Here is a 104035-nt window from a genome sequence, read left to right as displayed (position 1 = left end):
GTCAGTTACTGAGCGTCTTGGTACTTACTCAGGTTGGACTTTCACCAACTAGCAATTAACGGCTTGCTGGGCACGCCTTCAATAAGCAAAAAGCAATCCTTCGTTATTGAAGCATCGCACCCGTTAGCTTAGGTACATTGCTTCACAATATGATCGTATTGCGCCTTAACATATATATTTGGTGCACAAAATGTGTCCCATTTTTATCCTTATTAACTATTAAAATATTGTTGAATTAGTCCTCTTACTCTCTTAAAATAAAGCTAATCCTTACAAAAAATGGAGGTTTAAATGAATAAAGTTTTAGCTTTTTTAACCACCCTTGTAATATTAATGATTCTTAATTTTGGTGCAGCATTTCTTTTGCATGCCAACATTGTTGATTTAACCTTTCCAATAGGTATCCTTGGAATCCTTGCTACAGCACCTAATAATCGAATGACAGATTTATTTAACAGCCAAACCTACATGGAAGTAGGAGAAAAAAGACACGCAAAATTTGGCAGAATTCCAATCTATGCTTCTGTAGCCTACACTTTATTTGCAATTATAATTACTTTCTTTTATTACAAAAGTTATTTCATTTAAGGTGTTGCTATCTAAGCAGCACTTTTTGTTTAAATACTTCATAGACTTTTCTCATCTTATTAAGACGTACTTTGGGTCAAAAGTGAAATTAACGATCATCCTCTTGTTCAACTAACCTGCTTCGTTAATTCAACAAGAAAAAATGACCGCCGCAGCGACCATCATCCTAAACAGAAGCACCCGTTTACTTAAGTATATTTTTTCACATTCTTATAAAAATAATATCAAATAGAGAAATCGATGTTGTGAATCTTTCAAAAAAAGCTAGACGAATCAAGCCATTGCAGTATCGTTGCATATCCCCACCCTTTCTCTCAATTAAATTAAGTAGGAAAATTAATCTGTCCCCTTCTTCCCACTTATATTGACATCTCTACTAACACATAATATAGTAAGTATAATAATAACTACTATATAAGGAAGTCATATATGGAGGAAATTGTTAAAGAGCTTCAGAAATTAGGTTTTTCCCAATATGAGTGCAAAGCTTATATTAATCTGCTAATAAATTCACCTGTCACAGGATATGAGGTTAGCAAGAGATCTGGTGTGCCTCGTTCGATGATCTATGAGGTGTTAGGGAAGTTACTGGATAAAGGTGCCATTTATACCGTTCCTTCAGAACCTGTAAAGTATGTTCCTCTTCCTGCCGAGGAGCTAATTCGGCGATTACGTAAAAGTTTTGAAGATTCCTTTGATTTTTTAGAAAAGAATTTAAAAACGCTGGAAAATGAAAGGGAAACCGATGTTATTTGGCGTGTGAATAGCGATGAACACGTAATGGCTGAGATTGTGGACATGATTGATAAGGCACACCATGAAATCTGGCTGTCCATTTGGAATCCACAAGCCTCTTTCATCAAGGAAGAAATAGAAAAACGAACTAATGAGGGAATAAAGGTGTTTTCTATGCTTTTTTCAGAACCGGAAACTAAACTAGGGGTTACATACCACCATGATTTTATGGCTCCGAAAATAGCAGAAAAACGGATGGGTGGGCGACTAACGATTGTGGCTCGCGACATGGAAGAAGTGTTAATAGCTAATTTCGCCCCGAATACTGCTGCTTGGGCAGTCAAAACAAAAGATCCTGCACTAGTTTTGGTGGCAATCGAATATATCCGGCATGATATTGCCTATGGAGAGTTAACAAAACAAATAGGAACGGATAAAGTCAAATCATATTGGAGAAACGATCCAGATTTGTATTACGTAGTTACAGGAAAACGGTTCGAATGAAGAACCGTATTTTCTTTGATTTTTTTATAGTAGTTAGTTAAATAACATCTATAATAATGGAAAAACAATTGAGAAAGGATTGAGTGACATTTGATTCATACAATATCGATTCTAGTACAGAACCATCCCGGGGTCTTGGCTCATTTATCCGACCTTTTTGTTCGTAGAGGATATAATATTGAAAAAATCAAAGCGGGAAAATACAAAAAAACCAATTTAACGCAAATAAATATTGCCGCAACGGGAAGTGAGGATTCATTTGATTCGCTAATAGATCAACTTGGAGCATTATCACAAGTAGTAAAAGTAGATATAGCTAAGCAAAGACGATATTCATTTTGGTTAGTAGCCTTTTGTTTGTGTATGACCCTGCTTGGTACGAACTTGCCTGCTCCTCTTTATTCTTTGTATCAAGAAAAATGGAATTTTACTTCCGGGACCATGACTTTTATCTATGCACTTTATGCATTAATTGTGATTCCAACCATCATCACGGTTGCACAGCTTTCTGAGCAGTGGGGAAGAAAAAAAGTGCTATTTGCTGGGGTCACGCTTTCTATCTTTGGGTCCATTGGCTTTGCTGTATCAGACGGAGTCAATGGACTAATATTAGCTCGCATTTTCCAAGGGTTATCCGTAGGAATTCTGAACGGAATTGCTGTGTCATATATGACAGAGCTTCATCCTTATCAAGACAAAGTGAAAAGTGCATTTGTTGCCGCTATAGCAGGTACGCTCGGAAATGCCTTGGGGCCACTTATTTCTGGTTTTCTTGGAGAATATGCTCCCTATCCTTTACAATTTTCTTATCTTATACACATTTTACTTGCTGCAACTGGAATGTTAGGATTAAAGTTCATGTTAGAAAAAAATGTTCCTACAAACCGAGCAGCTTCTCTTCGACTCCCCTCGGTGACGAAAGAATTTCGATGGCCTTTTCTAATGGCATCCTCCACTTCTTTTCTATCTTGGGGAATTATGAGTTTAATGTTATCGGTGATGCCCACATACCTTGGACTTTTTACTAGTCATGCGAGTTTAAGCTTATCCGGGACGATGGTCGCTTTAGTTTTAGGCGTGTCCACCTTACATCAGATCATGTTGAGAAAACAGTCTGCCTTTCGGTCAATCATCATAGGCTATATTTTATTAATTATTGGGCTAATCTTTCTCGTTGTTACCTTATTTACAAAGTCATTATTCTTCCTTATATTAACAACGGTCTTGATTGGATTAGGGAACGGTCCTAGCTATGCCGGCAGCTTAGCTTATCTGAACCAAATTTCCACAAATGAGATGCGTACTAATTTGACATCATTATTTTTCGTAGTAACCTACTTAGGCATCAGCATTCCTATGGTGACACTTGGATATATTGGAGAATGGATTGGTCTTACCCACGCTATTCAATGGTATTCGTATATCATGATTGCTTTTATCATCTTGAGCCTGATTAAATGGCTGAGAGGGAAGGTTCGTTCCTAATGGCCAAGTGTAATTCAAAAGTCTAGCTTTTAATATGGTACTATAGATAGGACACTTGAAAAAGAGTGTTTCATCTATAGGTATTTTTTTATATACTTAAATCTTTAAGATATGGGAACCAGGAGAACAGCTATGAGCAAGGGCATGTTCGGATCTACGTTCGGGCAAAATTTATAAATATCCCTCTTTTTCATCTAAAAATAACCCGACAGACTAAGCTGTCTGGTTATGATGATGACTGGTTTATGAAGAAGTTTCATATTCCTTTTTGATAACAAGATGACATATATGTAAGGCGGGGATTGTTAACCCGCCCTATTTTTCTTGTTTGTTAAGGAGTTTTTCTCTATTCAAACTTGGGTGTATTTCCCAAATCTCTTTTAAAGTATTTACGTTCCTTATTGCACTAACCTGCCCCGTTTGTTTAAGTACATTGCTTCACATTCTTAACTACATCAAACGTTAAAGGAAGATTATAACTCCATCTTTAAATAATGATACAATGTAAAAAGTGTTAGGAGTGGGCTAATTAGGCTCACACTTTATTATTAGATTAGAGATACAATTTTTTGGAAACCTTGCAAATATTTTATTAAAATGTTACTATATATAAGAATTATTTTTGTTCGGTGTAAAGGATAGTATAAGATTAACTTTTCGTCTTGATGATCACTGAGTGCAAGGATAGTAACATATTGTGTGCAAAGCACACAGCAGGAGGAAACACAATGGAAAACGGTAAAGTAAAATGGTTTAATGCAGAAAAAGGTTTCGGATTCATCGAGCGCGAAGGTGGAGACGATGTATTCGTTCACTTCTCAGCTATCCAAGGCGAAGGTTTCAAATCTTTAGATGAAGGTCAAGCTGTTACTTTTGACGTTGAACAAGGTCAACGTGGACCACAAGCTTCTAACGTTCGTAAAGCTTAATAAGCCATCAAATTAATACGGACTCTATTTTAGAGTCTGTTTTTTTATTTAAATAAACAAAACAAAAACCCCACTCACAAAATGAGTAGGGTACATGAAAACAAAAAGTAAATCAAATGGTAGACCAATTGTAACATACATTTTGGTAATAACCTAATTTATTTTGATTAATTTTGTAGAGTGGGCTAATTAAAGTTCACTCCTTTTTTATTTGTTTCTTTTTTCATTATAGCACCCGATAGTTTAAGTGCATTGTTTCACAAATTTATAAGGATTCCTTTTACTTTATATTATTGATTTGATTTTTCATACTTTTAACAATCGCCTTTTTTGTCTGTAAAAATTAATTGATAACCGTAAATTAATATGGCATAAATCGTTGACACAATTATATGATGCATTCTTGTGAATTTAGCGTATTTGATAAAGTTTATTTTTTTCTAAAAAAGGTATTTTTCCAAAAGCATAAATAAGATTATTTATTAAATTTGTAAATAAGTACAACCAAAATTTACGTTAAATTGAAAATCCATAAACAACCTAATGAAAAATATCCTAAAACAATTGATAAATATATACACCCCGTTTGTTTAAGCCCCTTTTTTCGCACGACCTGAAAATGCGCCGACTTTGAGGTATAATGAATTTGAAAGGTAAACAAAAGGGAAAGGTGTATATACATGAATAATCAAAATCCTGTGTCTGTCTATTTTACCACCCATACCTCCTCGCTCGCGAACCAGATGGTCGAAGGCGTTCTTCAACGTACAGGGCTGAAGATTTCCGAAGAGGAAAAACGGCAAGCCATCCTTATGTACACCGACCTATTCAAATTTTTAGGGGAATCAGATGAATCCGCCGGGGTATCGGAGCACCTTTTGTCCTGGAGCAAACAAAACGCGCAGCGGCTAGCCGTTTCCGAAGGAAGATTGTCCGAGATAGCCATACGGTATCCGCCCACCAGGGAAGTATTCATCAATCTGATGACGAACATCGGCAGCAATCTCGGGCTCTCCCTGAAGGAGCATTCAACCATCATCAACCGGTTCAACTCCCTACTCGATGTCAGCCTGAATGAAACGGTCCTCGCTTTTGAGCAGATTTCGGAACAATACAGGGAAAATACAGAAAGAGAGTTGGCAGAACTTTCGGCACCCCTTGTGCTGATTCAAGATGGGGTGGCGGTTATGCCGTTGATCGGGATCATGGATTCTTACCGTGTCGCACATATCGCGGAGGATGTGGTCCCTAAGATCGCCGAGCAACGATTGGGATATCTCATCGCTGACTATTCCGGTATTCTGGACGTGGATGAAGTTATCGCCCATTCCTTGAGGTCCATGGGGAGTGCTCTTATTCTGATGGGTGTAGAGGTGGTGGTGAGCGGCATGCGTCCCGAATTAGCCATGACGGTGACCAAAAGCGGGATCAACATGTCGGACATTAAAACCTTCGCCCATGTGAAACAGGCATTGGAATGGATTAATTCCCGTTCCCGTTAATCATGCCCCCCCCTTCAAGACGTGGTTTTGCATGACGTTATACGAACTGGGAATGGAATCTAAAAAGGGGTATAGCGCTGTTCTTCGATGATATGAAGGACCCTCCATAAGGAAGGTCCTTCCAAAGCCTCTGCCATTAGAGTGTTCAATAGGGTTTCCCGTTATTCATTCGGGATAATGCTTCCGCCCCGAAAAGCCAATTTTCTCACTTGGGAAATTGACTTTTTCAGTTACTTTGTGAATAAGAGTACTTAAATTAACCTGCTAGTTACTTCAAGAAGAAAAAGCATTCCCGCTGTTCAAGTAATGCACCCGATAGTGAAAGAAGATTAAGACTATTTGATAGTTAAAAAGGCAAAAAAAAAGCAAGTAGCCTTATTTATAATAGTCCTTTTGCCTCATATGAAATTTCTCCTGAAGGTAATCCCTTATCATCAATAATTAAATGGTTATACAGTTTTCGAACTAAATTTTTCATTTCTTCAGGAGAATAAGCTATTACGACAGCCTGTTCTTCCTGACCATTACCCGTGATTGTTACATGATACCTCGTTCTTGTTTGCAATTAAAAATCGCCTCACAATGAAATAAATTATGTTACTCTCCATATACCCACCCAGCACGCTGGTAAAACAAATTTCGTTAAATATTGACAACAATTTGTGACAAAACATTACCTTGTTGTCTATTTTCTTTTTTTAACTAACCTGCCCCGTTAGAATTCCTGTAGATAGCTATTTTTCGCATTTGAAAAAAATAGAGCCCCTCAGTAAGATGATTATACACACACAACACAAAATCATTCTTAGGAAGAAGCTCTAATATGAAGTTTAAAATGCAAGACAAACAAAATCAACTAATTGAAAGAATTTCGATCAAACATCTTATTGTCGGAATAGATATAGCCCAACAGTTTCACGTTGCTCGTGCCGTAAACTTCCGTGGCATTGTTATTGGTGATCCTCTAACGTTCGAAAATAATGAAGATGGCTTTGCTAGATTAATACAATGGATTAATCGGTTGAAAGCTTTAAAGGGCTTAGATACAACGATCGTTGGTATGGAGCCAACCGGACACTACTGGGTCAACTTATCAAAATGGCTTTATGAAAGAAATATTGAAGTAGTGACAGTAAACCCCCACCTTGTAAAAAGGAATAAGGAAAATCGAGATACACTCAATCCAAAAGTGATAAAAAAGATGCTTTAGTTATCGCTGATATGGTGAAGAATGGTTACTATTCGTTTATTCGCCCTTCCTCAGAAGCCTTTGAAAAACTGCGAATCTTACTGTCTAATCGTGACATGACCGTGAAAAGACTTGTTAGTGCAGTAAATCAGATTAATCGTTGGGTAGATATTGTTTTTCCAGAACTTCGGCAAGTGTTCAAAGATGTTACAGGTAAAGGGGCAATCGCAACTCTTCGCTTATTCCCTACCCCACTTGAAATTAGTTCAATGAAACCACTGGAAATCCTTAATGAAACGGCAACCTGGATTAAGAAAAGCACAATTACTAATAGAATTAGCTACTCATTCTGTTGGTACACCACAAGCGCTTGACGCTTATAAATTACACCTTGAACAATTACTTGAAGAATTCGATCTGGCAACTGCTCAGCTGGAGTGAGTTGAAAAAGAAGTCACTGAAGTTCTTAAACAAATACCTTACGCTAGAAAATTGCTTGCCATTAAAGGAATTAGCGAAATCTCGCTTGCAGGCATTTTAGGAGAAGCAGGAAATCTCAGTGGTTTCGCCCATGGTAATTCACTTTTACGTCATGCGGGGTTACATTTAGCAGAGGCTAGTTCAGGTAAATGGAAAGGGCAAATTGTCCTCTCAAAGCGAGGAAGGTCCCGTTTACGACGGTTTTTGTACCTAGCCACAATGAGCCTAGTCATGAACAACCCCGATTTTAAAGAATTACATTCTAACCATGTTAATGTGAAAAGATGAAGAAAATGAAGTCCATCATGAAACTAATTAATAAATTCGCAAGAATTCTGGTAGGAATGGCAAGAAAGAATGAATCGTATCATTCTGACAAAGTAAAACCTTTAATTTCAATGGCTGCTTAATATAATTTTATGCAAAGAAAACAAATCAATTGGAAGATTAATATCTTTCGAATATTGGCTTATTCGTAGGATCTCAAAGAAAGTACGAAGTACCGGATTACTTAAGCATAAGGGCTCTGACCCGTTCCGTTAGAAAGACCGGCATCTACCACTTGGAATAGGTATGACGAAGGAATGAAAGGGCATTTGACCCGTTGAGACATGGGAGCGAAAACCTCCAGGGGTGGCGTGGAGAATACGTACAGTATATGGGGATTTTTGGAGTTTTTATTACCTCCTTTATTTAAATACGCCTTCATGTAGCCAAAATCCTAACAACTCATTTCAATAGTCCCCTAATGTTATTACAAGTGCTTTGAAATCCTGCGAATAAGTGAGTATTTGAGAGAAAATCGTATCTAACTGAGGGAGCTTAAGTACATTTCTTCACAATCTTGTTATCAGTAAAAAGAGTTTTCCCTAACTCCCCAGATTCTCCGTTAGCACAAAAAGAAAATGAGCTGCCGCTGCAACTCATTCTGATCTTGAACTCTTGCCCCCGTTATTTTAAGTACATTCTTCACAATTTAAGGAAAAATAAGTAATATCAGTTTCTTTATACACTTTAACGTTAAGGTTATTATATTTGCCATCTGATTTCCTCGAATGTGTGCTCTTACATAAGTACCATCACTTCGATAGTATCATTCTATATCATGATATCCCCCAAAAAACCAATTGACAGTATTACACATAAAAAGGAAATTTCCCTTATATAACAAGTGAAAACGGTTTTTACGTATTATCTTCTAAAGACTTGTTTCTCAAATCTGATTTGGGGTACAGAAAGATAAAGCTACTAACAAATCCAAAATCGGTAGGGGGGAGTTAAGTGGAAGAAAAAGCAATCCACTTCGAAGAAATTGCCAGAGAAAGAACAGGGTGGAAAAAAATACTCCCTTTCCTTGGGCCAGCTTTTATAGCAGCTGTTGCCTATATTGACCCAGGTAACTTTGCAACAAACATAACTGCTGGTTCCAAGTACGGATACATGCTGCTATGGGTCATTTTACTTTCGAACCTTATAGCCCTGCTAATCCAGTCTATGTCCGCAAAATTAGGCATAGCAACAGGGAAAAACCTTCCTGAGATTGCCAGGGAGAATTTTCCTACCCCTGTTAACTATTTTTTGTGGATTCAAGGTGAAATTGTTATTATAGCGACAGACTTAGCTGAGTTTATTGGAGCAGCCCTGGGACTTAATCTTATTTTTGGCATATCACTTTTCTGGGCCGCCTTAATCACTGCAATTGTTTCATTCGTTATTCTGGAGCTGCAGCGCAGAGGATTCCGCTGGCTTGAAATTGGTATTGCGTCATTAGTCAGCCTTGTCGTACTTGCGTTTGCCGTTCAAATCTTTTATACAGAGCCGGATGCAAACCATGTAGTGAAAGGGTTGTTCATGCCGAGATTTGACGGAGTGGACAGTATTCTTCTTGCCGCCGGTATAATCGGGGCTACAGTGATGCCTCATGCTATATTCCTACATTCCTCATTAACTAAATCCAGAATTGTGGGGGACACCAAGAAAGAATTGAAGCAAATTTTTAAATTTGAATTTCTTGATATTTTAATAGCCATGCTAATCGCTGGCCTGATTAATATGTGCATGCTGATTGTTGCTGCAGCACTTTTTCACAGCAAGGGCCTCCATGTTGATGATTTACAGGTTGCCTATTACCAATTTGACAAGCTGATTGGGCCATCTTCTGCTTTTTTCTTTGGAGGAGCATTACTTATTGCCGGTTTGTCCAGTTCTTCGGTAGGAACACTTTCTGGGGACGTAATTATGCAAGGTTTTGTTCAAAAAAGTATTCCAATTTATTTTCGCCGGGTTATTACTGTTATTCCTCCGTTATGCATTATTGGTTTTGGCGTGAACGCGTCCGATGCTTTGGTTTTAAGCCAGGTAGTGTTATCTTTTGGGATTGCTTTTGCGATTGTCCCTTTAATCCTTTTTACAAGTAAAAAGGAATTGATGGGTGAACTTGTCAATCGTACCATAACTAAAACGCTCGCCTGGATTATTGCAGTTCTGGTTGTAGGATTAAATCTCCTTCTGCTGTACAGATTAATATTTTGAAAATTTGGCATGAAAGTCGCCTATTTGGGCGGTTTTTTTATCAGCTGCCGAAACAAATTTACCCAATTTAAAGCAATTGTGTGTTAGCCGAATAAAAAGCCACCAAATTGGCAGCTGGATCTTTAACTTTTGCACCCGAGAAAAATCAGATTACCATAGATATATTGGCCCCATCATCCCTTTGATTTAGCGTATATGGTTGAGCGTGGTACGCCTGTTTGTTTTGAAATATCATTTACGCTCAATCCATTCTTTTCTCGCTCAGCGAATAGCTTTAATGCTCTTTTTACTTCCTTTGTGTCCTGCCTTTCCTTCCTAAATGCTTACCCTGTTCCCTTGCCCTCTCACGCCCTTCTTTGGTCCGTTCGTTGATTAAATCCCTTTCAAATTCCGCTATAGCACCCAGCATGGTAAACATTAGCTTTCCAGCAGCGGTTGAAAAATCAATTTGCTCTTTTATGAAAACAACACCAATCCCCTTTTCCTGCAAGTCATGGACAATATTATGCAGATCTCTTGTTGATCGTGCCAAGCGGTCAATCTTATAAACGACAACTTTTAGACACTCCAAAAAGGTAAGATTTGCTGTTGCACTTTTTATGAAATCAAAATAAAGAACGGCTTCCTATAGAAGTTTTATTGCACAATTGGATTAAATTATAGTGAATGAGATAAAAATTTGTTGCGAACAATCATGCGGACAAATTTATCAATTGGGGTAGTATAATTGGTTCTGCAAAATTAGGTCAGCTAGCTGAGTTCTACTCTCGTTAATCCTTTGAAAAAACTCGTATACCATTCGGTATACGGGTTTTTTATTTATTACCTGTTCGCTTCAACGCTATTTTGTAGCAAAAAACAATAACTATATATAGGACGATTACAATGACAGCAGTCCAAAATCTTTCTTGCATGGCTCCATCCGCCAGGAGAACTGGACCTAGTCCGAATAATGTTTAAAGACATTTCTCTCCAGCTTTCTTGTATTTACGTCCTCATGGAAGTTTTATCCTATCCATAATACACCCTTTTATTTCAACACCACATAAAAAAACGGGCTTTGGTTATCCCAAAGCCCTCTACTTTAATAGTTAATTAACGTATACTTCTTTTTCCCTCTTCTGATAATCGTAAACTGACCTTCAACTCGATCTATTTCCTGAAGAATATAAGCTGTATCTGTTACCTTTTCCCCGTTAACAGTTACTGCCCCGTTTGTAATATCTTCACGTGCCTGACGCTTAGAAGGAGAAATTTTTGCAGCGACTAGTAAATCAACTAGATTTTCTTCCCCCTCTTTTGCATCATATGACGGAACGTCCTTGAATCCCTGCTTAATCTCTTCAGCAGAAAGGTTTTTGACGTCCCCGCTAAATAACGCTTGAGAAATTTTAATTGCCTGCTGCAGTGATTCTTCACCGTGAATCATGCGGGTGATTTCTTCCGCCAATGCTTTTTGAGCTTTACGAAGATGCGGCTCTTCTTGAACACTTTGTTCTAAACTTTCAATTTCTTCATGTGAAAGGAAAGTAAAGTACTTCAAATATTTCACGACATCCGCATCCGCTGTGTTAATCCAGAACTGATAGAATTCGTACGGAGTCGTCTTTTCCGGATCTAACCAGACCGCCCCGCCTTCTGTCTTACCAAATTTCGTTCCATCTGCTTTTGTAACGAGTGGAATTGTCAAACCAAATGCCTTTGATTCTTCATTGTGCATTTTGCGGATTAGTTCTAGTCCTGAAGTAATATTCCCCCACTGGTCACTGCCGCCAATTTGTAATTTACAATTATGGTGGTCATATAAATGATTAAAGTCCATTGCCTGTAATATCGTGTAAGTAAATTCAGTAAAAGAGATACCAGTTTCAAGGCGGGATGCGATTGTATCCTTTGCAAGCATATAATTGACGCCGATATGCTTACCGATATCACGCAAGAAGGTTACAATATCCATTGAGCCTGCCCAATCATAGTTATTTACCATAATGGCTCCATTTTCTCCGTCAAAGTCAAAAATAGAGGAAAGCTGTTTTTGGATACCGACAACATTATCCTGAACGGTTTCCAAAGTAAGCAATTTCCGCTCTTCGCTTTTCCCGCTTGGGTCTCCGATTAATCCAGTAGCACCGCCAACCAACACAATTGGCCGATGACCATGCTGCTGAAATCTTCTTAGAGTTAGAAACGCAACTAAATGTCCAATATGCAAGCTATTTGCTGTCGGGTCTACCCCGCAATAAAGTGAAATACTTTCCTTGCTTAATAAATCTTTTAATCCTTCTTCATCTGTCTGCTGATAAATTATCCCTCTCCATGCTAAATCCTGTAATAAATCCATCCTAATCCCTCCAATTAATAAAACGACTTAAGCCTGTAAAAAATAAAAACGCCCCTGCAAAAATGCAGGGACGTATAATTTACGCGGTACCACCCAGCTTGAGGAACATCCTCCAACTTAGAAAAAATAACGGTTTTGACCGTTTTCCGCTACTAACCAATGCGTTCACAGAAAAAGCTCGGAGGACGTAATTCATTCTTCTATATGTATCAGCTTTCACCACCGCTGACTCTCTATAAAACAGGGATAGAAGAACTACAGTTGGTTCCCTTCACAGCCTTAAATATAAAATATACTATAGCTTTTTTTAACATATTTCCATCCCCATGTCAAACATCCAACTGGTAATTTCAGAAAATGTAGAAGGTTGTCAGTTTTTGGTCGTTCGATATGCTATAATTGATGTGATTTTATATTGAGGTGATGCTCTGAATGAATGAAAAACTTCAAGCATGGATGGAAAAAGTAAAATCCATACTGAACTTGTTTACCCAGAAAAAAACGGTAAAAAGCGCCCGAATAACTTATCAAGTCGTTTGGAACTTATTTCTCCTTGTAATGACAGTCATTATTTTGGGTGGATCATTTGCCACTGGTGTTGGTGCAGGCTACTTTGCCTCACTTGTAAAGGATGAGCCCGTCCGCTCGTATAATAGTATGAAAAAGGATATTTATAACTATACTGAAACCTCAGATTTATATTTTGCTAATAACGTTTATCTTGGCAGACTTAGGTCTGATTTGGTCCGTGATGAGGTTAAACTTGATCAAGTTTCCACGGATTTAACCAATGCTGTGATTGCAACAGAAGACCAATACTTCTATCAGCATAAAGGGGTTGTACCGAAAGCTGTTTTTCGAGCACTTTTTCAAGAAGTAACAAATTCCGCTATGCAGTCAGGCGGGAGTACATTAACTCAACAATTAATTAAGAATCAAATCCTAACAAACGAAGTTTCCTTCCAAAGGAAGGCAAATGAAATCTTACTTGCCCTTCGATTAGAAAAGTTTTTCAACAAAAAAGAAATCCTAGAAGCATACCTCAATGTTTCAACCTTCGGAAGAAATTCTTCAGGTCAGAACATTGCCGGTGTCCAAGCTGCTGCTAAAGGAATCTTTGGAAAAAATGCCAGTGAGCTAACACTGCCGCAAGCAGCCTTCATTGCCGGTCTTCCGCAAAGTCCATTTGGTTATACACCATTTACAAGAGACGGTACGGTCAAAAAAAATCTTGAACCAGGGCTAACTCGGGTGAAAACGGTTCTAAAAAGAATGTTTGATGGCGGATACATAACAGAGAAGCAATATGCTGAAGCATCTGCCTACGACATCACAAAGGATTTTATCAAGCCTGTACCTAATCCACTTGAAAAATACCCATGGCTGACTTTCGAAATTGAAAAACGTTCCATAGAAGTCCTTACTACTGTATTAGCAAAGAATGATGGATACACAGAGAAGGATTTACAAAATGATGATAATCTTTTTTATAAATATAAAACTTTAGCCAACCATGACTTGCATCAAAATGGGTACAAGATTTATTCAACGATTGATAAAGATATTTATGATGCGATGCAAACGGTAAAAGATAATTATAAATACTATGGACCTAATAAACCACAGGTAAAAATAGATCCGGAAACAGGTGAAGAAGTAACCGTTATGGAGCCTGTTGAAGTCGGAGCGGAGCTGATTGAAAACAAAACAGGTAAAATCATCAGTTTTGTTGGCGGAAGAAATTATAACAATCAGCAGCTTAATCACGCAACGAGTGCGATTAGACAGAACGGCTCCACAATGAAACCTCTTCTAGTATATGGACCTGCAATTGAGTTAGGTAAAGCATCACCAGGAACACCTCTTCCGGATGTAGCGCTAAGTCTAGCCTATGGCAGAAGTACGCCTTGGCCTCGTAACTATGATTTAAGATATAGCGGTATCGTTTCAGCACGCTATGCTTTGGCAAAATCGTATAACGTTCCTGCAGTAAAACTTTACAAAGAAATCGTTGGTCAACAGCCGGCAAAATATCTTGAAAAGATGGGATTTACCTCTCTTAAAAAACCTGATTATTCGAATCTTGCAACTGCTATTGGTTCAATGGAAACAGGTGTTACGATTGAAGAAAATACAAATGCCTTTAGTACGTTTGCTAACGGCGGGAAATTTATTGATGCCTATATGATTGATAAGATTGTCGATAAAGATGGCAAAGTCATTTATCAGCATGAAGTAAAACCAGTTGATGTCTTTAAACCTCAAACAGCCTATTTAACCCTTGATATGATGAGGGATGTAGTCAAAATGGGTACAGCATCTGGTGTGAAAAGTAAGTTAAAATTCAGTGCTGATTGGGCTGGTAAGACTGGAACCGGTAATGAGTATATCGATTCTTGGTTTGTTGCCACAAACCCAAATGTGACTTTTGGTATTTGGACAGGCTATGATACACCAAAATCATTAAAGACATCAGGAATGTCCTATAGCCAGCGTACTAATAATCTATGGGCAGAATTAATCAACTCAGCTTATGATAAAAAGCCTGATTTAGTAGATCCAAAGGAATCATTTCAAATGCCAAATGGAATCGTAAAACGCTCGTTTTGTGCTGTTTCAGGTATGCTGCCATCTGCAGCATGTTCCAAAGCAGGTTTAATTCAAAGTGATTATTTTAATGTGAATAATGTTCCTACAAAAGTGGATGATAGTTTAGTGGAAGGAAAGTATGTCGCTATAGGGGATAATAAATATTTAGCCTTGGATTCCACACCAAAGGAATTTGCTCAGGTTGGATTGGTTCTTAACCCAGACTTCATCACTAGAATGGTTGGAAGGAATTTCAAAAATTACAGCCAGTTAATTCCAAAAAGGGATCGCTGGGGTAAAATACTTGTTCCAACTGCAAAGATGGTGGATAATGGCAAGAATCCTGATGGAGTTACACTTTCCGTGTCCGGAAATAAATTGTCCTGGTCTAAATCAGGGGATAATGATGTCGTTGGTTACCGTGTATATCAAGGCAATACAAAGGTGGCAAGTATTATTGGAGGCTCAACACTTTCCTATAAAGCAGGAAACGGTTCTTATCATGTAACAGCTGTGGATATAGCTGGCAAAGAGTCCGCACCATCGAATTCTGTTGAGGTTGGAGCTGCCACTCCACCACCCGCACCCCCTCCGGTTATACCACCCGCACCAACGGAAACAAAAACCGCACCGTAATTGGTGCGGTTTTTGTTTATACAAAATTAATCCTCCATCGTAGAAAGATCGCCTGTTGGGAGGTTCAATTCCCAGGCTTTTAATACACGTCTCATAATTTTTCCGCTTCGTGTTTTTGGCAATTTATCACGGAAGTCAATTTCTCTTGGAGCGGCGTGAGCAGCAAGACCCTTTTTTACAAACTGTCTAATTTCCTCTTTTAATTCTTCAGTTGCCTCATATCCGTCCCTTAAGGCCACAAACGCCTTAATAATTTCACCACGGACAGGATCTGGTTTCCCTATAACCCCTGCTTCAGCAATGGCAGGATGCTCCACAAGTTTACTTTCTACTTCAAACGGACCAACCCGCTCGCCGGACGTCATAATGACATCATCCACCCTGCCCTGGAACCAGAAATAACCATCCTCATCCATGTAAGCAGAGTCACCAGATACATACCAATCACCTGGCATAAAGTAGGATTCATATTTCTCTGGATTCTTCCAAATAGTGTGCATCATGGATGGCCAGCCCTTTTTAATTGCCAGATTCCCCATTCGATATGGCGGCAGTTCATTCCCTTGATTATCGACAATGGCCGCTTGTACCCCTGGAATTGGTTTACCCATTGAACCAGGTTTAATTTCCATACATGGATAGTTACTAATTAGTTGAGCCCCTGTTTCAGTCATCCACCAGTTATCATGAATTCGCTTATTGAAAACCTTTGCTCCCCATTTGACTACTTCCGGGTTTAAGGGCTCGCCGACACTTAAAATATGACGCAGACTGCTTAAGTTAAATTTCTTAACAAGCTCATCTCCTGCTCCCATTAACATACGGAATGCCGTTGGTGCGCTGTACCATACAGTTACTCCATAGTCTTCGATCATTTGATACCAAGACTCAGGGCTAAAACGGCCGCCGACAATCACGTTTGAAGTTCCCGTTAACCAAGGTCCAAAAATACCGTAGGATGTACCTGTTACCCAGCCCGGATCGGCAGTACACCAATATACATCATCTTCTTTTAAATCCAATACCCATTTCGCGGTTTGATAATGCTGAATCATGGCATTATGTACATGCAGTACTCCTTTAGGCTTACCTGTTGAACCAGAAGTATAATGCAGGATCAAGCCGTCTCTCCGGTCAACCCACTCAATTTGGAGTTCCTTACTAGCTGACTTAAACTTTTCTAAAAAGTCAATCGTTCCTCCCTGTGCTTCTACATTATTACCAACAACGAAGATATGCTTCAAAGCTGGTAAATCTTGTACAGGAACACGATCTAATAAATCTGGAGTTGTAACCAAGACTTTTGCTTCACTGTCTTGCAAGCGGTCTCTTACTGCCCCCTCCATAAACGCTTCGAATAAAGGTCCAACAATCGCTCCAAGCTTAATTGCGCCTAATACTGTAAAATAAAGTTCAGGAGAACGAGGCATAAAAATAAAGACACGATCGCCTTTTTCAACATCCCCATAGTTTTTTAATACATTTGCGGCTTTATTTGATAAATCTTTCATTTCTTTAAATGTGTATTTCTCGTTTCTTTGACCATCACGATAGTAAAGAGCTACCTTATTCTTACGGAAGGTCTCGACGTGGCGGTCAATGGCCTCATAGGCCAAATTCACAAGTCCTGTTTCGTTCCAGGAAAATTCCTTTTCGGTTTCCTTCCAGTCAAAACGTTCGTACATTTCCTTATAATCCTTAAGATTATACTTCCCTTGCACAACTGGCAGCGCTTCCACTTTCATTCAATCTCCCCCTCATTTGCTAGTATGAGATAATTATATTACAAAAAAGAACTATTCACAATTTTAAAAATATTATTTTCTTGAATTTTATGGCTATTTACCTATATGTTCACATAAATTTTTTTGAATTATCTTTTTTCTAATAGTTTTTATGTATAATAGAATTGATATACAACCATCTCTCAGGTAGGTGACAGTATGGAATACAAAAAGACATACAATGCCAAGCAATTGAAAACTCCTCATGGGAACTTAATTATCGAAGGCCCGATTTCATCCGATAAACTTTCTGGATATGAATTTCATCAAGACCTTGTGGCATTTAGGCCTCCTGAACAACAGCATCAAGCATTAATTGGTATTGCTGACCTTCCAGAAGGAAGGATCATTATAGCTAGAGACCTGCATACCATTGTTGGATATGTAACTTTTCTTTATCCTGATCCTCTCGAACGATGGTCTGAAGGAAAAATGGAAGATCTCATTGAATTGGGTGCCATCGAGGTTATCCCTAAGTTCAGGGGGTGCTCTGTTGGAAAAAACCTTCTGATTGTCTCTATGATGGATGATGCAATGGAAGATTATATTACGATTACAACTGAATATTATTGGCACTGGGATCTTAAAGGGACCAAACTAAATGTTTGGGATTATCGAAAGGTCATGGAAAAAATGATGAATGCCGGCGGACTTGAATGGTATGCAACAGATGACCCTGAGATATGCTCTCATCCTGCCAACTGTCTAATGGCTCGAATAGGAAAAAGAGTAGGGGTTGAATCCATCCAAAAATTTGACCGGCTTAGATTTATGAATCGTTTTATGTACTAATTTTCCTGATATTGCAAAGGAATAGGGTGATTTTGATGATAATTGAAGAAATCATGAAAACAGATGTTGCTGTACTATTACCTACTGATACGATAGCTGATGCCATACATTTAATGGATACAAGAAAGATTCGCCATATTCCAATTGTTGATAAAGATGGGCATTTAAAAGGTCTGGTAACGGTAGCAAAAATTAGAGAAGCAACTCCCTCCATCTTTCATGCGAATGAACATCCTGAAGATTTAAAAAAACCTCTAGAAACCATAATGGAGAAAAAGGTAATTACTGGACATCCTCTTGATTTTGTCGAAGAAGTGGCTGGTCTTTTTTATGAACACAAAATCAGCTGCATTCCGATAATAAATGATCAAAAATTAATTGGGATTATAACCGAGACCGATTTACTACGGACAATGGTTGAGTTAACTGGAGCACATCAGCCAGGTTCCCAAATTGAAATTAAAGTACCGAACCTTGCCGGAGTTCTAAGTGATATTACCGCTGTCATAAAAAATAGAAACGCCAATATCTTAAGTGTTCTTGTATACCCGGATAAAAAGGATGATCATTTTAAAATACTTGTCTTTAGAGTTCAAACTATGAATCCGACAGGACTCATTCAAGAATTAAAACAAGCAGGACATCACGTTTTATGGCCTAATCTTCCGGGGATAACTTTATGAGCGATAAGTGTACGTTCATATTTTCTGATGAACTGCTAAAGTATAAATTTAACGATAATCATCCTTTTAATCAATTCCGGCTTCAATTGACCGTAGACCTTTTACATAAATTAAATGCTTTAGCACCTGAACAGATTATTCCGCCCAAAAGAGCAACTGAAGAGGAACTTGCACTAATCCATGACGTTAGTTACATTGAAGCGGTGAAACAAGCAGGAAAGGGATCTCTTCCCAAGGAAATCGCTGAAAACTATGGGTTGGGAACAGAGGATACACCCATTTTTCCAAACATGCATGTAGCAAGCTCATTAATGGTTGGAGGAACCTTGACAGCAGTTGACCAGGTAATGACCGGAAAGTCTCTGCATGCCCTTCACTTAGGCGGAGGACTACATCACGGATTCCGCGGTAAAGCCTCAGGGTTTTGCATTTACAATGACAGTTCCGTTGCCATTAAGTATTTGCAAGAAAAATATAAGGCCAGAGTTCTATATGTTGATACAGATGCCCATCACGGTGATGGTGTACAATGGTCGTTCTATGACGATCCTAATGTTTGTACTCTTTCCATACATGAAACAGGGAGATATTTGTTTCCTGGTACAGGAAATATTAACGAACGAGGACAAGGTCCCGGATACGGGTATTCGTTTAATATTCCCGTGGATGCATTTACCGAAGATGACTCATGGCTGCATGTCTATACACAATCCATTAAAGAAGTAGCAGAATTTTTTAAACCAGATGTTATCTTAACTCAGAATGGTGCAGACTCTCATTATTATGACCCCCTAACACATTTATCCGCAACAATGAAAATATATCGGGAAATACCTCGTCTTGCACATGAAATAGCCCACCAGTATTGTGATGGGAAGTGGATTGCCGTCGGCGGAGGTGGATATGACATCTGGCGTGTAGTGCCAAGAGCATGGGCAATCATCTGGCTTGAAATGACAGAGAACACCCAAGTCAGCGGTCCCCTTCCAGAAGAGTGGATTAATCAATGGCAACAGGTCTCCCCTGTACCGCTGCCATTGGAATGGGATGACCAAGAAGATATTTATCCCCCTATTCCAAGGAAAGCAGAGATTACTGAAAAAAATTTACTAACACTTGAAAAAGCACTTTACCCCATTCGAAGTCAGACGAAAAGTAATATCAAATAATACAAAATGGGTTGGCTCCAAAGGCCAACCCATTTTTTTATTTCGTTGATTTTCGATGTTCAATTCGGTGTGGTAATACAACAATGTTATCACTAGTTTGGTCTTTATTCATTAATTTTGTTAAAAGGCGCATGGATACCGCTCCGATATCATATAGAGGCTGTACAATCGTTGTCAGCTGCGGGCGCACCATTAGGGACAATCTGGTATTGTCTGACGTGATGACCTCAAAGTCTTCAGGTATATTATAACCTTTGTCTTCTGCTCCGTGAACTACTCCAAGTGCCATTTCATCTGAACCAACTAAAATAGCGGTAGGGCGATTCTCTGCTTCAAGTAATTTTTCCAACGCCTCAATCCCGGAATCGTAAGTGTAATCTCCTTCGACAATAAGTTCTTCATTGTATGGAAGACCTGCATCTTGAAGGGCTCTTTGGTAACCCTTTAATTTTTTCTGGGCATTTTTTGGCTCATGAAGTGGTCCTACAACAAAAGCAATATGTTTATGACCCTTTTCAATAAATTCCTTTACAGAATCATACACAGCAGCTTCATAATCAATGTTTACGGAAGGAATTTGATTAGATTCTTCAATAGAACCCGCAAGGACAATCGGTACTGGAGATTTACTGAATTCCTCTACATGGTCTGCAGTAATATTTCCTCCCATGAAGACAATCCCGTCTACCTGCTTGCCAAGCATGGTATTAAATAAGTGTAATTCCTTGTCTTTATTTTGGTCAGAATTACTTAAGATGATATTGTACTTATACATAGTTGCAATATCCTCAATACCGCGGGCTAATTCTGCAAAGAAAATGCTTGAGATATCAGGAATAATAACTCCTACCGTTGTCGTTTTCTTACTAGCTAATCCTCTAGCAACTGCATTAGGACGATAACCTAGTCTTTCAATAACTTCTAATACCTTTTTACGGGTTACGGGTTTTACATTCGGATTTCCATTCACTACACGGGAAACGGTTGCCATTGAAACATTAGCTTCCCTTGCCACGTCATAAATCGTAATATTCACTTTTATACACTCTCCTAAAACGTACATTGTTTTTCTTTATTTTACATCTGTTTGCAAAAAACTAGTCATGTTTATTTTTCTGTCTATTTTTCACTTTTCCTAAGTACCTTCCGAATTACTTGTTTGTGAGATAATAAACAATCTTCATATGTACTTAATGATATTACAACTAGATTAAAGCCGCAATTGAAAAAGTCATTATTTTTTCAAAAAGTTAATAAGAAAAGCGCAAGCGCCTTGGTCAGCCCCGACAAGCACAAGACAATCCGGCCGAAAGGTTGTTCTTTAACCTTTTGGATGGATTGGCTTGTGACCTCGAGGGGCTAGGCGCTGAAGCTAGACAATTCTCAAAGTAAAAAACTTTATACTTTCTTATCTCACGGAAAAGGCCTTCTGCACTATTTGCAGAAGGCCTTAATTGTAAAATTATGGTATTTTTTTAAATTCTAACGAAATTTGATGCTAGTAATTGATTATAGAATTCATCAAATTGCTTAAGATCCATTTGCTGCTGAGAATCTGAAAGGGCTACTGCAGGATCCGGGTGAACCTCTGCCATAACTCCGTCTGCACCAATGGCAATAGCAGCTTTAGCACATGGAAGTAATAGATCTCTTCTGCCAGTCGAATGGGTAACATCCACCATTACCGGTAAGTGTGTTTCTTTTTTTAGAATTGGAACGGCAGAAATATCTAATGTATTTCTAGTTGCACGTTCATAAGTACGAATTCCGCGCTCACAAAGAATAATTTGACCATTTCCTTGTGCCATAATGTATTCTGCTGCATTTATAAACTCTTCAATTGTAGCTGCCAAACCTCTTTTTAATAGGATAGGCTTGTTAACTGCACCAGCAGCTTTTAATAACTCAAAGTTCTGCATATTACGGGCACCAATTTGAATGACGTCAATGTAGTCACAAGCCAGCTCAATATCCGCTGGATTAACGATTTCACTAATGACTGCCATATCAAATTCGTCAGCTACACGTTTTAAAATCTTCAAACCTTCTACTCCTAGACCTTGGAAATCATATGGAGAAGTTCTAGGCTTGTAGGCACCGCCTCGAAGAAGTTTTAAGCCTTTTTCTTTCATTGCCTTAGCTACAGTTGCTACCTGTTCATAGGACTCAACAGAACAAGGACCAAAAACAAAATGCTGTTTACCATCCCCGATATTTTCACCTTTCAATGAAACAATGGTATCCTCTGGCTTTTTCTTTCTCGATACTAATAAAGCTTTTTCATGATCTTCCTTCTGCAAATCTAATCCTGCTTTGAAAATTTCCTTAAAGATATGATCAATGGTTGAATTCTCAAACGGTCCATCATTATGTTCTTTAATTACTTCAAGCATCTTTCTTTCACGGACTGGATCATAACGGTAAACTCCCTGGTTCCCTTTAACTCGTCCAATCTCTTGAACAACTTGTGCTCTTTCGTTAATAAGTTTTAATAATTCCAAGTTAAGTTCATCAACACGTGTCCTCAGTTGATCCAATTCAATATTACTCATTATTCGCCCCGTCCTTCCTGTTGTAAATCACTTTCTTTGAAAGTATAGTGGTTATTGTCTTTCAACTGAAAATGATTTACAAGGTTAAAGTTTAAAAATTTTATAATTTTTGAATAATTAGGCTTATTATAGCTGAAAAACAATTCTTTGTCACCTGTTTTTTCTTTAACAATTAAACGCTTTTAAGCACTAAAGTGAATTGGCTTATAGAGAGTAATATATGCGTGTTCTTTTAAAAAGTTTACTTAAAATTTTTAATTTTAATCTTTTATTTTTCAGAATTCGCATCTGTAAGGGATCGGCTAGTAATTTTCCAATGGGATGCATTCCATACAGCCTTTCCTTCGGAGAAAAGAATAGCCTGTGGTGATTCATGTTTTATTTCGAAGCGTTCCGCAATTTCATTTGATAATGGACGTGAATCCTGAACGGCTAAATAGTAAGTAGGGGCATCCTCATTGGTGCCTGCAAACTTTTCATATTCTTTATATGCAGCAAGACTGATTGGGCATGTTAAACTATGTTTTAAAAAGAAGAATTTACCACCGTTATTAATTAATTCATCAAATTGTTGAACTGTATCAATTTTTTTAAGCATTCTTTTACCTCCAAAGTATTAAATATAAAAAATAAATGGTGAAGTAATTTTAACACTTCACCATTTGTATCACAAATATAAAAAACTATTTTAAAGTTTGACCTTATTTTCCTCTTCATCAAATGCCTTTTGCGCTTCTTCTAATTTTTTTCTTATATCTGTGCTATCAAGTGATGTAGTTTCCACTTTCTTTTCAGCTGAGGCTTCATTCGGATTCTGAATTGGAATATAAGTAACTTCAGTATCTTCATTTCCGTTGTTGTTCTTATTTGAAGCTTTTCCTTTCACTTTATTCACAAGATCTGAGGATTGCAGGACAATTCCCTGAGAAATAGATGAGGTTTTGGCAACCAATTCGTTGCTTTTGGCAATTACATTTTCCCGCAAATTCACCGATTTATCCATAATTGTATCCGCTTGACTGCCTAGGGTGGAACGAAGCTCTTTACCGGATTTAGGCGCCAAAAGCAAGGCTGCTGCAGCCCCTACTACCCCGCCAATGACTGCCCCCCACAAGAAGGTGCTAGAAGTTCCCTCACTGCGGTTTTGATTGGATTCTCTTGATTCATATTCTCTACTAGTCATGATCTTCCTCCTTTATTAATGTGACCTTACTCTTTGTCTCTCATTTACATTTACTTCCTGTTTAGGATGTCTCCTAGCCTGCCATTTCTCTTTTAATTCAAGGAGAATATTCCCCCATTGAACAATTTGCGAAATCTTTTCCTTACTTTCCTCCACCTGCTGATCAACTGATTGAGTAATATTCTTTAGTGTCCCATTAAATTTGGTCACTGTTGTACCGACACCCTTCACGGCCTCAACAACACTATTTAGACTTTCTGATTTTTGCTGAATATCTTCTGCAAGTGCGTTTGTTTTTTGCAGAAGTAAGGTTGTTTCCGTTGTGACACCATCCAACTGCTTTTCTAATCCACTCAATGTGTCCGAAACGCTTGTTAGTGTAACCTGAAGTGATTTAAGCGTCTTTGACAAATAGATTACTAACACAAAAAATGCGATGGCAATCAAAGCTACGCTTAAGTATAAAATAATTTGCATCGTGCACCTCCGCCTTAAATCCTATACCTATGTATTTCCGATTCTTTCTTGATATAAACCTCGTAAATAATCTTATACTACTTCCATGCCTTTGTCTTGTTTTCCTGCCATTTGATAAAAAAATCAGCTTTTTAAATGTTGTCATTTCAAGTTTCTAACTAAATTCGGGTACAATAGAACTGAATAATTGTTTTGGAGGCGTTAGGATGAAAGATCCTCGTATTGAGAAACTTGCTAAAAATTTAATTAATTATTCTGTCCAGCTTCAAAAGGGCGAAAGGGTACTGATTGAGAATTTTGGGTTGCAGCGTGAGCTGGTTACTGCACTTGTAAAGGAAGCATATGCAGCTGGCGGATATCCGTTTGTCCTATTAAAAGATCATCAAGTTGACCGTTCTCTTTTAATAGGGGCACAAGAAGAGCAATTTAACATGATGGCTGAGTTTGAAGCAAACGTCATGAGTAAAATGGATGCATACATAGGGCTGAGATCTGGTGATAATATCAGTGAGCAATCTGACGTACCGGATGAAAAAATGAAAATACATGGCAATACTATCGGCAAGAAAGTTCACCGTGAAATTCGTGTGCCGAAAACAAAATGGGTTGTCCTTAGGTACCCAACAGCTTCCATGGCACAATTAGCTAAGATGAGCACAGAAGCATTCGAAGACTTTTACTTCAATGTTTGCAATCTTGACTATGCAAAAATGGACCAAGCGATGGATAGCCTAGTAGAATTAATGAACCGTACTGATAAGGTCCGCATCAAGGGCCCTGGAACTGACCTAAGTTTTTCCATCAAAGATATCCCAGCTATTAAATGTGCCGGAAGATTAAATATCCCTGACGGGGAAGTATATACAGCTCCGGTAAAGGATTCAGTTAATGGTGTTATTACCTATAATACTCCATCCCCTTACCAAGGCTTTACATTTGAGAATGTGAAACTAACCTTTAAAGATGGCAAAATAGTTGAAGCAGTATCTAATGATACAAGCCGTATTAATAAAATTTTTGATACAGACGAAGGGGCTCGTTATGTTGGGGAATTTGCCATTGGGGTGAATCCATTTATCCTTACGCCTATGCAAGATATCTTGTTTGATGAAAAAATTGCAGGAAGTTTCCACTTTACTCCTGGCCAATGCTATGATGATGCTTTTAATGGAAATCATTCAAATATCCATTGGGATATGGTCAATATTCAACGCGAAGAATATGGCGGCGGTGAAATTTATTTTGATGATGTCTTAATCCGCAAAGACGGTCTGTTCGTTCTTCCAGAGTTAGATGTACTAAATCCAGATAACTTGAAGTAACACAAAAGGATGCCAAATGCTGGCATCCTTTTTATGTTTTCTTTTTTTACGAGAGTTGTTTTTCATAGGACTCTTGGAATTTTTGAATGTCGCCTGCACCCATGAATATAATAACACTGTTATCATGATTGTTTAAAACAGCGGTATTCTCTTCAGAAAGTACTTTAGAGCCCTCAATTTTATCTTGCAGGTCTTTAATTGTCAGCTTGCCGTGATTTTCTCTGGCAGACCCAAAAATTTCACACAGATAGGTTTTATCAGCTTGTCGTAAGCTTTCAGCAAAATCCTCCAAGAAGGCTTGAGTCCGTGTAAAGGTATGCGGCTGAAAAACTGCAACAATTTCTTTATCTGGATATTTTTGCTTAGCTGCATCAATTGTCGCCCTAATTTCTGTTGGATGATGGGCATAGTCATCAATCAAAATCTGCGTCCCAACTCTCTTTTCAGAGAATCTTCTTTTAACACCTTGGAAGGTTTGAAGACGTTCCTTAACCACTTCCACGTCGATTTCCTCGTAGTGACATACACCGATGACAGATAGTGCATTTAGTACACTATGATCACCAAAGGTCGGTATCGAAAAATTGTCATAGTAGGTATTTCGAATAAACACATCAAAGCTTGTTCCATGAGTGGTCTTCACTATGTTCTTGGCTTGATAGTCATTTTCTTCACCAAAGCCATAGAATAGAACGGGCACCTTGGCTTGGATTTTTTGAAGCTGCTCATCGTCTCCATACGCAAAGATCCCTTTTTTAACCTGGACTGCCATCTCTTGAAAGGCAGAAAAAACGTCCTCAATATTGGCAAAATAATCCGGATGGTCAAAGTCAATGTTTGTCATAATCGCATAATCAGGAAAGTACGATAAGAAATGTCTTCTGTATTCGCAAGCTTCAAAGACAAAATACTCTGCCCCTTCCTCGCCCTTACCTGTTCCATCACCAATTAAAAAGGATGTTGGTTTTGCCCCAGCGATTACATGAGAAAGCAATCCTGTCGTTGATGTTTTTCCGTGCGCACCAGTTATGGCGATGCTTGTAAAGTTCTGCATGAAATCGCCTAAAAAACGATGGTACCGAATGATAGGAAGTCCAAGTTTCATTGCCTCTTGTATTTCCTCATGGGTATCAGGAAAAGCATTTCCTGCAATAATTGTCATGCCTGGCTTAATATTTTCCTTCTGGAAGGGAAGAATGGTGATCCCTGATTGTTCGAGAGCCAGTTGTGTAAAAAAGCGCTTTTCGACATCGGAGCCTTGCACCTGAAACTTCATATCATGAAGAACTTGTGCCAGCGCACTCATTCCAGACCCCTTTATACCTACAAAATGGTAAATAGTCATAGAAGAACCTCCAACCAACGTAATACTGTTAAACAGTATATGAAATCTGTCTGCATTTGCTAATCAGTATGTAAGCACACGTTGTTTTATTATTATAAGAAATCATTTTAATATTATAGCACTGTTCAGGAATAAAAACTATTTGTTGTAACTTACTATTTTTGGTATCTAACCATTTTTAAAAATTATTAGTCTTGCATTGCTTGTAAATCAGCCTCTGTGATTAAAACTTCACGTGCTTTACTTCCATTTGCCCCGGTGATATACCCGTTTTGTTCAAGCATATCCATTAATCTTGCTGCTCGATTATATCCAATTTTAAAGCGCCTCTGTAAGCTTGATGTAGAAGCACCGCCATTGTTTACGATAAATTCACAGGCATCGTAAAACAATTCATCCTCGTCTTCGGTAATTTGTGCCTTTTTTAGCAGTTCTTCCTGCTCAAATAAGTAGTCAGGCTCTTGCTGCTCTCTCACATGTGCAACGACAAGATCAATTTCGTCATCCGAGACAAAGGTTCCTTGCAGTCGGACAGGTTTAGATGCACCATTCTCTAAAAATAGCATATCACCACGGCCAAGGAGTCTCTCTGCCCCACTTATATCTATAATTGTCCGTGAATCCACTTGAGAAGAAACAGAAAAGGCAATCCGTGTTGGAATATTCGCCTTAATTAATCCTGTAATAACATCGACAGATGGTCTTTGCGTTGCCACAATCAAGTGTATGCCGCAAGCCCTAGCTTTTTGAGCAATCCGGCATATAGCTTCCTCCACATCAGCAGGCGACATCATCATTAAATCGGCCAGCTCATCTATAATGATTACAATGAATGGCAATTTATCAGAGTATCGTTTATGGTGAACAGCTAATTCGTTGAAACGGTTAATATCACGAACTCCTGTATGGGCAAAAAGTTCATAGCGACGCTCCATTTCATCAACTGCCCACTTCAATGCCGCTGTTGCAGCCTTTACATCGGTTATAACAGGGCTGACTAGGTGTGGAATCGAATTATAAGGTGCAAGCTCTACCATCTTAGGGTCAATAAGCAAGAGTTTTAACTCCTCCGGACGAGCCTTATATAACAGACTAATCAAAATCGAGTTAATACATACACTCTTTCCTGATCCAGTTGCTCCGGCAATAAGGCCATGCGGCATTTTTTTTAAATCCGTAACAATTGGTTTCCCTGCAATATCAAGTCCTAGTACAGCTGTTAACGGTGAGGCGGACTCTTTAAAAACCTTACTTCCGATAATTTCATTTATTAAAACCGGTCTTGATTTTTGGTTTGGCACTTCAATTCCAATCGTATGTTTTCCGGGGATTGGAGCCTCAATTCGGATATCCCGTGCCGCAAGGCTTAATTTAATATCATCACTTAAATTAGTTATTTTATTTACTTTCACACCCGGTTCCGGCTGTACTTCAAAGCGGGTAACTGACGGACCCTGGGTCACATTGACTACACTTGCCCCTACATTAAAATTCTTTAGTGTTTGGTTTAATAGCTCCTTTTGCCCTTCAATCCAAGCTGAATCAAGCACTTCAGTGACAGGGGGGCTTAACAAATTGGTCTTTGGAAGAACATATAAACCATCGTGCTGTTCCTCATTTTGAACTTGCTCAATCATGGATGGCCTTTCTTTAACCGGGACTTCTTTCTCTTCAGTTTTCGCTTTTTGTCCCAGCAGCTCTTGTTCGTACTCCCTTTTCCGCTTTCTTTCTTCCCATTTCTGTTTATCCTGCTTGAGCATCATAACATTAAAAGGCAATCGGGACCGTGTTGGTGAAGAAGTTTCTACTTTCGAACGTTCCTCTACAATCTCTTCTGTCTGCCCAGCATGGCTATCCTCTATCCCAAAAGGAAGTGTATTCATTGATACTTGCTGATGTTCTTCAGAAGAGATTTCGCGTACGACTACTTGATTATCGACTCTCTCAAGTGGATACATATCACCTTCTGTTACAACATTATCCACAAAGGAAATTTCATCTGCTTCAGCCAAATTCTTCTTCTCTGAGCCCTCATCAGCCACCGCTGGATAGCTTATTTCAAAAATAGGTTCAATCGCTTGAACAGAATTAGTATCGCCTTGTACTGGGGGAATCGTGCCTTCTACAACCACTGTTGTTTGAATAATCCTGTTGTGATCCCTATGGTGTGTAATTTCAACCTGTTCGTTATTAATTGTGTCATCTGCCAGATGGTGCTTTGTCTCATAACCTTTTTCCAACAAGACATCAAGTTCATCATCTAAAAACCTGCTTAATTCATGCTCAACAACAGCTGTTATCTTTTGGGGACGATTAAACCCAAAAACAGGCGAAGGTATCTCTGTCGGTTGAAATGGACCGCGCGGGCGGGATTTTTGTTCTTTTGTGTTTGTATGTATCGTTGGCAATTCCGTTGTAATTTTTGGATTTTCCACTAAGCTACTTTTGTTAGGGAGATCCTCTAACCGCTTCGAACGCTTTTTTCCCTGCCTTTGATTTAACTTTTCAGCTATTGGTGCTTGATTTAGCTTTTTTGGCCTTGGGGCTTGATTTAACCTTTCAGACTTTGGTGTGATATGGCCGCCCTTTGGATATTGATAGGCTATTCTGGCATCCAAATCCTTTATGCTATCATATTGATTAGTAGAAACCTGTTCCCCTGATTCCTTATGAAGGATATAATCAGTAATTTTTTCTTCCTCTTCTTTCCTTAACTTTTGGAAAAAGTTTTGGATCCAGCTCAAAACTATCACTCTTTCTTGTTCATCTATCATTCTATTTTATCAGTTTTTCTTATTTTATCGACACAATTCTCAAGAATGAGTCGAATTATGTTCAAATTGGATACATTAGGAAGGTTACCATGAAAAAAGACCACTTGATGTGATCCCTTTCATGATTCATTTATTTTTACCTAAAATAAAAATTGGCTCCAATTCACCGTCCTCATATAAAAACGACAAGGCAGTAATCGGTACTCTTCCATTCGCAAAAAAGCTCATGGCCATTTGGGCAATAACATCATAGCCCCTATCATTTCGTATATCAGCAATAATTAACACATCCTGATGAGGAACAGCTAGTACCATTGTTCCTGTGATTCGCTTCTCCATCTCATGAAGAAATCCCTTATTTAAGATTCTGCTGGCATCATAGCCATCATTGGTGTTAAGGAAATAAAAGATATTCCCGGCGACTTGATCTTCCTTTACTGGAGTGGATAGGGACCTTACATTAAATAAGGCCATTTCTTTTATACTGTTAGCGCTCCAACCTTCTTTTTCCATCATCCGCGCATCAATCAATCGATAGGATTTTCCCATATCAATTGCATAATAAATTTTTGTCTCTGCAGTATGTTCTTCTGCTAGGAATGGGACCCCTTCTTCTGCTTCAGCTGGAAATGATGCTGACCGTATAACAGGAAAAATCTTTTTTACCTGTTCTTTTAAATCAGCAGCATCATCCATGGCACGCAGACCTTCTTGAACATAATAAATAATTTCATCGATTGCCTTTTCTTTTTCAACATGCCATTTGGCGATTATTCCTGGTAATCCGATCGTGATTCCTTTACCGGTCGATTTACTTTCCACTCGAAGCTGATCCTTTTCCCTGTCATAAGAAATTAGTCTATCGTCTTCCGCCAAACGTGACTCTAGTTTCTGGCGCATGAGTCTACTGTCCATTTTCATGTGATACTCCTCCTGATAAGAAGATTATTCTATTTTACTAAAAAAACCCCTTCTCTTAAAGTGAGACAGGGGTTTTTGAGCTCTATTATTTCAATTCAGAAATAAATGCTTCAATTTCTTCTTGTGTTTTCCGGTCTTTACTTACAAAGCGGCCAAGCTCTTTTCCGTTCTCGTAGGCAATAAAGCTTGGTATTCCATATACGTCTACTCGCTGACATAAATCAATAAATTGATCGCGGTCAACATGAATAAATGTATATTCTTTAAACTTCTCTTCAATCTCCGGTAATGCTGGCTCTATAAAACGGCAATCTCCACACCATTCTGCAGAAAACATAAAAATGGTTTTATCCTGATCCCGCAGCTGCTCAAATTGCTCGAGTGATTCTAAATTTTTCAAATTGAACGCCCCCGTCTAATTTTAATTCGAAACTTGCTCCCTTTGTTAAGTTTCCATACAAATCATAACAATATTCTCTTTACACCGTCCAATGTTATGCACAATTGCAGAACGCATTTAATTGTCCATCTTAAACTAAAAGCTAGAAGTTGCTTTTTATGTTTGAATAATAGGAAAATTGCCCAACTAAAAGAGTTGTCAAATGTGTAAACATGTCCACTCGATTGACTAGGCCATTTGTAAAAATGCCAACTGCCCCTTCTTGTTTCCTAACATTTTTCTTTTTAGCATAATCATCCATAACTGGTCCTAATTCCTCGCCTGCTCTAAGTCTAGCAGCCACTTCTTCCGGTAAAAGAAATCTTGCTCCACCGGCAATTAACGGTTCCATACCATTCGCAGCGAGCGCCCCCCAGTTACACAATAATAATCCATGGCTAGTCTCCTGCACACCGCCTTCTAGACCAATACCAATCTCACCATTTCCTTGTGCAAGTGCACCTTTAGCACGATTAATAGCACCTTGAATGGTTTCTTCATCAGAAAAAGGCTGCTCTTTTACACCTGATGGAATATCTAATGACATGAATTCACAGTCCATTTTTGAGAAGCTATTTTGAACGGCTGTAATTTTTGCTGGATTCTTTGATCCGATTATTATTCTCATTTTGGATTCTCCCTTTTTTAAATGAAAAGGAGGCATGATAACATGCCTCTTAAAGGTTAGCTGTTTGATTTAATGGTATCTACCGTTGTCTGGTCGCATGCTTTAACGAGTTTTACCAATAATTCTTTGGCAGCTGCATAATCATCAATATGGATGATTGAAGCATGTGTATGAATATAACGGGAACATATCCCAACCACTGCACTCGGTACACCTTCATTGGTTAAATGGACCCGTCCAGCATCTGTCCCACCCTGTGAGACAAAATATTGATAGGGAATTTGGTGTGTTTCAGCCGTATCAAGCACAAATTCGCGCATGCCTCGATGAGTAACCATGGAACGGTCAAGGATGCGGAGCAACGTACCCTTTCCTAGCTGACCAAATTCTGTTTTATCCCCTGTCATATCATTTGCCGGACTGGCGTCAAGGGCAAAAAAGATATCCGGCTTAATCATATTGGAAGCGGTTTGAGCCCCTCGTAAACCCACTTCCTCTTGAACGGTTGCCCCGGAATAAAGAGTATTAGGCAATGTAGCATCTGTAAGCTCTTGGAGCAGTTCAATTGCAAGTCCACAGCCGTATCGATTATCCCATGCTTTTGCTAAAATTTTCTTTTCATTAGCCATCGGAGTAAATGGGCAAATTGGAAGGATTGCCTGCCCCGGTTTAATACCGATTCGTTCAGCATCTTCTCGATTATCAGCACCAATATCAATCAACATATTCTTTATTTCCATAGGTTTATTTTTCTTTGATTCATCTAATAAATGCGGTGGAATAGAACCAACAACACCAATAACTGGACCATTCTTTGTCATGACTTGGACACGCTGGGCTAGGAGTACTTGACTCCACCAGCCGCCAAGCGGCTGAAAGCGGATCATTCCATTTTCCGTAATGGCCGTTACCATGAATCCCACTTCATCCATATGTCCTGCAACCATTACTCTTGGTCCTTGTTGTTTTCCTTTCTTTACACCAAAGATACTTCCCAAGTTATCTTGAACAATTTCATCTGAGTATAACGACAGCTGTTCTCTCATAAAATTTCTTACTAAGTGCTCATTCCCAGGTGCCCCTGGCAGCTCTGTTAATGTTTGAAAAAGCTTTAATGTTTGTTCATTCATGTTTAGTTTAGACTCCTTTTATGTATTTAGTTAGGACACTGCTTTCTTAGTCCTACCACTCTGAGTTATATGCGGAGATTGGCTCTTCATGTATATTTTACAGAATCCTCTCATTTGTTACCAACAATTCATTTTCATACAGTATTATTATCCACTTAACATTAAATACGGTATACTGAGAGTAGAATCTTTTCTCATTTGGAGGTGGACAAATGAATTGGAAGACTTTTTTCTTAGGTGCGGCGGTTGGTATGATTAGCGGATATATGACGAAGGAAATCCTTTGCCAAAACACGAATGTAACACCGGAAAAGGTTTTAGGGGCGGTAAAAAAACAATTTAAACAAAATGGCCCCATTAGCGGCTCATGGATCCATATGACGTCAGAGCCTTATGAAAAAAACCTAATTACCTATAATGTATATAAAGGCGGAATCTCGCAAAATCACCAAGGGTTGAACGAACAATTTGAATTTATTGCAGATGCAAAGACAGGGGCATTGTTAGAAGTAACCCCTTTTTCAAATGAACCTAGTTTATAAAGTAAAAAATTTGCCGCATCCACATAAGGGATACGGCTTTTTTATCTTTATTGTTTCCTTTTTATACTGTCAACCATCTGCTTACCGTCAGCATCCCATTTTACAGCTCTGTAAAAAGCATCATGATAGAAAGTAAACCAAGCATTTTTTGCAAGACCTAGGCTAAGCCACTTTTGCTTAGCGGCAATAGAAGTCATTGGATAGTCGTCATAAGCCATAACCCATAATACATTTTGATGAACGTGTGTGGCCATCAGGTCTGCCATATGAATGGCTATTTCCCCCTCGTCTTCGATAAGAAGAATCGAATGCCCATCACTATGACTGCCCGTATGAACCATCGTAATGGCTTCTAATTCCCATTTTTCTTCAAAAGGAACTACTTGAGTTTCAATGGCTTCCCAGTTCTCTTTCCAATATGTATTTTTTGAGCGGATATTGGGTCTTCGCATTTCGTCCCACTCCACTTGAGAAGTGATGATTTTGGCATTAGGAAAGGACGAAATATACGTTCCATCCACATACTTGGTCAGTCCACAGGCATGGTCAAAATGCAGATGGGTCATTAAAACATAATCAATATCTTCAGGAGTTAACCCTAATAGTTCAAATGAGGCCTCTAGCTCGGATTCTTTTGTAACCCCATAATTTCTTAATTGTTTCTCCGTTAATTTCCCCATTCCTAAACCAGATTCCACTAAAATATTTTTCCCATTCATTTGAATAAAAATCGGATCGGTTGGGAGTTCAATTTGATTCTTCTCATTTGCTGGATATTTTTTTGACCATAGCCCTTTGGGAACAACCCCAAACATGGCACCACCATCCATATTGGTAACTCCGCCAGTTAACCAAGTTAGAGAAACACTTCCAATTTTCAACGTTTCCATTCCATCTCCCCCTTTCTCTCTATATTAGCATTATCTGGATTTTGGATGAAATAAAAAAGACAGCATCCATAAAGGAAACTGTCAAAAAATAAGTTAGTTTTGATATTTTACTTCACACCGGTAAATCCTTTGTCCCCGTTCAGAAAATTTCTGCTCATATTCTGTCATGATGTTGCCTTCATATCCACTCTTATGGAAATCAAGACTCACATATTTCAATAATAAGCCATAAGCAGAAAAACTCATTAGAGAGTATTCAAATAATCCTTGATTATCGGTTTTAAAATGAATCTCACCGCCATCAACCAATATATTTTCATAAAGCTTTAAGAAATCCTTATAGGTTAATCTTCTTTTTTCATGACGGGTCTTTGGCCATGGATCCGAGAAATTTAAATAAATCCGATCCACATCATTTTTTGTAAAGTATTTATCTAATTCCGCTGCATTTACATTTAAAAGCTTAAGATTTGGTAAGTCCGCTTCAATCAGCCGATCCAATGCCGCGACAATTACGCTGTCGTATAGCTCGATTCCGATATAATTAATGTCAGGATTGGCCTTCGCCATTCCTGTTACAAATTGACCTTTTCCTGTTCCCACTTCAATATGAAGCGGCTGGTCTTTTTCGAAAGCCTCATGCCATTTACCTTTTAAGTTTTCCGGTTCGGCAACGACATACTGCGGATGCTGCTCTAGTTTTTCCTTTGCCCAAGGTTTATGTCTAAGTCTCATTTTGACACTCCTAAAAAAGTTATCTTTCCAAAGATACCATGCAGGTCTTCTTCTTGCAAGTCGAAACTAAATGGAAAAAAGGTTCGCGTATAAAGAGAAAAAGAATCCACAACCTAACTGTGAATTCCTTTTTCTACTTCCACTTTGAAAGGATGTGCTTATATGCCATTAAGTCATGGTGACCAAGTAACACTGCTAAAAGATATTTTAAACAATCACCAAACTGATTGCTGTGGGTCCGTATCGGAATGTGAACAATTAGAACGCTTAGTAAAATCCCTTATGGTAAACACCCAAATTGACGGGAATGTAAAAAATATCCTGCAGGAAGTATATCAATACAGTCAAAATGGAACTCAATCCTCTGATTTAGATCAACATATCTTATCTAATCAAGAAAACTTATCGCAATGGGTTAATGATATTGACCAATTTTCGTAATTAGAGGATATTGCGTAAAAAATCAATCCATTTATTCATTTCTTCAAAACGATTTTTATTTTTATACCATTGAATAGAAGACAAGGTTTGAATGGTCACGTACCATTTCATTCTCAGCTTTAAATGATTGGTAAGCTCTTTCCCGTAAAGATTTAACCAATCTTCCCAATTTTCTTCTGGAATGTACCAGTAAAGAAGCAGTCCTAAATCAATGGCAGGGTCAGCAATCATTGCTCCGTCCCAATCAATCAAATACAACTGGTTGTCTTCTGAAAGCAGCCAGTTGTTATGGTTGACATCACCATGACAAACTACTTTCTCATCACAATAAACATTTAAAGCTTCCTCTTTAAGAAAACTGATCGCCTTTTGCGTTTCAGCTAACGAAACTACCTCTTCATCCAACTCGTTAACGATCGACTGTAAAATTGGCTCTGGATTTACCGGAGAATTCTCCAACCGGCTCAACATTCCAAGCATTGGTTCAGAACAGTGTATTTTCTTTAGCAATCTGGCAACACTCTCTTGGTTCATTTCAGAGGGATTTAACTCCCGTCCAGGAAGCCATTGCTGCGCTGTTATAACATCTCCATTTTCCAATCGTCTTGTCCACACAAGCTTTGGGACAATCCCCTCTGCTGATAGTACTGCAAGGAATGGAGAGGAATTCCGCTTTAAAAAAAGCCTTTGGTCTTGATATTCTGCATAAAAGGCTTCTCCTGTTTTGCCTCCAGCTGGGGTTATTTCCCACTCTTGTCCTAGTAAATGTTCCAAAATTGCTCACCTTCAATTTATGCCGTTCTAATGGGCTTATTCCCCTGAAAATGCGGGTAAAACCTGTGCTGCAGGAAGGTTTATTAACCACAATTATAACAATAGTCTTTTTTTAAACAAAAAAAAAGCTATTGAAACCATTGCACACAATAGCCATCTTAATAAATTTTATCTCCTATGCCCATTTGCCGTCAAGTCATCTTGAAAAACTATTTTTTTAGCAAAACATTTAATGAAATAGAATCTATTATGAGTTCATTGGTCTTTATCGATTCCGCGGGGGATATTCCTGCAAATTGATCATTGGCTAGAATCTCCCATTCCCCATTAGGGAGAGTAATCTTTTGTATTTTGGATGCCGGATTGATCACAAGGATGATTTCACACCCAGGTGTCTGATATAAACATCCTAAAACAGGAGCAGGAAAAGACAGCGCTTGTATATGCGAACGTATCTCTTCACTAGTTCTCATTCGAAAACAAGAAAATTCCTGGCGAATTTTAATCAGTCCCTTAATGTACTCCACATTCTCTATATACCTGCTTTTTCGTTCCCAATCCAATTGGTTAATCGAATCAGGTGATCGATAGCTATTGCCATCTCCCTGCTTTGTACGGAAGAACTCCTGTCCACTGTGTAAAAACGGGATACCCTGTGATAGTAAGACGATTCCCGTAGCAAGGCGATGGTATTTTTTTCGAATCGAAGAATCAAACTCTGAATAACAACCTTTAAGTTTATCCCAAAGTGTATGGTTATCATGACATTCCACATAATTAACCGATTGATAAGGCTGATTAAAGAGACGGGCACCTTTCTTTGTTAAACCAATACTGCCAGTTATAGCCTCAATGGCGGCATCTACCAAATGCTCATTCCCTAAAGCATAGCCTTTATCAAATAAATTAAATGTACTGCCTTTAATAACATCTCTAAATTTATCATTAAACTGCCCAATTTGAGGCATTTTTGCCTGATTTACAATGGTTGCCTTTTGGGCTGCAGGCAAGGGCGTATTGAGGTTCCAGCCTTCGCCTATTATAATGATTCCTCTTGATTGGGCTTCACAAATTTTTCTAACCTCATTCATCGTCGTTACATCTAAAATTCCCATTAAATCAAATCGAAATCCATCTATATGATATTCTTCAAGCCAAAACATGATGGAATCAAGGATAAACTTCCGCACCATCCTCCGCTCGGAGGCAATGTCATTTCCAACACCGGTTCCATTGGAGGGCAATCCAATTTCGTTATGACGAAAATAATATCCCGGGACAATTTTTTCAAAAGAGGATTGTTCACGGATATAGACATGATTGAAAACTACGTCCATAATGACTCCAAGGCCAATACTGTGAATCTGCTCGATTAATATTTTTAACTCATTGATTCGGGAATAAGGATTTGATGGATCGGTTGCATAACTTCCCTCAGGAGTATTGAAATGGAGGGGATTATATCCCCAGTTGTAATGTTTTGCTGGGTTTAACTCGTCAACTCCGGCATAATCATTAAACGGGAGAAATTCTATATGGGTAACTCCTAGTTCTTTTACATAAGATAAACCAGTCGGCTCCCCATCCTCACCTTTAGTGTCAAGCTCGCCAGCACCTAAATATAAACCTCTATGCTTAACACCGCTATTTTTATGGATCGTAAAATCCCTAATATGCGTTTCATAAATAATGGCATCGACTGGGTTTTCTAATCGTATTAGATTCCGTTTGGGCTTGGATGTCTTCTCAAGCTTCACCACAACCCCCTGCTCCCCATTGGCGGTTACCGCCTTGACATATGGGTCTACTGCCTCCCGCCATTCTTGATTCACAAGAACAAGAAAGCTATATTGATAAAATTCCAAATTACGATTAAGACAAACAGACCAAACGCCGTTATCCTCCCGTTTCATCTTAACGATTTCTGCATAACCATTGGCTGGTGGACGTAATTTTAATTTAACTCCCGTTGCAGTCGGTGCCCATAGTTTAAAACTGGTCTGTCCTGTAGGAAAGGTAACCCCAAGATCATCCCCTGTATAATAAAATTTCTCATCAAAAGGTTCGGTCCGTATGACTGCACCAATTTGCAAATCCGTTTTCCCGCCATGTTCATCAAATATCCAATAGGGTTTACCAAAAGTTATTTCTCCCTCAAACTGACAAATATATTTAACGTGATCTTCAATCTCAGTCTTTTCAACAATGTCTAGTTGCGTTTTAACAGCATCTGTTATCATGTGAAATTCGGATGACCATCCGTGGTGATATGAATAGGGAAGAAGAATAGTAACGATGTTCATATCATCTAAGTAAGCAAAAAAATTCCTGTCAGCAGAATTCATTCGAATCCCTCTCCTTCAGTTCAACTTCTTCCTTCCCGCGACTTCTAGATAACACCTCTAAGGCTCTCGCTTGAAGGTGAATCGAAAGTGGGGTGTATCCGATATGCTCCCCGTCAGCATGACATATTGTTTAATAGGTGATTGGATGGTAGGTTTTTCCCTCTATACATTTTTACTCTTTAATATATATGCTTTTTCCTGTTAATTGATAAATCAATTGTTGCAGTTTTATAGGTAAATACATTTTTAAATAAAAAGTAGACATAAACAAGCCTGCCCAATGATAGTTTATTTAACCATGCCTTAATTAGAGATTGGTTTACCTCACGAGAGATCGCAGTATCAAATCCGACACCCAGATTATTGATAAAATAAATTGGATTCATAAAACCCCACTTTACATTCAAATGTCTATGATTGCAATGGGAATATGGTAATCGCTTCATATTTGGGTGTTTGGTTAAGATGTGTTTGATAAACGACTACCTCTTGCGCATGGAAATTGAGTGGTTCGGGCTGTAATTCCCCCCAAACCTTTAATAAGTCCTCTTGGAATTCATACGGCTCTTTCCATTTTCTTGCTAAGGTAATATGAGGTTTAAACGGCCGGGTTTCAAGTTGGAAACCGGCTGTTTCGCAAGCTGAATATACCTTTTTTCTTATACAATTCAACTCTTCACTGCTTTCTGTATCTGCCCAAAAAACTCGGGGAGAATCTTTCTTCCCAAAAATTCCTAGTTTATTTATTTTCAATGTAAATGACTCCTCATTTTTTAAAGCCTTTTTAACATAGTTTTCAGCCTTCTTAAGTTTTTCTGGTTCTGCAGACCCTAAAAAAGCTAACGTAATATGTAAGTCCATATGATGAACCCATTTGCTAAAAGGAATGTCTTGTTTTAATCTTTCGATATGGTTCTTCATAGTTAGTTTTGTTTCTTCAGGGATTCTTACAGCAAAGAAAAAATGTGGTCGTTGATTCATTTTTTTCACCTAGTCTTTTTTTTCATTTTAGTCTATTTTCTCCAAATTGTATCTACTGTCAAACCGTTTATTAAGCGATATTTTTTACAATCCTTTTTATTTTCTTTATGATGAAATTAAAAATAAATTTTTCTAGAAAGGGAAGCGCAATGAAAATAGTTAACAATATAGCAGAATTGATCGGAGAAACGCCACTTGTAAAACTTAATCGGTTAGCTCCAAATCGGGGTGCCTCTGTTTATTTGAAGCTTGAATTTTTCAATCCCAGCAAAAGTGTCAAGGATCGTGCGGCTTACAATATGATTATCGAAGCTGAAAAAAGCGGAAGATTGAAAAAAGGATCGACCATTATTGAACCTACTAGTGGCAATACTGGGATAGGAATTGCCATGAATGCTGCTGCGAGAGGTTATCAATCCATCATTATTATGCCTGATACGATGACTAAAGAACGCATCAATCTATTAAAGGCATATGGCGCAAAAGTAGTCCTAACACCAGGAGATAAAAAGATGCAGGGTGCCATTGAAAAAGCATTAGAACTAGCAAACGAAATACCCAATAGTTTTATCCCGATGCAATTTGAAAACGAAGCAAACCCGGATGCCCACAGACACTCTACTGCAATTGAGATTATCGAGGCCATGAAGGAAATCGGTAAACCACTCTCCGCTTTCGTTGCAACCGCTGGGACCGGTGGAACAATTACAGGAACAGGTGAAACATTAAAAGCGCATTATCAGGGATTATCCGTACATGTTGTTGAACCGAAGGGCTCACCCGTTTTATCAGGTGGTAAACCTGGTAAACATAAACTTGTGGGCACAAGCCCTGGTTTTATACCAAAAACTCTTAATGAAAATGTATACGATGAGATTCATCAAATTACTGATGAAGATGCTTATGAGATAACAAGAAGATTGGCCAAAGAGGAAGGGATTTTGGTTGGTCCATCTTCAGGAGCTGCTTGTTTTGCGGCCATTGAGGTGGCAAAGCGATTATCAAAAGATGACGTTGTAGTATGCATTGCCTGTGATACAGGAGAACGATACTTATCAAGTGATTTATTCAGTTACTAATTTGCTGCATGGAGAAAAAGGCGTGTTTATGTGAACCACGTCTTTTTTATTATTCAATTATTCTGTTCACATAAAAATCTATATTTTTACTAAAAATTCAAACAATTTATCATAAACCAAGGACCTCTCCCCATATTCTATAGTATGAAATCATTTAGGAGGCGATAAAAGTAGGCGTTTCCCACAAATTACCGGTAAATATTTTGTAAACTTTACTATATTGGTAGAAATTTTCTGAAATTATGGGTACAATAAGGTTAGATGTATGACATCTAAGTATCCACAGGAACATTCCATTAAAGGAGATGTCTGCGCGGAAAAGAAACTACATATTTCTTGAAGAGTAATCTTCAAATAGGCTGTCGGTAGCTGGATTAAGCCATAGGTTTGAAATTAGGATAGGGAGTGGTTCTTTGAAACCTTCAACTAACCGGATGTTAAACCGCATCAAATGTATCTACATGTTTATTCGTAATAACGGCACTGTCACGACCCAGGAACTTGTAGAGGAATTTGGTATCACTCCTCGCACCATACAACGAGATTTAAATGTCTTAGCCTATAATGACTTGGTCATAAGCCCAAGCCGCGGAAAATGGACAACAACACAAAAGAAAGTGAAGATGTCATCTTAATAACAAAATAATTTTAATGCATCATCATAAGAAAGCACACGAACCAATCGTGTGCTTTTTACTGTATTAAAGAGCAATTCGGCTCAGCAAATCTTCTAATCTATTTGACAAGAATAATAAATATGATATATTAATATAGAAAAACACTTTAGTACTTAAAAGCGTTTAAGCAAAAGAGAAAAGTAGGTACTTATATGAAAAAAAATCAGCATCAGAATTTACAAAAGGGGCTCCTTCCAAGGCACGTCCAGTTTATTGCCCTGGCTGGGATGATTGGAACTGGTATTTTTAAAGGCAGCTCCGATACTTTAAATATGGCCGGACCTAGTGTAATTGTAGCCTATTTAATCGGTGGATTATTACTTTTTATTATTATGGCCGCATTGGGCGAAATGGCAATTGCTTATCCCAATCTAAATGTTCAGCATTTAGTTAACAAGGCTTTTGGATTCCAAATTTCCTATATAGTCGGATGGTTATACTGGATCAATTGGACACTGGTTACGGTAGTTGAATTATTAGCTGCTGGAAGCTTTCTTCAATTTTGGTTCCCTGCCCTTCCATTATGGCTGTTAAGCTTTCTATGTGCGGTTGTTATCGTGGGCATCAATTTATTCCAGGTAAAATATTATGGAGAGCTGGAATTTTGGTTTGCCGGCATCAAAATTATTGCCTTAGTTGCCTTTATCGTCCTAGGATTTTTACTCCTTTTAGGATTCATTCCAAGCAATATTCAGGATCCACTCTCAAACTTTACAGCTCATGGCGGCTTTTTTCCACATGGACTAAGTGGAACATTTAGCGCCTTCCTAGTTGTCATGTTTTCTTATGGGGGCGCCGAATTAATTGGCGTTGCTATTACTGAAACCAAGGATGCTGATCGTGTTTTGCCAAAAATTATTAAAGGCGCTGTCTGGCGTGTGATCATCTTTTATGTATTGCCAATTCTAATTATTTGCGGGATGATCCCTTGGAACAAAGTGACTGGTCAGGATAGTCCATTTGTTCAGGTTTTTAGTAGTACAGGGTTACCTGGGGCTGCCCATATTATGAATTTTGTTCTTTTAACAGCTGTCCTTTCCGCAGCAAATTCCGGTATTTATGCCACATCAAGAACATTGTTTTCCATGGCACAAGACGATGTAGCACCAAAAATCCTTGCAAAGGTATCATCTAAAGGAATACCAATTATGGGAATTATGGTTGCAAGTATTTGTATTTTAGCGGCTGTTTATTTGGCGTACTTGACACCAAGCCAGGTTATCGGTTACCTGATGACAATTCCTGGTTTTACGGTCATGATTCTTTGGATGAGCATTTGTGCGGCTCAGTTAAAATTAAGACCGCATTACAAAAATAATCCGGCATTTAAAGTTAAATGGTTCCCATATACATCGATATTTGCATTACTATCACTGGGCATCATTTTTATTGGATTCATATTTAACACAAATAATCTGATTGGGACTTCCGTTTGTCTAGTTACACTCGGCATCTTAATTATACTCTCCTTTATTTATGGAAAACCTGTGAAGAATAAAATATTAGCCTAAGACGGAAGAGGCCAGCATTTAGCTGGCCTTTTATTTTTCACAAAATAATTTTAGAAAAATACTCCGTCACATATCTACGAAAGTGCTGTGCTGTATCAGACAAGTATCGCCTTTTTGACCATCCCAGCCCAATGGTCCTTTGACATTTTGGTCCCACAATTTTTAGTTTATTAGGAAATGGATTGGAATTGTTCAGCCAAGAAATTTCCGGGACAAAAGCCACTCCTAAACCTTGCCTGACCAGATCCCCAATGACACCAGGCTCATCACCTTCAAAAGCAATATTAGGAATAAAACCTGCCTCACGACAAAATTCATCCGTTAAATTTCTAAATCCATAACCAGTATTCATACTAATAAATGACTCATCTTTCACTTCATTAAGAAAAATTTGTTCTTTTGCTGCTAATCGGTGATCTGGAGAAACTACTAGGTAAATTTGTTCCGTCATTAGTGGTTCCCATACTATATCCTCTCCATCGATTTCTACTGATGAAATACAGAAATCAATCTCTGCTTTCTCTAAGAGACTCTTCATAGATGAAGTGGATTCTAGCCTTTGCTGAAATTTAATGTCTGGGAAGTCTTTTAAAAACGAACTCAACAATTGAGGAATAACTCGCGGAATACTAACTGCTAAAGTAATTTGCGTTTGCCCCTTCTCGAGGTGATCCTCAATCTCTCTCCTTCCTTCATTTAATTCTAAAAATACGCGGTTCACACGTTCTAGAAACAATCTTCCATAATGATTTAGTTTCAACTGTCTATTCTTTCTATCAAATAATGGGACACCAAGGTCTTCTTCTAATCGGGCGATTGTTTTGCTTAATGACGGCTGGGCTATTTGCAATGCTTCTGCCGCTTTTGTCATATGCTCAAGTCTTGCAACGGTTTGAAAATACTGTAATTGTAAAAGCTCCATCTTTCATACACCTTCATACTCAAATAGATTTAAAGCTATAATTCCATAATGAATTATATATTATACAATATATAAAATTCCATTTATTATTGTGGTTATGTTATTAAATCATAAATAAAAAGGGGTCATTATGAAGGGATTTAAGTTAGTATTTCGAGATTTAAAAATGATGTGGCATCATAAACACGGAAGAATCGCCTTAATCTTTCTTTTAATTGTGCCATTAATTTATGCGGGTTTCTTTCTCGCAGGTTATTGGAATCCATATGGAAAGTTAGATCAACTTCCAGTCGCAGTGGTTAATTTAGATAAAGGTTCCACAATGGACAAGAAAGCAATTAATGCAGGTCATGACTTTGTTCAAAACCTAAAAGAAAATAAGGACTTAAACTTTCACTTCATATCAGAAAAGAAGGCCAATAAGGGGATAAATGATGGAACTTATTACATGGTGATCACTATTCCTCAGGACTTCTCACAAAAAGTAAGTACCTTAATGGATGAACATCCGGAACCTGCAAAACTTATGTATAAAATAAATCCGGGTAAAAACTATGTTGCTTCCCAAATTAGCACAACGGCAACTGAAAAAATGAAAACGAAAATCGCTAACAGCATAACAAAATCCTATGCTGATGGGGTATTTTCGAAGTTTCAGGAATTAGCAAACGGATTACGTGATGCCGGTAACGGAGCGGCCAAAATTAATAAAGGGACAACAGATGCTAAAAACGGGATGGTCCTGCTCTCAGATGGAGTCCACAGCTTAAATAATGGTGCTGCCCAACTTATGGACGGAAGTCAGCAGCTCACAATCGGTCAGGATAAGTTAACTAAAGGAGTAAACGTCATTAAAGACGGCTCGGCTTCTCTCTCTGACGGCATGTCCAATCTTGCCGCAGGTCATACAAGTCTTGAAACAGGAATAAATAAGTTGGCTCAGAGTACAAAAGAAATCGCTGCCGGACAAGAACAACTGGCCAAAGGGCAAGCTAACATGAAAAATTCTACAGATGACCTAAACAACTCTATTGAACAATTTTTACAACATCATCCTGAACTAACAGATGACGCAGCTTTCCAACAAATTACTGCAAAAGCAGACGGCCTGTCTGTGGCAGCGGATTCGTTGAGTAATGGGCAAAACCAACTGGTTCAAGGGACTTCTCTTTTAGTCCAAGGTGAATCAGAGGTCCAAGACGGAATGCGGCAATTTGGAAGTAAATTGAAGGACGCTGCAAGCGGTGCAACAAAACTTGCAAGTGGAACCGTAGAATTTTCTAACGGATTTACTCAATGGAAACAAGGCTTTACTTCATTAAATAATGGCATCATTGAGCTTGCGAATGGTGGTAACAAACTTGATCAAGGTACAAATCAGTTGGTGGATGGATTGGGGCAATTAAGTGCTGGATCTAATGAACTTGCTGTTAAATTGGATGACGCCGCAAAAAAAACGGCAAGTGTTCATAATACGGACCAATTAACCTCCATGTTTTCAGAGCCTGTGCAGCTAGTTGAATCAGAGGTATCGGATGTACCTAACTATGGGACAGGGATAATGCCATACTTCTTATCTTTAGCATTTTATGTTGGCGGGATTATGGCCGCTAATATTTTGCCGCTAGGCCGCAGACAAGATATCAAGGTCAACGGAACAGTTCATTTTATTAATAAACTTGCACTTAAGTATGTAATAGCATTAATCCAAGTATTATTTGTTGATTTGATTGTCCTTTTTGGCTTTAAAGTAGATGTAGCCAATGTACCTTTGTTTATTTTATCAAGTATTATTGTTTCCTTCACCTTTATGACGTTTATTTTGATGCTGGTAACGGTTTTCGGAGTGGCTGGAAAGTTTATGGCTGTAACCCTGTTAGTTCTACAATTAGCTACCTGCGGCGGTACTTTCCCTGGTGAATTGAGTAATCCTATTCTTAGTAAGATAGGTAATGTTCTTCCTATGGCTCACTCCCTTCGAGGATTCCAGGATGTCATTACACTTGGCGATTGGATGCAACTGCAGCAGCAAATATTCATTCTATTAATTTATTTAATTGCTGCTGCTGTTATTGGCTGGATCACAAGTCATCTACAGCACTCTAAAACTGAAGCTGTCCAATAAAAAAGGCGCTGTTAAATTTGGCTGTTGATTTCCGAATCCAGGCGCTCGCTTTCCGCGGGCGTGCCGGGGAGCCTCCTCGGCGCATTAGCGCCTGTGGGGTCTCCCCTGCCCCGTACTCCCGCAGGAGTCGAGCGCCTTCCTCTCCAATCAACAGAGTATAAAAAACAACAATATCGTTTAACAAAGCCAAAAAAAGACAAAAGGTGATAGCCATTTGGGTATCACCTTTTGTTTTTATATACAATTTTACCTTCAGTTTTCTGAATCCGCATCGTCCGTTTCTAAGAAACGCCCCAATGCACCCAGTTTATTTTCCCAAAATAGTTCAAAATATTGGAGCCAATCTTTTAGTTCAAACAAAGGCGCTGGTTCGAGCTTGTACCTTGTTTCTCTGCCAACCTTCCTCTCCTTTACTAAACCTGCTTCTGATAGTACCTTTAAATGTTTTGAAACAGCAGTCCGGCTAATCGGAAAATGTTGACTAATCGCAGTAACAGGCATTTCCTGGCTGCTAAGAAGTTTTAATAGACTTCGACGGGTTGGGTCAGCAATCGCTTGAAAAACATCATGTTTTGCTGAGGAAGCTGCCATTTATGCCTCAACATATGCTTGAAGTTTTTTCACAAGACCCGCCCAGCCTTGATTCATGTTTTCACGAATTGGAGTATGCGGCGCACCAAATTCAGTAACTTTATTAACATCCCATCCGCCGTGGATTAAAGTTAACTCTGTTTTCTCTTCTAATTCTTTTAATTCAAAGGTTAAGGTCCAGTCTTTTCCCCAATTAAAAGAAAGACGTTTTGGCGGTTCTACATGTGTAACCTTACATGGCGACATACCAAATTGACCTGCATTAATATGAAATTCGTGACCTTCTTCTGCCTTTAAATCATTCGGCATGAACCACGCACTAAGACCCTCAGCCGTTGCCACAGCATCCCATACTTTAGTGATTGGAGCATTATATACGACTGTATATTTAATATCTTCTAATGTAGCTTGTGATTGATTTTCCACTGAAATGCCTCCTAAAATATCGATGAATTACGAAACCATCTGGTTTCACATCTATACTATATAACACCTTTTGGTTTCATGTCAATTACTTTAAAAATGGTAAAAAGAGCTCAGAATGTTTGAGCTCTTAGACAATATTTTTCCCATAAAAGATTTCATCCATTTCAATTTTTAATCTCTCGGTTATTTCAATATGTTCATCAGGGGTTAGTTTTTCTTTGGTATAGCCAAATAAATAGTTATTTAAATCAAACTCTCGGAGTTTACATTTCGTATGAAAGATGTTCTCTTGATAGACATTGACATCAATCATATCAAATAGTTCTCCCACATCTTCAGGGATATAATTCTGAATGGAATTTATTTCATGGTCGATAAAAAGTTTGTGTCCGCTCTTGTCCCGTGTAAAACCACGAACTCGGTAATCAATCGTCATTACATCGGTTTCAAAAGACCTAATTAAATAGTGAAGGGCCTTTAGCGGTGAAATTTCTCCGCAGGTTGAAACGTCAATATCGGCTCTAAAGGTACTGATTCCTTCATCTGGATGAAATTCCGGATATGTATGGACCGTGATATGACTTTTATCTAACTGCATGACTACTGATTCCGGCAGAGGTCCTGGTGATTCCTCAAAGGATTCAGATGGAACATCATGTGTCACGGGCCCTTCTGAAACTAATAAGGTGACACTTGCCCCAGTCGGTTCAAAATCCTGACTAGCTACATTTAATACATGTGCACCAATAATATCTGCCACATTCTTTAAAATCGTTTGCAGCCTCTCCGCACTATATTGTTCATCAATATATTTTAAGTAGGATTCTCGTTCTTCTTTCGTTTTGGTAAAACAAATATCATACATATTAAAACTTAAAGATTTGGTTAGGTTATTGAAGCCGTGTAACTCTATTGCTTGCTCGTGCGTAAGTTTCATGACATTTCCCCCTTAGCAACACTTCTTTATAGCTTATATACATGTAGGTTACCCATTTTTACATTTATCAACCATTCCTTTAAAAACACAAAAAAGCAGCTAGGAGTATAGCTGCTTTTCATCTTATTTCACTTGATACTCCCTTAATAGTTCTACTTCTTCATCGGTTAATTCCCTATATTCACCAAGTTCAAGAGTCTCATCCAACGGAAGCGGGCCCATAGTCATACGTTTCAAATAGACCACTCTTTTCCCCACGGCCTCAAACATTCTTTTTACTTGATGAAACTTGCCTTCCGTAATGGTTAACTCAATATCCGAACGAATTCCGGATTTTAATATTTTTAACTCACCAGGTTTTGTTTCATAGCCATCATCAAGGGTTACCCCTTTGGAAAATGCTTTTACATCTTCTTCAGTCACTTCTCTATCAATTACGGCAAAGTATGTTTTTGGTACATGTTTTTTTGGTGACAATAAACGGTGAGCTAATTGACCATCATTGGTGATCAAGAGCAGCCCCTCTGTATCTTTGTCCAATCTTCCGACCGGAAAAGGCTCATACACTTGATCTTCCAATTCCAACAGGTCAATGACCGTCTCGCATGAATTATCTTCTGTTGCAGACAGCACTCCAGGAGGCTTGTTCATCATTAAATAAATAAATTCTTTGTATTCAATAACTTCCCCATTTAAAGTTACTGTTTGATTTTTTTCATCCACATGGGTTTTTGGATCCTTAACGATTACGTCATCTACTCTTACGGCACCGCTTTTTAAAAGCTGTTTTACTTCTTTACGGCTGCCGTAACCAAGGTTTGCTAACATCTTATCTATTCTCAACGCTTTGCCTCCTTCTTGGCAGCTTAAGTTTAGTGAGAACACGCTCAATTCTGTTTCCGAATAATCGAGTCGCCAGTCCTGATTTTACTCCTAAATAAAAATAGATGGCAGCACCCACGAAGGCACTAACAACTATAATGATGATCGATTGCATTTTGGATGCTGGGGATAAGAACAGCAATAACAACTTATACATGATCTCCGTTCCAGCCCACATACATCCTGCAAAAATAATAATCAGTAAGCTTCTCCGCCATACAAATCGATACCTGTAGCGGGAGAAATATTTGATGACGATTAAATTAATAATAATGGAGGCCGAGTACCCAATAGCTGTTGCCAGGACTGCCCCTCTTGTTTCAAACATGTTTACTAAAGGTATATTGAGAGTTAGTTTAACCAATAGTCCCACCAATAAGCTTAAAATCGTATATCGCTGTTCGTTGATTCCCTGCATGATGGCTGCCGTCACCGAATAAAGGGAAAATAGGATGGCTACGGGTGCATAGGCTCCCAAAACCTGGGTTCCTAGGGCATCATGTTCATAAAAAACCGTGTAAACAGGTTCAGCCAATAACGAAAGACCTATGGCAGCTGGCAGTGTTAAAAATAATAGCACCTGAAAGGTTTGATTTAATTGATGTGTTAAGTTTTCACGGTCATTTTCAATATATGCCTTTGTAATGCTCGGCACTAGGGTTAACGAAAACGCAGTGGCCAAGGAAACTGGAATAATCACAATTTTATGCGATTCAAAGTTCAATATCCCAAAAGCAGTATCAGCTAATTTCTTTGACGTTCCCATTTCTACCAAAGCCTTAGTAAGGGTAAATTGATCAATAAGCTGAAATAATGGATTAGCAATCCCTACAAATACAAAGGGCGCAGCATAGATAAAGATTTCTTTATAAATTTCTTTCAGTGAAATTTGAACAGTTCCTTTGTCTTTTTCTAAAAGTTCATCTAAATATGGCTTCCTTTTATACCAATACCAGAACAGGACGGCTAGGCCTCCGATCGCACCAACAAAGGCAGCAAAAGTGGCAACACTTACGGCCGTTACCATGGACCCGCTTAAAAATTTCAAAACCACATAGGCCCCAGCTAGTGTAAATATAATCCTGACGATTTGTTCAACAACCTGCGATGCAGCAGAAGGCCCCATGGATTGATGTCCCTGAAAATATCCTCTGATTAAACTCATGAAAGGGACAAGAATTAACGCAAAACTAACAGCACGCATGACTGTTACCACATCACCCAATTGACCTTTCCCAGGATTACTCATTTCTGCTAATAAAGGGGCAGCGAGATACATAATTAAAAAAGCTGAAAAACCGGTTAGAGACATCACTACTAATCCGGATTTGAACAATTTCCTGCCAACCGCATATTCTTCAAGTGCATTATATTTGGCAATAAATTTAGAAACAGCCAGTGGTACCCCAGCCGTTGCGATACTTATAAATATGGTGTAAGGGACATATCCGTATGAATAAAGCTGGGTCCCATGTTTTCCAACAATCTGGTAAAACGGTATAACATAAATAAGTCCTATAATTTTAGAAAGTATCGTCCCTAAGGTTAAGATAAACGTTCCTCTTAAAAGCTTTGACTGCATAAAATCCCTTCCTACCCGAAAAGATACGTTAATATATTCACAAGAATAATCGACGTTTTTTGCACACTATTAGTAGTTTACAACTTCTTTTCCTCCGATGCTACTAACAACCGAGTTATTTTACTTAAAAAATGCTTTATTCGTTTTAATTTCACAAGTTATGTTTATAATGAAATGAATACATTAAAGTTGGTGGAAAAAATGGAATACGATTGTATTGTAATAGGCGGCGGGCCATCCGGGTTAATGGCTGCTATTGCTGCTGGTGAAAAAGGGGCAAAGGTTCTCTTAATTGATAAAGGAGACAAGCTGGGGCGAAAACTTGCTATTTCCGGTGGAGGACGCTGCAATGTAACGAATCGGCTGCCGATTGAGGAAATAATCAAACATCTTCCTGGAAACGGGAAATTTTTATATAGTGCTTTTTCCATTTTCAGTAACGAAGATATTATTCGGTTCTTCGAGAAGTTAGGAATTGAATTAAAAGAAGAAGATCATGGGCGAATGTTTCCAGTCAGTAATAAGGCTCAATCAGTAGTTGATGCCCTTTTAGAACAACTGGAGAAACTTCATGTAAAAGTCTACAAAAATAGTCCTGTTGCTGATGTCATCTATGAAAATGGACATGTTTCTGCCGTGCTGCTGAAGGATGGCCAGCAAATTTCAGCTAGTTCAATTGTTATTGCTGTGGGTGGAAAATCGGTGCCCCACACAGGATCTACGGGTGACGGTTATGCTTGGGCTGAAAAAGCAGGACATACCATAACAGAATTGTTCCCTACTGAAGTACCCGTTACGTCAAACGAACCTTTTATTAAAAATAAAACCCTTCAAGGATTATCACTTAGGGATATTAATCTTAGTGTATTAAACCCAAAGGGGAAACCATTGATTTCGCATCGGATGGATATGCTGTTTACCCATTTTGGAGTCAGCGGCCCAGCCGTACTAAGGTGCAGTCAATTTGTCGTTAAGGCATTGAAAAAATGGAATGTAAAAGAAGTGATGATGAGTCTTGATGCCCTTCCAGATAGAAAAGAGGAAGAAATCTTTCAAGAGATTATTAAGCTTGTAAAAGGTGAGCCTAAAAAGAGTATCAAAAATACGTTAAAGGGAATGGTTCCTGAACGGTATCTTTTATTTCTCTTAGAAAAATATGATATCGATCCTTCTGAACAAGGCGGCACCCTATCCAATGAAAAGATCCGTGCTTTTGCACAAGGGTGCAAACAATTTCAATTTAAAGTAAATGGTACCCTCCCTCTTGATAAAGCATTTGTGACAGGCGGTGGTGTAACCGTTAAAGAGATTGAGCCGAAAACCATGGGCTCCAAATTGATGGAGGGTCTATATTTTTGTGGCGAGGTCCTAGATATTCATGGTTACACAGGCGGATACAACATAACATCTGCCTTAGTAACAGGCAGGCTTGCTGGAACCAATGCAGCTTTATCTGCCAAAAAAAATCGGGCGTGAATTTATTCATCACGCCCGGTAAATAATCATTGCCGTAAAACAGTAAATCTGCTCCTCTTCTTCTTCCTCGGTCATTGCAGCTACATTATATTTAATATCGACTAAGCATTGATCATCTAATCCTTTTAAAAATCCATTCATTTCCTTTTCTAAATCTTTTTCATGCTCCCGGTCAAATAACTTTACTTGAATCACAAAACTCTCTCCCTTACTTTTTTCTACTATTATTCTCAATTTTTCTGAATTTTAAAAATAGACATATTTAAAAGTTAAGGTTTTTTTAAGTTTTAACTTGTAAACTCTTTTCTGAGGTCAAAATAGAAAGGAGTATCTTGGTGGATAAAAAACAAAAAATTTCATGGGGAGTCAGTTTTGGCAGCTTAGCGTTAGTTGCAGGAATGGTTTCCTATCTTGGTTTATCAAACGGCGGCAATTCGAACAGCCAAATGGCTTTTAATCAAAGACAACAGCCAGGTTCAAATACAAATACAAATCAAAATCACCAACAGGGAGAAAGCAACTCGGAGCAAAATCAGCAACAACAAGGTGGATTTAACACACAAGAAGATCAGCAATCAGGACAAGATACTAGCAATTCCTGGGGCGGGGATAGTACTTCAGAATTTGATCAAAATCAGCAAAACCCCGATGATAACACTGATAGCAGTGGACAAGGCTTTGATAATAGCAGTCAACAACAGGATCAATTCTTTAATGGCGGAGGACCCTCAGGGCATCATCATGGATTTGATACCACGACAGGTGGAACCTGATTTACAGCTACTAAACAAAAAAACCGATTCCCTAGCGGAATCGGTTATTCTGTGTATTCAGTTTCTCCTGTCCATGCAAGCATTCCACCGATCATATTGCGGACCTTATACCCGTGTTCTTGAAGATAATGACAGACATTTCCACTGCGGTGGCTTGAGCGGCAAATAAAAATATATTCCTTATCTTTATCAAAGTAGTCTAAGTTAGCAGGAATTTCGCCCATACGAATATGTTTGGCTCCCGGTATCATTCCGAATACAACTTCCTCATCTTCTCTTACATCTACCAGCTCAAGTTTTTCCCCTGCCTCCAGCTTTTTTTGTAATTCTTCCGGCGTAATGACTTTAATTTCTTCCATCCCATTCATCCTTTCAGAAAAACATCCTCCAAAGGTACAGGAGGATGTTCAATTTAGTAGTTTAATTAATTCGCCACGATATTTACCAATTTACCTGGCACAGTAATCACTTTGCGAACTGTCTTCCCTTCGATTTGTTCCTTCACTCGGTCATCATCCATTGCGATCCCTTCTAATGCCTCTTTTGTTGCATCCGTTGGAACCCTTAACTTCGTTTTTACTTTACCATTGACCTGGATAACAATCTCTACTTCATCATCTACTAATTTCGCTTCATCATACGCTGGCCATGCTTCATAAGCGATTGTACCACTATGTCCTAGCTTTTCCCATAGCTCTTCAACAATATGCGGACAAACTGGAGCAAGGAGTTTAACAAAGCCTTCAATATAATTCTTTGGAAGTACGGTTGCTTTATATGCTTCATTAATAAAGACCATCATTTGTGAAATGGCTGTATTAAATCGTAGTCCCTCATAATCCTCTGTCACTTTTTTTACAGTTTGATGATACACTTTTTCAAGATTTGATGCTTCTTCATTTGGCTGTATTTTCGGGCTCAATTCACCGTTTTCCTCTACCAATAAACGCCAAATCCGATCTAAAAAGCGGCGGGAACCATCCAAGCCATTTGTTGACCAAGCAATCGATGCATCAAGAGGTCCCATAAACATTTCATATAAACGAAGGGTATCGGCACCATGGCTGTCGATAATGTCATCAGGATTAACTACATTTCCTTTTGATTTACTCATCTTTTCATTGCCTTCACCTAAAATCATCCCTTGGTTGAATAGCTTTTGGAACGGTTCCTTTGTTGGGACTACACCGATATCGTATAAGAACTTATGCCAGAAACGTGCATATAGCAAGTGAAGCACGGCATGTTCGGCACCGCCAATGTATATATCAACTGGAAGCCAATGATTTAATTTTTCCTGTGATGCTAATTCTTGATTATTTTTTGGATCAATATAACGTAAATAGTACCAGCAGCTGCCTGCCCACTGCGGCATGGTATTCGTTTCACGGCGGCCTTTTTTACCCGTCTCAGGATCAACGACATTTACCCAGTCCTCAATATTCGCAAGCGGAGATTCACCTGTTCCAGATGGCTTGATATCGGTCGTTTTTGGTAAAGTCAATGGAAGCTGTTCTTCAGGAACGGCAGTCATTGTGCCATCTTCCCAATGAATAATAGGAATTGGCTCACCCCAATAACGCTGACGGCTGAATAACCAGTCGCGTAAACGATACGTTACCTTTTTCGTTCCAATACCCTTTTCTTCTAACCAGGCAATCATCTTGGTGATTGCTTCTTCTTTATTTAAGCCATTTAAAAATTCAGAGTTGATATGCTCACCGTCACCAGTGTAGGCTTCTTTCTCTACATCTCCGCCTGCCACTACTGGTTTAATTGGTAAGTTAAATTCTTTTGCGAATTCCCAGTCACGCTCATCATGGGCAGGGACGGCCATAATCGCTCCAGTTCCATAACTTACTAATACATAGTCCGCAATCCAGATTGGCATTTTTTCACCATTAGAAGGATTAATGGCATACGCACCGGTAAATACACCTGTTTTCTCTTTGGCTAAGTCAGTACGTTCTAAGTCGCTCTTCATTTTAACTTTCTCTAAGTAGGCATCAACGGCGGCACGCTGCTCATCTGTTGTAATTTTTTCAACAAAGGCATGCTCAGGTGCTAGCACGGCATATGTTGCACCGAATAATGTATCTGGACGTGTTGTGAACACTGTAAAAGTTTCTTCGTGCCCATCAATTTGGAAAGTAACCTCTGCTCCCTCGGAGCGTCCAATCCAGTTCCGCTGCATTTCTTTCAAGCTTTCCGGCCAATCTAACTCTTCTAAATCCTCAAGTAAACGGTCACCATAGGCTGTAATTTTTAACATCCATTGCTTCATCGGACGGCGCTCAACTGGATGTCCGCCGCGTTCACTTTTTCCGTCAATAACCTCTTCATTAGCTAAAACTGTTCCAAGTGCCGGACACCAGTTCACGGCAACTTCATCGATATAAGCAAGCCCTTTTTCCCAAAGCTTTAAGAAAATCCACTGCGTCCATTTGTAATAGTCTGGATCAGTGGTGTTTACTTCACGGTCCCAATCATAGGAAAAACCAAGTGCTTTAATTTGTCTGCGGAAAGTATTAATATTCTTTTCAGTAAATTCAGCAGGGTCGTTACCTGTATCTAATGCATACTGTTCTGCAGGTAATCCAAAGGCATCCCAGCCCATTGGATGAAGAACATTATATCCTTGCATCCTTTTTAAACGTGAAAGAATATCTGTAGCCGTATATCCTTCAGGGTGCCCAACATGAAGACCAGCCCCGGATGGATAGGGAAACATATCTAATGCATAGAATTTCCGTTTATCATATTCCTCGCTCGTTTTGAACGTTTTTTCTTCTTCCCATTTTTTTTGCCACTTCTTCTCGATCTGTTGATGATTAAAACTCATTTCGATGTTCCTCCTATTGAAAAATAAAAAACCCCTCATCCCGATAAGGGACGAGAGGATTGTATGTATCTTCCCGCGGTACCACCCACATTAGTGTCAAAACACTCGCTTCATTCATCCTTAACGCGGTAAACGTCAGACATTACTATACGTTCATGTCTGCAACTCAAAGGCGAGTTCGTGATGTACCCGGTTGACTTCCACCAGCCGTCAACTCTCTAGTCTTTCGAGTAAAAATCACTACTACTCCTAATCACAGTTTTTTAATATAGAGTATTACGGTTATTGTATTAAATTTTCTGTGACTATGCAAGCAAACAATTGCCTAAATTCAGGATGGACATGAGCGTGTGATTTTAAACGTTATAGAAATGAAAAAGCAGTTGACGATTATAGTCAACTGCTCGAAATTCTAAGCTACCTTTGAACCAAATTGGAAACGCGGGGAATTCCACATCGTTGTCCATTTCTTAATAGCTGTGACCAGAATAATAATTCCCAGTACTAGCATGATAATCGATAAGACACCATTTAATACGCTGTACCCTGCTGCAGCAGGATTTAAATAGACGTTTTTGACCATCCAATAGCCTGCGTAGTTAACAGTGACAAACAAATAGGCAAGCGGCACTAAACAGGTTAGCATGTATCTGCGTTTGTCGGCTATTTTTAAAATCACCGTTGCACCTACGATTAATCCAATCGATGCCATTAATTGATTGGATACTCCAAATAAAGCCCAAACCGAACCAATATCACCCGAGAAGAGAAGGTATCCCCAAATAAAGCAAGCTAAAGCACTTGCAAAAATAGAGCCAGGCAGCCAATCTGTTTTTTTCAAAGGTTTATAGAATTCTCCAAAGAAATCTTGAATTAAATAACGGGCTACACGGGTTCCAGAATCAATCGCGGTTAAAATAAAGACAGCCTCAAACATGATGACAAACTGGAAAAAGTAGGATGATAATTTAGCAAACCAAGGAATCGAAGTAAAGACATAGGTCATCCCAACAGCTAATGTAACGGCACCGCCTGTTCTTCCTTCTAAGTCAATACCAATCTCTTTTGCCAGCTTTGGTAATTGATCAACATGCATTCCTAACGTTTTAAATACTTCTGGAGTTGAATTGATGGCAAAATAATCAGCAGGCTGAAGTGCTGTTGCTGCAATTAATGCCATAATCCCTACAACACACTCAACTAACATAGCACCAAAGCCAACCACCTTGATATCTGACCAACGATTGAGCATTTTTGGTGTCGTACCTGATCCAACAAAGGCATGGAAACCAGAAATGGCTCCACAGGCAATGGTAATGGAGATAAATGGCCAAACTGGACCAGCAATAACAGGACCGCCGCCTTGTGTAAATTTTGTAAGTGCAGGCATTTGAATAGTTGGATTAATGATAAATACTCCAATAATAAGTGCAATAAATACACCAATCTTCATAAAACTGCTTAAATAATCCCTTGGTGCAAGCAGAAGCCATACCGGTAAGGCTGCCGCAAAGAAAGCATAAATTGGCAGAATAATAGCTAATGTTTTTGTATCTAAGGTGAGCCAATCTCCTAACTTAGTATCTTGAATCATTGGACCAACAAATACTCCAACCATTACAAGAATAAATCCAATAGTAGTAGTGACTTTTAGATTGCCTGTTTTTTTATAAAAAATCCCTACACCCATTGCTATTGGGATGGTGATTCCTACTGAGAAGGTTCCCCAAGGATTATTTTCAAGGGCATGAAGGACAACCATGGAAAGTCCGGCCATGGTAATCGTGATAATGAATAACATAGCAAGTCCAGTACAAAAACCTGCAACAGGACCTAATTCTTCTTTTGCTACTTCAGATAACGATTTCCCCTTTTTGCGCATGGAAGCATATAAAACAACCGCATCATGCACAGCACCACCGATGACCGCACCAATTAACAGCCAAAGTAAACTTGGCAAATAACCAAATTGGGCTGCCAAGATTGGTCCTACAAGTGGACCGGCCGCAGCGATTGCCGCAAAATGGTGGCCGAACGTCACCCATTTATTCGTTGGTACATAATCCTTTCCATCATTTAATTCATGAGCCGGTGTCGGCTTGGAATCATCTAACTTTAAAACCTTTGCAGCCATAAACGTCCCATATAAACGGTAAGCAATCATTAAAATACAAATGGAGCCAATGACAACTGAAACCGCATTCATTTTCTTCCATCCTCCCTACAACAAATTAACTATCTTTATCATATTAAATGAAAACGATAACATGTCTTTTTCAAGATAAATTGCTGTAATTTGAAGCTGAAAGACAGGAAATCTTCATTGAAATACAAAAAACAGCTGTTAAAATCCTAGCAGCTGTTTCAGTTCCTTTGTATAGGTTCTGCTGACAGGAACCTTCTCCCCTGATTTCATAATTAAATTGTAGGTGGAATTAAACCACGGTTCTATCTCTAAAATGGCGTCAATATTTACTAAATAAGCGCGATGGACACGAATGATGGCCCCGTTAAGCAATTTTCGTTCAAATGTGACCAGTGGTTCATTGACCCATAGCTTTTGTTTATCTGTAGCAACAACCGTTTTTCCATCCTGTGTCCCAACATAAAGGATGTCGGCTATATTAAGCAGCACGATTTTTTCATCAATCGAAACGGCTAGCTTTTCCGAACGTTCATTTTGGAAAGTTTGCTGTTTAGCAGATAGTGAGATGTTCTGCTCTTGATTACCAGCCAGCTTATAAAGTTTATCGATCGTGTTCTGAATTCTTTTTTCATCGATTGGTTTTAATAGATAATCCACTGCATTAAGTTCAAAAGCTTTAAGCGCATATTCATCAAATGCCGTAGCAAACACAATCAAAGGCGGATAGTCTAACTGATTTAGTTTACTGGCTATCTCAATCCCACTTTCCTCTTCAAGCTGAATATCTAAAAAAATGACATCAATCTCCAGAGTTCGCAAGCCTTCCATGGCAGCCTCGACACTATCCGCTTCACCTGCTATCTCTACCTGCTTACTTCGTTTGAGCAAATAGGAAAGCTCATCTCTTGCAAGCGGCTCATCATCCACGATAAATGCTTTTAACACTTTCTTCCCCCCATGTTTGTCCGGTCAACGGCAATTTAATTACAACGCTTGTCCCCTTATCTACTATACTATTAATCTGAAATGAAGCATGAGACCCATAAATTTCTTCAATTCTCTTCTTAATATTCCAAAGAGCTGTACCTGTCCCATCCGCCGATTGCACCGTCTGATTTCCAAGGATTTCGAGTTTTTCCAGAGGAACTCCCTTTCCATTATCCTCTGTAATCAATATCATTCCTCCTTCATCTTGGAATGCACGTACAAGAACGGTTCCGGTTTGTGCTTTTGAAAAGGCATAACGAATAGCATTCTCTACCAACGGCTGCAAGGTAAACGGTGGTATTAATACCTCTTCCAATGAAGGATCTATTTCAAATTTCACTTCATAGCGGCCAGGGAATCTTGCTTGTTCAATCGACAGATAGGCCTCTACATGCTCGAGCTCTTTTTCAAGTGGTATTAACATTTGACGGGCCCCTTGAAGATTACTTCGAAAGAAGACACTTAATTGAATTAACAGCTTTCTAGCTTGGTCTGCATCTTTTCGGACTAAGCTTGAAATCGTATTAATGGCATTAAATAAAAAATGCGGGTGCACCTGGGCCTGTAAGGCTTTGATTTCAGCGTCTTTTAATAACCGTCTTTGACGTTCCAATTCTGCCATTTCAAGCTGGCCGGAGAATAATTTTCCTAATCCTTCTGCAAGCTCCTGCTCAACACGATCCAGTTTGCTAGAATGAGTAAAATAGAGCTTAAGTGTTCCTACCGTTTTATTATAAACCTTAAGAGGTAAAACAATAGCTGCCTCTAGCGGGCAATTTGAGTTAAAGCATCGAATTTCTGCAGCTGATTTCGCAATAATAATTTTCCCTCTATCCAAAACCTTTTTGGTTAATTCGGTAGCCATCGTTCCAGACGGAAGATGATGATCGCACCCGGCTCCAACATGAGCTAATACTTGCTGCTGATTTGTGATGGCGATGGCATCTGCCCCCGTCCATTTCAAAATAATCTCAGCTGCTTTGGTACAGGAATCCATATTTAAGCCCTTCCGAAAAAATGGCAGTGTTTGATTAGCAATATATAGTGCTTTATGTGTCTGCAATGCTCTTGTTCGTTCCTGCTCTTTAAATATATCCTGGATAATTAGTAAAAATAAAAGTGTCCCCAGTCCATTAATCGCAATCATCGGAAAGGCAATAAGTTTTACAAGATTAAGTGCTTCATCAAAGGGCTTTGCAAGTATTAGAATAATCCCCATCTGGAGACATTCCATCAAAATTCCCATTATGACTGCTTTTGATGTGGAACCACTTTCCTGTATTTTAAAACGCTTACTTAAAAAACCTGTAACGACTCCCGCAAAAATGGTGGACACAGCACATGCAATGGCCGTGAACCCCCCTAGCGATAATCGGTGTAATCCTGCAATTAAGCCTACTCCTATTCCAATCATGGGCCCGCCAAGCAAGCCCCCTATCACGACACCCATAATTCTTGTATTCGCGATTGCGCCAGTAGAGTCCACATCTGTCAGCCAGTCTTGCGACGTAACCATCCCATGACCTATTTCAACACCTGTGTAATTGCTGATAATTCCAAAGGCACCAAAAATAGCAATGATGGTTACCTTTGCTGCTATCCCCCGCTCATTATGGATGACCTGCCGGAATGATTTCATCCTTGATAAAATAAAAGCCACAATGATTAATATACCGACCCGTTCAAGCATAAGAGGCAATAACGCAAACATCTCATCACCCACTTTCATCCTTCTTTTGTAAACCCCGTTACTGTATTTAGCTACTATTCGCCAAAATTTAATATATCTTAATAGTAGATTGTTTCATAGCAAAAAACCACAGTTATCTGCAACTGTGGTCCTTTCTTTATATCGTTTTCGCCGTGACATTCTCTTTCAGTTTCAAACGACGGTCATAGACTAATGTCGTTCCGATTGCGGTTATGAATAGACAGACTAATACCGTAAATAAAGTCGACATATTATAGTGATCCACTAGTATTCCGCCAAGCACTGGACCAATCATTCTTCCACCTGTGGCCGTACTGTTCACGATCCCTTGATAAAAACCTTCCCTCCCTTTCGGTGCCAAAGCAAAAGCAACCGTTGGAACGGCCGGCCAAATGAACATTTCACCAATGGTTAAAATGATCATCGCTGCTAAAAAGCCTGTAAAATCTCCAGCTTTCCCTGCTACAAAAAAGGAAATTATAAAGATTCCAATCCCTATCAGGATTTGCTTTTTTAATGATGATTGAAGATGCTTTAAGATGCCGTTTAACAGCGGCTGCCCCAGTACAATAATGGCACCATTAATGGTCCATAACAAACTATATTGGGTTAATGTGATATTAATTTCCTGTGTATAAGAGGCAATGGTCGTTGTCCATTGGCTATAGGCAACCCAGCACAGCAAATAACCTAAACAAAGGATCAATAAAGCCTGCAGATTCATTCTGTTAACAGCCTTCACATTTACTTCCCTATGTTTTTGTTTAGCAGGGTCTACCGAAATTCCTTTATACCCAAAGACAGCAATCAATAAAAAGATGACATACATGATGGTATTGGCCAGGAAAATGAGTTGAAAGGAATAAGCAGCGACAATCCCCCCAAGCGATGCCCCGATGGCCACTCCTAGATTTTGTGCAACATACAGCGCATTAAAGGATTTACGGCCTCCTCCTTTCCAAACGGAACCGGCCATCGCATACATGGAAGGAAAAATAATACCAGTCCCGAAGCCCACTATGGTTAAGAAAACAACATATTCTGGCCAGTTATGCCAGATGGATAAGCCTATGAGAGCTAATAAAGAAATCCCGATTCCCAGTAGGATCGATTTATATCCGCCAATCTTATCAAACAAATGTCCGCCATAAAGATTTCCGATCACATTTGCCCCTGAGTTAAGCATAAGTACAATACCTGCTATAGATAAAGACTTACCTAAGGTATCGTGAATATAGATTGTATTTAAAGGCCATAAAAAAGAAGAGCCTATTACATTCACAGCCATCCCAATAATCAAAAGCCATAAGGCTCGCGGCATGAAAAACGCCCCTTTACAAAAAACTTTCGTTTACCAAAAAGTTCATTCTAGTCCATTATCAAGTGATGTGCAATCTTTTTTGTTTACCAGTTAATTTAGTTGAAAATTCTGCTTATATCCCTTGAAAGCTTATAGATTTTCGTACTAAGACAGAAAGGACTTGATCTTATCCCCTGAAACTAATTGGATTCTTCTGCTTCGACAGATAAGGGACTCTCTTATTTCCTCAAGCTAGATGAATTCTCCTGGCTTCGATAGATAAGCTCCCTCCTCCCTCTTATACAAAAGCGAAACAAATAAAAGACCTCTCAGCAAAGTGAGAGATCTTTTTTTATTTATGAAGATTGTTCTTTCTCCTGATGCATTTTGGATTTAACAGGCTGTCCACCCGTTTTCTCATATTTCTTTTTTGCTTCTTTTATCAAGTCTCGATCCTGACCAAGTTCAAGGTCCTGATTATTAACCCCATTACGAGTTTTTTGTTCCGGATTATTATTCTTCGAACGTTTTTTCAAAAAATTCCCCTCCTATTAATGCGCCTCAATAATCATGGAATTCTGAAGCTGCTGTACCTGGAGTCTCATTCTATGGAGTTGTTCCCGCTGTTGCGAGTTTGCACTATGGGCCATCTTACAAATATCCTGATAAGTTTGCTCAAGCTGTTGCAGTGCATTTGTATAATCATCATCATTATAATGCTCTTGAAGGCTGCTATGCTTGTATTGCTCCTCCGCATAGCGGATTGAGTCCTCCACTTGCTGCATTAAATTATCCATTGAGTCGCGAGTAGCCATCTAAGAACCCCCCTCATGTTATGAAGCACATGCTTCTTTTATATTTTGTTCTCCATTCGTTTTCCTATAACTCCGGACCGATGGATAATTATTACCAGCCATGCTTGTAACAAATGTAATTGGATATAGATTTACTTCATGATAAAATGGTGCTTATGCAATCTTCATTATATAAAGGAGGTTTGACTTTATGCTTCAGACAAAACCTTTTCCATATGCAACAGACGATAAACGATACCACACTTGGAATTATCACCTTAGAAACCATTTTGGCCATAAGGTATTTAAAGTGGCTTTGGATGGCGGATTTGATTGCCCGAACCGCGACGGTACGGTCGCACATGGCGGCTGCACGTTTTGCAGTGCCGCGGGTTCAGGAGATTTCGCAGGCAACCGAGTGGAAACATTAGAAACACAATTTAATGAAATTAAACAAAAAATGCATACGAAGTGGAAAGATGGCAAATATATGGCCTATTTTCAGGCGTTTACAAATACTCATGCACCAGTTGAAGTGCTTAGAGAAAAATATGAAACGGTACTTAAACAACGCGATGTAGTCGGATTATCCATTGCTACACGTCCAGATTGTCTGCCAGATGACGTAGTGGAATACTTAGCTGAATTGAATGAACGCACATATTTATGGGTGGAGCTTGGACTGCAGACTGTTCATGAGGAAACGGCTGTACTTATTAACCGTGCCCATGATTTTAAATGTTATATCGATGGAGTAAACAAATTACGAAAACACGGGATTCGTATATGTTCCCACATCATTAACGGGCTGCCACTTGAATCATATGACATGATGATGGAAACCGCACGTGAGGTCGCCAAATTAGATGTTCAAGGGATTAAGATTCATTTACTGCATTTATTAAAAGGCACTCCAATGGTAAAACAATATGAAAAGGGAATGCTTGAATTCCTTACAAAAGAGGATTATGTAAATTTAGTATGCGACCAATTAGAAATTTTACCACCAGAGATGATTATTCACCGAATTACGGGAGATGGTCCAATCGATTTAATGGTTGGTCCTATGTGGAGCGTAAATAAATGGGAAGTGCTAAATTCCATCGATGCTGAATTAAAACGGAGAAATAGCTGGCAGGGAAAATTTCATAATGAAATGGCGGGGGATTTATCATGAAAATGGAACGAATTCTGCCGTTTGCAAAAAGTTTACTTAAAAACTCTGTCACCCATGGTGATTTTGTGGTGGATGCCACTTTAGGGAATGGTCATGATACTGTTTTTTTAGCAAACTTAGTCGGGGAACATGGAAAAGTTTACGGATTTGATGTACAGAAAGAAGCCATTGAGGCAACAAAGAATCGTTTATCCGAACAGAACCTGACAGACAGAGTAACTATTTTTCATGAGGGTCACGAACAGATTTTTGAAAAAATCCCTGTTGAAATGCATGGAAAAATTACAGGAGCCATTTTTAATCTAGGCTACTTGCCGGGCGGGGACAAAACTATTGTAACCCATTCTAAAACTACAATAGCTGCCATTGAACAATTATTAGCGATAATGGCTTCTGAAGGAATTATCATCCTGGTTATTTATCATGGTCATGAACAGGGTGCTGTTGAACGTGATGCTTTACTGGACTATTGCCAAAAGCTCGATCAGAAAACAGCCCATGTTCTTCAGTATCAATTTATAAACCAACAAAATAACCCGCCATTTATTATTGCGATTGAAAAAAGGTAAAAACCAGGCCAAGCCTGGTTTTTACTTTGTTATTGATCTTGTAATAAAGGCAGGAACAGATTTTTGCAGTGATCGATAAGCAAGTCCATTAAAATAAAAGAAATAACTAATCCATCCACCTGATTTTATAATCCCTCTTGCCAGTTTTCTTACATTTTTTTGCTTGCGAACTTTCGCATCTGATAAATAAATTCCTAGTAAACCACGGTTAATAAGTTGATGAAATCTTTTATGTGGCAGAAATTCTGTATGTCGGTCTGCTTCACTGACGAAATGCTTTAAGCGATTAAAAAGTGTTTCTTCACTTTTATAATATGCACAGAAATTCAAGTCACCGCCAATAATATCTTCTTCTTGATCAATAAAATAATCTAAAAGAATATGTAGGCCCTGTATATAAGGAAAATAGCCCTTACGTATATTTCTCGCATCCTCTAGTTGAAAGTCCTCGCGCATCGCATATGAAACTAAACAAAAAATCCCTAGTGTCGATCCAGAACAGGCTGAGAATTCATACCATTCCATTTCAGGAAGCTTGTCTTGGTAATGGGTAAACCAATTTTTCAAGCGCGGTACCCTCTCCTCCTTCACTACATGTTTGTGGATTTGCAAATCACAGTAATAACGGCAAAGTTCTTGAAGATAATCCTTGATCAGATGATAGCTATCTAAATCCCTTAATACCGAGCGGCAAGTTTCGGATAAATCATGTAAATACCCGTTATCTTCCTGGTCATCACGAAGCCGGTAATAATTTTTCCCCTCCACATGAAGTTTGAGTGCATCTGACATCGATTCATGAAGTGCGGCAAAATCGGCAGGATCCAGTGAGGTGCTTCGATCACAAAGATTATCTAAGTAATCACTGATGGTTTGATAAGCAACGATAAATTTAATTGCTTTTTTATAGTCCTTTCTTGCTGTGAGCGCGAGTATAGCCCCGCCTTCACAATGGAAGGTTTTATGTTCGATACTAGCAAGAGCCTGATTTCTTAACTCTTGATTTGGTATTTTTTCAGCCCGGCTTCTCCAATAAGCCAATTCTTGATGGACTGCAGGAAGTATTTTGCGATAAACCCTCGTCATAAGGGTGATTGGCATCATGGATAACATCTACCTTTCTATACAATATAACCAATTGCTTTTAATTGACTAAAAACAAAATCCTTAGCATATTCAAACACTTCTTCCCGTTCAGGTTCATTAAAAATCTCATGGTAGCATTTAGGCCATTCCTTAAACCTTTTCTCAGATAACGGGACATGGTTGAACCATTCTTTCACGGTACCTTTATTAACAATTTTATCATCCCCGCCCTGCATTACAAGCATTGGGAGGTCCTGTGTGTCTTCCAAATTTTCAAAAGCTTCTTTAATTGCTCCCACAAGTTCGCGATACCAGCGAATGGAAACTTTAGTGATATAAAGTGTATCATTAGAGTCTGCTTCACGTACATCTTCATTTCTTGTAGCCATTTGCACTGTTAAACCTGAATTCATTCTTAGCGAAGGATAAACAAGATTAATGATATGGGAGATGGCATTCAAAAACTTAGACGGCGGTTGAACCAAGCCTAAACATGGAGAAGACAGGATGACTCCGGCAACATTAAGCTGCTCTTCCTGCAGCAATCGAATGGTAATTAATCCTCCCATACTATGGCCTAATAAAAACACAGGAAGGTTATACTGATAGGCTGCCTGTACCCAGTCCTTTACCTCAATGATATATTCATCAAAGGAGTCTATATGGCCTCTACGGGATCTTGTCGTCATCCCTTGCCCCGGCAGGTCACCCATAATCACATGGAAACCCGCTAAACGCCACATTTGAATCAGCCAGCCGTATCTGCCATGATGTTCCATAGCACCATGCACCAAAACAATCACAGCTTTTGCCTCTCCTTCAGCTTCCCATTTCCACATAAATCGTCCCCCTAAAAAATATACTAGTGGTTAATAACTTGTATATAATTCTAATTTCTCATATTAGATTTTATTTTTTGAAAACCTCTTAGTATTTTCGCTAAAATATACTTATCATGTATAAAGGAGCGAACCCATTTGATATACCCTTATAAAGATAAATATCCGCTAATTGCTGAGTCTGCTTTTATTGCCGATTATGTAACTATAACTGGTGATGTGGAAATTGGCGAGCAATCCAGTGTCTGGTTTAATTCCGTTATTCGAGGCGATGTAGCACCAACAAAAATAGGTAATAAGGTTAATATCCAGGATAACTCTATCTTACACCAAAGTCCTAATAACCCGCTAATTTTAGAAGATGAAGTTACCATTGGACACCAGGTCATTCTTCATAGCTGTATTGTAAGGAAAAGAGCATTGGTCGGCATGGGCTCGATTATACTCGATCAAGCTGAAATCGGGGAAGGTGCTTTTATCGGTGCTGGAAGCTTAGTACCGCAAGGAAAAAAAATCCCCCCTAATACTTTAGCATTCGGCAGACCCGCAAAAGTTATTAGAGAATTAACTCCAGAAGACAAAAAAGAAATGGAGCGTATCTATACAGAATATGCTGAGAAAGGGCAATATTATAAGTCGCTTCAATCATAAAAAAATGCACCACTTGGGTGCTCAGGCTGTCGAAAAACTCTCGATAGCCTTTAATTTTATTTATACACTTTAACAGTTCACCGCATTAATTTGTTATAATATTATTAGTTTAGGCTTTGGAACATGTCTGTTGATTGGCGCTCCAGACACTTCGCTTTCCGCGGGCGTGCCGGGGAGCCTCCTCGGCGCTGAAGCGCCTGTGGGGTCTCCCCAGCCCCGTACTCCCGCAGGAGTCTTCGTGCCTTCCACCCAATCAACAGAGTGTTTTTCAATAAGGTTCTATACTGAACTAATACATAATAAAAAGTGGTGCAATCCATGTTGAAGCCAATAGAATCTAGCCAAAATGAATATGAATTGTGTCTATTGATGAATTAGTTCCTGACGACCACCTTCTCCGTCTGATCGATAAATTTATTGATTTTTCGTTCCTTCTTGAAGAGGTTCGTCCTTTTTATGCGATGACAATGGATGCTTTATAAATTTTAGAAAGAAAAAAATTGAGCGAAGCTTCGCAGACCAAAAGAGCTGCACGGGCTTCGCTACTGCCGGTTACGGGATTGAAGAATGCAAGTGAACAGGCTCTTCTAACTGCAGCCAGCCATAATATAAAAAAGATTGCAACACACTTGGCAAGGTTAGAAATAGTGTGTTGCAATACTTTAAGTTGATTTGCATCCCTGTTGATTGGAGCGGAGGGCACTCGACTCCTGCGGGATAGAGAGGTCACTGGAGACCCCGCAGGCGCCAAGCGCCGAGGAGGCTCCAGGACCTCCCCGCGGAAAGCGAGTGCCCGAGCGGAAATCAACAGGCCTATTTGCATGGACAATTTATAAATTCTGACAACATTAAAAATTGCCGAGAAAAATACACTTTTCTCGACAATCTGAGCACCACTTGGGTGCTTTTTTTAATTAATGCTTCAATGACTGCAATTCTTTTTGCAACGCATAGTCACGTTGAAAAGAGTAAACATTCTCTACATATACTTGATGCCAAACCATAAACATTAGAACTGTCCAAATCTTACGGCTATTATCCGCTTTTCCTTGGCAATGGTCTTCGAGCAAGCCCAAGACATATGATTTATTAATTAGATGATCTGTATTGCTCTCGCGAATAATCTTTTTAGCCCATTCATTCATTTCATTCTTTAACCAATGACGAATTGGTACAGGGAATCCTAACTTCTTACGGTTAAGCACATGCTCAGGCACAACTCCTTCAGCCGCTTTCCTAAGAATATATTTTGTTGTCCCATTAGCTGTTTTTAAGCTGGTTGGAATTTTCGATGCTACTTCAAAGACTTCTTTATCAAGGAACGGTACCCTTAGCTCGAGTGAATGAGCCATAGTCATCTTATCGGCTTTAAGTAAGATATCCCCACGCATCCAAGTATGGATATCAATATACTGCATCCGGTCAACTGGATCGTATCCCCTAGATTCTTGATAAAGTGGCTTTGTGACATCCGTATACATTAAACCTTCTCGGTAGACATTTAATAAATCTCGTTTTTCTTCTTCGGTGAACATTTTAGCATTACCGATATAGCGCTCTTCCATTGGTGTAACGCCGCGTTCAATAAAGCTTTTGCCTTTCATTCCTTCCGGCATTATACCAGCAATTCCTCTTAATAAAACTTTCCCAACTCTTGGTATTTTATTAAATACTTCTAGTGATTGAGGCTCACGATAAATATTATAACCGCCAAATAATTCATCCGCACCTTCACCCGAAAGAACAACTGTAACATGTTTACGGGCTTCCCTCGCAACAAAATAAAGAGGAACGCAGGCCGGATCAGCAAGCGGATCATCCATATGCCACATAATTTTTGGCACTTCATTCATATATTCTTCTGGTGAAATGACATAACTGATATTTTCAACCCCAAGCTTTTCAGCTGTTTCTTTTGCTACATCAATTTCACTGAAACCGTTGTGTTCAAAGCCAACAGAGAATGTCTTTATAGAAGGATGAAATTCTTTTGCAATCGAAGCAATAATGGAAGAATCAATTCCACCAGATAAGAATGAACCAACTGGAACGTCACTACGCATATGTTTTTCGACTGAATCAAATAAAACATCCCGAATTTCCTTCGTATAATCTGCCTCCGCTTTTTGAACAGGCTTAAAGTGGGCCTTCCAGTATTTCTTCATCTCCATTGGTGAACCAATTTTTTTGGTAAAATAATGTCCAGGCTCTAGCTTTTTAATTCCCTCGGATAACGTGTCAGGCTCAGGAACAAACTGATAAGTCAAGTAATGCTGCAGGGCATCATAATTGATTACATCATTTTCTAATGCCAGCAAAATGCTTTTTTTCTCAGAAGCAAAAAAGGTTCTTTCCCCATCTTCCAGATAAAAGAAAGGTTTAATTCCAAATGGATCACGCGCTCCATAAAGGGATTGTTCCTGTTTATCCCAAATGACGAAGGCGAACATTCCACGCAGCTTTTCTACCGCCTTTTCTTTTAAATGGCTGTATAAAGCAATGATTACTTCAGTATCCGAACTTGTGGCAAATGAAAGTCCTTCTTTTAATAATTCTTCACGCAGTTCAACATAGTTATAAATTTCACCATTAAAAATAATCCAGTAACGTTCGTTTTCATACGTAAGCGGCTGATGACCACTCTCGATATCAATAATACTCAAACGACGGAAGCCAAATTGGATATGGTCATCATAATAAAAACCATCATCATCCGGCCCGCGATGGGTAATTAGATCATTCATATTTTTAAATAGTTGTTTTTGTTCATCACTATAGTTTTGTGTTTTGTCGTGTACACAACCGATAAAACCACACATTATGTACCTCACCTACTCCAATTCATATTAAACGTCTTCTTAAAAACATCTCTCTTATACTACCACTATTACAAAAAAAATGGCACTGTGAACATTAGGAAAATTTAAAAGTAATGCTTTTGTAACCATCAAAGTTTATCACTTTTAGGCTTTATCACCAAGTTATCCATCATTTTTCACTTCTTTTTACCTACATAAACATCATTTTATGAATGTATACTACTTTAACTGACGGAAAATAAGAAAGGGAGTTACATCCATATGCAACTCCCTTTATACTATAGATTTGCTTGCTGTCGTAATACTTCCGCTTTGTCCGTACGTTCCCAAGGAAGATCAACATCTGTACGCCCAAAATGACCGTAAGCAGCAGTTTTCTTGTAGATTGGACGGCGAAGATCAAGCATTTTAATGATACCAGCAGGGCGTAAATCAAAGTTTTGCTCTACTAAACCTACTAAAGTATCTTCATTGACTTTGCCCGTTCCAAAGGTATCAACTGAGATAGAAACTGGTCTTGCAACCCCGATTGCATAAGCAAGCTGAACTTCAACCTTTTCTGCCAAACCTGCAGCAACAATATTTTTTGCCACATAACGAGCAGCATAGGCAGCTGAACGGTCAACCTTTGTTGGATCTTTACCGGAGAAAGCCCCTCCGCCATGGCGAGCATAACCGCCATACGTATCAACAATGATTTTACGTCCTGTTAAACCTGCATCCCCTTGTGGTCCGCCGATGACGAAACGGCCTGTTGGGTTAATAAAATATTTTGTATTGTCATCAATCAATTCCTTTGGTACCACAGGATTAATAACATATTCCTTAATATTTCGCTGGATTTGCTCTAATGTAATCTCGGGGTGATGCTGTGTCGAAATAACTATGGTATCAATTCGAACAGGCTTATCATTTTCATCGTATTCAACGGTTACTTGTGTTTTTCCATCCGGACGCAGATAAGGAAGAATATCCTCTTTCCGTACTTCAGTTAAACGGCGTGCAAGTTTATGGGCAAGTGAAATAGGGAGCGGCATAAGCTCTTTTGTTTCATTACAAGCAAAGCCAAACATTAAACCTTGGTCCCCTGCACCAATCGCTTCAATTTGCTCATCCGACATTTGACCTTCACGAGCTTCAAGGGCTTGGTCAACACCCATCGCAATATCAGGAGATTGTTCATCAATCGAAGTTAATACCGCACAGGTTTCGGAGTCAAAACCATACTTTGCACGATTATAACCGATACTTTTAATCGTTTCCCGTACGATCTTAGGAATATCTACATAAGTAGATGTAGTGATTTCTCCTGCTACAAGAACTAAGCCTGTTGTTACCGAAGTTTCAGCGGCAACACGAGCATTAGCATCTTTTGCTAAAATTGCATCTAAAATGGAATCAGAAATTTGGTCACAAATCTTGTCAGGATGACCTTCAGTTACTGATTCAGAAGTAAACAAACGACGTTTTGTTGACATCTGAATTCCTCCTTATTTTGGAATAAAGTGAGGTTAGCTGTATGGGTTTATGTATACCTTGCCGTTTAACCTCAAGTTGATACGGAACTCATTCCCTTAGTAGTATGAAATAAACATGGGATTATTATTATAGAAATGTAAAAGTGCCATGGTGCTTGGACCAGACTGATTTTTAAAATTTCTTATAATCCTTTTAAAGTTTATACGATGGAATAAAAAGTACAATTATGTAGTTAGCACTTTAAAAACAAAAAAACCTTTCCATCAAATGAGGAAAGGTTGATTGCAAAATTTTGCGTGCCTTTCACTCTTATCGTTCAAGGTCAAGCCTTGCTTCAGGTTTAGCACCTTTGCCCGAAATAGCAGGTTCCAAATGGATCTGTTTTTCGTTTGCAGGTTGCTGGGTTTCATAGGGCCTGTCCCTCCACCAGCTCGGGATAAGAGAGTATCCGTTCAAGGGTAAATCATAACCTACTCTTTCGATTAATGTCAATGAAAATTTATCAATTTTTTCCTAAAAAGAGTAAATTGTAACTTTTTATTTTTAATAAGATTATTAGAATTTGAAATAGGTCATTTCATTTATCTTTTTTCAGAAAAAAGGAATTAATATTCACAAAATTTTAATTATTAGTATAGACTATTAAAATAAATGTGTTATACTATTCAATAAATATAACATGGATAAAGGAAGGTTTCATTAAAATGAATTCTGTTCATATTCCAAATGAATTAAAACTTTTGTTACAAGAAAGTCAAGTTCAAGTTCAACTATCCGTCCCCCAATTAGTCGAGAAGGTACTGGAACGAAAGGAAGGAACTCTCACCTCTACAGGTGCAGTCTGTGTTACTACCGGCAAATATACCGGTCGTTCTCCACAGGATAAATTTATTGTTTTGGAAGAGTCTACAAAAAATAAAATTGCATGGGGTACTACAAATCAACCAATTTCAGAAGAAATCTTTACAGGTTTATATCATAAAGTACTTGATTACCTAAGAAGAAAAGACGAGTTTTTTGTATTCAAAGGTTTCGCCGGGGCGGACAAAAAGTCCCGCTTGCCTATTCAAGTAATAAATGAAATGGCCTGGCATAATCTTTTCGCTGAGCAGTTATTTATCCGCCCTACAGAAGAAGAATTATTAACCCATGAAGCTGGATTTACAGTGATTTCAGCTCCTAATTTTAAAGCCGACCCAGTGATCGATGGAACTAATTCTGAAACCTTTATTATCATCTCATTTGAACAGAGAATTGTTTTAATCGGTGGAACTGAGTATGCTGGGGAAATGAAAAAATCGATATTTTCTGTGATGAATTTCTTGCTTCCGGAGAATCATATTTTTTCGATGCATTGTTCGGCTAACGTAGGACTTGAGGGAGATGTTGCTTTATTCTTTGGATTGTCCGGCACTGGAAAAACTACTCTTTCAGCCGACCCAACTCGCCGTTTAATAGGGGACGATGAGCATGGCTGGTCATCTAATGGGGTGTTTAATATCGAAGGCGGCTGTTACGCAAAATGTATCAATCTTTCTCGTGAAAAAGAGCCGCAAATCTTTGATGCGATCCGCTTTGGTACCGTTCTTGAAAACGTTATCCTCAATTTAGAATCAAGAATTCCTGATTATGATGACGGCACATTAACGGAAAATACGAGAGCTGCCTACCCGATGGAGGCGATTGATAATATCGTCCAGCCTAGTATTGCCGGACACCCGAATACAATTGTCTTTCTAACAGCAGATGCCTTCGGAGTTTTACCGCCAATCGCCAAGCTTACAAAGGAACAAGCTATGTATCATTTCTTAAGCGGGTATACATCTAAGCTTGCCGGAACAGAACGAGGAGTAACCTCACCAGAAGCAACCTTCTCCACTTGCTTTGGTGCACCGTTCTTACCGCTTCCTGCAACTCGCTATGCAGAAATGCTGGGTGAAAAAATTCTCGAGCATAATGCAAATGTTTTTTTAGTGAATACAGGATGGACAGGCGGAGAATACGGAATTGGTAATAGAATGAAGTTATCTTATACAAGAGCCATGGTGCAAGCTGCCCTAGAGGGGGAACTGAACCATGTAGAGACCGTTACAGATAATATCTTTGGTCTAAATATTCCAATCCATGTTGCAGGTGTTCCAGATGAGGTTCTTCAGCCTAGTAAAACATGGCCAGATTCACAGGCCTATGAGAAAAAAGCAAAGGAATTAGCAGCAAAATTCCGCGAAAACTTTAAAAAGTTTTCTAGTGTTGCAGCAGATATCGAAGGAAAAGGCGGTCCAATTGCCTAATATTAAAGCCCATGTCCTTTTTGGATATGGGCTTTTTATCATTCAAAAAGATCAAGCAAGGAAACTCTCCCTGCTTAGTTCGTAGAATTTAATGATACTAATTGATAAGTTACTGTAGTGGTTTGTTTCTGCCATTCCACCTTTTTAATTAACGCAGTTCCACTTGAATCACAATCGATTGTTTTTTTAACTTCAATCGGAATTTCGATGGGATAAAGTCTATACCCTTCTTTCACTAGTTCAAAAAGATTCTCCTCTATCCTATGCTCCCTTCCCTTAGTCACTATCATTGTATTTAGTTCTAGAGGCATACCCATAACTATCCGCTCCTCCACTTATATTACCTTTATTTTATCATCTTTTGGGTTGATTTTTCATCCACTTTGCTAATTCATGAACGACTTTTCTATTTACCTCTGGGGGAAAATAGTGTGTAAACTCATCAAAGTACCAGCACTCTACCGATTTATCTAGCGATTTCAGCCTTCTTTCAAGACGATAGGCATGCTCCACTGTAACATTATGATCTCTTACACCATGAATGATAAGGACAGGGGCTTCCATTCGTTCTAGTTGATATAGTGCAGTTCTATCATTATATCTTTCCGGATATTTTTCAGGTGTTCCGCCAATCACTCTTTTCATCATTCTGCGCAAATCTTTTCGTTCTCTATATGTAAGAGACATGTCACTCACTCCACCCCATGTAACAACGGAGGCTGCTTCCGGAAATCGAATACCTGTCCATAAAGCCATAACACCGCCCCGCGAAAATCCAAAAATATGAATATCCCGAACTCGGGGCAAGGATTTTAACAGCTGAAAGGCTGCATATGCATCCTCCCTATCTTCCCCAGCGAAATCTTCATTTCCTTCTCCCCCTTGATTTCCCCTGTAAAACGGAGCAAACACAACAAAACCTTCAGAGGCAAACTGCGCAATTCTTGCAGGCCGGACTTTTCCGACATTTTTAATACCACCTCTTAAATACAGAAAACCGTCCATATTTTCTTTATCAATAGGTTCCGCCAGCATCCCTTTCACCTTTAATCCATTAGAGAGGTAAGTAATCACCTTTAGTTCAACATTTGGATTGGGAGAGGGAAAACGAATGCTATCTAAAATCCTGCCATTATTTATGTTCATCTGTCGCTCACCCTTTATGTAAATTTTTTAGATTAATTAAACTAGGCATTCACACATTTTTCACCCCTACATACGATATCTTAGGCAATTAGCCCAGATTTATGAAAAGAGTATTAAAGGAGGTCCTTATATGAAAAGATGGATGAAATTAAGTTTCTCCTTACTTCTCATTAGTGTTCTTATGATTTCACTTGCTGCATGTAATAACCATTCTCAAACAAAAAACAAAAAATTAGAAAAGGTACGGATTGCAGAAGTAACACGTTCCATTTTCTATGCGCCGCAATATGTAGCCCTTGCCAAAGGATTCTTCAAGGATGAAGGATTAGATATCACACTCACCACCACTCCCGGTGGAGATAAGACAATGACAACCTTACTTTCTGGAGGGGCAGACATTGCCCTGGTTGGCTCGGAAACATCCATCTATGTTTACGCTCAAGGATCTAATGATCCGGTCATCAATTTTGCCCAGCTCACCCAGACGGACGGAACGTTCCTAGTGGCTCGAGAAAAAATAGATAACTTTTCGTGGGATTTATTAAAAGGAAAGACATTCCTCGGTCAGCGTAAAGGCGGCATGCCACAAATGGTGGGTGAATTTGTTTTAAAGAAACATGGAATTGATCCACATAAGGACCTAAACCTAATTCAAAACGTCGATTATGCAAATATAGCCAATGCCTTCGCCTCTGGTACAGGTGATTATGTTCAATTATTTGAACCTACTGCAAGTATTTTTGAAAAAGAAGGCAAGGGTTACATTGTCGCCTCTTTCGGGAAAGAATCAGGCCACGTTCCATATACCACCTTTATGGCAAAAGAAAGCTATATGAAAGAAAATAAAGCAACGATTGAGAAATTCACAAGAGCAATTTATAAAGCACAGCAATGGGTTCAAACACACAGCGCGGAGGAAATTGCTAAGGCAGTCGAGCCGTACTTCCCAGATACAGATTTAGAGATAATGAAAACCGTTGTCGATCGTTATAAAAGTCAAGGCTCTTATGCAACAAATCCAGTTCTAGATGAGGAAGAGTGGAACAATCTGCAAAATATTATGAAAGAAGCAGGTGAACTTCCAAAAGAAGTGAATCATAAGACTCTTGTTAATACAGAAGTGGCTAAGGACGTTATGAAAAATTAATTTGGAAAGGGAGGCCGTTATTATGAGCTTCTTGAAGGTTCAAGATATTCAACACATCTATTTTACCAAAGCCTCTGCCACCACGGCCCTCTCCAATATTTCACTAACCGTTGAGGAGGGGGAGTTTGTCTCCTTCCTCGGCCCTAGTGGCTGTGGGAAGACTACCCTGCTCTCAATCATTTCCAGCTTACTAAAGCCAACTAAAGGGACTGTTCTTCTAGAAAACAAACCGGTTTCTACCTCTAAAAATGAGATTGGCTATATGCTGCAGCAGGATTATTTGTTTCCTTGGAAAACAATTGAAGAAAATATTTTGTTAGGTCTCAAATTGTCCAAACAGCTTAATGAAAATACAAAGTCAGCAGCACTCAACCTATTAAGCCAGATGGGATTAAAGGGTGTGGAAAAACACCTGCCAAAGCAGTTATCAGGCGGAATGAGACAACGGGCAGCCCTTGTAAGAACGCTGGCGACAGAGCCGAAGCTTCTGATGCTTGACGAGCCCTTTTCAGCACTCGATTATCAAACCAAACTAAAGCTTGAGGATTTGGTCTCACGAACTCTGGAAGTGTATGGAAAAACCGCTATACTTGTGACTCATGATATCGGTGAAGCTATAGCGATGAGTGATCGCATCTTTTTATTTTCTTCAAGGCCGGGAAAAATTTATAAAATATTTGAGATGCCGGAAGATTTGAAACAGCTTTCTCCTTTTGAAGCAAGAAACCATGAAGACTATCAAAGTATTTTCCAAACCATTTGGAAGGAGTTGGAGTCACTTGAACCAGCAAAAGAATAACGTTCCACTCCTCCATAAAAATTACCTAAGGTCATTAAAAATAGAAAAAAGATGGGTGCATTTTTATCAACTGATTATTTTTCTGATCATATTTTTGAGTTGGGAATTTTCTAGCCGGATGCAATGGATTGATCCACTCATTTTCAGTTCCCCTTCAAAAATTTGGGGCTTATTTTTAGAAAAACTTCAAGACGGCTCATTATTAACGAATTTAGGGGCCACGTTAATGGAAACGATGATTGGATTTATTGTGAGTACCATACTAGGTGTTATTCTCGCTGCGATTCTCTGGTGGTCCCCCATGATTTCTAAAATTCTAGACCCCTATCTTGTCATTTTTAATGCGATGCCAAAAGTAGCTTTAGGACCTGTAATCATTGTCGCCCTAAGTCCAGGTTATACCTCAATTATCGCAAATGGCGTTATAATTTCCGTTATTATCACTGCTATTGTTGTGTATACATCCTTCAAAGAAGTAGATCCAAATTATTTAAAGGTACTTCAAACCTTTGGAGCGACACGCACCCAATGCTTTAAGGAAGCTATTATTCCGGCAAGCTTTCCAGCCATTATCTCTACTTTAAAAGTTAATGTTGGGCTTTCATGGGTTGGAGTGATCGTGGGAGAGTTCCTTGTATCGACGAAAGGACTCGGATACTTGATTATTTATGGATTCCAAGTGTTTAATTTTACCCTTGTGTTTTTATCACTATTGGTTATTGCCGTATTTGCAACCGTTATGTATCAGCTTGTAGATTTTTTAGAGAAAAAATTGATCAAAGAATAGCAGGGGCTATAATCCTTCTGCTATTTTCTTTGGTTCTGAAGTCCATTAATATAGTTTATACATTCCTCCATTACCTTGTCTTTCATAATAAAGCTATATTCATCCGTAAAACGGAGCTGCAAAATATCGCCATCCACAGCAACCGGACCATTAGTTTCAAAGTAAGTCCCGGTATGCTCTAACCTTTCCAATTCCCCCCAAAAAACGGCTTTTACGAAAGGTCCTCTCACGATGTCATTTACTTTATATTCCGCGATGAAGTGAAGTTCACCAAGAATTCCACCTGTTTCCTCGAAAGTTTCCCTTCTCGCCGCTTCTTCAAGTGTTTCACCTGGTTCCACTTTCCCGCCTGGAAATTCCAGACCTCGAAGTTTATGTTTTGTTAAAAACCAGTGATTTTCAAATTGACAAATAACCAAAACATGCTTAGCCTTGATATGAAAGGCATTTTGGCGAAAAGCGAGTTCAATCTTATTTCCGTTGTAATCAAGAAACTGTTTCATCATCATCCGCCCCAAATTCTCTTTAATGATATAATTATATATAAAAAAGGAGAATCCTTAAACTTTAGATTCTCCTCAAAGTGATTATTGATTTTTAGGTAAGATGTTCATGCTTTCTATATGGTTTTTTGCTTCCTGGTCCCCCAGTTCATAGATCATACCATAAACCTGCTGAATCGTACTATCATAGTCGTCGTTCTCTCTGTCATAATGGTATTGAACAAAAGGGACATGGGCTCTAAAAAAGTTCTTCCACTCAGTGGAATAGTTTTGTTCAAACAGCTCTCTCAGCTGTGTAATTTCTTCATCCGTTGCGTTAATTTTAAAGCTCCAAGTGGAACTTGAAGCAGTACTGGCTATTTCACCAGTTCCAACATCTATATAGTAGGCTTTTTTCTGTTGATCCATTACTTCAACCCCTTTTACTGTTTAGTAATGTACAAATAGAGAAATTTTTATTCTTTGTCACATTTCGACTCATTTTTTCGAGGTGAATCCTATATAATAAACATACAACCAAGAAAACAGACTTTTCAGTCAATTCATTTTTTGAAAGGCAGGGATGATTTTATTCTTTTATGGGTATTCAATAAGTAAGTGAATTCACTTCTCGTCCTAAGGGAATATAAATTTATAAAGGAGGTGGAAAAATGAAATTAGTCGATGAATTATATGCGATGTACCGGAACAAGTTAACCGGTGATGAAGAGGATATCGATATGCTGACTTTTGCCTTTTTAGAAGAGATGTCTCATGAAGATTTGCTTGCATTAATTCAAGAGATGGATAAACAAGAACTATATGATTTAATGGGTCTTTATCTGATTGAAAGCTTAAAAGGAAAGTTTGCACAAGAAGAGTACGGACAGCATCGTACACATACTTATTATCCTAGGAATATACATTGAATTTTACATAACACCTGACACCCGGAAGCGGAAGCGCTTCCTTTTTTATATTTTTTTAAAAAATGCCCCTTTTTTCATGGTACAATGTTAAAAAAGGAGGAGTTAAAAACATGTATACGGTCTTAGTCGTTAGTATTATTATTGTTATTGTCGTTTTGCTGCTAGCAGTTACCACTACTTCTAGAGCTTATTCTTATAAACATACAGTTGATTCATTGGACAACAATCCCTATCTTGAAGAGGAAGAAAGACAGAAACAAGAAAATGAAAATAAGGCATAAAAAAATTCCTATTCTCAGTTGAATAGGAATTTTTTTAACTTAAGCAAAAACCTGCTTTAAATCTTCTTTACTATGTTCAAGCCAAAAGCGCATTAGTCGTTTGGCCCCTTCTAAATCATGGAGTTTCGCCTGGCCGCATTGTGTTTCATTTGCAGCAGGAATATCAACGATTTCAACGGCATCTTTCATGGTATCTTCTAGAAGGTCAATGATTTCCTCAACGGTTGGTTCACCGCTTACAACCAAATAATAACCGGTTTGACAGCCCATTGGCGAAATATCAATGATATCAAAATGGTCATACTTTTCGGAGTGCTTACGAATATTAAAGGCAAGTAAATGCTCCAATGTATGAATTGCATCAGGTTTCATTGCCTGTTTATTGGGCTGGCAAAAACGGATATCATATTTATTAACAACACCGTCACTGCCCACTTTGTGAACACCACAATGTCTCACATAGGGGGCTTTAACAGCATTATGATCTAATTCAAAGCTTTCTACTGAAGGCATGTTATTCACTCCTTTGTGTAATCTTTTATCATCATACTATAAAATCCAACTTAATACATCACCATTGTAAGATTTAACAACTTAGACGTTAATTACTAATTATGGTATGTTGTAAGTATCATTCCTGTATTAAAAAGGAGAAAAGTATGTTAAAAAAATTTTTTATTTTACTTATTCGTTTTTATCAAGTAGCGATTTCCCCAATCAAACCGCCTTCATGCCGTTTCTATCCCACATGTTCTCACTATGGACTAGAAGCGATACAACGCTTTGGGGCAATTAAAGGCGGCTGGCTGACTGTTAAACGGATAGCAAAATGCCATCCCTTTCATCGAGGAGGCGTTGATCCTGTTCCGGAAAAAAAACAGGATTAGTTCTTATAACCGTCTACGATTAAATCGAGCTTACCTGTCTTAGGATCAATAACCAAACCATGAACAGGGACTTCCTTCGGCATCAATGGATGATTTTTAATCATATCCACACTGTGCTTGACACTGTCGGTTACACTTTCAAAACCACGCAGCCACTGTTCAATATCGATTCCGGAATATGTAAGAGTTTTTAGCGTTTCTTCAGAAATCCCTCTTTCTTTCATACTCTCAATCACCGGTTCTGCCTTCATTCCGCTCATACCGCAATCGTAATGGGCTATAACCAAAACTTCTTGCGCTTTTAGTTGATATAAAGCAACTAAAATACTGCGCATGACACTTCCAAATGGATGTGATACTAGTGCCCCTGCATCCTTAATAATCTTAGCATCTCCATTTCCCAAATTTAACGCCTTAGGAAGCAGCTCTAATAGTCTAGTATCCATACAAGTAAGGATGACCATCTTTTTGTTTGGGAATTTGGTTGTTTCATACTTCTCATATTCGTGGTCTTCTACGAATTTCTGATTAAAATCTAAGATCTCATTTAAAATTTTTGTCATGTCTAATCCCATCCTTTCCTATTAAGCATACATAATATGCCTTGAAGGAAACAAATATTATACTTGCAATTCGGCATTTTTTTTTGTAAGATACTAATGGAAATCGGAATCGTTCCGTATTATACGAAATTTTCTTTTGAGAGTTCCAAAAATTTTTATGCAGCAAATCGTAATAAATCCGATTTAAAGGAGTACCTATGAAAAAATTTATTCTAATTCTTTCTTTCTTACTGCCGTTAAGCTTAATTTTATCCGCCTGTACGAATGGAAAAAATCAATCTAAGGAAAAGAAAGAACAATTAAATGTCTATACCACTGTTTTTCCATTACAATATTTTACTGAACAAATTGGCGGTAAATATGTTAACGTAAAAACAGTTTATCCTCCTGGAGCAGATGAACATACTTTCGAACCATCGCAAAAAGATATGATGAATTTGGCAGATTCAGACTTATTTTTCTATATTGGGCTTGGTTTAGAAGGGTTTGTAGAAAAGACAAAAGACACATTAAAAGATGAAGATGTTGAGCTTGTACCGACAGCAGAACATCTCAAGCTGCCAAAGGATACTCACTCTGAAGAGGATGGCGAAGACCATGGTTCTAGTGATATTAATCCTCATGTTTGGCTGGATCCGGTTTATTCTAAGGAAATGGCTGCAGTTATTCGCGATCATCTAATAAGTAAAATGCCGCAAAACAAAGACTTTTTTAATAAAAACTATGAAAAACTTGCTTCTGAGTTAGATGATCTAAACAATCGATACCAACAGACAATATCAAAGGCTAAACACAAGAAAATGATGGTCACTCATGCGGCTTTTGGCTATTGGGAAACACGGTACGGCCTAGAACAAATTAGTATCTCAGGTCTATCAACAACCAATGAGCCTACTCAAAAACAACTTGAAAAGATTATTTCTACTGCGGAACATGAAGGTATTCATTATGTTCTTTTTGAACAAAACGTTCAATCAAAACTAGGCAAAGTAGTCCAGCAGGAGATGGGTGCAAAGGCCCTGCCTATTCATAACCTTGCCATCCTATCTAAAGAAAATCTAAAACATAAAGAAACCTACTTTACCCTAATGGACGCTAACCTAAAAACCTTAGAAACAGCCTTGAATAATTAACATTTAACCTCCCAAAGATTCGGGAGGTTTTTTTGTTTTAAAAAAATTATAGTTTTTTTGGAAAGAATTACATAGGAATCCTCTGCCTGCAAACAATAAATTCATATGTGTCTGAACAGAAAGGAAGAATTACATGAGTGATTTAGTCATTGCTAGGAGTTTGTTTGGTACAACAATGGGGTTTCATATTATTTTCGCGACCATTGGAGTAGGTCTGCCATTAATGATATTGACAGCAGAACTTCTTTATCAAAAAACGAAGGATATCGAGTATGTGGTTATGGCAAAAAGATGGACAAAAGCTTTTGCCGTCCTTCTCGGAGTAGGAATTCCAACCGGTACAATTGCAGGGGTGCAATTATCCCTTCTATGGCCCGGATTCATGGAGGTTATTGGAAGAGTCATGCCGCTGCCATTTCAAATTGAAATCTATGCCTTTTTTATTGAGGCTTTATTTATGTCGATTTATGTTTACGCAGCTGAACGGATTGCTCCATGGATGCGGATTACAAGCCTGGTCCTAGTTGCAATCGGCGCGATGGGCTCCGCCGTTTTAATTACAAATGTCCATGCCTTTGAAGGAACACCTGCTGGTTTTGATATTGTGGATGGAAAGATTGTGGATATTGACCCATGGGCTGCATTTTTTAACCCAAGCTTCTTCGTGACAGCAGGGCATGTCGCTTTGTCTGCCTATACAACTGGGGCCTTTATCGTAGCAACTGTTTCCGCTTATAAAATGTTAAAAGCTGAGGCCACTTCCAGGGTCTATCAATTTCATCAAAAAGCATTGCTGTTAAGTTTAGTCGTCGGAGGCGTTTTTTCGTTGTTAACCGCCCTGAACGGTCATGAATCAGCTCAATATTTACATAGATACCAGCCAGAAAAGCTTGCCGCTGCTGAAGGCTTATTTGAAACGCAATCGCATGCTCCCCTAACGGTAGGGGGACTTACAGATAGGGAAACGGAATCCGTCAAGTGGGGAATCGAGATTCCTTGGGCTTTAAGCTTTTTAGCAGGAAACAGTTTTGATACAGTTGTGAAAGGCTTGAATGACTTCCCTGAAAAATATTGGCCGCCATTGTTTGTACACACTTTATTTAATGCCATGGTTGGGGTGGGTTCTCTATTAATTTTGATATCTTTCCTTGGTCTGGCAATAAAAAAAGTTCTGAAAAAGAATACTTTTCCGAAATGGTTAATGTGGCTGTATGTGGCATCAGGTCCACTAGCTGTTTTAGGTATTGAGTTTGGCTGGATTTTTGCCTGTACTGGACGGCAGCCATGGACGATCTATCGAATTCTGTCCACAGCCGATTCAGTGACATCATCTACAAACCTTGGCATCCTCTTTGCCCTTTTCACATTTGTTTATGTTATTCTGGCTTTCTCCGTTCTTTTTGTGCTTAGATATTACTTTAAAAAGAATTCCGTTGTCGATGACCTAAACCGGGCCGATCAAAAGGGAGTGCCATTATTTAGTTCAAATTCTTAAGGAGGTGGGACAAACATGTTGGATGTCTATCTTGCGGTAACAGTCCTATGGGGATTTGTGTTTATCTATGCTGTTATGGCAACAATGGATTTTGGCGCAGGCTTTTGGTCCATGTTTTATATCAATCGAAAAAAAACCACTGCCACGAATATAGCCAACCGATACCTCTCCCCTACATGGGAGGTAACGAATACCTTTATTGTTGCTTTGGTCGTAGCGGTATATAGCTTGTTTCCAAGGGGTGCCTATACACTTGGAACCATTCTATTAATACCAGGAAGTCTCATCCTTTTACTCCTATCGATTCGAAGTGCCTTTTTGGTTTTTTCTCATATTGCAGATGAATACAAAAAGCCTCTCACCTATATCTCGGGGATCTGCGGTATATTTATTCCAGGTCTGTTGATAAGTGTTCTTCCTATTACACATGGACACTATGTCAATTTTTCAAACAACCGGCAAACATTGGATTTAGCCGGGCTGTTTAGCAGCCCCAATGAGTATGCATTTTTTGGGTTTGCCATTTCAAGTACTTTATTTCTTTCCTCCCTTTTGTTGGCTGATTATTCAAAAGCATCGGAGGAATTTGAAGCGTACTATGTATACCGCCGGGATGCATTATTCATCGGCCCGGTCTCCTTATTAATGGCGTTTTTGATTATGATTACATTAAAATCAGAAGCTGCTTGGATTTATAACAAGATGTTAAATGACTTGCCATTTCTATATTTATCACTGGCTTGCTTCTTAATTGGAGGATTGGGTTTATTACTGCCTTCCTCGAAAACTAAAATAAAAGGCTGGCCCCGTTTATCAGTTATTGCCATTACTGTCCAATATTTATTGGCTAGCTATGTCTATGGTAAAGCCCATTTACCCTATATCGTCTATCCCGAGGTAACGATCCATTCAGCGTTTACAGATCCCAATTCTTTTCGTGCCATCTTTGTTACCTATATTGTCGGTTTTGCCATCCTTTTCCCGGGTTTTATTTACTTTTGGAGCCTGTTTATGAATGATAAACGATATCTCAAGCAAATTAAATTGGGGAGAAAATAATCTCCCCTTTTCTGGAAAGGATAATACACTTTAATCTTTCAAATGCTATGGTTGTATCCATAAATTAAAGGAGTGATACAAAATGGCAAAAGATGTTCTTTGTGAGGTAAATAACTGTACATTTTGGGCAAATGGAAATAGATGTAATGCTGACCGAATTTATGTTGTTAGCCATACAGGCGAAACGGCTGATAATAGCAGAGAAACGGATTGTAAAACATTTGAGCCTGCAGCACTGTCGTAATTAAACTAAAAGGTGAATCAGAACGCTTTCTGATTCACCTTTTTCTCTATTCAGAATCGAAATGATTTTTTGAATAATAACGTTTCTTTCAGCCTTTTCTCATTAATGTCCACTCCAATACCAGGAGAGTCAGGCACCTTAATAAAACCATTTTCTACTTGTACCTCAGGTAAAATAATATCTTCTTCCCAAAAGCGGTTCGATGCAGAGATATCACCAGGGATGGTGAACCCTGGCAATGAAGCGAGGGCAATATTATGAGCTCGTGAAATCCCGAATTCGATCATTCCGCCACACCAAACAGGAATATTCCGGGCAAAGCAGTAATCATGGATTTGTTTGGCTTCATAAAGACCGCCTACTCGGCCAACTTTAATATTAATTACCTGACAACTGCCTAATTCGATTGCCTTTCTTGCATCATCAAAGCTGGCTATACTTTCATCTAAGCATATTGGTGTCTTGATCTCTTTTTGCAAAGCAGCATGTTCAATGATATCGTCATGGGCAAGAGGCTGCTCAATCATTAAAAGATTAAATTCATCCAATGCCTTAAGGCGGTCTAAATCCTTCAAAGTATAGGCAGAATTAGCATCAGCCATAATCGGGAGCTCCGGATAGGTTTTTCGAATTTCTTTTAAAAAAGCATAATCTTGTTCAGGATTAATTTTTACTTTAAATCGTTGGTACCCCTCTTCAACATACTGTTCAATCTGCTTTAATGCATGAATTGTGGAGTCTGTTGCAACCACTACTCCTGATGCTATTTCGGAACGAGAACCACCAAGAATGGCCGATAAGGAGGAAGATAACTGTTTTGAATATAAATCCCATAGGGCTGTTTCTATGGCTGATTTCGCCATATGATTCCTTCTAATGGATTTAAAAAGAAGGGCTGCCTCCTCTGGATGCTTTATAGGCTGTTTTTTCAATAAAGGAATGAGCAGGTCTGTGAGCATATGTAAACTGGTTGTGACCGTCTCTTCGGTATACCAAGGGGTTGAAAAAGCAACGCCTTCTCCATACCCTGTGAGACCGTCTTTGTCCGTTATCTTTACGATGATCCCTTCTCGGTCGGTCACTGCTCCTAAGTGCGTTAAAAAAGGGGACTTTAAGGGCATTTGGATAATATAAAGCTCAATAAGAGCCAATTTCATACTCTTACACCCACTCTCGCAATTTTCTCCGCAGCAATTTCTTCGCCGCATTTCTTGGAAGTTGTTCGATAAAATAAAAAGCCTTTGGCACCTTATATTTAGCCAGACGTTCTAGGCAAAATTGCTGTAGCTCCTCAATGGAAACATGGATTCCTTCCTTTTTTACAATAAAGGCTGCAGGAACCTGTCCCCATTTCTCATCGTTTATTCCAGTTACTCCTGCATCAATTACAGCTGGATGTGCAATTAAAGCGGCCTCGATTTCAGCAGGATAGATATTTTCACCACCTGAAATGATTAAATCACTTCGTCGATCTTTTACGTATAAAAAACCTTCCTCGTCTAAGCAGCCAATATCTCCTGTATAAAACCAGCCATGGCGGATTTTTTCTATCGTAGCTTCAGGCCGATTTAAATATCCCGGAGTAACATTGGGTCCTTTTACGATAATTTCACCATCCGTTCCCGATTTTGCGTCCTCTCCATTTTCAAGCTCAATCCTAAGCTGGGAAGGAAATAATGGTTTTCCTGCTGATCCTAATTTTTTCAGACTGTCTTCTGGTGATAATGTGACAATTTGTGAGGAGGTCTCCGTCATTCCGTACGATTGAAAAACAGGGATTTCTTTTTTCACACATGCCTCTAATAATGGTAATGGTGCAGGTCCCCCACCCAGCAGCATACAGCGAAAAAAGTTCGGTAATCGTCTATCCTCCAGTGCTTCAACAATTTGGGTTAACATCGTACCAACTACTGACATGATCGTTACCTTTTTTAACTGGATATCTTTTATCGTTCGTTCCACATCAAAATGTTCATGAAGAACCATGGGCATCCCATAAATAACACTGCGCATTAGGATAGAAAAACCACTTATATGAAAGAGAGGGACGGAACAGAGCCAGCAATCACTTTCCATTGTTCCAAGATTTAGGGCAGAGCCTGTGGAACTCCACCAATGGTTCCCAAAGGTTTGCATCACACCCTTTGGATATCCGGTCGTACCTGAAGTATACATAATTGTACAAATTTCATTAAGATTGATTTCTTCTTGAATCACAGGTTCCTCTGGTTCGATTTGAGATAATTTGGACTTAGTAATGGTCATTAATGGGTGATGCTGTTGATTAATAACCATTTCGGTCTCCTCATAGGTATCTTCCAGAATGAGAAATGATGCCTTTGAGTCCTTTAATTGCCATACAAGTTCTGCCGGAGTCAGGCGATTATTTAGGATAACAGCTCTAACACCAAGCAGCTGAAGTGCAAATAAAATCACGACAGTATCCAAATGATTTTTTAATAAAATGCCTGCGAACTGCCCTTTTCTCAAGCCAAGAGCTTGGAGCCTCCCGCTTGCTTTTACAGTCCGTTCATATAACTCATTAAACGTTAAAGCTTGTTCTTGAAAATAAATGGCTGTCCGATTTGGAGTCAGATGAGCTCGTTTAATTAATAAGTTAGGCATCGTTTCATTTTGCATTTTATTAATACCCTTTCTTTTACGGTCTAGCTTGTGCACCTGGCACTTTAAGCTTTTCTATATAAAAACAGCCTGATGGAGCAAACCATCAAGCTGTGTGGTAAAACAATTTTCATCAAGGAAAACGAGGGAATTGACCAAAGTCTGGCTTACGTTTTTCTTTAAAGGCATCGCGGCCTTCTTTTGCTTCATCCGTAGTGTAGTAAAGCAAAGTAGCATCACCAGCAAATTGTTGAATACCAGCTAGGCCATCGGTATCGGCATTAAAGGCTGCTTTTAAGAAACGAAGAGCTGTTGGACTTTTCTCTAGCATTTCTTCACACCACTTAATGGTCTCTTCTTCTACTTGCTCTAACGGCACCACAGTGTTTACCAAGCCCATATCTAATGCTTCCTGAGCGTTGTATTGACGGCATAGGTACCAAATTTCACGGGCCTTTTTATGGCCTACAATTCTCGCTAAATAGCCAGAACCGTAACCAGCATCAAAGCTTCCAACTTTTGGTCCTGTTTGACCAAAAATAGCATTATCAGCCGCAATGGTTAGGTCACATACAACATGTAACACATGACCTCCGCCAATTGCATATCCTTTTACCATCGCTACAACAGGTTTTGGAGTGACACGAATCAAGCGCTGTAAGTCTAAAACATTTAAGCGCGGAATTTGGTCATCGCCCACATATCCTCCATGACCTCTAACCTTTTGATCTCCACCGGAGCAAAATGCCTTATCTCCAGCGCCTGTTAGTACAATAACGCCGATACTTGAGTCATCACGTGCGTATGCAACAGCATCGATTAATTCCATAACAGTCTTTGGCGTAAAAGCATTATGTACATGTGGACGGTTAATGGTTATTTTTGCAATCCCATTATAAGTTTCATATAAAATTTCTTCATATTTTTTTCCTGGAATCCATTCTACTGCCAAAAAAATCTCCTCCTTTATTCTTCAGTTGACAAAAAGTCACTTACTATTGTACCAAACTTTTCTGGTTCTTCCACGTGAATTGCATGTCCACAATTTTTAACGACCATCCATTTGACTTTTTTTAATCTAAGTACCATTTTTTCAGCAATCTGACAAAACTTCAGGTCTTCCTGACCCGTTAGAATCAAAACATCACTGTTTAATTGGTCTAGACGATCCCAACAAGATGGCTGAGACCCGGTCCCCATCCCAAGTAAACTATTGGAGAGGCCTTGAGGAGAATTGCTTAATCGCTGTTCTCTTATTTTTTTCTGTACTGATGCGGGAAGTTTTTTCATACTAAAAAACAGAGGAATGTTCTCCCAATAATCAACAAAAGACGTCATTCCCTTGTCTATTATAAATTTTGCAAGTTTTGCGTCGTTCATACAGCGAAGTTCTCTTTCGCTCTCTGTTTGAAGACCAGGTGAGGTGCTTTCCAAGATTAACCTACGGACCCGGTTTGGATAAAGCAAGGCAAATGTTAACGCAAGTCTGCCCCCCATCGAATAGCCAAGCAAGTCTATTTGGTTCACACCAATTTGGTCAAGAATGATATTTAAGCTGTCCGCCATAGATTCAATTTGATAATGTTTCAGCTCTTCAGGAGAATCCGATTTCCCATGCCCAATAATATCTGGGACAATTAACCTCGAGTGCCTGCTCCATTCTTCAAAAAAGGATGACCACGTGGATGCATCCCCTGTAAAGCCATGGAGTAAAACAAGCGGAATCCCATCGCCACAAATCTTCACATGATAGCGAATTCCGTCGATAACAACAATCATCCTTTCGCCTCATTGACAAGATTAGATATTTCCCGGGAAACAGAAAGCCAAAAATCACGATGTTCATCACGATTTCTGTCTCTATTTGTATTAATTTCATACACATGAATACCCTTTTGATTCTTGCTCTGCTCCAATAAAGTTCCAAGGTGATCCCAATCAATTATTTTGGTGTATTGGCCATTAAACATTTTAACTGCATGCTCGAAGTCAATATTTAACGGTGTGCCAAATAGTAGTTCAAAATGTTTAGGATGTTCGGATTGTGGAAGGAAGGAGAAAATTCCGCCTCCATTATTGTTAATCACAATAATTTGAATATCAATATTATAAAGCTTGGCCGCAATCAAACCGTTTAAGTCATGGAAGAAGGTTAAATCACCTAAAACCAAATATAAAGACCTTGTATAAACAGCAGCACCTATTGCCGTCGAAACGGTACCATCAATCCCATTTGCCCCTCGATTGGCCATCAATTTAATTGATTTATTATTACTTAAGAAAAAGCTATCTAAATCCCTAATAGGCATACTGTTACCTACAAATAGAGTAGATTCTTCAGGCAACAAGTCTGCTAATTGATTAAACAACTTTCCTTCGCTCAATTCCGTTACATCACGGATAACTGTCATATTTTCTTTGGTTAACTGATTGATCTTTTTCCAATCCTCTAAAAACCTTGGAGACGTGTTAGTGTCTAAATAGGTTAATAATTTTTCACAAAAAATGGTTTCATTGCAAAAGATCATGTTAGTAGATAATGCTGAAGGGTCACGCCAGCCACCGCCACCATCCACTACAAATTGATCAGCCAAATGATTTTCTTTCAAAAATATGGTTAGAGCTTTAGAAACAGGCATCGCCCCAAATCTTAAAACAACATCAGGCTTTAGAAAAGTCTTGGCATCCTTATTTCTTAAAAAGGTATCATACGCTTCGATAATATCTTCTAATTCATGTTCACCGCTTCGTAATTGCGATAACGGGTCCGCTAAAATGGGATAATTTAATCTGTCAGCAAGTGATGTGACCGCTTTCGCAAACTTCTCATCCGAAATATTACCGCAAACAATAATCCCCTTTTCTTTTTCATTCAAAAACTCTGCTATTTCTTTAAACACTTCGTCCCTAACATCTAAGTGGCTATTATGGACCTTAACATATCCTTTGGGACGTTCAGAAAGTTCAAAGAGAGTTTTATCCATTTTTGGAATAAGCGGTTCACGAAAAGGAAAGTTCAAATGAACTGGTCCAGCCGGTGTCTGGGTTGCAATAGCTGCTGCACGGGCACAAATCGTTCTCGCATAACGGATCATTTCATTGCTTTTTTCCGGGAGAGCCATGTCTGCAAACCATTTCACGTGATGGCCATATAAATGAAGCTGATCGATCGCCTGCGGCGCCCCTACTTCTCTTAGTTCATGAGGTCTGTCTGCTGTTAGGATCAAAAGCGGAACACGTGAATATTTTGCCTCCACAATGGCAGGAAAATAATTCGCCGCTGCTGTACCTGAAGTACACAAAATGGCAACCGGTTTATTTTTAGCCTTTGCAATACCTAAGCCAAAGAAAGCTGCAGAACGTTCATCTACATGAATATGAACATTTAAATCCGGGTGTTCCGCCATGACCATTGCCATTGGAGTGGACCTAGAACCAGGGCTTACTACCACATCTGTAACACCCGTTAAAACAAGTTCTGCAACAAACGCTGCAATATAAGCTGTTAATGATTCTTGATGATTCATAATTATTTTCCTCCAAGAGCCCGAAGCATTGGTCTAAACTTTAAAGCTGTTTCCAAATACTCCTCTTCAGATTTAGAATCGGATACCACTCCACACCCGGCAAACAAGGAAGCTTCTTTGCCTTGAATAAGTCCTGAGCGAATCGCTACTGCGAACTCACCATTTTGCTGATAATCCACCCAGCCGAGCGGGCCTCCGAATAAGCCCCGGTCCAGTACTTCTACTTCTCTAATTTTTTCTACAGCTAAATTTTGGGGCAGGCCGCCAAGAGCAGGAGTTGGATGGAGTTTCTCTACAAGTAATAAAAGAGATGTGTTGGGGCCACATTTTCCAATTACGGGTGTATAGAGATGTTGAATATCTCTCATTTTCATTAACTGAGGTTTCTTCGGCAGAATAACCTCTTCACATGATTGCTCTAATGCTTCCTTAATCATTTCAACCACAAAACCGTGTTCGATCAGATTTTTTTGGTCCGTTAAAAGTGTTTGTCCTAGGATTTGGTCTTCTTCCTCTGTTTTACCACGTGAAATAGACCCTGCCAAACAGGTTGAATAGACTTCAGGCCCTTGCTTCTTTATAAGCCGCTCAGGTGAGGCCCCAATAAAGCAATCTCCATGCGATTCAAATGCAAAAATATAGCTTGCTGGCTGCTGTTGGTAAAGACTTTCAAGAACTGCTTCCGCTTCAACCTGTGAAGTAAAGACAAGTCTTAGCTCACGAGCCAGTACCACTTTCTTTAAAGGACCCTTTGTTAATTCCTTCACAACACCTTCAACCGTTTGCTTCCATCGTTCAGGAAAAACTTCAACCTTACTATTTATTAAAGGAGTTTTTAAATTTATTTGGTTTCGTAATGAAAGCAGCAGCTGATTTCTTTCTTCCATAATTTTGCTATATAATGATATATCATCATTTGATGTGAAGATAATATTGGTTGTTAAATAGGTTTCCCCATGAACAATACTCAATAAAAATTTAGGTATGTGAAATAGAGAATCTGCAAATTTGGACCAAAGCTCTGTTTTCTCTTTAAAAGGATCAAAGGAAAAACCTCCAAACATCAGCGGTCCAACACCATCAACTTTATATTGATTAAAAATGAAACTGTCCTTTAAAAAGCTTCTCCATTCTTTTTCAACATGAAAAAAGCGGTCAGCAGCCTGATCCGATTGAATTTGCTTTGAAATTCCCAGTCCTATTAGAACCATCTCGCTCGCCGGATCTTTCCAAAAAAAACGTTCCCCGAAATAGCGGTCTCCTCCAGCATTAAAAAAGGATAGTGGATTAGTCGTGTCCATTTTATGAACTTCACTCATTAAAATAGGCCGGCCTAATTCTCTAGCCCGATTAACTCCTAAAAGACCCCTTTCTCTTATTTCTGTTTCTTGAATGGTAATCAAACAAATCCCTCCAAAACAGCCGAAATGACTGTTATCCATTCATCTTAAAGCCTATTCTAAGATACTACTCCCATTGTGATTAAGTCAACAATACTTGTCACTACTTGCCAACTTTATTCCTTATTATATATCAAAACGCTTAAAGAAGGTTGTTGAGCGGTTTTTATACTTTCAGTTTTCCACGGAAAAGCAGAGAATAACCGGACAGGGATTATCTTCTATTTTTGAAAACAAAAATTAATTGACACTCTACATGGAATTCCATACACTAAGGTTTGGGAATACAACCTTAAAGGCTTATAACCTTAATATATAGAGAGAAAATGATAAAAAGGGGGAGAACTGTATGGAGTCAAATATACAGAAAAACTCAAAACAGCCGATTGAAGCAAACCGTGGATTCCAGGTCTGGTGGAAAATGACCCGTCCTCATACTTTAACGGCATCTTTCGTACCAGTTTTACTTGGGACAGCTTTAGCTCTTAAAAACGGACATGTTCACATTGGTCTATTTATCGCTATGCTGATTGCAAGCATGTTAATTCAAGCGGCAACCAATATGTTTAATGAATACTTTGATTACAAAAGGGGATTAGATACTGAAGAATCAGTCGGAATTGGCGGAACCATTGTCCGAGATGGAATCAAGCCAAAAACGGTTCTTAATCTTGCTTTTAGTTTTTATTTGATTTCCTTATTGTTAGGAGTATATATTTGTGCGAATAGCAGCTGGTGGTTAGCCGTTGTGGGCATTGTATGTATGGCGGTTGGGTATTTTTATACCGGAGGCCCTGTTCCTATTGCCTACACACCTTTCGGAGAAATTCTTTCTGGATTTTTCATGGGGATGCTGATTATTTTAATCTCCTTCTTTATTCAAACTGGTACAGTAGATAGTTCAAGTATTCTTTTATCCGTGCCTAGTATGGTTTTAGTTGGTATGATTATGCTGTCCAATAACATCCGTGATCTTGATGGTGATAAAGAAAATGGCCGTAAAACCGTAGCCATTTTATTAGGTAAAAAGAAGGCTATTTATTTATTAGCAATTATGTTTACTTTTTCATATGTTTGGATTTTGGGACTTATTATCAGTGGTATTGCTCCATTGTGGACAGCCATTGTCATTTTAAGTGTTCCAAAACCAATTAAAGCAATAAAAGGATTTATTGAAAATAATGTACCGCTAAAAATGGCACCTGCCATGATCGCAACCGCACAAACCAATACTATTTTTGGGTTCTTACTTGCGATTGGGATCTTTATTGGTAATTTCTTTTCATAAAGAAAAGCTTCTGTCTCACGACAGAAGCTTTTTCTAATTTAGGCAGGTTAAACCTGGATGTTGATTTCCGCTCCAGGAGCTTCGCTTTCTGCGGGAGTACGGAGCAGGAGTCTCGCTCCTTCCACTCCAATCAACATCGTTACCAAATCAACAAATGACCTTTTACACGGCATTTATTTTAGGGACTTAATTCCCCAGATATCGTCCGCGTATTCTCTAATGGTTCGATCGCTTGAAAAATAGCCGGCTTGAGCAATATTGGTTAAACTCATCTTCTGCCATTGAGCTTTGTCTGTAAATGTTTCACCAATTTGCTCCTGTATTTTTGCATAAGAGGCGAAATCTTTTAAGACAAAATATTGATCGTTTTCCTCCAGCAAGGAATCAAATATTGGTTCAAACTCGTTATTAACACCAGCAAAGAATCCATTTACAAGTTGGTCAACCGCCTGACGGATTCGATAGTCATGATGATAATACTCTCTGGATTGGTAGCCCCCATGCTGATAATAGTGAAGGACTTCGTCTGCCGTTAAACCAAAAGTAAAGATATTTGATGGGCCGACTAATTCCTTAATTTCAATATTTGCCCCATCGAGAGTGCCAACTGTTAGGGCACCGTTAATCATAAATTTCATATTACCTGTACCCGAGGCTTCTTTACTTGCAGTAGAAATTTGCTCACTTACATCTGAGGCTGGGAAAATTTTTTCAGCTAATGAAACTCGATAATTTTCAAGGAAAACCACCTTTATTTTATCCCCAACCCTCGGGTCATTATTAATTTGTTCAGCAACAGTATTAATAAGTTTTATAATCTTTTTTGCATAATAATAACCAGGAGAAGCCTTAGCTCCAAAAATAAACACCCTTGGGACAATGGAATAACTAGGATCCTCTTTAATTCTGTTATATAGGTGCATGATATGTAACACATTTAACAGCTGACGCTTGTATGCATGCAGCCGTTTAACCTGTACATCAAAAATCGCCCCAGTGTCCACTTTAACACCGGTCTTATCTAGAATAATATCCGCGAGCCTTTGTTTATTATCATTTTTTATCTTTAAAAGCTGATCTAAGAAGGTTGAATCATTTTGAAAGTTAAGCAAATGAGTTAGCTCCTCGGCAGATGACATCCAAGAAGGCCCAATTGCATCTGTTATAAGGGATGATAATTTGGGGTTTGCTTTCAACAGCCAGCGGCGGTAAGCGATACCGTTTGTTTTATTATTAAATTTCTCCGGGTAGAGTTGATAGAATTGATTCATTTCCCGCTTCTTTAGAATTTCGGTATGCAGCTTTGCCACTCCATTAACACTAAAGCTTCCAACAATAGCTAGATGTGCCATTTTAACGAAATTATCCGCTATGATGGCTAAATCACTAATTCTTTTCCAATCACCAGGGGTTTGTTCCCAAAGTTCACGGCAAAAACGCTCATTGATTTCTTCAACAATCATATAGATTCTAGGGAGTAATGGTTGAAAAATATGAATCGGCCATTTCTCAAGAGCCTCTGATAATGTGGTATGATTGGTATATGAGATAGTATTCTTCGTTATATGCCATGCCTGCTCCCATTCATACCCTTCCTCGTCTATTAAAATCCTCATGAGTTCAGGAATAGCTAATACAGGGTGGGTATCATTGATATGGATACATACATGTTCATTCAGTTGATTTAAACTAGCATGTTGTTTTCGGTACGTTTTTAAAATGGATTGAATACTTGCGGATACTAAAAAGTATTGCTGCTTCAATCTTAAAATTTTCCCCTCATCATGGGTATCATCCGGATATAAAAATTCGGAAATTGATTCTGTTTCACGTTTATATTTTAATACATCTGCATGAATCGGAAATTGAGTTGGCTCAGCATTCCATAGCCTTAATGTATTAACCGTTTGTGTTTTATATCCGATAACCGGCATATCATGAGGAACTGCTGTAACCGTTTCAACATTAAGATGGTGAAAGACAAGCCTCCCATCCTCCATCTTTGCTTCGACTTTCCCCCAGAACGGAACTTTCACAGCACTGTCCAATTTACGAATTTCCCAGACATTACCGCTTCTAAGCCATTGCTCCGGAAGTTCAACCTGGTAACCATCTACTATTTTCTGCTCAAACAGTCCATGCTTATATCGGATACCATGTCCATGTCCCGGCAAATTAAGCGATGCAAGGGAATCCAGAAAACAGGCGGCTAACCTTCCTAAGCCGCCGTTTCCTAGTCCTGCATCACTTTCTAATTCCTCGAGCTCATCCAGGTCAATCCCTAATTCTTTAAGTCCTGCCTGAACCGTTTCCTCTACACCTAAATTAATTAAATTCTGCCTTAATAACTTACCTAATAAATATTCAATAGAGAGATAGTAAACCTGCTTCCCCTGGGCTGCAAGATATCGCTCATTCGTCTCAATCCAATCATTACTTACAAACTCCCGAATCATACTGCCCAAGGTCTGATACTGATCCCGGGCAGAACTTTCAGAAAAACTCTTTCCACATAACATTTCAAGTCTTTTAAGAAAGTTATTCTTAAAACTAGCTTTATTAGAAAACATGAGTTTCACTCCTTGAGACGAGCTCTGCATAAAGCTGGCTATAACTAAATGCTGATTGTGCCCAGCTATAGTCCTTTTCCATCGCCTGCTTAACGATCGATTCCCAAACTGGTTTATCCTGATAGAAGCTTAGGGCTCGTTGAATAGTATAAAGCATGTCATGGGCATTAAAGTTTTGGAAAGAGAAGCCATTCCCCCTGCCTGTATATTCATTATATGCCTTGACAGTATCATTTAAGCCCCCTGTCTCACGAACGATAGGTATAGCACCATATCTCATGGCAATCATCTGCCCTAGACCACATGGTTCAAATTGAGAAGGCATTAAAAACAAGTCAGCTGCAGCGTAAAGCTTGTGAGCCAGTTCCTCACTAAAACCAGTATAGACCTTTAATTTATCAGGATATACCCGGGCAGCTTGACGGAAATATTCTTCATACTCATAATCTCCAGTTCCAAGTATGATCACCTGAACCTCTTCCTGCAAAATTTCACGGAGCACATGTCTAACTAAATCAAGCCCTTTTTGTTTGGTCAACCTTGTAATCATAACAAGTAATGGTGTTTCAGGATTCTGTGGCAAGTCAAATTGTTTTTGAATTTCTTTCTTGTTAATTGTCTTATTGGTATACGTGCCAACTTTATAGTTTTGATAGATTAATGGATCGATTACTGGATTATAAAACTCTTCATCAATACCATTTAATATTCCGATGAGGTCCTCTTTTCTTGCCCTTAATAGTCCATCTAGTTTCTCACCGAAAGTCGGGGTTTGAATTTCCTCTTTATAAGTTGGACTCACAGTCGTAATCTTGTCTGCTGCAACAAGACCGCCCTTCATAAAATTCACATTCCCAAAAAACTCTAAATGTCCCGATTGGAAGGATTGATAATCCAAGCCTAATAAATCCCCTAATACCCCTTTTGGAAAAATCCCTTGGAATTGCAAATTATGGATTGTAAATACTGTGCGAATTAGACCATAGCCTTTACGTTTAAAGTACTCTGTTCTTAAGAGGTAAGGAATCATCGCTGTATGCCAATCATGGCAGTGCAGTACATCCGGATAAAAGTCAAGTTCAGCTATTGCCTCAAGGATAGCCCGATTTAAATAGGCAAATCTTTCACCATCATCAAAATAACCGTATAATCCCTCACGTTTAAAATAGTATTCGTTATCAACGAAATAATAGGTGATCCCTTGATGGGTAAGCTCCTCAATACCACAATATTGATTTCTCCAACCTACGGAAACAGTAAATTCCTTGATTTTTTTCATTTTTTGTTTATATTTTTCAGAAATAGTTCCATATTTCGGAAGGATTACCCTTACATCCGTACCAAGGCTCTTTAGTTCTTTTGGAAGTGACCCGGCAACATCAGCAAGTCCCCCAGATTTTGCGAATGGGCCACATTCCGATACAGCAAATAAGATTTTCACGAGTTCATCAGCGCTCCTTGTTTCGTTCCTTTACGAATAACGTATGGGGCATGTGCTGTACCTACTAAATATGTACCTGCTTCTACCCTTACATCCTTATCTAAAATAACGGAATCTAAATGACAGTTTTCCTCGATTTGACACTTTTGCATAATAATACAGTTCTTTATCACTGCACCTTTGCCAATCTTTACTCCTCGAGCAACAATACTGTTTTCAACTGTCCCACTAATATGACATCCGTTTGCTATCATTGCATTTTTGACAATGGACTCTTTGATATACTTAGTTGGTGGTTCGTCCTTAACCTTTGTAATAATCGGCTGGTCTTTTAAGAATAATTGCTTCCATATTTGTGGATCGAGCAATTTCATACTGGTAGAGAAATAGCTGTCTATTGAATCTATTATTACGGCATACCCCTTATATTCGTAATGACAAATCGAATACTTTTCAGAAAGATCAGTAACAACATCCTTCATACAGGTGTAACCTGTCTCATGTCTTGTTTCTATCAAATTGATAAGCAGCGATGTTTTAATTAAATACATTTCCATTGAACGTCCGTCCTGGTGACGGATTTCTGTAATATCGCACTTTGCCTCATTGTGCCATTCTAAAATTGGTCGGAATTCCATATTACTAATGGTATTACAGTTTGAGATAATGGCATACTCCTGTGTGCTTCGGTAAAAATAATCGATATTAGCAGCAAAATGTTCGAACGATCCAACTTTATTTTCATCACTATCAACAATCGGGGATGGGAAGAAGAAAAGACCATCTCTTTTGCGATTCAAATCCCAGTTTTTCCCCGAACCTAAATGATCCATGAGGGAACGGTATTGCATCTTTGGAAAAATCGCCACACTGCGAATTCCTGAGTTAACCATATTGGAAAGAACAAAATCAATAATACGGTAGCGGCCTCCAAATGGCAGTGCTGCGAGTGGGCGGTGAACCAGTAAATCCTCTAAATCTTCGTGGTAGATTGTAGCATCAATAACACCTAATAACTTTCTTTTCACTCCATATTCCCTCCTGCTTTTCTATTTAAATATCCATCCTTTTTTCTATATTGCTGGATAAAGTTCGTTTAACATTTCTTCAGTTACGAGTATGATCTCATCATCCAAGGAGCGAATCACTGTCCCGTCCGGTATTTTAACATCTCCAGGTATAATTGCTTTTTCTATTAAACAATTATTACCAATATCAGCATCAGGCATAATGACGGACTCTTTAATAATAGAGTTTTTCCCTACTGTTACGCCTTGGAATAACACAGATTTATCTATATTTCCTTCAATTGTACAGCCCTCATTTATCAGGGACTCTCTTACAATAGCATCTGGAGAGATATATTGCGGAGGCTGGTTCGGGTTAACAGAATAGATTCTCCAATCATTATCGAATAAATCCAATTCACAATCTTCTCCTAGTAGATCCATATTGGCTTCCCACAAACTTTGTACAGTACCAACGTCCTTCCAGTAACCTTTAAACGGATAAGCATACAATTTTTTATGTTCATCTAAGAGCATCGGGATGATGTCTTTCCCAAAATCATGACTGGAATTTGGTTCGCGGTCATCCATCTCTAAATATTCCTTCAGTATATTCCAGTTAAAAATATAAATACCCATGGAGGCTAGGTTATTTTTTGGATTGATTGGCTTTTCTTCAAATTCCGTAATTCTCATTTCTTCGTTGGTATTCATAATACCAAAACGGCTCGCTTCAGCCCATGGAACCTCTATTAAGGAAATCGTAGCATCAGCCCTTTTTTCGATATGGTAGTCAAGCATACTTTCATAGTTCATTTTATAAATATGGTCACCTGAAAGGATTAAAACGTATTCCGGCTGGTATTGCTTTAAATAATTTAAATTTTGAAAAATGGCACTAGCGGTTCCGGTATACCATTTAACCTCTGAAGACTCGGCATATGGAGGCAGAACTGTTACACCACCGTCTTTGCGATCAAGGTCCCAGGCGCTGCCTATCCCAATATAAGAATTTAATAAAAGCGGTTGGTATTGGGTTAAAACCCCAACAGTGTCAATGCCAGAATTGGCACAATTGCTTAATGTAAAGTCGATAATTCGGTATTTCCCCCCAAAAGGTACAGCAGGCTTTGCTAGTTCTTTTGTTAGTGAGTTCAGTCTGCTACCTTTCCCTCCTGCTAACAGCATGGCTACGCACTTTTTCTTTACCATTACCTTTTCTCTCCTTCCGCTTTTTAACTGGCCTAATAATTTGAAACCCGAACGGGGGAATCGTAATCTCGAATGAAAACGGCTGACCATGATAAGGCTCTTCAGATGCTAAAATGGTCTTCTTATTCATCAATCCCGCCCCACCGAACTCGAGGTAATCACTATTAAAAATTTCACGATATTCGCCTGCTTTGGGCGCGCCAATTTTATAAATTGGATACTCTACACCCGTAAAGTTGCAGACGATAATCAGGATATCTTCTTCCTTTTTTCCTTTTCTTATAAAGGAAAAAACAGATTGGGAACTGTTGTTAACATCAATCCATTCAAAACCTTCTTGCAAATGGTCTAATTCATATAGTGCCTTTGAACGTTTATATAATTTAGTTAATACTTTTACATATGAGTTTAATTTGCGGTGCATGTCATAATCCAGTAAATTCCAATCGAGTTGTTCTTTGTCCTTCCACTCCGCAAATTGGCCTAATTCAAATCCCATGAATAATAATTTTTTTCCAGGATGGGCAAACATATAGCCAAGCAGCAGCCTCAGCTGGGCAAACTTTTCCCAATACTCTCCAGGCATTTTGTCTAGCAGTGATTTTTTCCCATGAACCACTTCATCATGTGAAAATGGGAGCATAAAGTTCTCAGAAAAAGCATATAACAGTGAAAACGTTACCTTTGAATGGACCTTTGATCTGAAATAAGGCGGAGTTTCCATATATGTAAGCATGTCATTCATCCAGCCCATATTCCATTTGTAGTCAAATCCTAGACCGCCGTAGTGTACTGGCGCTGTTACTTGAGGATATTCCGTAGAGTCTTCCCCAATCATAAGAAAATGAGGATCGAAATCATGTACTTCTTTATTCAATTTTTTTAAGAAATTAATTCCAAAGGGATTTTCTCTCTTTCCGTAAGTGGTATCTGGCCAATAAATGATATTTGCGACGGCATCCATACGAAAACCATCAATATGGAAGTAATCGATCCAAAATAAAGCATTTGAAATTAGGAAGCTTTGGACTTCTCCTTTTCCTAAATCAAAATTAGCTGTTCCCCATACTGCATTTTCTCTATCATACTCCGTGCTGTATGAGTAAATATGTGTGCCATCAAATCGATAAAGTCCGTGGGCATCTTTGCAAAAATGTCCTGGTACCCAATCGAGAATGACACCGATTCCCTGCTGATGGCACTGGTCCACAAAGTATCTAAAGTCATCAGGGGTCCCATATCTTGAAGTTAAAGAGAAATACCCTGTTCCCTGATAGCCCCATGAGGCATCAAGCGGGTGCTCGATGAGTGGCAATAATTCTATGTGGGTAAACCCATGCTCTATTACATAAGGGATAAGTTCTGCTGCTAGTTCCTTGTAAGTTAAGTAACTGCCATCCTCTTTTTTCTTCCACGATCCTGCGTGGACTTCATAAATAATTGCTGGATCCGATAAAACATTCTTTTTTTCTTTACGACTCAGCCAGTGACTATCCTGCCAATCATATTCTTTTAAGGAATATACAATGGAAGCGGTGTGGGGCCTTAATTCTGAAAAGAATGCAAACGGGTCAGCTTTAAGGAGCTTTTCACCTGTAGAAGTAATAATCTCATACTTATAAATGCAGCCTTCTAGATTTTGATTAATAACAACAATCCAGACTCCTTCATCGTTTACCTTTTGCAGTTCATATCCTTCACCATTCCAGTTATTAAAATTTCCCGTGAGCCGGACCTTAACGGCATTAGGAGCCCAGACGCAAAATCGTGTATAGACTTTATCGGAATCTTTAAAGATATGAGCGCCAAAAAGCTGATGACTCTGGAAGAAGCTGCCTTCATGAAACAAATGCAGCTGATAATCTGTCGGAAATAGTGTATTCACCGTCATGGCTCTCCTCATCTCATTGAAAATATGTATGTTCATTGACCAATTATAAGTGCAAATGGTGCATATGCCTCGTAAAACTTTTTTATCTTTTCTGACAATATTCGATTTATACCATCACAAAATATCAATACCCGACATCATACGACACTAAACATCAAATTTCCCTTCACTATTCGACAATAATCTAGTATCTTTTTTAAAATTTTTTTAAAAGATAAGCGTTAAAAAGCTATTTTTTCAATAATAAAAACCATAGTAAAAAATTTAAGTAAAAATCGGTAAATGTAAACGGTATCAATGTTTCCTAACGAATTGGAGTTTATATTAAATTATATTAAAATAATGAATTCTGAGGAAAAAGTGGTTCATAAGCCCTATATAATGGTACAAAAGGAGTCAGGATAGGTTTCAAAAGCCAGTCCATTATTTTCTTAGACAACTGGGGATTTTTAAAGTATTTATAAGAAAAAACGCAAAAAAACTGATAACAATTGTTATCAGTTTTTTTATATGACCCCTACGGGATTCGAACCCGTGTTACCGCCGTGAAAGGGCGGTGTCTTAACCGCTTGACCAAGGGGCCTTTATTTTATGGCGGAGAAGGAGGGATTTGAACCCTCGCGCCGGTTACCCGACCTACACCCTTAGCAGGGGCGCCTCTTCAGCCACTTGAGTACTTCCCCATAAAATAAAATGGCTCCGCAGGTAGGACTCGAACCTACGACCGATCGGTTAACAGCCGATAGCTCTACCACTGAGCTACTGCGGAACAATTGTAAGTTATTTTGCTTTCGCAAAAAACTATGGTGGGCCTAAATGGACTCGAACCATCGACCTCACGCTTATCAGGCGTGCGCTCTAACCAGCTGAGCTATAGGCCCATAATTTGGAGCGGGTGATGGGAATCGAACCCACTACATCAGCTTGGAAGGCTGAGGTTTTACCAGTAAACTACACCCGCAAATTTTTTAAAAATGGGGCGGCTGATGGGAATCGAACCCACGAATGTCGGAACCACAATCCGATGCGTTAACCACTTCGCCACAACCGCCATACATATTAAATTATCAAATTGATGGTGGCTCAGGACGGAATCGAACCGCCGACACAAGGATTTTCAGTCCTTTGCTCTACCGACTGAGCTACTGAGCCAACATATGGCGGTCTGGACGGGACTCGAACCCGCGACCTCCTGCGTGACAGGCAGGCATTCTAACCAACTGAACTACCAGACCGGATTGCGGGGACAGGATTTGAACCTGCGACCTTCGGGTTATGAGCCCGACGAGCTACCAGACTGCTCCACCCCGCGATAATAAAAGATATAAAGTTTGGAGTATGCTCCATGTTTTGTTACTGACTGTCCCCATCTCAGTATGCTTATCCAAGCAGAAGCTCGATGGGTACAACTCGCAGATTATTCATTGTAGCAACGCTCGTTGCTCCACCCCGCGATAATAAAAGGTATAAAGTTTGGAGTATGCTCCATGTTTTGTTACTGACTGTCCCCATCTCAGTATGCTTATCCAAGCAGAAGCTCGATGGGTACAACTCGCAGATTATTCATTGTAGCAACGCTCGTTGCTCCACCCCGCGATAATAAAAAGTATTAAGTTTGGATATTAATCCAATGAGATAATATGGCGGAGGAAGAGGGATTCGAACCCCCGCGCGGTTTAACCCGCCTGTCGGTTTTCAAGACCGATCCCTTCAGCCGGACTTGGGTATTCCTCCATACAATATTAAGCTACTGGTGGACCTTGTAGGACTCGAACCTACGACCGGACGGTTATGAGCCGTCTGCTCTAACCAGCTGAGCTAAAGGTCCAAGTTAAAGTATTTATCATTATAACTGGTAGCGGCGGAGGGGATCGAACCCCCGACCTTACGGGTATGAACCGTACGCTCTAGCCAGCTGAGCTACACCGCCATTTTACAATTTAAATTGGTGGAGTCTAGGGGGATCGAACCCCTGACCTCCTGCGTGCAAAGCAGGCGCTCTCCCAGCTGAGCTAAGACCCCATATTGTATAAGTAGTTCATGGTCGGGAAGACAGGATTCGAACCTGCGACCCCTTGGTCCCAAACCAAGTGCTCTACCAAGCTGAGCTACTTCCCGTAAAATATGGCGCGCCCGAAAGGAGTCGAACCCATAACCTTCTGATCCGTAGTCAGACGCTCTATCCAATTGAGCTACGGGCGCATAAAATTGTTTGTTATTTCGCTAGTGCAAAAATTGTTTATTTTACTTCGTAAAAAAACTTGGTGCCGAGGACCGGAATCGAACCGGTACGGTAGTCACCTACCGCAGGATTTTAAGTCCTGTGCGTCTGCCAGTTCCGCCACCCCGGCACTTTTGGAGCGGAAGACGGGATTCGAACCCGCGACCCCCACCTTGGCAAGGTGGTGTTCTACCACTGAACTACTTCCGCATATATGGTAAGTTATTTTGCTAGCGCAAAAAACTATGGTGCGGGTGAAGGGAGTCGAACCCCCACGCCTTGCGGCGCCAGATCCTAAGTCTGGTGCGTCTGCCAATTCCGCCACACCCGCATATTTGAAAGTTATTTTGCTAGCGCAAAAAACTATGGTGAGCCATGAAGGACTCGAACCTTCGACCCTCTGATTAAAAGTCAGATGCTCTACCGACTGAGCTAATGGCTCAAACTAAATTAGTACCCTACAACAAGATTACATTGTCAGATGTCCCCGCCTCAGAAAGCTTATTCAAGAAGCGGCTCGACGTGTACAACTCGCAGTCAATTCATCGAAGTGTTGCTCGTTGCTCTACCGACTGAGCTAATGGCTCGTACAATGAAAAGGTGCCGGCTAGAGGACTTGAACCCCCAACCTACTGATTACAAGTCAGTTGCTCTACCAATTGAGCTAAACCGGCGTATATTGAAGATTAATTTCACTATTGTGAAAAAATGATGGTGGAGGATGACGGGATCGAACCGCCGACCCTCTGCTTGTAAGGCAGATGCTCTCCCAGCTGAGCTAATCCTCCATATAAAGCCTGGCAACGTCCTACTCT

General features: G+C 39.0%; 92 protein-coding genes, 21 tRNA genes, 4 pseudogenes, 1 riboswitch and 2 other annotated features. Of the genes and pseudogenes, 37 read left to right on the top strand and 80 right to left on the bottom strand.

Annotated features, from left to right (window positions below; genetic code table 11):
- The first annotated feature begins 291 nt into the window (after window positions 1-291).
- The 5 genes from CVD27_RS22405 to CVD27_RS22385 all read left to right on the top strand — a co-directional run bounded on the left by CVD27_RS22405 (window position 292) and on the right by CVD27_RS22385 (window position 5743).
- A complete protein-coding gene (locus CVD27_RS22405; protein WP_101650615.1) occupies window positions 292-588 on the top strand; it encodes a hypothetical protein in 297 nt (98 codons plus the stop codon).
- A 429-nt stretch (window positions 589-1017) separates the two neighbouring features.
- Window positions 1018-1827, top strand: a complete 810-nt coding sequence (locus tag CVD27_RS22400; protein WP_101650613.1) for a TrmB family transcriptional regulator — start codon at window positions 1018-1020, stop codon at window positions 1825-1827.
- A gap of 90 nt (window positions 1828-1917) precedes the next feature.
- The gene (locus CVD27_RS22395; protein WP_101650611.1) at window positions 1918-3312 is read left to right on the top strand and encodes an MFS transporter; all 1395 of its coding nucleotides are present in this window, start codon (window positions 1918-1920) and stop codon (window positions 3310-3312) included.
- A 728-nt stretch (window positions 3313-4040) separates the two neighbouring features.
- The gene (locus tag CVD27_RS22390) at window positions 4041-4241 is read left to right on the top strand and encodes a cold-shock protein (RefSeq protein WP_101646071.1); all 201 of its coding nucleotides are present in this window, start codon (window positions 4041-4043) and stop codon (window positions 4239-4241) included.
- Between the two features lie 680 nt (window positions 4242-4921).
- A complete protein-coding gene (locus CVD27_RS22385) occupies window positions 4922-5743 on the top strand; it encodes an STAS domain-containing protein (RefSeq protein WP_101650609.1) in 822 nt (273 codons plus the stop codon).
- Between the two features lie 379 nt (window positions 5744-6122).
- On the opposite strand, the gene CVD27_RS22380 is transcribed toward CVD27_RS22385, so the two are convergent.
- Entirely contained in the window at window positions 6123-6308 is a 186-nt protein-coding gene (locus CVD27_RS22380) for a hypothetical protein (protein WP_101650607.1), read from the bottom strand.
- A 258-nt stretch (window positions 6309-6566) separates the two neighbouring features.
- On the opposite strand from CVD27_RS22380, the pseudogene CVD27_RS22375 reads away from it, so the two are divergent.
- Both CVD27_RS22375 and CVD27_RS22370 read left to right on the top strand, forming a co-directional pair.
- A pseudogene (locus CVD27_RS22375) lies at window positions 6567-7822 on the top strand (IS110 family transposase).
- Between the two features lie 871 nt (window positions 7823-8693).
- Window positions 8694-9944, top strand: a complete 1251-nt coding sequence (locus tag CVD27_RS22370) for an Nramp family divalent metal transporter (RefSeq protein ID WP_101650605.1) — start codon at window positions 8694-8696, stop codon at window positions 9942-9944.
- Between the two features lie 173 nt (window positions 9945-10117).
- Here the strand turns inward: CVD27_RS22370 and CVD27_RS22365 are convergent.
- From CVD27_RS22365 to tyrS, 3 genes and pseudogenes are all read right to left on the bottom strand, one after another.
- A pseudogene (locus tag CVD27_RS22365) lies at window positions 10118-10503 on the bottom strand (recombinase family protein); the annotation flags it as partial.
- A 256-nt stretch (window positions 10504-10759) separates the two neighbouring features.
- Window positions 10760-10888, bottom strand: a pseudogene (locus tag CVD27_RS29115) (DUF6954 family protein); the annotation flags it as partial.
- Window positions 10889-11028: 140 nt separating this feature from the next.
- Window positions 11029-12285 carry a tyrosine--tRNA ligase gene (gene tyrS / locus CVD27_RS22360; RefSeq protein WP_101650603.1) on the bottom strand — a complete coding sequence of 419 codons (1257 nt, stop codon included), beginning with the start codon at window positions 12283-12285 and terminating at the stop codon, window positions 11029-11031.
- Between the two features lie 63 nt (window positions 12286-12348).
- Window positions 12349-12569: a binding site (T-box leader), on the bottom strand.
- 148 nt (window positions 12570-12717) lie between these two features.
- On the opposite strand from tyrS, the gene CVD27_RS22355 reads away from it, so the two are divergent.
- A complete protein-coding gene (locus CVD27_RS22355) occupies window positions 12718-15510 on the top strand; it encodes a transglycosylase domain-containing protein (RefSeq protein ID WP_101650596.1) in 2793 nt (930 codons plus the stop codon).
- A 26-nt stretch (window positions 15511-15536) separates the two neighbouring features.
- Here the strand turns inward: CVD27_RS22355 and acsA are convergent, their stop codons facing one another.
- A complete protein-coding gene (gene acsA / locus CVD27_RS22350; protein WP_101650595.1) occupies window positions 15537-17255 on the bottom strand; it encodes an acetate--CoA ligase in 1719 nt (572 codons plus the stop codon).
- Between the two features lie 198 nt (window positions 17256-17453).
- Between acsA and CVD27_RS22345 the strand changes: the two genes are divergently transcribed.
- The 3 genes from CVD27_RS22345 to CVD27_RS22335 are packed head-to-tail and all read left to right on the top strand — an operon-like array spanning window position 17454 to window position 19938.
- Entirely contained in the window at window positions 17454-18086 is a 633-nt protein-coding gene (locus CVD27_RS22345; protein ID WP_101650594.1) for a GNAT family N-acetyltransferase, read from the top strand.
- Window positions 18087-18121: 35 nt separating this feature from the next.
- The gene (locus CVD27_RS22340) at window positions 18122-18769 is read left to right on the top strand and encodes an acetoin utilization AcuB family protein (protein ID WP_101650593.1); all 648 of its coding nucleotides are present in this window, start codon (window positions 18122-18124) and stop codon (window positions 18767-18769) included.
- On the top strand, window positions 18766-19938 hold the full coding sequence (locus tag CVD27_RS22335) for an acetoin utilization protein AcuC (RefSeq protein ID WP_101650592.1): 1173 nt from the start codon (window positions 18766-18768) through the stop codon (window positions 19936-19938). The genes CVD27_RS22340 and CVD27_RS22335 overlap by 4 nt, the downstream gene beginning before the upstream one ends.
- A 37-nt stretch (window positions 19939-19975) precedes the next feature.
- Here the strand turns inward: CVD27_RS22335 and ccpA are convergent, their stop codons facing one another.
- From ccpA to CVD27_RS22310, 5 genes are all read right to left on the bottom strand, one after another.
- Complete coding sequence (gene ccpA, locus CVD27_RS22330; RefSeq protein ID WP_101650591.1) at window positions 19976-20974, bottom strand: catabolite control protein A; 999 nt, start codon at window positions 20972-20974, stop codon at window positions 19976-19978.
- A gap of 439 nt (window positions 20975-21413) precedes the next feature.
- On the bottom strand, window positions 21414-22490 hold the full coding sequence (locus tag CVD27_RS22325) for a bifunctional 3-deoxy-7-phosphoheptulonate synthase/chorismate mutase (RefSeq protein ID WP_101650590.1): 1077 nt from the start codon (window positions 22488-22490) through the stop codon (window positions 21414-21416).
- Between the two features lie 268 nt (window positions 22491-22758).
- Window positions 22759-23088: a bacillithiol system redox-active protein YtxJ gene (ytxJ, locus tag CVD27_RS22320; RefSeq protein ID WP_101650587.1), complete on the bottom strand. Its 330-nt coding sequence runs from the start codon at window positions 23086-23088 to the stop codon at window positions 22759-22761.
- 90 nt (window positions 23089-23178) lie between these two features.
- Window positions 23179-23673: a YtxH domain-containing protein gene (locus tag CVD27_RS22315; RefSeq protein ID WP_101650586.1), complete on the bottom strand. Its 495-nt coding sequence runs from the start codon at window positions 23671-23673 to the stop codon at window positions 23179-23181.
- Between the two features lie 15 nt (window positions 23674-23688).
- A complete protein-coding gene (locus CVD27_RS22310; RefSeq protein WP_101650584.1) occupies window positions 23689-24150 on the bottom strand; it encodes a DUF948 domain-containing protein in 462 nt (153 codons plus the stop codon).
- 206 nt (window positions 24151-24356) lie between these two features.
- Here CVD27_RS22310 and CVD27_RS22305 point away from each other — a divergent pair, with 206 nt between their 5' ends.
- Window positions 24357-25472: an aminopeptidase gene (locus CVD27_RS22305; RefSeq protein ID WP_101650581.1), complete on the top strand. Its 1116-nt coding sequence runs from the start codon at window positions 24357-24359 to the stop codon at window positions 25470-25472.
- A 46-nt stretch (window positions 25473-25518) separates the two neighbouring features.
- On the opposite strand, the gene murC is transcribed toward CVD27_RS22305, so the two are convergent.
- From murC to CVD27_RS22275, 6 genes are all read right to left on the bottom strand, one after another.
- Window positions 25519-26817: a UDP-N-acetylmuramate--L-alanine ligase gene (gene murC / locus CVD27_RS22300; protein WP_101650579.1), complete on the bottom strand. Its 1299-nt coding sequence runs from the start codon at window positions 26815-26817 to the stop codon at window positions 25519-25521.
- A gap of 188 nt (window positions 26818-27005) precedes the next feature.
- Window positions 27006-29561, bottom strand: coding sequence for a DNA translocase FtsK (locus CVD27_RS22295; RefSeq protein ID WP_257984459.1), 2556 nt, complete (start codon window positions 29559-29561; stop codon window positions 27006-27008).
- Between the two features lie 156 nt (window positions 29562-29717).
- Window positions 29718-30506: a DUF1444 domain-containing protein gene (locus CVD27_RS22290; protein WP_101650623.1), complete on the bottom strand. Its 789-nt coding sequence runs from the start codon at window positions 30504-30506 to the stop codon at window positions 29718-29720.
- A 91-nt stretch (window positions 30507-30597) separates the two neighbouring features.
- Window positions 30598-30912, bottom strand: a complete 315-nt coding sequence (locus tag CVD27_RS22285) for a thioredoxin family protein (RefSeq protein WP_101650575.1) — start codon at window positions 30910-30912, stop codon at window positions 30598-30600.
- A gap of 142 nt (window positions 30913-31054) precedes the next feature.
- A complete protein-coding gene (locus CVD27_RS22280; protein WP_101650620.1) occupies window positions 31055-31579 on the bottom strand; it encodes a DUF84 family protein in 525 nt (174 codons plus the stop codon).
- Between the two features lie 56 nt (window positions 31580-31635).
- Window positions 31636-32709: a M42 family metallopeptidase gene (locus CVD27_RS22275; RefSeq protein ID WP_101650573.1), complete on the bottom strand. Its 1074-nt coding sequence runs from the start codon at window positions 32707-32709 to the stop codon at window positions 31636-31638.
- A gap of 212 nt (window positions 32710-32921) precedes the next feature.
- On the opposite strand from CVD27_RS22275, the gene CVD27_RS22270 reads away from it, so the two are divergent.
- Window positions 32922-33251, top strand: a complete 330-nt coding sequence (locus tag CVD27_RS22270; protein WP_101650571.1) for a hypothetical protein — start codon at window positions 32922-32924, stop codon at window positions 33249-33251.
- 47 nt (window positions 33252-33298) lie between these two features.
- On the opposite strand, the gene CVD27_RS22265 is transcribed toward CVD27_RS22270, so the two are convergent.
- Complete coding sequence (locus CVD27_RS22265; RefSeq protein ID WP_101650569.1) at window positions 33299-34141, bottom strand: YtnP family quorum-quenching lactonase; 843 nt, start codon at window positions 34139-34141, stop codon at window positions 33299-33301.
- Between the two features lie 93 nt (window positions 34142-34234).
- Window positions 34235-34876: a tRNA (guanosine(46)-N7)-methyltransferase TrmB gene (gene trmB, locus CVD27_RS22260; RefSeq protein ID WP_101650568.1), complete on the bottom strand. Its 642-nt coding sequence runs from the start codon at window positions 34874-34876 to the stop codon at window positions 34235-34237.
- Between the two features lie 162 nt (window positions 34877-35038).
- Between trmB and CVD27_RS22255 the strand changes: the two genes are divergently transcribed.
- Entirely contained in the window at window positions 35039-35317 is a 279-nt protein-coding gene (locus tag CVD27_RS22255; RefSeq protein ID WP_101650566.1) for a YtzH-like family protein, read from the top strand.
- On the opposite strand, the gene CVD27_RS22250 is transcribed toward CVD27_RS22255, so the two are convergent.
- The 4 genes from CVD27_RS22250 to thpR form a co-directional block, all read right to left on the bottom strand.
- Window positions 35318-36091 carry a phosphotransferase family protein gene (locus tag CVD27_RS22250; RefSeq protein ID WP_101650564.1) on the bottom strand — a complete coding sequence of 258 codons (774 nt, stop codon included), beginning with the start codon at window positions 36089-36091 and terminating at the stop codon, window positions 35318-35320. It abuts the gene before it with no gap.
- A gap of 209 nt (window positions 36092-36300) precedes the next feature.
- Complete coding sequence (pulA, locus tag CVD27_RS22245) at window positions 36301-38436, bottom strand: type I pullulanase (protein ID WP_101650562.1); 2136 nt, start codon at window positions 38434-38436, stop codon at window positions 36301-36303.
- A 179-nt stretch (window positions 38437-38615) separates the two neighbouring features.
- Window positions 38616-38822 carry a hypothetical protein gene (locus CVD27_RS22240; RefSeq protein WP_101650561.1) on the bottom strand — a complete coding sequence of 69 codons (207 nt, stop codon included), beginning with the start codon at window positions 38820-38822 and terminating at the stop codon, window positions 38616-38618.
- 25 nt (window positions 38823-38847) lie between these two features.
- Window positions 38848-39417: an RNA 2',3'-cyclic phosphodiesterase gene (gene thpR, locus CVD27_RS22235; RefSeq protein ID WP_101650559.1), complete on the bottom strand. Its 570-nt coding sequence runs from the start codon at window positions 39415-39417 to the stop codon at window positions 38848-38850.
- Window positions 39418-39566: 149 nt separating this feature from the next.
- Between thpR and cysK the strand changes: the two genes are divergently transcribed.
- From cysK to CVD27_RS22220, 3 genes are all read left to right on the top strand, one after another.
- Window positions 39567-40496 (top strand): cysteine synthase A, encoded by a 930-nt coding sequence (gene cysK, locus CVD27_RS22230; protein ID WP_101650556.1) that lies wholly within the window; start codon window positions 39567-39569, stop codon window positions 40494-40496.
- 413 nt (window positions 40497-40909) lie between these two features.
- Complete coding sequence (locus CVD27_RS22225; protein ID WP_007086548.1) at window positions 40910-41131, top strand: DeoR family transcriptional regulator; 222 nt, start codon at window positions 40910-40912, stop codon at window positions 41129-41131.
- A 194-nt stretch (window positions 41132-41325) separates the two neighbouring features.
- Window positions 41326-42684, top strand: a complete 1359-nt coding sequence (locus CVD27_RS22220) for an amino acid permease (protein WP_101650554.1) — start codon at window positions 41326-41328, stop codon at window positions 42682-42684.
- A gap of 37 nt (window positions 42685-42721) precedes the next feature.
- Here the strand turns inward: CVD27_RS22220 and CVD27_RS22215 are convergent, their stop codons facing one another.
- The gene (locus tag CVD27_RS22215; RefSeq protein WP_101650552.1) at window positions 42722-43606 is read right to left on the bottom strand and encodes a LysR family transcriptional regulator; all 885 of its coding nucleotides are present in this window, start codon (window positions 43604-43606) and stop codon (window positions 42722-42724) included.
- Window positions 43607-43736: 130 nt separating this feature from the next.
- Here CVD27_RS22215 and CVD27_RS22210 point away from each other — a divergent pair, with 130 nt between their 5' ends.
- Window positions 43737-45731, top strand: coding sequence for a YhgE/Pip family protein (locus tag CVD27_RS22210; protein WP_101650550.1), 1995 nt, complete (start codon window positions 43737-43739; stop codon window positions 45729-45731).
- Here the strand turns inward: CVD27_RS22210 and CVD27_RS22205 are convergent.
- The 6 genes from CVD27_RS22205 to CVD27_RS22180 all read right to left on the bottom strand — a co-directional run bounded on the left by CVD27_RS22205 (window position 45709) and on the right by CVD27_RS22180 (window position 50149).
- On the bottom strand, window positions 45709-45945 hold the full coding sequence (locus tag CVD27_RS22205; RefSeq protein WP_101650548.1) for a hypothetical protein: 237 nt from the start codon (window positions 45943-45945) through the stop codon (window positions 45709-45711). The genes CVD27_RS22210 and CVD27_RS22205 overlap by 23 nt on opposite strands.
- A 38-nt stretch (window positions 45946-45983) precedes the next feature.
- Complete coding sequence (locus CVD27_RS22200; RefSeq protein WP_101650546.1) at window positions 45984-46322, bottom strand: ArsR/SmtB family transcription factor; 339 nt, start codon at window positions 46320-46322, stop codon at window positions 45984-45986.
- Window positions 46323-46748: an SRPBCC family protein gene (locus tag CVD27_RS22195; protein WP_101650544.1), complete on the bottom strand. Its 426-nt coding sequence runs from the start codon at window positions 46746-46748 to the stop codon at window positions 46323-46325.
- A gap of 127 nt (window positions 46749-46875) precedes the next feature.
- Window positions 46876-47685, bottom strand: coding sequence for an adenosylmethionine decarboxylase (gene speD / locus CVD27_RS22190; protein WP_101650542.1), 810 nt, complete (start codon window positions 47683-47685; stop codon window positions 46876-46878).
- 123 nt (window positions 47686-47808) lie between these two features.
- Window positions 47809-48528 carry a pseudouridine synthase gene (locus tag CVD27_RS22185; protein WP_101650540.1) on the bottom strand — a complete coding sequence of 240 codons (720 nt, stop codon included), beginning with the start codon at window positions 48526-48528 and terminating at the stop codon, window positions 47809-47811.
- A complete protein-coding gene (locus tag CVD27_RS22180; RefSeq protein WP_101650538.1) occupies window positions 48515-50149 on the bottom strand; it encodes a putative polysaccharide biosynthesis protein in 1635 nt (544 codons plus the stop codon). Before CVD27_RS22180 ends, CVD27_RS22185 begins: the two co-directional genes overlap by 14 nt.
- A gap of 201 nt (window positions 50150-50350) precedes the next feature.
- On the opposite strand from CVD27_RS22180, the gene CVD27_RS22175 reads away from it, so the two are divergent.
- On the top strand, window positions 50351-51625 hold the full coding sequence (locus CVD27_RS22175; protein WP_101650534.1) for a BaiN/RdsA family NAD(P)/FAD-dependent oxidoreductase: 1275 nt from the start codon (window positions 50351-50353) through the stop codon (window positions 51623-51625).
- 9 nt (window positions 51626-51634) lie between these two features.
- Here CVD27_RS22175 and CVD27_RS22170 read toward each other — a convergent pair whose 3' ends face one another.
- Window positions 51635-51820, bottom strand: a complete 186-nt coding sequence (locus tag CVD27_RS22170; protein WP_101650532.1) for a sporulation protein Cse60 — start codon at window positions 51818-51820, stop codon at window positions 51635-51637.
- A gap of 140 nt (window positions 51821-51960) precedes the next feature.
- On the opposite strand from CVD27_RS22170, the gene CVD27_RS22165 reads away from it, so the two are divergent.
- Window positions 51961-52398, top strand: coding sequence for a hypothetical protein (locus CVD27_RS22165; protein ID WP_101650530.1), 438 nt, complete (start codon window positions 51961-51963; stop codon window positions 52396-52398).
- Window positions 52399-52442: 44 nt separating this feature from the next.
- Here CVD27_RS22165 and CVD27_RS22160 read toward each other — a convergent pair whose 3' ends face one another.
- From CVD27_RS22160 to CVD27_RS22125, 8 genes are all read right to left on the bottom strand, one after another.
- Window positions 52443-52757, bottom strand: a complete 315-nt coding sequence (locus tag CVD27_RS22160; RefSeq protein ID WP_101650618.1) for a rhodanese-like domain-containing protein — start codon at window positions 52755-52757, stop codon at window positions 52443-52445.
- 65 nt (window positions 52758-52822) lie between these two features.
- Window positions 52823-55240, bottom strand: coding sequence for a leucine--tRNA ligase (leuS, locus tag CVD27_RS22155; RefSeq protein WP_101650528.1), 2418 nt, complete (start codon window positions 55238-55240; stop codon window positions 52823-52825).
- A gap of 43 nt (window positions 55241-55283) precedes the next feature.
- Window positions 55284-55506 (bottom strand) — a binding site (T-box leader).
- A gap of 146 nt (window positions 55507-55652) precedes the next feature.
- On the bottom strand, window positions 55653-57446 hold the full coding sequence (gene cstA, locus CVD27_RS22150; protein ID WP_101650526.1) for a carbon starvation protein CstA: 1794 nt from the start codon (window positions 57444-57446) through the stop codon (window positions 55653-55655).
- 138 nt (window positions 57447-57584) lie between these two features.
- Entirely contained in the window at window positions 57585-58331 is a 747-nt protein-coding gene (locus CVD27_RS22145) for a LytR/AlgR family response regulator transcription factor (RefSeq protein ID WP_101650524.1), read from the bottom strand.
- A complete protein-coding gene (locus tag CVD27_RS22140) occupies window positions 58306-60084 on the bottom strand; it encodes a sensor histidine kinase (protein WP_101650617.1) in 1779 nt (592 codons plus the stop codon). Before CVD27_RS22140 ends, CVD27_RS22145 begins: the two co-directional genes overlap by 26 nt.
- Before the next feature lie 136 nt (window positions 60085-60220).
- Window positions 60221-61405, bottom strand: a complete 1185-nt coding sequence (locus CVD27_RS22135) for an MDR family MFS transporter (protein WP_101650522.1) — start codon at window positions 61403-61405, stop codon at window positions 60221-60223.
- Between the two features lie 335 nt (window positions 61406-61740).
- Complete coding sequence (locus tag CVD27_RS22130; protein ID WP_101650520.1) at window positions 61741-61920, bottom strand: glycogen biosynthesis protein GlgD; 180 nt, start codon at window positions 61918-61920, stop codon at window positions 61741-61743.
- A 15-nt stretch (window positions 61921-61935) separates the two neighbouring features.
- Window positions 61936-62199: a YtzC family protein gene (locus tag CVD27_RS22125; RefSeq protein ID WP_101650517.1), complete on the bottom strand. Its 264-nt coding sequence runs from the start codon at window positions 62197-62199 to the stop codon at window positions 61936-61938.
- 190 nt (window positions 62200-62389) lie between these two features.
- Between CVD27_RS22125 and CVD27_RS22120 the strand changes: the two genes are divergently transcribed.
- Window positions 62390-63355, top strand: coding sequence for a TIGR01212 family radical SAM protein (locus CVD27_RS22120; RefSeq protein WP_101650515.1), 966 nt, complete (start codon window positions 62390-62392; stop codon window positions 63353-63355).
- Window positions 63352-63924, top strand: a complete 573-nt coding sequence (locus CVD27_RS22115) for a class I SAM-dependent methyltransferase (RefSeq protein ID WP_101650513.1) — start codon at window positions 63352-63354, stop codon at window positions 63922-63924. Before CVD27_RS22120 ends, CVD27_RS22115 begins: the two co-directional genes overlap by 4 nt.
- A 21-nt stretch (window positions 63925-63945) precedes the next feature.
- On the opposite strand, the gene CVD27_RS22110 is transcribed toward CVD27_RS22115, so the two are convergent.
- On the bottom strand, window positions 63946-65037 hold the full coding sequence (locus tag CVD27_RS22110; protein ID WP_101650511.1) for a tetraprenyl-beta-curcumene synthase family protein: 1092 nt from the start codon (window positions 65035-65037) through the stop codon (window positions 63946-63948).
- 8 nt (window positions 65038-65045) lie between these two features.
- Complete coding sequence (locus CVD27_RS22105; RefSeq protein WP_101650509.1) at window positions 65046-65849, bottom strand: alpha/beta hydrolase; 804 nt, start codon at window positions 65847-65849, stop codon at window positions 65046-65048.
- Between the two features lie 138 nt (window positions 65850-65987).
- On the opposite strand from CVD27_RS22105, the gene CVD27_RS22100 reads away from it, so the two are divergent.
- From CVD27_RS22100 to CVD27_RS27795, 3 genes and pseudogenes are all read left to right on the top strand, one after another.
- The gene (locus CVD27_RS22100; RefSeq protein ID WP_101650507.1) at window positions 65988-66500 is read left to right on the top strand and encodes a gamma carbonic anhydrase; all 513 of its coding nucleotides are present in this window, start codon (window positions 65988-65990) and stop codon (window positions 66498-66500) included.
- A gap of 359 nt (window positions 66501-66859) precedes the next feature.
- Window positions 66860-66982 carry a hypothetical protein gene (locus CVD27_RS28885; RefSeq protein ID WP_257984458.1) on the top strand — a complete coding sequence of 41 codons (123 nt, stop codon included), beginning with the start codon at window positions 66860-66862 and terminating at the stop codon, window positions 66980-66982.
- Window positions 66983-66987: 5 nt separating this feature from the next.
- Window positions 66988-67171 (top strand): annotated as a pseudogene (locus CVD27_RS27795) (transposase); the annotation flags it as partial.
- A gap of 243 nt (window positions 67172-67414) precedes the next feature.
- Here CVD27_RS27795 and asnB read toward each other — a convergent pair.
- Window positions 67415-69319: an asparagine synthase (glutamine-hydrolyzing) gene (asnB, locus tag CVD27_RS22095; RefSeq protein WP_101650505.1), complete on the bottom strand. Its 1905-nt coding sequence runs from the start codon at window positions 69317-69319 to the stop codon at window positions 67415-67417.
- Between the two features lie 278 nt (window positions 69320-69597).
- The gene (gene metK / locus CVD27_RS22090) at window positions 69598-70797 is read right to left on the bottom strand and encodes a methionine adenosyltransferase (RefSeq protein WP_101650504.1); all 1200 of its coding nucleotides are present in this window, start codon (window positions 70795-70797) and stop codon (window positions 69598-69600) included.
- Window positions 70798-71104: 307 nt separating this feature from the next.
- A riboswitch (SAM riboswitch) is annotated at window positions 71105-71241 on the bottom strand.
- 261 nt (window positions 71242-71502) lie between these two features.
- On the opposite strand from metK, the gene pckA reads away from it, so the two are divergent.
- On the top strand, window positions 71503-73089 hold the full coding sequence (pckA, locus tag CVD27_RS22085) for a phosphoenolpyruvate carboxykinase (ATP) (RefSeq protein WP_101650502.1): 1587 nt from the start codon (window positions 71503-71505) through the stop codon (window positions 73087-73089).
- Window positions 73090-73163: 74 nt separating this feature from the next.
- Here pckA and CVD27_RS22080 read toward each other — a convergent pair whose 3' ends face one another.
- Entirely contained in the window at window positions 73164-73406 is a 243-nt protein-coding gene (locus CVD27_RS22080; RefSeq protein WP_101650500.1) for a DUF2584 domain-containing protein, read from the bottom strand.
- Window positions 73407-73443: 37 nt separating this feature from the next.
- Window positions 73444-74235: an alpha/beta hydrolase family protein gene (locus CVD27_RS22075; RefSeq protein WP_101650498.1), complete on the bottom strand. Its 792-nt coding sequence runs from the start codon at window positions 74233-74235 to the stop codon at window positions 73444-73446.
- Between the two features lie 130 nt (window positions 74236-74365).
- Between CVD27_RS22075 and CVD27_RS22070 the strand changes: the two genes are divergently transcribed.
- From CVD27_RS22070 to CVD27_RS22060, 3 genes are read left to right on the top strand one after another with little or no spacing between them, the layout of a single operon-like run.
- Window positions 74366-75382, top strand: coding sequence for an ABC transporter substrate-binding protein (locus tag CVD27_RS22070; protein WP_101650496.1), 1017 nt, complete (start codon window positions 74366-74368; stop codon window positions 75380-75382).
- A gap of 22 nt (window positions 75383-75404) precedes the next feature.
- Window positions 75405-76181, top strand: coding sequence for an ABC transporter ATP-binding protein (locus tag CVD27_RS22065; RefSeq protein WP_101650494.1), 777 nt, complete (start codon window positions 75405-75407; stop codon window positions 76179-76181).
- Window positions 76162-76968 (top strand): ABC transporter permease, encoded by an 807-nt coding sequence (locus CVD27_RS22060; protein ID WP_180960402.1) that lies wholly within the window; start codon window positions 76162-76164, stop codon window positions 76966-76968. Before CVD27_RS22065 ends, CVD27_RS22060 begins: the two co-directional genes overlap by 20 nt.
- 20 nt (window positions 76969-76988) lie before the next feature.
- Here CVD27_RS22060 and ytkD read toward each other — a convergent pair whose 3' ends face one another.
- Both ytkD and CVD27_RS22050 read right to left on the bottom strand, forming a co-directional pair.
- Window positions 76989-77471 carry an RNA deprotection pyrophosphohydrolase gene (gene ytkD / locus CVD27_RS22055; protein ID WP_101650491.1) on the bottom strand — a complete coding sequence of 161 codons (483 nt, stop codon included), beginning with the start codon at window positions 77469-77471 and terminating at the stop codon, window positions 76989-76991.
- An 84-nt stretch (window positions 77472-77555) separates the two neighbouring features.
- Complete coding sequence (locus CVD27_RS22050; RefSeq protein ID WP_101650489.1) at window positions 77556-77879, bottom strand: hydrolase; 324 nt, start codon at window positions 77877-77879, stop codon at window positions 77556-77558.
- 242 nt (window positions 77880-78121) lie between these two features.
- Between CVD27_RS22050 and CVD27_RS22045 the strand changes: the two genes are divergently transcribed.
- Both CVD27_RS22045 and ytzI read left to right on the top strand, forming a co-directional pair.
- Window positions 78122-78379, top strand: coding sequence for a DUF6154 family protein (locus tag CVD27_RS22045; protein ID WP_098531965.1), 258 nt, complete (start codon window positions 78122-78124; stop codon window positions 78377-78379).
- Window positions 78380-78489: 110 nt separating this feature from the next.
- Entirely contained in the window at window positions 78490-78660 is a 171-nt protein-coding gene (ytzI, locus tag CVD27_RS22040; RefSeq protein ID WP_101650487.1) for a YtzI protein, read from the top strand.
- Window positions 78661-78699: 39 nt separating this feature from the next.
- Here the strand turns inward: ytzI and CVD27_RS22035 are convergent, their stop codons facing one another.
- Window positions 78700-79173 (bottom strand): S-ribosylhomocysteine lyase, encoded by a 474-nt coding sequence (locus CVD27_RS22035; protein WP_101650485.1) that lies wholly within the window; start codon window positions 79171-79173, stop codon window positions 78700-78702.
- Window positions 79174-79319: 146 nt separating this feature from the next.
- Between CVD27_RS22035 and yidD the strand changes: the two genes are divergently transcribed.
- On the top strand, window positions 79320-79547 hold the full coding sequence (gene yidD / locus CVD27_RS22030) for a membrane protein insertion efficiency factor YidD (RefSeq protein WP_219621326.1): 228 nt from the start codon (window positions 79320-79322) through the stop codon (window positions 79545-79547).
- Here the strand turns inward: yidD and CVD27_RS22025 are convergent.
- On the bottom strand, window positions 79544-80110 hold the full coding sequence (locus CVD27_RS22025; RefSeq protein ID WP_101650481.1) for a beta-class carbonic anhydrase: 567 nt from the start codon (window positions 80108-80110) through the stop codon (window positions 79544-79546). The genes yidD and CVD27_RS22025 overlap by 4 nt on opposite strands.
- A 197-nt stretch (window positions 80111-80307) precedes the next feature.
- On the opposite strand from CVD27_RS22025, the gene CVD27_RS22020 reads away from it, so the two are divergent.
- The 4 genes from CVD27_RS22020 (at window position 80308) to CVD27_RS22005 (ending at window position 84041) form a co-directional block, all read left to right on the top strand.
- Window positions 80308-81243 carry a metal ABC transporter solute-binding protein, Zn/Mn family gene (locus CVD27_RS22020; RefSeq protein WP_101650480.1) on the top strand — a complete coding sequence of 312 codons (936 nt, stop codon included), beginning with the start codon at window positions 80308-80310 and terminating at the stop codon, window positions 81241-81243.
- A 133-nt stretch (window positions 81244-81376) separates the two neighbouring features.
- On the top strand, window positions 81377-82738 hold the full coding sequence (locus tag CVD27_RS22015) for a cytochrome ubiquinol oxidase subunit I (RefSeq protein WP_101650477.1): 1362 nt from the start codon (window positions 81377-81379) through the stop codon (window positions 82736-82738).
- A gap of 15 nt (window positions 82739-82753) precedes the next feature.
- The gene (locus CVD27_RS22010; protein WP_101650476.1) at window positions 82754-83797 is read left to right on the top strand and encodes a cytochrome d ubiquinol oxidase subunit II; all 1044 of its coding nucleotides are present in this window, start codon (window positions 82754-82756) and stop codon (window positions 83795-83797) included.
- Between the two features lie 82 nt (window positions 83798-83879).
- Entirely contained in the window at window positions 83880-84041 is a 162-nt protein-coding gene (locus tag CVD27_RS22005; protein ID WP_101650474.1) for a DUF1540 domain-containing protein, read from the top strand.
- Between the two features lie 50 nt (window positions 84042-84091).
- Here the strand turns inward: CVD27_RS22005 and menC are convergent, their stop codons facing one another.
- The 6 genes from menC to CVD27_RS21975 form a co-directional block, all read right to left on the bottom strand.
- Window positions 84092-85198 (bottom strand): o-succinylbenzoate synthase, encoded by a 1107-nt coding sequence (gene menC, locus CVD27_RS22000; protein WP_101650472.1) that lies wholly within the window; start codon window positions 85196-85198, stop codon window positions 84092-84094.
- A gap of 4 nt (window positions 85199-85202) precedes the next feature.
- Window positions 85203-86681: an o-succinylbenzoate--CoA ligase gene (locus tag CVD27_RS21995; RefSeq protein WP_101650470.1), complete on the bottom strand. Its 1479-nt coding sequence runs from the start codon at window positions 86679-86681 to the stop codon at window positions 85203-85205.
- 115 nt (window positions 86682-86796) lie between these two features.
- Window positions 86797-87615, bottom strand: a complete 819-nt coding sequence (gene menB, locus CVD27_RS21990; RefSeq protein ID WP_101650468.1) for a 1,4-dihydroxy-2-naphthoyl-CoA synthase — start codon at window positions 87613-87615, stop codon at window positions 86797-86799.
- Window positions 87616-87629: 14 nt separating this feature from the next.
- Window positions 87630-88442, bottom strand: coding sequence for a 2-succinyl-6-hydroxy-2,4-cyclohexadiene-1-carboxylate synthase (gene menH, locus CVD27_RS21985; protein ID WP_101650466.1), 813 nt, complete (start codon window positions 88440-88442; stop codon window positions 87630-87632).
- Window positions 88439-90190 carry a 2-succinyl-5-enolpyruvyl-6-hydroxy-3-cyclohexene-1-carboxylic-acid synthase gene (gene menD, locus CVD27_RS21980; RefSeq protein WP_101650464.1) on the bottom strand — a complete coding sequence of 584 codons (1752 nt, stop codon included), beginning with the start codon at window positions 90188-90190 and terminating at the stop codon, window positions 88439-88441. Before menD ends, menH begins: the two co-directional genes overlap by 4 nt.
- Window positions 90191-90192: 2 nt before the next feature.
- Window positions 90193-91593 (bottom strand): isochorismate synthase, encoded by a 1401-nt coding sequence (locus CVD27_RS21975; RefSeq protein WP_101650462.1) that lies wholly within the window; start codon window positions 91591-91593, stop codon window positions 90193-90195.
- A 346-nt stretch (window positions 91594-91939) separates the two neighbouring features.
- Between CVD27_RS21975 and CVD27_RS21970 the strand changes: the two genes are divergently transcribed.
- Window positions 91940-92878 carry a 1,4-dihydroxy-2-naphthoate polyprenyltransferase gene (locus tag CVD27_RS21970; protein ID WP_101650460.1) on the top strand — a complete coding sequence of 313 codons (939 nt, stop codon included), beginning with the start codon at window positions 91940-91942 and terminating at the stop codon, window positions 92876-92878.
- A gap of 173 nt (window positions 92879-93051) precedes the next feature.
- Here the strand turns inward: CVD27_RS21970 and CVD27_RS21965 are convergent, their stop codons facing one another.
- The 26 genes from CVD27_RS21965 to CVD27_RS21840 form a co-directional block, all read right to left on the bottom strand.
- Entirely contained in the window at window positions 93052-95448 is a 2397-nt protein-coding gene (locus CVD27_RS21965) for a glycogen/starch/alpha-glucan phosphorylase (protein WP_101650458.1), read from the bottom strand.
- Entirely contained in the window at window positions 95438-96889 is a 1452-nt protein-coding gene (gene glgA / locus CVD27_RS21960; RefSeq protein WP_101650456.1) for a glycogen synthase GlgA, read from the bottom strand. The genes CVD27_RS21965 and glgA overlap by 11 nt, the downstream gene beginning before the upstream one ends.
- Complete coding sequence (locus tag CVD27_RS21955; RefSeq protein WP_101650454.1) at window positions 96886-97917, bottom strand: sugar phosphate nucleotidyltransferase; 1032 nt, start codon at window positions 97915-97917, stop codon at window positions 96886-96888. Before CVD27_RS21955 ends, glgA begins: the two co-directional genes overlap by 4 nt.
- Window positions 97918-97962: 45 nt before the next feature.
- Window positions 97963-99108, bottom strand: coding sequence for a glucose-1-phosphate adenylyltransferase (locus CVD27_RS21950; RefSeq protein ID WP_101650452.1), 1146 nt, complete (start codon window positions 99106-99108; stop codon window positions 97963-97965).
- A complete protein-coding gene (gene glgB / locus CVD27_RS21945) occupies window positions 99059-100999 on the bottom strand; it encodes a 1,4-alpha-glucan branching protein GlgB (RefSeq protein ID WP_101650450.1) in 1941 nt (646 codons plus the stop codon). The genes CVD27_RS21950 and glgB overlap by 50 nt, the downstream gene beginning before the upstream one ends.
- 511 nt (window positions 101000-101510) lie before the next feature.
- Window positions 101511-101582, bottom strand: a tRNA-Glu gene (locus CVD27_RS21940).
- 9 nt (window positions 101583-101591) lie between these two features.
- Window positions 101592-101682: transfer RNA gene (locus CVD27_RS21935), tRNA-Ser, on the bottom strand.
- A gap of 11 nt (window positions 101683-101693) precedes the next feature.
- Window positions 101694-101768: transfer RNA gene (locus CVD27_RS21930), tRNA-Asn, on the bottom strand.
- Between the two features lie 35 nt (window positions 101769-101803).
- Window positions 101804-101880: transfer RNA gene (locus tag CVD27_RS21925), tRNA-Ile, on the bottom strand.
- A gap of 6 nt (window positions 101881-101886) precedes the next feature.
- Window positions 101887-101960, bottom strand: a tRNA-Gly gene (locus tag CVD27_RS21920).
- 14 nt (window positions 101961-101974) lie between these two features.
- A tRNA-His gene (locus CVD27_RS21915) sits at window positions 101975-102050 on the bottom strand.
- Between the two features lie 25 nt (window positions 102051-102075).
- Window positions 102076-102151, bottom strand: a tRNA-Phe gene (locus tag CVD27_RS21910).
- A gap of 6 nt (window positions 102152-102157) precedes the next feature.
- Window positions 102158-102234, bottom strand: a tRNA-Asp gene (locus tag CVD27_RS21905).
- A gap of 3 nt (window positions 102235-102237) precedes the next feature.
- Window positions 102238-102311: transfer RNA gene (locus tag CVD27_RS21900), tRNA-Met, on the bottom strand.
- Between the two features lie 329 nt (window positions 102312-102640).
- Window positions 102641-102733 (bottom strand) — tRNA-Ser (locus CVD27_RS21895).
- Window positions 102734-102750: 17 nt separating this feature from the next.
- Window positions 102751-102827: transfer RNA gene (locus CVD27_RS21890), tRNA-Ile, on the bottom strand.
- 25 nt (window positions 102828-102852) lie between these two features.
- Window positions 102853-102929: transfer RNA gene (locus CVD27_RS21885), tRNA-Met, on the bottom strand.
- Between the two features lie 16 nt (window positions 102930-102945).
- Window positions 102946-103021: transfer RNA gene (locus tag CVD27_RS21880), tRNA-Ala, on the bottom strand.
- Window positions 103022-103040: 19 nt separating this feature from the next.
- Window positions 103041-103117: transfer RNA gene (locus CVD27_RS21875), tRNA-Pro, on the bottom strand.
- 7 nt (window positions 103118-103124) lie between these two features.
- Window positions 103125-103201: transfer RNA gene (locus CVD27_RS21870), tRNA-Arg, on the bottom strand.
- A gap of 60 nt (window positions 103202-103261) precedes the next feature.
- A tRNA-Leu gene (locus CVD27_RS21865) sits at window positions 103262-103350 on the bottom strand.
- A gap of 5 nt (window positions 103351-103355) precedes the next feature.
- Window positions 103356-103430 (bottom strand) — tRNA-Gly (locus tag CVD27_RS21860).
- A gap of 36 nt (window positions 103431-103466) precedes the next feature.
- Window positions 103467-103551 (bottom strand) — tRNA-Leu (locus tag CVD27_RS21855).
- Window positions 103552-103586: 35 nt separating this feature from the next.
- A tRNA-Lys gene (locus tag CVD27_RS21850) sits at window positions 103587-103662 on the bottom strand.
- Window positions 103663-103821: 159 nt separating this feature from the next.
- Window positions 103822-103894 (bottom strand) — tRNA-Thr (locus CVD27_RS21845).
- 38 nt (window positions 103895-103932) lie between these two features.
- Window positions 103933-104008 (bottom strand) — tRNA-Val (locus CVD27_RS21840).
- Window positions 104009-104035 lie beyond the last annotated feature (27 nt).

This window comes from Neobacillus cucumis, assembly GCF_002860255.1.
GTDB classification, from domain to species: domain Bacteria; phylum Bacillota; class Bacilli; order Bacillales; family Cytobacillaceae; genus Neobacillus; species Neobacillus cucumis_A.
This window is presented reverse-complemented; position numbering and strand designations above follow the sequence as displayed.

Coding starts and splice junctions, on each gene's coding strand:
- CVD27_RS22405 (WP_101650615.1), top strand. CDS start 292: ATGAATAAAGTTTTAGCTTTTTTAACCACCCTTGTAATATTAATGATT.
- CVD27_RS22400 (WP_101650613.1), top strand. CDS start 1,018: ATGGAGGAAATTGTTAAAGAGCTTCAGAAATTAGGTTTTTCCCAATAT.
- CVD27_RS22390 (WP_101646071.1), top strand. CDS start 4,041: ATGGAAAACGGTAAAGTAAAATGGTTTAATGCAGAAAAAGGTTTCGGA.
- CVD27_RS22385 (WP_101650609.1), top strand. CDS start 4,922: ATGAATAATCAAAATCCTGTGTCTGTCTATTTTACCACCCATACCTCC.
- tyrS (WP_101650603.1), bottom strand. CDS start 12,285: ATGGATTTATTACAGGATTTAGCATGGAGAGGGATAATTTATCAGCAG.
- CVD27_RS22355 (WP_101650596.1), top strand. CDS start 12,718: ATGAATGAAAAACTTCAAGCATGGATGGAAAAAGTAAAATCCATACTG.
- acsA (WP_101650595.1), bottom strand. CDS start 17,255: ATGAAAGTGGAAGCGCTGCCAGTTGTGCAAGGGAAGTATAATCTTAAG.
- CVD27_RS22345 (WP_101650594.1), top strand. CDS start 17,454: ATGGAATACAAAAAGACATACAATGCCAAGCAATTGAAAACTCCTCAT.
- CVD27_RS22340 (WP_101650593.1), top strand. CDS start 18,122: ATGATAATTGAAGAAATCATGAAAACAGATGTTGCTGTACTATTACCT.
- CVD27_RS22335 (WP_101650592.1), top strand. CDS start 18,766: ATGAGCGATAAGTGTACGTTCATATTTTCTGATGAACTGCTAAAGTAT.
- CVD27_RS22325 (WP_101650590.1), bottom strand. CDS start 22,490: ATGAGTAATATTGAATTGGATCAACTGAGGACACGTGTTGATGAACTT.
- ytxJ (WP_101650587.1), bottom strand. CDS start 23,088: ATGCTTAAAAAAATTGATACAGTTCAACAATTTGATGAATTAATTAAT.
- CVD27_RS22315 (WP_101650586.1), bottom strand. CDS start 23,673: ATGACTAGTAGAGAATATGAATCAAGAGAATCCAATCAAAACCGCAGT.
- CVD27_RS22310 (WP_101650584.1), bottom strand. CDS start 24,150: ATGCAAATTATTTTATACTTAAGCGTAGCTTTGATTGCCATCGCATTT.
- CVD27_RS22305 (WP_101650581.1), top strand. CDS start 24,357: ATGAAAGATCCTCGTATTGAGAAACTTGCTAAAAATTTAATTAATTAT.
- murC (WP_101650579.1), bottom strand. CDS start 26,817: ATGACTATTTACCATTTTGTAGGTATAAAGGGGTCTGGAATGAGTGCG.
- CVD27_RS22290 (WP_101650623.1), bottom strand. CDS start 30,506: ATGGACAGTAGACTCATGCGCCAGAAACTAGAGTCACGTTTGGCGGAA.
- CVD27_RS22280 (WP_101650620.1), bottom strand. CDS start 31,579: ATGAGAATAATAATCGGATCAAAGAATCCAGCAAAAATTACAGCCGTT.
- CVD27_RS22275 (WP_101650573.1), bottom strand. CDS start 32,709: ATGAATGAACAAACATTAAAGCTTTTTCAAACATTAACAGAGCTGCCA.
- CVD27_RS22270 (WP_101650571.1), top strand. CDS start 32,922: ATGAATTGGAAGACTTTTTTCTTAGGTGCGGCGGTTGGTATGATTAGC.
- CVD27_RS22265 (WP_101650569.1), bottom strand. CDS start 34,141: ATGGAAACGTTGAAAATTGGAAGTGTTTCTCTAACTTGGTTAACTGGC.
- trmB (WP_101650568.1), bottom strand. CDS start 34,876: ATGAGACTTAGACATAAACCTTGGGCAAAGGAAAAACTAGAGCAGCAT.
- CVD27_RS22255 (WP_101650566.1), top strand. CDS start 35,039: ATGCCATTAAGTCATGGTGACCAAGTAACACTGCTAAAAGATATTTTA.
- pulA (WP_101650562.1), bottom strand. CDS start 38,436: ATGAATTCTGCTGACAGGAATTTTTTTGCTTACTTAGATGATATGAAC.
- CVD27_RS22240 (WP_101650561.1), bottom strand. CDS start 38,822: ATGAATCCAATTTATTTTATCAATAATCTGGGTGTCGGATTTGATACT.
- thpR (WP_101650559.1), bottom strand. CDS start 39,417: ATGAATCAACGACCACATTTTTTCTTTGCTGTAAGAATCCCTGAAGAA.
- cysK (WP_101650556.1), top strand. CDS start 39,567: ATGAAAATAGTTAACAATATAGCAGAATTGATCGGAGAAACGCCACTT.
- CVD27_RS22220 (WP_101650554.1), top strand. CDS start 41,326: ATGAAAAAAAATCAGCATCAGAATTTACAAAAGGGGCTCCTTCCAAGG.
- CVD27_RS22215 (WP_101650552.1), bottom strand. CDS start 43,606: ATGGAGCTTTTACAATTACAGTATTTTCAAACCGTTGCAAGACTTGAG.
- CVD27_RS22210 (WP_101650550.1), top strand. CDS start 43,737: ATGAAGGGATTTAAGTTAGTATTTCGAGATTTAAAAATGATGTGGCAT.
- CVD27_RS22205 (WP_101650548.1), bottom strand. CDS start 45,945: ATGGCTATCACCTTTTGTCTTTTTTTGGCTTTGTTAAACGATATTGTT.
- CVD27_RS22200 (WP_101650546.1), bottom strand. CDS start 46,322: ATGGCAGCTTCCTCAGCAAAACATGATGTTTTTCAAGCGATTGCTGAC.
- speD (WP_101650542.1), bottom strand. CDS start 47,685: ATGAAACTTACGCACGAGCAAGCAATAGAGTTACACGGCTTCAATAAC.
- CVD27_RS22180 (WP_101650538.1), bottom strand. CDS start 50,149: ATGCAGTCAAAGCTTTTAAGAGGAACGTTTATCTTAACCTTAGGGACG.
- CVD27_RS22175 (WP_101650534.1), top strand. CDS start 50,351: ATGGAATACGATTGTATTGTAATAGGCGGCGGGCCATCCGGGTTAATG.
- CVD27_RS22160 (WP_101650618.1), bottom strand. CDS start 52,757: ATGGAAGAAATTAAAGTCATTACGCCGGAAGAATTACAAAAAAAGCTG.
- leuS (WP_101650528.1), bottom strand. CDS start 55,240: ATGAGTTTTAATCATCAACAGATCGAGAAGAAGTGGCAAAAAAAATGG.
- cstA (WP_101650526.1), bottom strand. CDS start 57,446: ATGAATGCGGTTTCAGTTGTCATTGGCTCCATTTGTATTTTAATGATT.
- CVD27_RS22140 (WP_101650617.1), bottom strand. CDS start 60,084: ATGTTTGCGTTATTGCCTCTTATGCTTGAACGGGTCGGTATATTAATC.
- CVD27_RS22135 (WP_101650522.1), bottom strand. CDS start 61,405: ATGCCGCGAGCCTTATGGCTTTTGATTATTGGGATGGCTGTGAATGTA.
- CVD27_RS22125 (WP_101650517.1), bottom strand. CDS start 62,199: ATGGCTACTCGCGACTCAATGGATAATTTAATGCAGCAAGTGGAGGAC.
- CVD27_RS22120 (WP_101650515.1), top strand. CDS start 62,390: ATGCTTCAGACAAAACCTTTTCCATATGCAACAGACGATAAACGATAC.
- CVD27_RS22115 (WP_101650513.1), top strand. CDS start 63,352: ATGAAAATGGAACGAATTCTGCCGTTTGCAAAAAGTTTACTTAAAAAC.
- CVD27_RS22110 (WP_101650511.1), bottom strand. CDS start 65,037: ATGTTATCCATGATGCCAATCACCCTTATGACGAGGGTTTATCGCAAA.
- CVD27_RS22105 (WP_101650509.1), bottom strand. CDS start 65,849: ATGTGGAAATGGGAAGCTGAAGGAGAGGCAAAAGCTGTGATTGTTTTG.
- asnB (WP_101650505.1), bottom strand. CDS start 69,319: ATGTGTGGTTTTATCGGTTGTGTACACGACAAAACACAAAACTATAGT.
- metK (WP_101650504.1), bottom strand. CDS start 70,797: ATGTCAACAAAACGTCGTTTGTTTACTTCTGAATCAGTAACTGAAGGT.
- pckA (WP_101650502.1), top strand. CDS start 71,503: ATGAATTCTGTTCATATTCCAAATGAATTAAAACTTTTGTTACAAGAA.
- CVD27_RS22080 (WP_101650500.1), bottom strand. CDS start 73,406: ATGGGTATGCCTCTAGAACTAAATACAATGATAGTGACTAAGGGAAGG.
- CVD27_RS22075 (WP_101650498.1), bottom strand. CDS start 74,235: ATGAACATAAATAATGGCAGGATTTTAGATAGCATTCGTTTTCCCTCT.
- CVD27_RS22070 (WP_101650496.1), top strand. CDS start 74,366: ATGAAAAGATGGATGAAATTAAGTTTCTCCTTACTTCTCATTAGTGTT.
- CVD27_RS22065 (WP_101650494.1), top strand. CDS start 75,405: ATGAGCTTCTTGAAGGTTCAAGATATTCAACACATCTATTTTACCAAA.
- ytkD (WP_101650491.1), bottom strand. CDS start 77,471: ATGAAACAGTTTCTTGATTACAACGGAAATAAGATTGAACTCGCTTTT.
- CVD27_RS22050 (WP_101650489.1), bottom strand. CDS start 77,879: ATGGATCAACAGAAAAAAGCCTACTATATAGATGTTGGAACTGGTGAA.
- CVD27_RS22045 (WP_098531965.1), top strand. CDS start 78,122: ATGAAATTAGTCGATGAATTATATGCGATGTACCGGAACAAGTTAACC.
- ytzI (WP_101650487.1), top strand. CDS start 78,490: ATGTATACGGTCTTAGTCGTTAGTATTATTATTGTTATTGTCGTTTTG.
- CVD27_RS22035 (WP_101650485.1), bottom strand. CDS start 79,173: ATGCCTTCAGTAGAAAGCTTTGAATTAGATCATAATGCTGTTAAAGCC.
- yidD (WP_219621326.1), top strand. CDS start 79,320: ATGTTAAAAAAATTTTTTATTTTACTTATTCGTTTTTATCAAGTAGCG.
- CVD27_RS22025 (WP_101650481.1), bottom strand. CDS start 80,110: ATGACAAAAATTTTAAATGAGATCTTAGATTTTAATCAGAAATTCGTA.
- CVD27_RS22020 (WP_101650480.1), top strand. CDS start 80,308: ATGAAAAAATTTATTCTAATTCTTTCTTTCTTACTGCCGTTAAGCTTA.
- CVD27_RS22015 (WP_101650477.1), top strand. CDS start 81,377: ATGAGTGATTTAGTCATTGCTAGGAGTTTGTTTGGTACAACAATGGGG.
- CVD27_RS22010 (WP_101650476.1), top strand. CDS start 82,754: ATGTTGGATGTCTATCTTGCGGTAACAGTCCTATGGGGATTTGTGTTT.
- CVD27_RS22005 (WP_101650474.1), top strand. CDS start 83,880: ATGGCAAAAGATGTTCTTTGTGAGGTAAATAACTGTACATTTTGGGCA.
- menC (WP_101650472.1), bottom strand. CDS start 85,198: ATGAAATTGGCTCTTATTGAGCTTTATATTATCCAAATGCCCTTAAAG.
- CVD27_RS21995 (WP_101650470.1), bottom strand. CDS start 86,681: ATGCAAAATGAAACGATGCCTAACTTATTAATTAAACGAGCTCATCTG.
- menH (WP_101650466.1), bottom strand. CDS start 88,442: ATGATTGTTGTTATCGACGGAATTCGCTATCATGTGAAGATTTGTGGC.
- menD (WP_101650464.1), bottom strand. CDS start 90,190: ATGAATCATCAAGAATCATTAACAGCTTATATTGCAGCGTTTGTTGCA.
- CVD27_RS21970 (WP_101650460.1), top strand. CDS start 91,940: ATGGAGTCAAATATACAGAAAAACTCAAAACAGCCGATTGAAGCAAAC.
- CVD27_RS21965 (WP_101650458.1), bottom strand. CDS start 95,448: ATGTTTTCTAATAAAGCTAGTTTTAAGAATAACTTTCTTAAAAGACTT.
- CVD27_RS21950 (WP_101650452.1), bottom strand. CDS start 99,108: ATGGTAAAGAAAAAGTGCGTAGCCATGCTGTTAGCAGGAGGGAAAGGT.
- glgB (WP_101650450.1), bottom strand. CDS start 100,999: ATGACGGTGAATACACTATTTCCGACAGATTATCAGCTGCATTTGTTT.